The organism is Mycobacterium sp. NGS34, from assembly GCF_059812845.1.
The window spans coordinates 785,077-899,604 of sequence record NZ_JCALDM010000001.1; the positions used below are offsets into that span (position 1 = coordinate 785,077).

Here is a 114,528-nt window from a genome sequence, read left to right on the forward strand (position 1 = left end):
TAGCCGGCGTCGCGCTCGGCGTCCCACTCGTCGGCGAACCTGCCCGACTCGATGTCACTGAGCACCTCGCGCATCACCTGAAGGACGTCGAGGCCGTCGTAGCGATCCGCCCGTGACATCTGGCCGTACTGGCTGGTCGGTGAGTGGTAGCGCATCTGGCCGGCGTAGCCCTCGAGCCGCAGCAGCCGGTAGCTGCGTTCGACCTCGCCCGAGAGCACGAGTTCGGTGATGATCGCCTCGAGCGGGATGCCGGCCCGGGACATCAGCTCGACGAAGCTCTTGGAGACCCGGCCCAGCGCGGGGGCGAGCACCTGCTCCACCGCGAGATCCAGGACGGCCTCCTGGCGCGGGGTCATCTCGATCGCGCCCTGGCGCAGGCCGCCGATGGCCCAGCCGATGGCCAGCGTGCGGGCCAGCGCCGTCCCGGAGTTGTCCTTGCCGATGCCGAGCGCGGTGATGAACCCGACGCCCTCCAAATAGCACTCGCGCACCTCGGGACCGAGCATCCGGGGAGCGACCATGCCGAGGTCGCAATCGGGGTCGATCCGGTCGAAGGCCATCACGTAGCCCGACGCAAGCACCCACAGCGCGTCCGGTTTGGGGGTGATGGGCAGCTCGGGGATGACGTCGTCGGGGATGAGGGTGCAGATGACGTCGCACTCGCTGGCCGCCTCGATCTCGCGGGGCGTGAAGCCGTCGGCCTCGGCCAGCTCGCGCGAGGCGTCGGCCCGGGCGAAGACGTCCACGGCGAGGCCCGAGTCACGCAGGTTGAGGGCCCACGACCGACCCTGATTGCCGTACCCGACGACGGCAACGCGTTGCCCGTCGAGCACCGAGAGGTCGGCGTCGGATTCGTAATAGATCGTCGTCATCGCAGATCCTCTCCGCTTGTGCTCACCCCCCAAGATGATGCGCCGACGGGGCTGACCCGATGTCAGTAAGTCCGTAAAATCGCGTCATGAGGCTTGTCGCCGCCGCCTCGCTCGCCGCAGCGTTGCTGATTGCGCCGGTTCCGCTAGCGACGCTGATTCCGTCGGCATCGGCGGCATGTCCCGACGCCGAAGTGGTTTTCGCGCGCGGCCGAGAAGAACCACCGGGCGTCGGCGCGGTCGGCGACGCGCTGGTCAATTCGCTGCGCGGCAAGACGCGTATGTCGGTCGGCGAGTATGGGGTCAACTATCCCGCCAACATCAGCACCGGAAGCGGCGCCAACGATATGAGCGCCCACGTCCAATTCATGGCCAAGAATTGCCCGAATACGCGCATGGTGCTCGGCGGCTATTCGTTGGGTGCCGAGGTGGCCGATCTTGTCACCGGTGGGCGTTCGGGATTCGGATTTACCAACCCCCTGCCGCCGGGCGTGGATCAGCACATCGCAGCGGTCGCTTTGTTCGGCAACGGCACCCACGGAGTCGGGCCCGCCTTCGCCGGTAAGACGATCGACCAGTGCGCGCCGGGCGACCCCATCTGCGGGAGAGGCCTGAACTGGCCGTCGCATCTGCAACCGTCATACATCGACTCGGGTCTGGTGGATCAGGCCGCCGGCTTCGCTGCCGGGAGGCTCTAGGACGGCTAGTGGTGGCCGCCGCCGCCCGAGCTGCCGCCGCCGATCGAGCTGCCGCCTGAGCTGCCGCCGCCGATGGAGCTGCCGCCGCCGATGGAGCTGCCGCCGCCGATGGAGCTGCCGCCGATGGAGCTGCCTCCGCCGAGGGAGCTGCCTCCGCCGAGGGAGCCGCCTCCGAGGGAGCTGCCGCCAAGGGAGCCGCCGCCACCAACTGGGCTGCCGCCACCGCCGGCCGGCCCACTGCCGCCTGGGATGCCGCCACCGCCGGCGGGCCCGCTACCGCCGGGGGTCGTGCCGCCGGCGGGAGTGCCGACGCCGACGGGTCCGCCGCCGGCGGGAGTGCCGACGCCGACGGGTCCGCCGCCCTCGGGTGGTGTAACGCCGGGGTTGCCGTGGCTCGGTCCGGGCCCGGTGACGGGTCCGCCGCTCTCGGGCGGGATGCCGTCAGGGTTGCCGTGGCTCGGTCCGGGACCAGTGGCGGGTCCGCCGCTTTCGGGTGGCGTGTCGCCGGGGTTGCCGTGGCTCGGCCCGGGACCGGTAGCGGGTTCGCCGCTTTCGGGCGGCGTATCGCCGGGAGTCCCGTGGGTGGAGCCTGGACCGTTGGCAGGGCCGCCGTCGCCCGTGTTGCCCGGAGGCCTGCTCTCCGTGCCACCAGGGTTGGTGCCCGGCCCGTGCCCCGGCGGGGTTTGGTGGGGTGGCGGCGAGTGCGGCGGTGGCACGTGGACCGGCGGTGGCTCGGCCGGCGGCGACGGGTGTGGCGGAGCCTGGATCACGGGTGGGCTCGCCGGTGGGTCGGCGAACCAAAGCGGCGGAAGGGGGCGCGGCGCTATCGGCGGGATCACGACGACGGGAAACGGCACGGCCGGAAGCGGCGCCGCCGGAGCCGGCGCCTCCGGGGCCGGAGCCGCTGGAACTGGAGCCGCGGGCGGAAGAGCCGCCGGAGCCGCGGCCGCCGGGACCGGCGCTGCCGGCGGCGCGCCCGCGGGCAGACTCAACGGCTTGGGTGCCTCCGCCTTGGTGGCCGCCACTTGCCAAGGCGCGGGCGCGAATACGTGCTCTGCCGGGGCAAGGAGATTTTGCAGCGGTGCGGGCAGCATTCCGACCGTCGTGTGGACGCCGACCGACAGGGCTATCTCCAGTGCCATCGCCGCGCTGATGGCGGCGACCGCCACCGCGCTGCCGACCAGCAGGCCGGGCCTGGAACGGGGCTCGCTTTCCTGATCGCCGGCGGACATGACGACGGTCGGAGCGCTCGCCTCGTCGTCTTCCACTGCGCTGTAAGCGAATTCGTCATCGACAAGCCCGGCATCGGGGACGCGCAGATAGTCGGGCAGGGTGCTCGAGTCGAGCGCGCCGGTGCCCGGGTCCTGTGCGTACGCCAGCGCGGCGGTCGACGACGCAAACAACGGCGCATTTGCGGACGCCAGGGCCGCCCCGCGGGCCAGCGCCGTCTCCGGCTCTTCGGGCGTACTCACGCTGAGCGGAGTCGCCTCTTCCAGCCACGGCTTGATCGGGGCGACGTCGACACCGGAGCCAACCACGAATAGGCCGTCCGGGCCGTCTGGCAGCTCGGCGAGCCCGGCGACCATCTCCATCAGCTTCGCGGTTGCGCACTCTCCGGACGCGCTGTCCAACAGTTCTTTCTGGACATCGGCGACGGAACCGTCGGAGGTTTCGACCACGGCCAAGGTCGCGGTGTCTGGCTCCACGAAAAGCACCGCGGTGCGTTCGTAACCCATTGCGCCACCCACGGATTGGGTCAATGACGTCGCGGCCAGAAACGTCGAGACCAGCATGACGTTCTCGAGCTTGTGGGCGGCCAGCGCATCGCGCAGCGCTGTCGCTTCGAGTTGGTCGGTGCAGGCCACCCCGACGGCGGAAAGTTCGATGCCGGCACCGACCGCGTCCTCGCGGGTTCCCAGAATGGCCGCGATCGCCCGATCGGACGCGCTGACGGTGGGCGAATCGTCCGCGGCGGTGACCGCGAACTCTTTCTCGTCTACCGTTGCGCCATCGGCGTTTTCGCCCTGCAGCAGCACCATCTGAACCGAGTCTGGCGCCAGCGAGACTCCGAGCACAATTTCCACGAGGCACGCCTCCCAGCATTTCGACGGCCGGTCACCGCCTGACCGATCGTCGCGCGGAAAGCTGTATCAGAATCCTGGCGAAGCTGTGTAGGCCTTAAGAACCCCAAGCCGGGCGGGCTAGGGTCGGCTCGTGCGCAGGACCATCGATTGGGACGGCGACGCGGTCACGATCATCGACCAGACCGCGCTGCCGGCCGACTATCGCGAGCTCACCCTGCGCACCGTCGACGAGCTGGTCGACGCGATCCGCCGCCTGGCCGTCCGCGGTGCCCCGGCGCTCGGCGCGGCGGGCGCGCTCGGCGTCGTGCTCGCGGTCCGCGAGGGAGGCGACGTTCGCGCGTCGGCCGAACGAGTCGCCAAAGCGCGACCGACCGCCGTCAACCTCAGCTGGGGAGTCGGGCGCGCTCTCAACAAGCTCGACGAGGGCGCCGACGCCGTGCTCGCCGAGGCGCTGGAAATCCTCGACGACGACGAACGCCTCAACCGCGCCGCGTCGGCCCACGCCGCCGAGACCGTCCTGGAACTGTGCGACCGTCGGCCGCTGCGGCTGCTCAGCCACTGCAACGCCGGGCACCTCGCGACGGTGGCCTGGGGCAGCGCGCTCGGGGTTGTGTGGCACCTGCACGAGCGCGGACTCGTCGAGTCCGTGCTGGTCGACGAGACCCGCCCGCTGCTGCAGGGCGCCCGGCTCACCGCATGGGAGCTGGCACAGGCGGGCGTGCCCTACCGGGTGCAGCCGGACGGCGCCGCCGCCGCGGCGATGGCGGGCGGCCTCGTCGACTGCGTGCTCGTCGGCGCCGACCGGATCGCGGCCAACGGCGACGTCGCCAACAAGATCGGCACCTACGGCCTGGCCATCGCGGCGCACCATCACGACGTGCCACTCGTCGTCGTCGCGCCGTCGTCCACCATCGACGCTTCCCTGCCCACCGGGGCCGAGATTGCGATTGAGGAGCGCGCGCCCGACGAACTTCGGACGTTCGCCGGCACCGCGATCACGCCGCCGGACGCGGGCGTCTACAACCCGGCCTTCGACGTGACGCCGGCCGAGCTCATCACCGCGGTCGTCACCGAGCGGGGCCGCTACCGGCCGTCGTGACGCTGGGCCGCGGTTTCAGGATCAGGCTCGCCACGACGGCGACGGCGCCGATGGCGGCGCAGAGCCACAACCCGGAGTGGTAGCTGGCCGCGGTGCCCGCCCCGACAACCGTTCCGGCCCAGGCAAACCCGAGCGAGCCGCCGATGCCGTAGGAGGCATTGGCGATTCCGGGCAGCGATCCCGGCTCGTCCGCGGGCGCCTGCAAGACGCCCAGCGCGCTCATCGGGGTCAGCGCGATGGCCAGCGAAAGCCGGCTGCGCGTCGGCGGCTTCGGACTGCCCAACCACGCCGTTGGCGAACATGGTGTCATCCATGGGCCGAAAAGATCGAACCATCGACTGCGACATTGGGCTGTGACCGGGATCAGATGATCGCCTGCTCCTGCAAGCCCGCGATCCGCGCCGCGTCATAGCCCAGTTCGCCCAGTATCTCTGCGTTGTGCTCGCCGATCAGCGGCGGCGCGCTGCGGATCGTCGCAGGCGTCGCGCTCATGCCCGCCAGCGGGCTGCCGATCAGGTCGACCGATCCGGCAGCGGCCCACACATGCGGCGTCGTCGCGCGCAGGCGCCGATGCTGCACCTGCGGATCGTCCCAGACCTCCGCCAGATCGTTATAGCGCGCGGCCGGGATCCCCACGCTATCGAACTTCGCCTGAAGCTCCTCCGTCGTGAACTGCCGGCTCCACACGTTGATGATGTCGATCAACTCCGCGCGATTGGTCTTGGCCCGCTTCGCGTTGGTGTCGAAGCGCGGGTCGGCGTAGAGCTCGGGCTGGCCCATCAACTCCGCCATGCGCCGCCAGTGGGCGTCGCTGCCGGCCGTGATGTACGTCATGCCGTCGCGCGCCTGGATGAGGTCGGCGGGGCCGCCGCCGTTGCCGCCATTGCCCAGACGCTCCGGCTGGACGCCGTTGATGAGATAGTCCTGCATGATGTGGCAGATCATCGCCACGGAACTGTCGAGCAGCGCCATGTCGATATATTGGCCCTCGCCCGTGCTGTTGCGATGGTGCAGCGCGGCGAGGATCGCGATGGCGCTGTTGTGGCCGGTCACGAAATCGACCAGGCTGGGACCGGCCTTCACCGGCCCCGCGCCGGGCTGGCCTTCGGGGATGCCGGTCACGGCCATCATGCCGCCGCTCGCCTGGAACAACCCGTCGTAGCCCGCGCGCGCCGCCATCGGCCCAGTCTGGCCAAATCCGGTGATCGAGCAGTAGATGAGGCGGGGATTGATCGCCTGCAGGCTCTCATAATCCAGCCCGAACCGCTTGAGGTCGCCGACCTTGTAATTCTCGATCAGGATGTCCGCGGTCTTGACCAAGGCACGCAGGATGTCCTGCCCCTCCGGCTTGGAGTGGTCGACCGTGATCGACCGCTTGTTGCGGTTCGACGCGGTGAAGAAGCCGGACTGGCGAAGGTCCTTGCCATCCTTGCCCTCGACCGAGGCAAGACCGTAAGCGCGCCCTTCGTCACCGCTGCCCGGCCGCTCCACCTTGATGACGTCAGCCCCCAGGTCGCCCAGTATCTGCGCGCTGAGCGGGCCGGCGAAGACGCGGGTCATGTCGATGACCCGGATACCCTCCAGGGCAAGCTGTGTCGTGCTCATGATCTCCTGCTGCTGGTCCATTTCAAGTCGTGCTGCGCAATCATAGGTTCGCATCGAAGCGCCCCACGCTTTGCGCACCCCATCTATCGGTGGTGGTCGAGAACCGCGCGCGTGACCTAGCCCGCCTTCAGGGCCGCGATCGCCTCCTCGATCCGGTCGATCGGCCAGAGGGCTCACCCGATCGCGCGCGTTGATCCGGCCCGACCGGATGTCGGCGATGAGGCGACGGATGATCCCGGTCGGGGCGCGCCGCCGCCGCCGCGCTTCTTGGCAGGTCCTGCCGCAACCTTGATGGGCGCAGTCGGAGGCGTACCGGACCCGCGGCAGCACGACCGACGGGAGTCGTTCGGGGTACGGGCGAGGTATAGGTCCCCTAGGCATAGCGGTGTAGCGGCGGGAGTGTCCTGGTCAGCGTGGAGCCGATGACGGGAATCGAACCCGCGTATTCAGCTTGGGAAGCTGATGTTCTGCCATTGAACTACATCGGCGCGGTCGCTGTGAGCTGCGCAAGCTTTACAGCGGTGACAGTCTAGCGGCTGAGTGACAGGCCGCTGCACAAACTCGGTTCGAAAAAGCCTTGAGCGCCGAGGGACGACGCTCACGAGCCTGGTGCGCCTTGGCTCAGCTGTCGCGCTGCGCTCAACAGCGCGCGGAAGCTGAGTTAGGACTTGTGCTTTTCGGGGCAGTACTCCGCGGTGGCAGCGAGGACGAACAGCCTGGCTTGATTCTGGTCCATCCGTAGTTTCAGCTGGTCGATCTCGTCGTTCTGGCTGTACCCGGCGGAAAGGTCTTGGCACATCGTGCGCCCCATATTCCCGGTCTGGGACGCGTTACCGAGGTGAATGCCGTTCGACGCCAGGTAGTTGGTAAATTCTGCATCCTTATCGTCGGCCCTGGCGACGGCCGCGGGCACCAGCATCAGGGCCATCGCGGCGCCGAGCAGGCATCCACACATCTTCTTGATCATTTCCCCACCACCTCCAAGCTCCACATGACACTCGTAACGAGAGTTCCCAGCGCGGGGGATTTTCTGCTCGGGAGTTCCGAAGTTCAACCAAGCGTTCATCTTTCGTTTCTGCGGAGTTGTCCACGGTGGAACGGTCGAGCACTCGCAGCCAACGCGACCAGTCGGACCCGGGGCAGCCCAGCGTCGCCTAGCTGCGGGTGCCGATCCACCCACAAAGCGTCCTGCGAATGGCGCTATTGCCTGTGACCTGGTCAATAGCCATTCGATGTTTATTATTTCGTGATCTACCCGTAATGTGCTCGGCGTGGGTCGGCATCGGTTAGCCAAGAAGCGGCGAAAGTCGCCAGTAGTGCTGGCTGCGCTGCTCGCTCCCGCCACCATCTTCTTCGCCGCCGCCGGCGACGTCCGTCCATTACCAACGCGCGAAGAGGCCAAGCCCGTTATCAGCGATATCGAGCCGTGCTGCCTGCAAATCGTCACCGCGGCAGCGAATACGTCCGCAAAAGCGCCCGACACCCGGCTGGCCGCCGCGTCGAGGTACCACACCCGGTCGCGCTTCCTGCCCGTCGGGATCGCGCCGGAGCAGGGCCTGCAGGTCCGCACGATCCTGGTCGAACGCGCCATCAGCGTGCAGTTCCCGCAGATCCATCAGATCGGCGGCGTGCGACCGGATCCGCTGCCCTGGCACCCCATGGGGTTGGCCGTCGACGTGATGATCCCCGACCCGGGCAGCTCCGACGGCATCGCGCTGGGCAACGCGATCGTCGCCTACGTGATGAGGAACGCGTCGCGCTTCGGCATCCAGGACGCGATCTGGCGTGGCGTCTACTACACGCCCGGCGGAGCGCAGGCGAGCAGGCTCGGCCACTACGACCACGTCCACGTCACGACCACCGGGGGCGGCTACCCGAAGGGTGGCGAAGAGTACCTCGCGGACTGAAGCCAGGACGACGGCCCGATAGCAGCGGATAGGCTCAGCGGGTGCTGCTCTCCGATCGCGATCTTCGGGCCGAAATCAACTCCGGCCGCTTGGGTATCGACCCCTACGACGACACGTTGGTGCAGCCGTCGAGCATCGACGTGCGCCTCGACTGCATGTTCCGGGTGTTCAATAACACCCGCTACACCCACATCGACCCGGCGAAGCAGCAGGACGAGCTGACCAGCCTGGTGGAGCCCGTCGACGGGGAACCGTTCGTGCTGCATCCCGGCGAGTTCGTGCTCGGCTCGACGCTGGAGCTGTTCACCCTGCCCGACGACCTCGCGGGGCGCCTGGAGGGCAAGTCGTCGCTGGGCCGCCTGGGTCTGCTGACGCACTCGACCGCCGGCTTCATCGATCCGGGCTTCAGCGGGCACATCACGCTCGAGCTGTCCAACGTCGCGAACCTGCCGATCACCCTGTGGCCGGGCATGAAGATCGGTCAGCTGTGCATTCTGCGGTTGACCAGCCCGGCGGAGCACCCCTACGGCAGCTCGCACGTCGGGTCGAAGTACCAGGGTCAGCGGGGACCGACGCCGTCGCGCTCCTACCAGAACTTCATAAGGTCTACATAGCTTAGACAGCGCTCCGCCACAGCGTATTTACGCGAGGATGTAGTGGTCCGTGGTTACCACCCGCTCGGCCATGGCTTCGCCAGCAATACCTTTGGAGGGGGTTGTATTGGACATCGTGCTCGGCGTGTCAATGGCGCCGGCGTCGATCCAGATGGTCGTCCTGGAAGGCGAAAACGCCGACGGCGCAACGGTAGAAGAAGACGAGATCGACGTCACCGGTGCCAACGACGCGGCCACCGCGAGCGCATCCGACCAGGTAGTCGCCGCCATCCTCGGCACCCGCGAGGGCGCGGCCGACGCCGGCCTGGAGCTGTCGGCGATCGGTGTGACGTGGACCGACCAACTCGACGCGGCCGCGTTGCGCGACGCGCTGGCCGCCCACAAGATCGAGAACGTCATGCTGGTGTCGGCGTTTCTGGCGGCGGCCGCGCTGGCCCAAAGTGTCGGCGTAGCAGTCGGTTACGAGCGCACTGCGGTGCTGTACATCGAGCCCGACACCGCAACTCTGGCCGTCGTCGAGACGTCCGACGGTTCCATCGCCGACGTCTACAGGCAACCGATCTACGCCGAGTCCTACGACGACGCGATCACCCAACTGAGCGGGATGGTCGCCGGCCTGGAAAAGGCGGAGCTGGCGCCCGACGGGCTGTTCGTGGTCGGCTCGGGCGTCGACATCGCCCCGATCAAGCCGGCGCTGGAGTCGGCGACGTCGCTTGACGTGAGCGCGCCGGAGGAGCCGGAGACCGCGCTGGCCCGCGGTGCGGCCCTGGCGTCGGCGAACGCGCCGTTGTTCGCGTCATCGACCGCGGCGCTCGCCTACGCCCAGGACCCGGGCACCGGTGCCGTCGACCACTACGTCCTTCCCGAATACCTCGGTGCCGGAACCGAACTCGGCGACGAGCTGGCCTACAGCGCGGTGCGTGACGACGACGCCGACGCGCCGACCGTCCTCATCGAGAAGCTGTTCGTCCAGGAACAGGAGCCACCGCGCCGCAGGCCGGTCCTGCTGATCGGCAGCAGCTTGGCGGTGGTCGGCATCAGCGCGGTGCTGGCGCTGGAGATCGCGCTGGCCATCGGAATCCGCACGACGGGCACCGTGGCGCTGCGGCCCACGCCGGGCCAAAACCTCATCGTGCCAACGCAACAGGCGCCCGCGCCGGTCGAGGCGGCCCCCGCGATGCCGAAGATCAACCTGCCGCAGCCGATGTCGGCGCCCATGCCGTTGAACGCGCCCGCCCCCGCACCGCTGCCCGCGGCTCCGGTGGCCCCTCCGGTTCCCGCGGCCCCCCCGATCGACCCGGTGATACCCGTCCCGGTCGTGCTGCCACCCGTGGCGCCGATCCCGGTGCCGCCGGTCCGCGTGCCCATTCCCAACCCGGTGATCAGCCCGCCGGTGATCCAGGCGCCGCGCCTGCCGCTGCCCCAGCCCGTTGTGCCCCAATCGCCGGTGCACGTCCCGCAGCCGCAATGGCCGGTGCCGGGCAGCGGCACGATTCCGCACCAGCCGCCCGTACAAAACCCGCTGCCCATCCCGGGTGGCCCCGGCACCGGGCATATCCCGGAGCCGGGCACCGGCGGCGGGCCGTTCGGGGGCGGTGGACCGTTTGGCGGCGGTGGCCCCATCCACATCCCCGGCGCAGGCCCCGGCGGCGGTCAGCCCGGCGGTGGCGGCCCGTTCGGCGGAGGCGGACCGTTTGGCGGCGGTGGCCCCATCCACATCCCCGGCGGAGGCCCCGGCGGCGGTGCGCCCGGCGGCGGCGGTCCGTTCGGCGGTGGCGGTCCGTTCGGCGGGGGCGGTCCGTTCGGCGGCGGCGGGCACGGCGGCGGCGGTCCGATCGGCGGCGGTCCGTTCGGCGGCGGAGGCGGTCCCTTCGGCGGCGGCGGGCACGGCGGTGGCGGCTTCGGCGGGGGTGGCGGCTTCGGCGGTGGCGGTGGCTTCGGCGGCGGCCACAGCGGCGGGGGCGGCCACAGCGGCGGTGGGCACCACTAGCCGCCGGCCGGCGTTACTCAGCGTTGCAAAACGGTTAACGCACGTCGACTTGTGCTTAACACCCCGCGGTGGTGCGGGTACGGTCGAGATGTTGGGCCAAGCCGAAAAACCGCGCCGCCCCGTAATCAGAACTTCATAACGCCCAGCTAATCCCGGATGCTCGAGCCCGCGCGCTGCTGTGGCCGTAAATCCGTGCTAGCTAAGTACTTAATGTGTCGTCGGCGCATTGCCGTCGTAGCACAGCAAGCAAACTGAGGGAGTTTCTAACCGTGGTGGGCATCGTGCTTGGCGTCTCGATGGCGCCGACGAACGTCCGCATGGTGCTGGTCGAAGGCGAAGGCGCCGACGGGGCCACCGTCGACGAGGAAAAGTTCGACGTCGGCCTGGGTGCTCCCGGCTCGAGAGGTCCGTCCACGGCGCCCAACCAGGTGGTCTCCGCCATCCTCGGAACCCGCGAGGGCGCGGCCGAAGGCGGCTACCGGCTGCTCTCGACTGGAGTGACCTGGACCGATCACATCGAGGCCGCCATGCTGCGCGACGCCCTCGTCGCCCACAAGGTCGAGAACGTGATGCTCGTCTCGGCGTTCATGGCCGCCGCCGCGCTCACCCAGGCCGTGGGCGACGCGACCAACTACGCGCGCACCGCGCTGCTCTTCGTCGAGCCGTACACCGCGACGTTGGCGGTCGTCGACAGCGCGGACGGGTCGATCTGCGACGTGTACCGCAGGGTTCTGGCCGAGGACGAAGACCAGGCGGTGGCCGAGCTCGTCGAGCTGGTCTCGGGTGCCGAGGCGCTGGAAACGCGCCCCGACGGCGTGGTCGTCGTCGGTTCCGGCGTCGACATCCCGTTGATCAAGCCAACGCTGGAGGCCGCGACCTCCCTTCAGCTGTCGGTGCCCGACGAGCCGGAGATGGCGCTCGCGCGCGGTGCGGCGCTGGCCTCGGCGCACGCGCCGTTGTTCGCGTCGTCGACCGCGGCGTTGGCCTACGCGCTGGATCCCGGCACCGGCGAGGTCGACCCGTTGGCGCTGGCCGGCCAGTTTCCCGGACTGCTGCCCGGATACCAGCCCGAATACCGGACCGTTCCCGAGCCGCCCGACGCCGACGGCAAGCCCAACGTCGCGTACAGCGCCGTGCCGGACGACGACGCCGAGGCGGGCACCGTCATCGGCCTGGAGGAGACCACGCAGCGGCGCAAATCCATCGCGCTGGTCGGCAGCATGCTGGCGGTGGTGTTCATCAGCGCCGTTGTGGTGCTTGAGATTGCGCTGGCGATCAGCATCCGCCCGACGGTGGCGCTGCGGCCCAGCCCGAACGAAAACATCGTCGCCCCGACGCAGCCCGCCGCGCCCGCGCCGGTGCCCCAGGCCCTGCCGAAAATCCCGGAGCCCGCGCCGGTGGCCGTGCCGCATCCCATCGCCCCGCCCGCCGCCGCCCCGGTGCCCGCGGCCCCGCCGGTCCCGGTTCCCGCGCTGCCCCCGCCCGTGTTCGTTCCGGTGCCGCGCGTGCCGGTGCTCGGGCCGCCCGTGCCCCGGCTGGAGGGTGGCCGCGGCCCGTTCGGCGGCGGGCCGGCGCCCCGCGGGCCCTTCGGCGGCGGCCGCGGCCCGTTCGGTGGGCACGGTCCGTTCGGCGGGCATGGCCTGTTCGGTGGGCACGGCCCGTTCGGCGGCCACGGTTTCGGTGGCTTCGGGCACAGATAACGGTTCGGCGCCGCCCCCTCTCCGGCTCCGCGGCTATGGTGGCGGACTAGGGGTGGGGCAATCAGATTGTCAGCGAAGCAGTTTGGAGAATGGGGGGATTGGTGGACGTCGTCCTTGGGGTGTCCCTGGCGCCCGAGACGGTCCGCATGGTGCTCGTCGAAGGTGAAGGTGCCGGCGGCGTCACCGTCGATCAGGCCGACTTTCCAATGCCGCATGCCGCCGCGGTCGATCAAGTGATCGAGGCCATCCTGGGCACCCGCGAAAGCGCGGCCGAGGGTGGTTATCGGTTGAGGTCCAGCGGGGTGACGTGGACCGATCAGCCGGCCGCCGCCGCGCTGCGAAACGCGTTGGCGGCGCACAAGATCGAGAACGTCATGCTGGTCTCGGCGTTCATGGCCGCCGCGGCGCTGGCTCAGGCGGTCGGGAGCGCGACCAACTGCGCCCGCACCGCGCTGCTGTTCGTCGAGCCGGCCACGGCGACTCTTGCCGTCGTCGACACGTCGGACGGGTCGGTCGCCGACGTGCAGCGCAAGCCCCTGCCCAACGGCGAGAGTGCGGCGCGGGCGGAGCTCGCCGCGTTGGTCGCGGGCGCCGAATCGATGCGCGCCCGCCCCGATGGCGTATTCGTCGTCGGCGCCGGCGTCGACATCGCGCCGATCAAGCCCGCGCTGGACGGGGCGACGTCGCTGTCGGTGACGGTCCCCGAGGAACCCGAGATGGCCCTGGCGCGGGGCGCCGCGCTGGCATCGGCGAACGAGCAGTTGGGAGCGCCGAGCACGGTCGAGATGCCATACGTCCGGGAGCCGGTGCGCGAGCTGGCCTACAGCGCCGAGGCCGACCCCGCGCCCGACGACCACCTGCAGCCCGCCGAGCGCGGCGGCCGAAAGATGTTGGCGATCATCGGCGCGGCCGCGATACTCGTCGTCGGCGCCGTGGCCCTGGCGGTGGCGCTCGCCCTCGGCATTCGCCCGCATGTCGACCAGCGACCCGACGTCGGCAAGAACGTCGTCGCCCCGGCGACCCAGGCGGCCCCGCCACCGAAAGCCCCGCCGCCGGCCCCGGTGCCGGCCGCCCCCGCGCCGAACCCGGGACCGAGCTCCAACCCCCTGCCGCAGTGGCTGCCGCCGCTGCCCAGGGACGACGATCACGACGACCATTGGGCGTGGCTCCGCCACCACCTGGGGCACGGAATCCTGGGCCCCTAGCCCGGGTCGCCAAGGGGGCGAAACCGCGTAAAATCGGGGGACTAGGGGAATACAGGGTGGGGACTCTAGGCGTATCGCAGTCGCTGACGCTCGCAACGAGCACGTCCCCCGCCCGCGATGGCTAGCGAACGACGATGGAGGAGCTTTGGACACCGTACTTGGCGTGTCGATGGCACCGACGGCCGTCCGTATGGTGCTGGTCGAAGGCGAAAACGGCGACGGCGCGACCGTCGACGAGGACAATTTCGATGTTGCCGCCGACGACGATGCGGCAACCATTACCGCGGCCGACCAGGTAGTCTCGGCGATCCTGGGAACCCGCGAGGGCGCCGCCGAGGGCGGGTACCAACTGGCGTCGACGGGCGTCACGTTCACCGACCCGATCGAGGCCGCCGCGCTGCGTGACGCGCTGGCCGCCCACAAGGTCGAGAACGTGATGTTGGTCTCGTCCTTCCTGGCCGCGGCCGCACTGGCCCAAACGGTCGGCAACCACACGAACTATGCCCGCACGGCGCTGCTGTACATCGAGCCCGACACGGCGACCCTGGCGGTCGTCGACAGCGCCGACGGCTCGGTCACCGATGTGTACCGGCAGGCGCTGCCCAGCGACGACGAGGCGGCGGTGACTCAGCTGGCCTCGATGGTCGCCGGGGCCGAGGCGCTAGAGGCGCGGCCCGACGCCGTGTTCGTCATGGGCTCCGGCATCGACATCCCGATGATCAAGCCGGCGCTGGAGGCGGCGACGACGCTGCCGCTCTCGGCGCCCGAGGAGCCGGACACCGCGCTGGCCCGCGGCGCGGCGCTGGCGTCGGCGAACGCGCCGCTGTTCGCCTCGTCCACCGCGGCGCTGGCCTACGCCCAGGACCCGGGCACCGGCGCGATCGACCCGTTCGCGGTGGCCCCCGGCTACTTCGACACGCCGGCCACCATGGATAGGAACGCGCTCGCCTACAGCGCCGTCGCCGACGACTTCGACGAGGCCTACACCGGCGAGCACGCGACGCAGCTGGTCGGCGCGGGCGCTCGCGAGCGCGGGTCCTTCCGCCTGCTGGGCAGCGCGCTGGCGACGATCTTCGTCGTCGGCGTGACCGCACTCGTGGTGTCGCTGGCCGTCGCGATCCGCCCGACCGCCGGAGTGCAGCCCGCCCCCGGGCACAACGTGGTCGCTCCGGCGCCGGCGGCTCCCGCTCCAGCGCCCGCAGCCCCGGCGCCGGCCCCCGCGGCCCCGGCACCCGAGGCTGCCCCGGTTCCGGCGCCCGCGCCGGTTCCCGAGGCCCCGGCGCCGGCCCCGGTCCCGATACAACAGGCTCCGGCGCCCGCACCGATCCCCGAGGCGCCCGCGCCCGCTCCAATCCCGGTGCCGGAGGCCCCGGTGCCCGCTCCCGCGCCGCCCCCGGCCGTCGCGCCCATCCCCGTGCCGATTCCGTTGCCCATCCCGGGCATCGGCGGCCCGCCGGGAGGCGTGTTCGGCCCGCCCGGCGGCGGATTCGGGCCTCGCGGCGGCGGTGAGGACGGGCCGCGCGGCGGCGGCGGCGGCTTCCCCGGCTTCCCCGGCGGCGGCGGAGGCCACGGCGGTGGCGGCTTCGGCGGCGGCGGTGGGTTCGGCGGCGGCCACGGCGGCGGGCACCACTAGGCGTTTTAGCGCCACCTGTCATCTGCCGTTTGCCTCCCGATTAGCGGCGCGATGCAGTTAGCTCATCGCGGCCACCTACACACGGTGGTATGCGATGCACCGTATTTGGCACCGGTTACCTGGGTGCCACGCATGCAGCGGGGATGGCCGAGCTGGGACACGACGTCGTCGGCGTGGACATCGACGCCGGCAAGGTGGCCAAGCTGGCCGGCGGCGACATCCCGTTCTACGAGCCCGGCCTGCGAAAGTTGTTGGCCGACAACCTCGCTGCCGGACGTCTGCAGTTCACCACCGACTACGAGATGGCCGCCGAGTTCGCCGACGTGCACTTTCTGGGCGTGGGCACGCCGCAGAAGAAGGGCGAATACGGCGCCGACCTCTGCCACGTCCACGCGGTCATCGACACGCTGGTGCCCATGCTGACCCGTCCGTCGGTGCTGATCGGCAAGTCGACGGTGCCGGTGGGTACCGCGGCCGAGCTCAACCAGCGGGCGGCCGCGGTGGCGCGTCCCGGGGTCGACGTCGAAACCGCCTGGAACCCCGAGTTTCTGCGCGAGGGCTACGCCGTACACGACACCCTGCACCCGGACCGCATCGTGCTCGGGATCCAACCGGGTTCGACGCGCGCCGAGGCGGCGGCGCGCGAGCTGTACGGCCCGCTGCTGGACGCCGGCGTGCCGTTCCTGGTGACCGATCTGCAGACCGCCGAACTGGTCAAGGTTTCCGCCAATGCCTTTCTGGCAACCAAGATTTCGTTCATCAACGCGATCTCCGAGGTGTGCGAGGCGGCGGGCGCCGACGTCAGCGTGCTGGCCGACGCGCTGGGCTACGACCCGCGCATCGGGCGCCAATTCCTCAATGCCGGTTTGGGTTTCGGCGGTGGCTGCCTTCCCAAGGACATCCGCGCGTTCATGGCCCGCGCCGGTGAGCTGGGCGCCGACCAGGCGCTGACGTTCCTGCGCGAGGTGGACAGCATCAACATGCGCCGGCGCACCCGGATGGTCGAGCTGGCCACCACCGCGTGCGGCGGCTCGTTGCTGGGCGCCAACATCGCCGTGCTGGGCGCGGCGTTCAAGCCCGAATCCGACGACGTCCGCGACTCGCCCGCGCTCAACGTCGCCGGGCAGCTTCAGCTCAACGGCGCCGCGGTCAATGTGTACGACCCCAAAGCGCTGGACAACGCGCAGCGGCTCTTCCCCACGCTGAACTACGCGGTGTCGGTCGAAGAGGCCTGCGAGCGCGCGGATGCGGTGCTGGTGCTCACCGAGTGGCGGGAATTCGTCGACCTCGACCCGAACGACCTGGCCGATCGGGTGCGGGCCCGCGTCGTCGTCGACGGCCGCAACTGCCTCGACGCCGCCCGCTGGCAGCAGGCGGGGTGGCGGGTGTTCCGGCTCGGGGCGCGGCGGACCTAGCTCGTTACGTCAGGCCGTTGTTCCCGGCCGAGCCGAACACACCACCCGCGCCACCGGTGCCGGCGTTGCCCTCCGGCATGCCGATCCCGGCGTTGCCGCCGGTGCCGCCGTTGCCGACCAGCACGGCGCCCCCGCCGTTACCGCCGTCACCGCCGCGGCCCGTGACGCCCTGGCCGCCGGGGCCGCCGTCCCCGCCGTAGCCGACCAGCGCCGCGTTGCCGCCGTGGCCGCCGTTCCCGCCGGTGGTCTCACCGGCACCGCCGGCCCCGCCCGCGCCGCCGCTGCCCGAGATTCCGGCGGCGTTGCCGCCGTTGCCGCCGGCGCCACCGGCGCCGCCGCCCCCGACGCCGCCGTTCCCGCCGCGCCCGGCGGTGCCCTGGACCGGACCGGAGTTGCCGGCGTCGCCCCCGGCCCCCCCGTGGCCCGTGATCCCGGTACCGCCGGCGCCGCCGTCACCGCCGTTGCCGGAGATGCCCCTCGTGTTGCCGCCATGGCCGCCGGCGCCACCGTTGACGGAGCCGGTGCCGCCGGAGCCCCCGGCGCCCGCCGAGCCCTCGAACATGCCGCCGGCGCCGCCGGCGCCGCCGGAACCGCCATCGCCGGTGCTGCCCGTGCCGCCGGCACCCCCGGCGCCGCCGTTCCCCCACACCACCCCGGCCCCGCCGTCGCCGCCGTTACCGCCGTTTCCGTGGAGGCCGGTGCCGCCCGCCCCGCCGACCCCGCCGGCACCGAGCAGGCCACCGTTCCCGCCGGCCCCGCCGTTACCCCCGCCGGTGACACCGGTGCCGCCGGCCCCGCCGGCGCCGCCGGTGGGCTGGGTGGGCCCGCCGATCCCGCCGTTGCTGGCGATGCTGAACATCCCGCCATTCCCGCCGACGCCGCCGTTCCCGCCGACGCCGCTGGCCGAGAGCCCGCCCGCGCCGCCGTTCCCGCCGGCGCCGAAGATCCCGCCCGTCCCGCCGTTGCCGCCGTTCCCGCCGGGGACACCCAAACCGGTGGAGAACCCGCCGGCACCGCCGGCGCCGCCGGCGCCGAACAGCGCGCCGGCCCCCCCGTTTCCGCCGTTGCCGCCGACGGTTCCCGACCAGCCGGCGCCGCCCGCGCCCGCCGCCCCCAACAGCCCGGCGGCCCCGCCGTTGCCGCCGTTGGGGTGGCTGGCCCCGCCCGAGCCGCCCGCGCCGCCGTTGCCGATCAAGATCCCGGCGTCGCCGCCGTTCTGCCCGGTTCCCGGGGCCCCGTTGGCGCCGTTGCCGACCAGCGGGCGCCCGAACAGCGCCTCGGTGGGCGCGTTGATCGCGTTCATCAGGGTCTGCTGGACGTTGGCGGCCTCGGCGCCGGCGTAGGAGGCCGCGCCCCCGCCCAAGGCCTGCACGAACTGGTCATGCAACGCCGCCGCCCGGGTGGTCAGCGCGTGAAAGTCCAGCGCCTGGCCGGAAAACAGCGACGCGATCGCCGCCGAAACCTCGTCGGCGCCCGCGGCCGCCACCTGCGTCGTCGAGGCCGCCGCGACCGCGTTGGCCGTACTCACCGTCGCGCCGATGCGAGCCAGATCGGACGCCGCCGCCCCCAGCGACTCGGGTACCGCGATCACAAACGACATGCCCCCGCCTTTCGTCCGTCGATGACACGACGGACGTTATCCCGATCGCCGTCTTGTCGCACTGGATCAACCGCCTCGGCGCCGGCGAGTAGCCTGACCGCGTGGACTACGCCGCCGAGTTCCTCAACGAAAACCGGGCCTTCGCGGAGCTTTTCCGCGGTGTCGACGAGTCCACGCCCGTGCCGACGTGCCCGGGCTGGAACGTCACCCAGCTGTTGCGCCATGTCGGGCGCGGCGATCGGTGGGCGGCGCAAATCGTGCGCGACCGGCTGCAGGAATACCTGGATCCCCGCACGGTCGAGGGCGGCAAGCCGCCCCCGGATCCGGCCGACGCGATCTCCTGGCTGCACGGCGGCGCGCAGCGGCTGGTGGACGCCGTCGAGCTGTCGGGCGTGGAAACGCCGGTGTGGACGTTCCTCGGGACCCGCCCGGCGAACTGGTGGGTCCGGCGCCGGCTGCACGAGACGGCGGTGCACCGCGCCGACGCCGCCATCGCCTCCGGACGCGAATTCACCCTGCGTGCCGAGATCGCGGCCGACGCGATAACGGAATGGCTTGAGCGCGTGGCGATTCAGGCTGGAGGCGACGGGGGGCCGCTGCCGCTCGAGGCCGGCGCCACCCTCCATCTGCACGCCACCGACCCCGGGCTGGGCGACGCCGGCGAATGGACGATCGCGGTCGACGGCGGCGCGATCACCTGGTCGCACGAGCACGGCAAGGGCAGCGCGGCGCTGCGCGGCGGCGCCACCGAACTGTTGCTGGCGCTGGTGCGCCGGGTCGCGCTGGCCGACACCGGTATCGAGCTGTTCGGCGACGACGCCGTGTGGCAGAACTGGCTGGACCGTACGCCTCTATAACTCAGGCGGACACGGTAGCTTGCTGACCATGAGCACATCGGAGATCGCCACCGTTCTGGCGTGGCACGACGCCCTCAACGCTTCGGACCTGGAAACCCTGGTGGCCTTGTCCAGCGACGACATCGAGATCGGCGACGCCCACGGGGCCGCACAGGGTCATGCGGCGCTGCGCAGGTGGGCCGGTTCCCGCGAGGGCACGGCCGAACCCGGCCGCATGTACGTGCACGACGGCATCGTCGTCGTCGAAGAGAAGGTCAGCGCCCCCGGTGGAGAGGTCACCAACGCCGCGTCGGCGTTCCGGGTGGTCCACGATCACGTCACGTCGGTGTTCCGGCACGAGGATTTGGCGGCGGCGCTGGAGGCGACGGAGCTCACCGAGGACGACTTCGTAAATTAGGGGGGTCAAACAGAGAGGCACTTATGCGTGGCATCATCCTGGCCGGCGGGTCGGGCACCCGTCTTCATCCGATCACGATCGGCATCAGCAAGCAGCTGTTGCCGGTCTACGACAAGCCGATGGTGTACTACCCGCTGTCCACGCTGATGATGGCCGGCATCCGCGACATCCTGGTGATCACCACCCCGCACGACGCGGCCGGTTTCGAGCGGCTCCTCGGTGACGGTTCGCAATTCGGCATCAACCTCAGCTACGTGCAGCAGCACCAACCCGAGGGTCTGGCCCAGGCGTTCGTGCTCGGCGCCAACCATCTCGGCAACGAGTCGGCCGCTTTGGTGTTGGGCGACAACATCTTCTACGGCCCGGGCCTGGGTACCAGCCTGAGCCGCTTCCAAAACATAGACGGCGGAGCGATTTTCGCCTATTGGGTGGCCAACCCGTCGGCCTACGGTGTCGTCGAATTCAGCGACGATGGCATGGCGCTGTCCCTGGAGGAGAAGCCGGCCACCCCGAAGTCCCAGTACGCGGTGCCCGGCCTGTACTTCTACGACAACGACGTGATCGAGATCGCCAAGAACCTGAAGAAATCGGCGCGCGGCGAGTACGAGATCACCGAGGTCAACCAGATCTACCTCAACCGCGGCCGGCTCTCGGTCGAGGTGATGGCCCGCGGGACGGCGTGGCTGGACACCGGCACCTTCGACTCGCTGCTGGACGCCAGCGACTACGTCCGCACGCTGGAGCGACGGCAGGGGCTGAAGGTCAGCGTCCCCGAGGAAATCGCGTGGCTGCAGGGCTGGATCAGCGACGAGGAGCTGGCCGAGCGCGCCCGCACCCTGGTCAAGTCCGGTTATGGCGACTACCTGTTGGGGCTGCTGGAACAGCGGCGCTGACCGGCGCCGGTTCAGGTTTGGCCAGCGCGGCCGCGATCGCCGTCGTCAACGGCACCGAGAGCGCCAGCGCGATGCCGCCGACCGCGGAGCGGGCGAGTTCGATGGCCACGCTCTCGCTGATCAGCACGTCACCGAGCGAACGGTTGGACACGCTGAACAGCAGCAGCAACGGCAGCGACGTGCCGGCGTAGGCCAGCACCAGCGTGTAGACCGTGCTGGCGATGTGATCGCGGCCCACCCGGATCGCGCCCACGAAGATGGCCCGCCGGGAGCCGCCGAGATGGGCCAGCTCGAAGACCGTCGACGCCTGCGTCACCGTCACGTCGTTGAGCACACCCAGTGAGCCGATGATGAACCCGGCGAGCAGCAGCCCGCTGATCGACACGTTGCCCAGATACGCCGAGACCTGGCCGTTCTGGTCGTCCGACAACCCGGTGAGATGGGCCAAATCGACTGCTGCCCAAGATAATCCGGCGGCCAGCAGCAAGGCCGACAGGGTGCCCAGCAGGGCGGCGCTGGTCCGCAGGCTCACCCCGTGGGCCAGGTAGATCACCGCGTAGAGGATTGCGGCGGACGCCACCAGCGCGACGGGGACGGCGGGGGCGCCTTCGCGCAGCGCCGGCAGCAGGAACACCAGCAGCACCAGGAACGCGACCACGATGCCGACCAGCGCGAGCAGCCCGCGCCAGCGGGCCACGGCGACGATCACCACCGCGAACGCGACCGCGAGGCCAACCAGCGGCCAGCCGCGCTCGAAGTCGTAAAAGGCGTAGCTGGTGGTGCCCTGCTCGTCGACCTGCCGGACGAGCCGGATGCGGTCGCCGGCCCCGAAGTGGGGCTGGCCGGGACCGGGGGAAGACTCCAGCAGCGTCTTGGCGCCGGCGTTCGGGCCGGAGTCGATGGCGATCAGGGTCTGGACGCATCGCCCGGCGCCGGGGGCCGCCGACTGCGGGGCGGTGGTGAGTACCTGACCCGCCGACGGGCTGCCGCAGTCACCCAGCGCGCTCGACAGCACGTGGCCCTTCTGCGTGCTCACGGCGCCGCCGGCCGCGTTCTGGAACGGCATGGGGATGTCGACGTGCTGGCGGCTCGGCCAGAGCAGCACCGCACCGGCGATCACGGTCACTCCGATGGCGACCAGCAGCCCGACGACGATCTTGGCGGGCAGCGGATCCAGCCGAGACGGTACCGACGAGAGGCTGTGCGAATGTGAGTGCGCCACCCGGTCGAGGGTAAAGGGCGGCTCCGGCCCCCGACGGCAGCCCGGGCATTCCGTATGGCGGCTTTACTGGCTGGGCGCGCGCGCCGTGGGCATTGTCGTCAGTTGTTGGTCAGGTCCCTTCCCCATGCGGCGCCCTTGGGTTGGGTGAGTATGCACCAAGCGTTTCGAGTACACGCACTCACGACCTTCACAACCTGGCCCTTTTTGAGCATGCCAATCACATGCGCGTCACCGTTGTCGTTTGACTTGTCATACAGATCGGTGTCGGCGTTCACCGTGGCGGTCAAGGCAGCGGCCGCCGGTGGAACGGGCGCTGGCGGCACGGGCGCCTGCGGCGAGGCCTTGCACTTAATGCGATCGCTGAACTTGGTGTGCCAGCCAGTAGTGGCGTTGTTCCCGTTGCTATTGGTGACGGTGCCGCTCGCGGAATTGTCAGGGTTGACCTGGCCCTTGTAGTGGCTGAAAAGAAACGGGCCACTCCAGGTCACGTGGATCTCGATCGTGTTGCCCGTGAGGTTGCCGTTGGCGACGCCCTTGGTGAAACCGTTTTGGCCGGGGCGCGAGTAGGAGGCGTCCCCCTGGATCGTCGTCGGTCCGTTGGACGGCAAGACGACCTCGAGACCGTCGTCCTGATTGAGCACCTGAACCGCCGTGGTGAAGTTGCAGTCTTCGGCGGGAGCGAGCGGCATCATCGGGAGCGCCCGGGCGGGGGCCGTGAGCGCAAGGAGCAGTCCCGCCGCCCCCGCCGCTGCGGCGACCGGTCGTTTCCAAGGCCTGCTCGTCGGTCGCATAGCGCGAGCGTATTGATGAATTGGGCCGGAGAAATCAGGGATTTCCCTATGTTTCAGCGCGCGTAGCCGGTCGCGCCCCACCCGCTGCTCCATCGGTGGAGCGGAGGCCGGGAACTTGTTACTGCCGGTAGCCGGCCAGGAAGTTGCCCAGCCGCTCGATCGCGGCGGCGAGGTCGCGCGACCACGGCAGGGTCACGATGCGAAGGTGGTCAGGTGCCGGCCAATTGAATCCGGTGCCCTGGGTGACCAGGATCTTCTCGGACAACAGCAGCTCGAGGACCAGCTGCTCGTCGTCCTCGATGTCGTAGACCTCGGGATCCAGCCGGGGAAACGCGTACAGTGCGCCCTCGGGTTTGACGCAGGACACCCCGGGGATCTCGTTGAGCTTGGTCCAGGCGACGTCGCGCTGCTCGAGGAGCCGGCCGCCGGGAAGGACGAGGTCCTCGATGCTCTGGTGGCCGCCGAGGGCGACCTGGATCGCGTGCTGCGCGGGAACGTTGGGGCACAGCCGCATGTTGGCCAGCAGGCTGATTCCCTCGATGAAGCTGCTGGCGTGCTCCTTGGGCCCGGTGATCGCCAGCCAGCCGGCCCGGTAGCCGGCGACCCGGTAGGCCTTCGACAGGCCGTTGAAGGTCAGGCACAACATGTCGGGCGCCAGCGTGGCAAGGCTGATGTGCTTGGCGTCGTCGTAAAGGATCTTGTCGTAGATCTCGTCGGCCAGCAGCAGCAGCTGGTGCTTGCGCGCCAGGTCGACCATCTGGGTGAGGATCTCGCGGCTGTAGACGGCGCCGGTGGGGTTGTTCGGGTTGATCACGACCAGCGCCTTGGTGCGCTCGGTGATCTTGGACTCCAGGTCGGCGATGTCCGGCTGCCAGTTCTGGGTCTCGTCGCACAGGTAATGCACGGGGGTGCCGCCCGCCAGCGACGTCGACGCCGTCCACAGCGGGTAGTCCGGCGCCGGGATCAACACCTGGTCGCCGTTGTCGAGCAGGGCCTGCAGGGTCATCGTGATGAGCTCGGATACCCCGTTGCCCAGGTAGACGTCGTCGACGTCGAACCGGGGAAAGCCCTCGACCAGCTCGTAGCGGGTGACCACCGCGCGCCGGGCGGGCAGGATGCCCTGCGAGTCGGAGTAGCCCTGCGCGTAGGGCAGGGCCTGGATCATGTCGCGCATGATGACGTCGGGCGCCTCGAAGCCGAACGGCGCCGGGTTGCCGATGTTGAGCTTGAGGATGCGGTGTCCCTCGGCCTCCAGCCGCGCGGCGTGCTGATGCACCGGGCCGCGGATCTCGTACAGGACGTCCTGCAGTTTGGACGACTGCGCGAAGGACCGCTGCCGGTGATGGCCGGTGACGTGCGCGGGCAGCTGGTGAGTACTCACGTACCTATGGTGCCATCGTTGTCCACCGAATTTGCTGGCCGGCATCGAATCGTTGCATGCAACACATGTTTCATGCAACATCGAGGGATGGGCAGAACCTCCACTTCGCGCGCCGCCGAATACCGTCGCCGCATGCGCGAACGCGGCTACCGCCCGGTCCAGATGTGGGTGCCGGACGTCCGGTCGGCGCAGTTCGCAGCGGAAGCAAACCGGGAAGCGTTGGCGCTGGCCGAAGCCGACCGGCATAGCGACGACATGGAATTTGTCGAGGCGATCTCGGACGATCTGACGTCACTGGACGACGACGGATGAACCGTGGCGAGCTGTGGACCGTCTCGGGGGGTGTCTATGCGGCCGAGCCGCGTCCGGCGATCATCGTCCAGGACGACCTGTTCGCCGCGACGGAATCCGTCGTCGTCATCCCGCTGACCGCGACAACGGTCGCCGGCGCGGCGGTGGCACGAATCGCGGTCCCGACGACAACCGGCATCGCACAGCCAAGCTTCGCCATGATCGACAAGATCACGACGGTCCGCCGCTCAAACCTCGGAACGCGGATCGGTCGCGTGTCCGCAACGCTCATGGCAGACATCGAACGGTCGCTGGTGGTGTTTCTCGGCTTGGCGTCCTGAGTTAACGCTTGCCCGGTGGGCGGGCGCCACGCGCGATGCCCAGGCCCTTTACGGGAGCCGCCGGCGGTGCCGCGTCACCGTCGGGCTCCGGCTTTTGCTCGGGCTTTTGCTCGGGCTCGGCCTTGGCCTCCGGTTGCTCGGCCGGGGCTTCGGCGGCCTTGGCGGGAGGTGCGGCCTTCTTGGCGCCGGGTCGCTTGGCGCCGGCGGCGATGCCGAGCCCCTTCACCGGTGCGGCGGGCGCCGCGGGAGCGCTGGCTTCGGCGGGTGCGGCCGGCTCGGCGGGCGCCTCGGTTGCCTTGGCCGCGGGCGCCGCCGGAGCGGCCTTCTTGGCGCCGGGCCGCTTGGCACCCGCGGCCAGACCGAGCCCCTTCGCGGGCGCGGCGGGCGCGGCGGGCGCCGCCGGAGCCGCAACCTCTTCGGCGGGCGCCTCGGTCGCCTTCGCGGCGGGCGCTGCCTTCTTGGCGCCGGGTCGCTTGGCGCCGCCGGCGATGCCCAACCCCTTGGCGGGCGCGGCGGGAGCCGGGGCCGCGGCCTTGGCCGGCTCGGCCTCGGCGGCCTTAACGGGTTCCTCGGCCACGGCGGGCGCCTCGGCGGGCGCGGCCGGGGCGGATGCCTTGGGCGCCGCGGCGGCCCGCTTCTTCGCCTCCTTGGCGGCCGTGCCCTTTTCGGGCAGCGTCGCCTTGTCGTACTCGATCGACCCCAGCAGCACCTGGGCGACGTCGAGCACCTCGACGCCGCTGCGGCCGGCCTCTTCCTGGCGGTCGTTGACGCCGTCGGTGACCATCACCCGGCAGAAGGGGCAACCGGTGGCGATGGTGGTGGCGCCGGTCGCCAGGGCCTCATCGACGCGTTCGTGGTTGATCCGCTTGCCGATGTGCTCTTCCATCCACATGCGCGCACCGCCCGCGCCGCAACAGAAGCTGCGCTCGGCGTGGCGCGGCATTTCGGTGAGCGTGGCTCCGGCGGCGCCGATCAGCTCGCGCGGCGCCTCGTACACCTTGTTGTGCCGGCCCAGGTAGCACGGGTCGTGGTAGGTGATCTCCTGGGAGACAGAGGTAACGGGCACCAGCTTCTTGTCGCGGATCAGCCGGTTGAGCAGCTGCGTGTGGTGCAACACGGTGTAGTTGGAGCCCAGCTGCCGGTACTCCTTGCCCAGGGTGTTGAAGCAGTGCGGGCACGTCACAACGATCTTGCGGTCGACGGTCTCCACGCCCTCGAACAGCCCGTCCAGGGTCTCGACAGCCTGGGCGGCCAGCTGCTGGAACAGGAACTCGTTGCCCGACCGCCGCGCGGAGTCGCCGTTGCAGGTCTCGCCCGTGCCCAGCACCAGGTACTTCACGCCGGCGACGGCCAGCAGTTCGGCGACCGCCTTGGTGGTCTTCTTCGCCTTGTCGTCGTAGGCGCCCGCGCAGCCCACCCAGAACAGGTACTCGTAGCCGTCGAAGCTGTCGACGTCCTCGCCGTAGACCGGGACGTCGAAGTCGACCTCGTCGATCCAGTTGGTGCGGTCCGAGGCGTTCTGGCCCCACGGATTGGCTTTGGTCTCAAGGTTTTTGAACAGCACCGACAGCTCCGAGGGGAACTCCGACTCCATCATCACCTGGTAGCGGCGCATGTCGACGATGTGGTCGACGTGCTCGATGTCCACCGGGCACTGCTCGACGCAGGCACCGCACGTCACGCAGGACCACAGCACGTCAGGGTCGATGACGCCGCGCTGCTCGGCGGTGCCGACCAGCGGGCGGGTCGCTTGCTCCGGTCCGGAGCCCATCACGCGTCCGAAGCCCGACTCGGGGACGTGATGCTCCTCCGCGTGCTTCTCGCCGCTCAGGTTCTCGGCGACCCCGCCCTCCGGGGTGTTCTCGAGCGGAGTCTCCTTGTCGCCCAGGATGTATGGAGCCTTGGCCATCCAGTGGTCGCGCAGGTCCATGATGACGAGCTTGGGCGACAGCGGCTTTCCGGTGTTCCAGGCCGGGCATTGCGACTGGCAGCGCCCACACTCGGTGCAGGTGGCGAAGTCGAGCATGCCCTTCCAGGTGAAGTCTTCGATCTTGCCGCGCCCGAATTGGGCGTCGTCGGGCGGGTTTTCGAAGTCGATCGGCTTGCCGTCGGACTCGATCGGCAGCAGCGGGCCGAGCCCGTCGGGCAGACGTTTGAAGATGACGTTGATGGGCGCCAGGAAGATGTGTAAGTGCTTGGAGTGCAACACGATCAGCAGGAAGGCCAGCATGACGCCGATGTGCAGCATCAGGGCGACGGTCTCGACGATCTCGTTGGTGTTGTGACCCAACGGGTGCAGCAGCGAGCCCATCAAGTGGCTGAAGAAAGCGCCGCGGCCGTACGGGAATTCGTCGCCGAGGGCGTTCACCGACGCGCCGCGGAAGATGGCGTAGGTCCAGATGACGTTGAAGATCATGAACAGGATCAGCCACGCGCCGCCGGTGTGTGAGCCGTAGAAGCGGGACTGGCGGCCGTACTCCTTCGGCTCGGTGCGCAGCCGGATGATCGCGAAGGTCACGATGCCGGTCAGCACGGCCAGCGCGAAGAAGTCCTGCAGGGCGCCCAGTGCGTCCCAGCGGCCGATGATCGGAATGTGGAAGTTCGGCTGGAACAGCACGCCGTAGGCCTCGATGTAGACCGTCAGCAGGATGAAGAATCCCCACATCGTGAAGAAGTGCGCCAGGCCGGGCAGCGACCACTTTAGCAGCTTGCGCTGGCCGAACACCTCGGAGAGTTCGGTCCAGATGCGGTCGCCGACATGGTCGGCGCGCCCGCTGGCCGGCTGGCCGGACATGACCAGCTTGTTCAGCCACAACACCCGGCGGGCGGCGAAAGCGCCCACCACCACGGTCATGCCCAGTCCGATGATCAGTCTGATGAGCGTTTGCGTGGTCACAGAAGGTCTCCCCAATTCCTAGTTTGTTTGCCTACTAAGGCTTGCTCATAGTGACATCTGGGTAGCTTTCGACGCGAGATAGGTTGCCCTAAGTTGCCGCCCGGCGGCGGCCGTGGCCTGCGGCTAACGCCCGAACGGCGGTTGCGGCAGGGGTAGCGGCAGCGGCCGTTGCCGGGTGGTCGTCGGGGCCGCGGTGGTGGTCGCCTGCGACGTCGTGGTCGGCGGGGCGCTCGTGGTGGTCGGCGCCGCCGTCGTCGTGGTCGTGCTGGGCGGCGGACTGCTGGTCGTCGTGGTCGGCGGCTGGGTCGTCGTCGACGACGACGGCGCGGGCGGCGGCGGGAGCACCGTCACGGTGGTGGTGCCGTTGGGCTCCGTGATCGTCTCCGTTTGCGACGTCTGCGGCGGCGCCGGTTCGGTGGGCGGCGTGTTGTTGGTCGGGGTGGTTTTCGGGTGGCCCAGGGTCAGCGCCAGCACCACCGCGAGCAGCACGGCCGCGGCCGCGCCGACGACACTCAGCACCAGCGCGGTGCGCTTGTACCACGGCAGCGTCGCGGCCACGGCGGCCGGGCGGCGGCTGTCGGTGTCGCCCAATCCCGTTGGCTCCCGGCCGTATTCGCCGGTCATGTCGGGTCCGACGTACGGCACCGGCTCGGCGGAGTCATCGGCGTCCGCCGACCACGCCAGGGCGGGTCCGCCGTCGACGACCTTGGCGGTCTCGACCAGTTCGGTCGGGTTTTCCACGACGGGGCTCGCGGCGGTCGCGACGCCCGCCGCGGCCTGCTGCTGGCCCAGCACCGACGCGCCGACGGCGGCGGCGAAAGCGGGCTGCGGCGCGGTGTGGATGGGCACCCGCAGCCGCTCCGACAGGCGCGCGGCGATCAGCGGGATGCCGGCGCCCCCACCGACGGCCGCCACGGCCGCCAGGTCGGGTCGTTGAATCCCGTTGCGCTGCAACGTATCTTCCACGGTGCCGAGGAATCCGTCCAGCGGTTGGGAGATGAGCTGTTCGAGTTCGGCGCGGGAAAGCCGGACGTCGCCCGCGGAAGCGCTGGTGCTCGACAGCTGCTCCTTGGCGCGGCGGCATTCGGCGAGCTGGCGCGCCTGCGCACCGATGCGCGCGGTGCCGGCCAGGTCGGTGCTGGTGGCGTCGGAGCCGCCCGAGCGCACGTAGTCGAGGATGAGCTGATCGATCCCGTCGCCGGAGAAGTCGGTGTAGCGCACCGACGGACCGATCTGGGCAAGGGTCGACCCGGCGTTGATCAACGTGACGCTGGTGCCGCTGGCGCCGAAATCGCACACCGCGACGACGCCGGCCGGAAATCCCGGGTTGGCGCGCAGCGTCGCCAGCGCGGCCGTGGCGTCGGAGATCAAGGCCGGTGCCACGCCGCCGCGGGTCAGGTCCGGCTGGGCGAAGAATTCGTCGCGCAGCGCGGCGGTCTGGGCCTCCGACCAGTACGCGGGCACCGCGACTGTGACGGGGGTGCCGTAGCCGACCGTGCGCGCCATGGCTTCGATCGCCTCGACCGTCAGCACCTCGCCCAGGTACTTCGTCCCGTCGGCCGCCACCAGCGGAGCCCGGTCCCCGACCCGCTCGACGAATCCGCGCAGCACCAGCCCGGATTCGGACAGGTTCGGGTTTTCCTCGGGCAGGCCGATTTCCGTTGGCCGGTTCTCGAACAGCGTCAGGACCGAACTGCGGACCACCGGGGCGCTGCCCGAACGGACCGCGACCAGGTTGGCCGCCCCGATCGACAGCCCGAGCGCCTCGCTCATGACGCGGACCTCACTGCGAAAGACCCGGCGGCAGCGTGACCACGGGCCCGTCGGGAATGGTGATCACGGACGGTAGCTGGGGCATGTGGTGCCGGTGCGTCGGCTGCTGCTGGGTTGGCTGGTGCGTGGGCTGCTGGGTCGGCTGTTGTGCCGGCGGCTCGCCGGCGCTGCTGCTGGGCGGCGGCGCCGACGATTCGGTGGTCGTCGGCGTCACCGTCGTCGTGGTGGTCGTCGTCGGGGTGGTGCTGCCCGTGGTGCTCGGGCTGGGGCTGGTGCCCTGGCCGCCCTGGATCAGCTCCATGAGCCCGTAGACGATCAGGGCGAGCAGGATCAGGACCGCGACAATCCAGGCGATGATCCCGACGGGTTTCCGGTACCACGGGGTGGGCTCGGGCTCCGCTTCGAAGGGATCGAGCGCCTCGGGCTGCTCGGGCTGGTCGGGCGGTGGTTCGGCGGGCGGTTCACCCGGTCCCGGGGGCCCGCCCAGGGCGCCGTAGTTCGCATACTGCGTGCGCTGGTTGTGGAAGTCGTCCGGTGGGCCGTTGGATGCCACGGCACCGATGGTACTGACACCGCTTTCGGGCCAGCTCAGGCGCGCGGACGAGACGGCCTTTCGCCGGCGCTCAGTCGGCTCCGGCGGGCGCGGTCACCGACGCCCGCGTCCCGTCGCCCGTCGTCGACGTGAGCTTCATCGATCCGCCCATCGCGTCGATGCGGACGGCCAGCGAGGCCAGTCCGATGTGGCCGTCGGCCACGCATCGATCCAGTACGGCCGGATCGAAGCCGATTCCGTCGTCGACGACGCTCAGCGTTATGGCGTCGCCCGCGCGGGTGAGGCGAACCTTGACGGTGCTCGCTTGCGCGTGCTTGTTGGCGTTGGCGAGCAGTTCGCGTGCCGCCCGATAAAGCAGGGACTGCGACCGCGGCCGGCCGACCTCCTCGAGATCGGCTTCGATGGCGAAGTTCCCGCGGTGCTCGTAGGCGCGAATCAGCTCACGCAGCGCGGCGGTGAGGCCCACCTCGGTGAGCACCTGCGGATGCAGTGCGGTGACCGTGCCGCGCAGCTGGGTCGCCGTGTCCTGCACCGCCCGGTAGGCGGCCTCCAGCCCCGCATCGGTGTAGCGTTCGCGGGCCTCCTCGAGTTCGAGTCGCGCCGCCAGCAGATCTTGCAGCGGTCCGTCGTGCAGGTGCTCGGCCAGCGCCCGGGCGTTGCGCTCGTCGGCGCGCATCGACTCCGTGACAAGCGTGCGGCGCATCTCGAGCAATGCGGCCACCCGCGCCGCGGCGCGCGTCAGGAAATAACACAGCGCGGTCATCGCGGCCGCCAACCACAACAGCAAACCGAAATGGGTGTACACCACGCTGGGGAGCTCGACGCTGTCGTCACGCTTGGAGTAGACAAACCACACACCGAGATACCCGACGGCGGTGCAGATTCCAACCGTGGCCGCCAGCGCGGGGCGATCCTGGAACGCCACCGAGATGGGCAGCAGGAAGAACACCGGCAGCAACGCTACGGTGGCCCCACCCGATACGACGCACAGCGCCACCACGGTCAGCACGTCGATGCCCGTCGACACCCAGCCGGCCCACGGCGGCACCGGGCCGCGCAGCACCACCACCACCCACACCAGCGCGGCCACGCTGTAGGCGGCGAGGATCACCGCGTAAGCCAGCGGCAACCAGTGCTCGACCTCCCACACCGAGACCAACAGGACGATCAAACCGATCAGCGGCAAGCGCAGAAACGCCGACAAGCGGACGGGCTCGGCCGCTACGAAGTCGACCAGATGAGCCAGCGAGCGGCCCATGCTATTCCAGCAACCCGCGTCGCATCGCGGCGGCGACGGCCGCGGCGCGATCACTGACGCCGAGTTTCTCGTACAAGCGCTGGACGTGGGTTTTGACCGTGGACGGCGCCAGGTACAGCTCCGACGCGATCGCGGGAATGCTCAGGCCCTGGGCGATGAAATTCAGGACCTCGCGTTCGCGTGGGCTGAGCGCCGGGGCCTGGGCTTCGCCGCGGCGGCGGATCTCCGCGGCCAGGCCGGCAGCAAGCGCCGCGGGCACGACGTCGCGGCCCTCGGCGCAGTCGAGCACGCCCTGCACGATCTCGGTTTTCGTCGATTCCTTGGGCAGGAATCCCGCGGCGCCCTCCGCCAGGGCCTGGAAGACGATCGCCGACTCGTCGTGCGCCGACAGCAGCAGCACCCGGGTGGGCAGCTCGTCACCCCGTACCGCGGCCGCGACCTTCGCGCCGTCCATCCCGGGCATCCGGTAATCCAGCAGCGCGACGTCCGGCAGATGCGTCTTGATCAGGGCCAAGGCGGCGATACCGTCGTCGGCCTCGGCCACCACGTCCACTTCGCCGCTCGACGTCAGCGCGCGCACCACTCCGTCGCGAAACAGCGGGTGATCGTCGCCCACGACCACACGCACTTTCCCGGTCGTTGCCCGGCCGACCATGCCGCCCAGTGTCACACACGGGTTGCCGCCGTTTCCCCCAATCGGGGGACGCGGGATTCATCCCACGCGCCGACCCGTCGGCGGACAGACAGCGCCGAAACTGCCCGGGATAGTCATTTGCGGGGGTGGAACCGACAGAAGGATCCACGTGTCCAACATCAGGGATGTAACCATCGCCTCTGTCGCAGGGGTGTCCGACGCCCGGGTCGAATGGGTGTCAAAGGCGCTGTGCCGCACCACCGATCCCGACGAACTCTTCGTTCGCGGGGCGGCGCAACGGAAAGCGGCCGCCATTTGCCGGCACTGCCCGGTTGCCGCCGAGTGCCTCGCCGACGCGCTCGACAACCACATGGAGTTCGGCGTGTGGGGCGGCATGACCGAGCGCCAGCGGCGGGCGTTGCTCAAGCAGCACCCGGAGGTGGGCTCCTGGTCGGAGTACCTCGCTCGGCGTAAGCGCCGCAGGACGGGCTAGGCGGTTAGGCCGAGTTCCTGGTCGATCTGCGCCCAGTACTGCGGACCGTCCAATGTGAGGATGATCCAGTCGTGAATTTGGCCGTTGGCCAGCACGAAGTTGAACGGTGCGTTCGCCAGGGCGGCGTTGTGCTGCAGGACAAGCACGTCGGGCGACAGCGAGTCCAGGTTGCCGGTGTAGACGTATGTCGGCGGGAGCCCGTGAAGTACCGCAGATGACGCATAAAGCGGGCTCACCATGGGATCGGTAACCGATAGGCCGCCCGCCCACTCCTTGCCGATCTGGATTCCGGGCGCGACGGGCAGCAGCGGGTCCTGGACGAACGCGATGTTCGGGTTGCTGAACGTGACGTCCAGCCACGGGGACAGCAGGACCATCGAGGTTGGCATGGCGGCATTCGGATTCTGGGCCAACGTGTATTCGAGGGCCGCGAGTGCCAGGTTGCCGCCGGCGGAGTCGCCGGTCACGCTGACATGCCCGGGGTGTGCGGCGACCTGCGAGTTGATGAAGCCGGCCATGTTGGGCACCACGGTGCCGGCGGTGCCGCCCTGCTGCAGCAGCGGGTAGATCGGCACCTCGATGGTCGCGCCGGTCTGGTAGGCCATCACCGTGTAGTCGAGCCAGTGGAAGATCGACGGCGCGAAGATGAACGCGCCGCCGTGGATGGCCACCACGTAGTCGCCGTTGGGATGGGCCGGCGTGATCTGAATGACGCTCATCCCGTTGTAGGTGGTGTGCTGCACCGTTTCCCCGAGGAGCAGCGGCAACAACCGCGGCGGGGTGTTGGACAGGCCTATCCCAAGTAGCGGGTTGTCGCCCGTGAACAGCTGCAGGAAGGGCGAATTCGGGGCCGAAAGCTGAGCTTCCAGACCGGGGAAGAAGCCCAGCAGCGGCTTCACCGGGTACAGCGCGGCCTCTTCGAATCGGGTGGCCAGGGACGGTCCGCCGGTGTAGGTCCCCGTCTGCGTCGCCGAGAAGGGCGGATTGGCCGGCGCCCCGAAGATGGTGCCGAAGACCGTGTTGGCGACGTGGTTGAATTCGCTTTCGACTGCCTGGACGAATTCACCCGGCAGGCTCTCCAGCGCCTGCTCCCACGAGCCCAGCTGCGCGACGGTTGCCGACGCGCTGGCGTGATATCCGCCCATCGCGGCGACGTCCTGGGCCCACATCCGCTCGTAGTCGGCCTCGGCGGCCGCGATCGCCGGGGCGTTCTGACCGAACAGGTTCGAGAGCACCAGCGACACCAGCTGGCCACGATTGGCCGTTATCACTCCGGGGTCCACGATGGTCGCCAGCGCGGACTCGTACGCGACGGCGGCCGCGCGAGCCTGGGCCGCCGACTGTTCGGCTTGCGCGGCCGCCCCGCCCAGCCAGTTCACGTAGCGGGCGGCCGCGCTCGTCATGGACGCCGACGCGGGGCCCTGCCACGCCTGGCCGGCGAGGTCTGAGGTCAACGAGCTGAACGCGGTGGCCGCCGAACTCAATTCGGAGCCGACGCCGTCCCAGGCCGCCGCCGCCTCCAGCATCGGCCCCGGGCCCGGGCCGTCAAGCAGCAGTATCGAATTCACCTCGGGCGGCCACACCGTAAAGCTCATTACCGCTCCCCTCGATCAACGCTGATCAACCCCACTGCAGCAACGTACATCCTGCAATCCGCTCACAGGCGGGAACGCCCAGGGTGGCGAACGGGTACCCAGCGCGGACCGAATTCAGTCCACCGACTTCGGCCGCGCTCTCACGCGCTCAGAACGTGTTGACCTTCTCCACGCTGACGAACCGTCAAGGGTGTTTGTACCGACAAGCTGTGTTGAGCGCATTGATAGCCTGCTGCTCAGAGCGTTGGTTGTGTTGATGAATAAAAGTTGTTGTCAGCTCTACTGCGGACGATCTGCGGACGGCATGACTTCAGCTGAACCAACCGCAGTTCCGATCAGCAAAGCAGACTGTCGTACCTGAGATTTACGATCGCGTCATGTCTCGAATTGGTGGATTCCCGCAGGGTCGCCAGTGCGACCCCGAGGAGATGCCCGCGCTGATCGATGAGTTACGCGGCCTGATGGCCGGTCGCGACCTCACCCAGCTCATCAACTCGGTGGTGGTACCGGCGATGATGGTCGCGTTCACCGGCGAAGAGAGCCTCGCCGATGGAGACGTCACATCGGCGTGGGCCGGCAAAGCTGAGTACCTCGTGGGCGTCGCGCTGTCCGTGGATCCTGGCGACGCGGATACCCCGTCCGATGTAACGCAACGAGTGAGCCAGCTGGTCAGCGACATCTTCGAAGCGGACCAATTGCGCATCATCACCGCGTCCCTAGAGAGCGCCAACACCGACGACGCGGACCGTGATCTTCTGCTGCAGCAGCTGAAGCTGGAGTATCAAGCTGACCGGATGCCCGGGTACGCGGTGCACCTCGAACGAGTCGATGCTGAGGTGTTCGGACGGCATCGCGATTATTACGTGAACGGACTCGGTTTCGACCCCGCGGATGTCATCCGGGCGACTCGGCTGCACACCCGCTGGGTCAACCAGACCTTCACATCGGGGATCGATGCATTGACCGACGCGCTGAACAGCGGCGCGCCGAATCCCGAGGCGGGTGCGGCGTGGCTCAAGGCGCTCAACGCGGCCACGCTGTGGGATCCCGACGACGTAGCCGCCAGCACCGGCATCGCCGTGGAGCAGATCACCGCGATGTTGGACTTCTTCTCGACGGATTACGGCTGTCAACCGGAGTTTCGCGCACCCGGCGATTCGAACCGGGCACGTACCCATCCCTGCATCAAGCTTGACGACGGCATGTACCTCGTTCCGGACCCGTGGTCGCTGTCGGCCGTGATCCACCAACGCCTCGCCGTCGAGCCCAAAAGCAGCGTGTTCGACCCGCAGAAGTACTACAAGCACCGGCAGGACGCACACGAGCGCTTGGTCGCCGGGGCGTTGCAGACCGTATTCGGGACCTCGAACGTCCATTCGGCACAGCACTACGATCTCGCTTCCGACCAGCATGGCGAAATCGATACTCTCGCCTGTGCTGAGTGGCCCCTGGTTGTCGAAGCCAAGGCGATCGCACTGACTGAGTCCGGCCGGCGTGGCGCCCCCGGCCGAGTCGACACGAAGCTGAAAGCGATCCTCGGCGAGGCGCTCGACCAGACCGATCGCGCTCTGACATACATCCTCGATGAAGACGGGAGATCTTTCGCACCCACCGAGAATGGGCGGCCGGTCGAGCTGCTCTCGGACGACGTGCCAGGCGGCACCGCGGTCATCGTCACGTTCGAGCGCATAGACCCGTTCGCGTCGGGTGGACTGGCAGTGGCTAGAGATGTCAATAGGCCGACCTGGGTCGTATCCCTGACGGATCTGCTGATGGTCGCCGACATCCTTACGGATCCGGCGGCGTTTCACCACTATGCGCGGACGCGGGCGGGCATGCACGAGGCGATGGCCTCGGTAGCGGCCGAGGCAGACGCGCTCGGCGCCTACCTCGTGGATCGCCTCCGTATCGTCCACAATTCAACGTACGAGGAAGCAGCACGAGTCTTCATCGGATATTCGTGCGGCGCGCTCAATGACTTCTACACGCGGCAACAATTTGGCCTGGAGGCGCGCAAGCCCAGCACGGAGGTGCCTGACGAGGTCGCTAGTGCATTGGCGACGGCGCTCCAGCAGCCCGGATGGACGCTGTGTGTCGATGCGGTGATGGCGGCAGACTCCTCCGTTTGGAAGAAGTGGAAACGGTTCCGGGCCAAACACACCCGCGGGGGGACCTTCGGCCTCAATGATCAGGTATCTCTCGTCGCGCTGGCAGATGGGGGCTCGTCATTGGAACGCGTCGGTGAGTCGATCAGACTCAACATCCACGCTCGTCGCTGAAAGCGTCTGTACCCCAGGCATCCACGCGGTGGCGCGGTCGAATTGGGCTGCGCCACTTTTGAACTGGTCGTGCTACATCGCTTCGATGACTAGCGGCGGTCACGCTGCTACTGCCAGATCCCGTGGTCGAGTAACCATTCCAGAGGCGAGTCCGTAGTGACACTAGAGTTCATCGACCACCGGCGAGGCACCGCGGACCAGTACTCGTGGCTCCCGCCGTTCGACTGGTCCATCGTTTACGAGAACGAACGGTGGTGGGACGAGGTCCGGTCCTACGTTGACCAGCCGTGGTTCGTGCAGGTGTTGGTGGACGGTGTCGAGGTTGCCCGCGTCGAGCTGGATGACCCGGGCGGTATCAATCCGGAATACACCGCGGTGCCGGCGATCGGCTCCGAACGTTTGGAGATTCAGTTCATCGAGGTGGCCAGCGAAACGCAGGGGCGTGGTGTTGGTACCCGGGTAGTGCGCGCCCTTCAGGAGCGGCACGCCGAGCGACGACTCTTCGCGTACAGCGAAGGGGCGGACAGCTTTTGGACGGCGCTGGGCTGGGAGCGGTTCGACCACGCCGACAGATTTCACCGGCCGCTGTTCATCCAGCCTGTGCGGTAGAGCTCTGCGGTGGCGCAGAGCCGGCCCCCCGTGTTCGTCGGCCCGACAGATCGAGGCATCGGTGCTCAGCCTGTGGTGACCGCCAACATCGTCACCGTGGTCTTATTTGGGGGCCGGTAACGACTCCGATGGGGGGATCTTAGCGACTATACGATTTCCATCAATACGAAACCAGTATGAGTCAACGTAGTCCCATTCCCACATCGCGTCCCGCGCTGGCGCGGCGGTTGTGATGAATCCGCCGTTCCCCCCGACTTCAAGAGTGTCGGACGCTCCATTGACGACAACATCGAAGTAGATCTTCCAACGATAGGTTGCTTTGGCAGCCGTAGCGGACACCCTGAATAACTCAGTCTCACCTTTAGCCAGAGTGAAGCCAAATGGTGCCTTCGGGTCGGATTTGTAGTCAACCGTGGGCGGGGTCGCGTCAAGATTGACTGCGATGCCTCGCCGCTCGGCCATGCCCTGACTCTGGCATTCCGCCGCAATCCCGTTCATTGGTGGCGAGGTATCGGTAACCCTCACTCGCATGTTTTGAATTAGAACGGGTTTGTCGCTTGCGCCTTGGGCGGCGATCTCCACTAGAGTTTCACCGGCGTCTACACCATGGTTGTCGACCGCCCACGAATGGAAACCTTCACATCCCACAGCCATGTGCTCGGTCGGTGCGCCACGCGTTCGGACAGTCGAAGGAATCACGACCGGCCTGCTGTATGTATTCACGCCGCTCATCTTGCTCGGATCGGTTTCGACGGACAGTTTGATTGCGTCGCTGGGGTGTAACTCAGCTTCGCGCAGGTAATTGACTGTCCATGTGACCCCAGCTCCTACCACCGCAGTGAGGACAGTGGTTCCTATGATGCCCGGCACTGTTAGCAGCTTCCGCCGCCACCCTGACTTTGAGTTGGTTTCGTTGTCCACGGCCCTTGCCACCCGATTTAACTAACGAAACCGAAACTATACTCGACTATCAGCTGGTCGGGGGCCCCTTCCTTCGGGACGCGTGCTGACGGTGGCGTCGCGCCATCAGGCGATGAGATTCCGCCAGGCACTATCGTGCTGGCTCACGTAGTTGCCCGATCAATCTCCATTGAAGGCCAAGGCTGGAACAAAACTCGGACAGTCATTTGAGACACTTTGGGTGAGACGAACTTTCGAGACATTGCCAACTGGCAGAACGCGACATCTGATAATGCACCGATCGCTGTCTCATATGAGGTCTTTTTTGAGACACTTCCGGGGATAACGGACGGTTACCGCAGAACGTCACCGTAATGAGTTCTCCGACGCCTCAAGCGCGACCGCAGTCGTGACCGTCCAGGCAATGGTCACCACTATATTCCGAAATGACTTCGCTTTGGTTATGGCAGCGTCCATGCTCCCCCCAGCGCGTAATGCTTTGACTGCGCGAGAGGAGGCTAGCGTGGTATCGGCTGCCGCCCTGCGCGTTCTCATCGATACGAACATCCTTATCGCGGCAGAAAGTACCGCTGACTCTCCCCACGTCAATGGCAAGTTAGCTCGCGAGTTCTACAGATTGGCGACTGGGCTGAGCCACACACTGTGCCTAGCTGCCGGGGTGATAGACGACATCGAGCGGCACGTCGACGAGGAACACAAGCGGCTTCGGCGAAATCAGTTGGAGCGCTACCACATCCTCAATCCCATCGACATCCCTGTGGGCTTTCAGGCCCGAGCAAGTTATCCGCCGCAAATCAGTCGCCAAAGCAAAGTCGACATGACTCTGCTATTAGCTCTCGAACGTGGAGCGGCCGCCTGGCTGGTGACAGAGGACCAGCGGATTCTTCCACATGCGAAGGCGCTGGGACTCGAGGACAGGGTGTTCTCGCTCCGGGACGCGGTTGACGTCCTCGCCCGTCAGCGCCAACAACCAATCACTGTTCCCGCTGTGCAAACGATCACGGGCTACGAACTTGACCCCGCTGATGCAATATTCGATGACTTTGCGGCGGAGTACAACATTCGCCGGTGGTTGCGCGAGAAGGTCGCCAAAGAAGCTCGGCCATGTCTGGTGATGCGAAGCTCTGACGGTCCGCTCGACGCAGTGGTCATTCTCAAGGAGGAGCTCGACGACCGATGGGGCCTGACGGGCCGCGTATTGAAGATCTGCACCTTCAAGGTTGCTGAAGCCGCACGCGGGGTCAAGCGCGGCGAATTACTCCTCTGGGCGATCTTTGAACACGCTCGGACAAACGGCTTCGATTCGGTATTTGTTGAGGTATTCGATGATGAGGTTGAGATAGTCCAGCTATTCGAAAGCTTTGGGTTCACTCAACGCGGCAACACCGGGCGAGCCGGGGAGGTCGTCCTTGGGAAGTCACTGCATCCCGACACCGTCGAAACGAACATCGGGCCGCTCGAGTTCAATATCGCCTACGGTCCGGGAGCGGTCCAGCCCGATCGCGTTTTCGTCGTGCCGATCCTGCCACACTGGCATCGGGACCTTTTCCCTGTCGCCGATGACTCTGGACAGCTGAGCCTCTATCAGGGAGTGACCGACCAAGGAAATGCGATCAGGAAAGCGTATGTGTGCCAGTCCGGCTGCCGACAACTAAAGCCTGGCGACACCTTGCTATTCCTGCGCACTCGGGAACATCAGATGGTCAACGTGGTTGGAGTAGTCGAGGCGACGTTAAGGTCGTCCGACCCGACCGCAGTGCTCGCGTTCACTGGGCGACGCACTGTGTACAAGCCCGCCGACATAGATGAGATGTGCTCAAGGCGGGAAGTTTTGGCGATCCGGTTTCGACTTGATCGAGTTCTCGACACGCCGATAACACCGGATGAACTGATTGGGCGAGGAGTGATGGCACGCTCTCCGCAGAGCATTCAACAAGTAAGGGACGAAAGTGCACTCGAATGGCTGAAGTTCCTGTTAGCCGAATAGCCCTACTGTCAGTGCATCCCGAGTACGCCGCGGCACTTATCGGCGGTACGAAGATGGTCGAGTTCCGGAAGCGGCGGCTCGCCCCTGATGTCACCCACGTTGCCATTTATGCGACTCAGCCCATCGGGAGAGTTGTCGCGATTTTCTCCATCGACGAACAGGTGTCGGACACTCCACGCCGTCTATGGCAAAGGTTTCGGCACGTCGCGGGGATCTCAAGAGCCAAGTTCTTGGAGTACTTCGCCGGTTACTCAAGTGGTGTAGGCATCCAAGTCGGTCGGCTGGCCGGTATCGACCACGTGACGCTTGAAGATGCTTTCGGCATCAGCCGACCACCGCAAGGAGTTCAGTACTTCTCGAAGGCCCTGCCGTCCCTAACCAGTGCACTGCCGGTAGCGTTCGTTCAGTCCATGGCGCACAGGTGATCCCGGGCAAAGCGCAGACCGCCGACGGCGAGAGTGCCGACGGCCAAAGCACGACGGTCGGTCCTTCATCGCATGGTCGTATCCTTGCTGTCACCACTGGCCGGGCCTGGCTCTCGCGTGAGGTGTCAAGAGCAGGGGTGCACACACGCGGCAGAATAGTCTGCTAAGCCTTGATGGCCGGCGGGGTCAACGTCGAGGCGGTTCAGCGAATGCTTTGGCACGCCGAGGCCTCGATGACGGCAGACGTGTATGCGGACCCGTTCGATGACGGGTTGGACGGCGTCGCCAACAGCCTGGATGCTGCGATCAAATCCGCTGCGGACTCTCTGCGGACGAGGTCGGCCCAGTAATCCGCTTTACCTGGGCTTTCAGGCGCTCAGAACGTGTTGACCTTCTCCACGCTGACGAACATGCCGTGCTTCGTGCGGTCGTTGGTGAATCGGGTGCCCTGCTCGGTGGCGACGATCGTCCAGCCCTGCGCGGCGTAGGTCTTGTAGTCGATGGTGACGGTCGGGATGGCGCCCAGGTTGCCCAGGACCCACTGCACGTTGCCGCCGGAACTGATGCTGACGCCGTTGGCGTGCTCACCGTCCTGCAGCGGGGAGTTGGTGAACGGCGCCTCGCAGCCGACGGTCTCCTTGTTGATCTGGCAGCGGGTCACGCCGGACTTGGTCTCGATGAAGACGTAGCCGTTGTGGTCGGGCGGCAGCGGGATCACCCCGGCCGGTGGCGTGGTCGGGCTGGACGGCCCGGTGGGGCCGGTCGACGGGGCGGGGCTGCTGCTGGTCGGCGCCGGCGTCGCCGTGGTCGGCCGCGGCGTGGGGAAGGTGGGCTCGGTCGGCCCGGCCCCGGGGGTGGCGATCGGCTTGCCGTCGACGAGCGTGCTGCAGCCCGAAACCACCGCGGGTGCGGCCAGGACGGCCGATAACAGCAGCGAGCCGCCGGCCAGCCTTCGCCGCGCCTTTTGCGATAACTGCACCCGCCGCTCCCCGAAAGTCTTCGATTTCAGCGCTTAGAGTACGCAAGAAGCGGCGAAAGTTACTGCAACCAGGCCGTTATCGATGCAGAGCCGATGGCGCGGGTTTACCGGTGCGTGACCGACTCGATCTCGGCCGCCCGCCGGGCCGCGGCGACGATGCCCTGGTAACCCGTGCAGCGGCAGAAGTTCCCGGACAGGGCCTCGCGGATCTCGTCGTCGGTGGGGTTGGGGTTGTCGCGCAGCAGCGCGGTCAGCGTGGTCACGAAACCCGGCGTGCAGAAGCCGCATTGCAGCCCGTGGCACTCCCGCAGCGCGGCCTGCACCGGCGACAGGGTGCCGTCGGGCGACGCGATGCCCTCGACGGTCGTCACCTCCGTGCCGTCCGCCTGGACCGCGAACATCAGGCAGGAGCGCACGGCGTCGCCGTCCACCAGCACCGTGCACGCGCCGCAGGCGCCGTGCTCGCAGCCGAGGTGGGTGCCGGTGAGCCCGCACCGCTCCCGCAGGAAGTCCGCCAGCGTCATGCGCGGTTCGACGCTGGCCGCGACCGGAGTCTCGTTGACCGACAACTGAACCGGTTGTTCACCCATTGCTTGCTCCCGCCACTGCTTCCTCGATGGCTTGCGTCCAGGCGCGCGCGACCATGGTGGCGCCCACCCGGGTGCGGTACGACGCGGACCCTTGCAGGTCGGTCGGCACCTCGTCGAGGCCGGTCATCGCGGCCCGGCCGATCTCCTCGGGCACCAGCTCGCCGATCGGCTTGCCGAGGACCGCGGCCTCGGCCGCCGTCGCGCGCCCGACCGTGGGACCCAGGCCCAGCAGCCCGATCCCGCAGCGGGACACCCGGTCGTCGTCGTCGAGCCGGACCGCCACCAACGCGCCCGCGATCGCGAAATCGCCGTGGCGACGGGCGAATTCGTGCACGGAAAACCCGGACCTGCCGTCCCACACCGGGAACCGGACGCCGGTCAGCACCTCGTCCGGTTCCATCGTGGTCTCCCACAGGCCGGCGAAGAAGTCCGCGGCGGCGATCTCGCGGCGCCCGCGCGGCGAGAGGACCTCCATCACCGCGTCCAGCGCCAGCGCGGCCGCCGGGTATTCGCCCGCGGCGTCGGCGTGGGCGATCGACCCGCCGAGGGTGCCGCGGTTGCGGATCTGGAAGTGCCCGACGAACGGTGTCGCCCTGGTCAGCAGCGGAACATCTTGGCGCACTTGGGTATCCGAGCCGACGGTGGACTCGGTGGTTCCGGCGCCGATCCACAACTCGTCGCCACGGCGCTCGATGCCCCGCAGCTCGCCCAGCCGGGAAATGTCGATGAGATGGTCGAAGTAGGCCAACCGCATCGCGAGCATCGGGACCAGGCTCTGACCGCCCGCGATGATCTTCGCGTCGTCGCCCAGCTCGGACAATAGTGCGACGGCGTCGCCGACGGTGTCGGGGCGGTGGTAATCGAACGAGGCGGGCTTCACCGTTTCACCTCGCTCAACAGCGCCGCGATCGACGCCGGGCTGGCGGGCAGCCGGGTGACCGCCACGCCGAGCGGCGCGAGCGCGTCGTTGATCGCGTTGATCACCGCCGGCACCGAGCCGATGGCCCCGCCCTCACCGGCGCCCTTGTAGCCGCCGGGCCCCGGGCCGGGTATCTCGACGTGGCCGAACTCGATCGGCGGGACCTCGGTGGCCGTCGGCAGCAGGTAGTCGACGAATGTCGTTGCCAGCGGGTTGCCGTCGTCGTCGTAGGCGAGGTCCTCCATCAGCGCGCCGCCGATGCCCTGCACCGTCCCGCCGGCGATCTGGCCCTCCACGATGTTCGGGTTGATCATCGGTCCGACGTCCTCGCTGACGATGTAGCGCAGCAGGGTCACCTTGCCCGTCGCCACGTCCACCTCGCAGGTGCAGGCGTGGGTCGCGTTGGACCACAGGATCGGGGCCTTGGCGACGTAGCGCGCGGTGGCCTCCAGCTCGGGCGACGTCCCCGGCGGCAGCGCCTGCGGCGAGTAGTACGAAAGGTAGGCCAGCTCGGCGAACGTCACCTGCTTCGACGCGTCGCCGCGCACGGCCGCGGCCGAATTTGCCAGCACCACTTCGGATTCGGGCACCTTCAGCTGGTGTGCGGCCAGCGCGACGATCTTGGCGCGCAGGATGGCGCCGGCCTCCGCGACGGCCCCGGCGGTCATCGGGCCGCTGCGGCTGCCCTGCGTCCCGGCGCCGTACGGCGTGATCGCGGTGTCGCCCTGGATGGTGGCGACGTCGTCGATGTCGGCTCCCAGCGCGTCGGCGGTCAGCTGAATGACGGTGGTTTCCACGCTGTTTCCGCTGGAGCCGCCGTTGACGTAGACGTTGATCGTGCCCGTCGGCTCCATCCGGATGGTGCAGCCCTCGGTGGCCAGGTGGCCGGTCGCCGCGCCGGTCGGCTCGATGTACGCCGAGAACCCCAGCCCCAGGTAGCGGCCCTGCGCCAGCGCCTCGCGCTGCTCCTTGCGAAAGCCTTCGTGGTCAAGGAGTTTCACCGCTTGCTCGAACGTCTCGTTGGGGGCGACGTGGTCGTACGGCATGCCGTTGGGGTTGAAGTACGGCATCTCGTCGCGGCGCAGCAGGTTGCGCCGGCGCAGTTCGACCGGGTCCATGCCCATCTTGCGCGCGGCGATGTCGAGCAGGATTTCGCGAGCCAGCGTCTCGTACTGCCACGGGCCGCGGTAGGCGGCCAGCCCGCTGGTGTTGGTGAACACGGTCTTGTAGTTGAAGCTGGCCTTGGGCACCCGGTAGGGCCCGGGGAAGAACATGCCAATGGCGGCCGTGGTCAGCACCGGGTACGGCGTCGGGTAGGCGCCGACGTCCTGGACGAAGTCGATGTCGGCGGCGACGATGTTGCCGTCCCCGTCGAACGCGATGCGGCCCGTGCCGTCGACGTGCCGGGCCTGGCCGGCCGACATCAGGTTCTCGCGCCGGTCCTCGATCCACTTCAGCGCCGCCGGCACCTTGCGGGCGGCCAGCATGATGCACATGTCCTCGCGCATCGGGACGACCTTCTGGCCGAAGCCGCCGCCGGTGTCGCGCATGATGACCCGAACCCGTTGCGCCGCAATGCCCAACAGGCGCGCGCAGAACGCCCGCAGCTCGTGCGGGGTCTGCGTGGACGCCCACAGGGTGAGCTCCCCGGACGCCGCCTCCCATTCGACCACCAGCCCGCGGGTCTCGATCGGCACGGGCGCGTAAATCTGTTGGTAGATGTCCTCTTTCACCACGCACGCCGCCGCCGCGAAAACCTCTTCGTCCGGCGGGGCGCCGCCCATCCCGCCCGCGACGTTGTGCGCGTAGGCGTCGTGCACCAGCACATCGGAGGACTGCGCGCGGGCCAGGTCGGTGATCGCGGGCAGCGGCTCGTAGTCCACGTCGACCAGTTCCAGCGCGTCCTCGGCGATGTAGCGGCTTTCGGCGACGATCAGCGCGACCGGGTCGCCGACGAATTTCACCTCGCCCTCGGCCAGCGGCGGGCGTGGGGTGTCCGGCACGTCCTTGCCCGCCACGGCGTGCCACGCCTCCTTGACGTCGGGATTGAGGTCGGCGGCGGTGAACACCGCGCGCACGCCGGGCAACGCCAGCGCCGCCGTCGCGTCGATGCCGTTGATCGTGGCGCGCGCGAACGGGCTGCGCACGAAGCAGGCGTGCAGCATGCCGGGCCGCGAGATGTCGTCGACGAACCCGCCGCGGCCGGTCAGCAGCCGGAGGTCCTCCACGCGCTGCACCCGGGTGCCGGCGTATCGAGGGGTCGTGGCCGTCGCCCCCTGCGCTTCTTGAGTCATTGCGCTCCATCCGGTTGTCGCCTGACGAGAACCTCGATGCCATCATAGGAGAGTGGCGTTATCACAGTCGAGGGCCGTCGGCGTCCTGCTCGCCGCGGGCGAGGGACGGCGCTACGGCCGGCCGAAGGTGCTGGTAGAGGGCTGGCTGGACGCCGCGGTCGGTGCGCTCCAAGGCGGTGGCTGCGCCGACGTGGTGCTGGTCCTGGGCGCCGCAGAGGTCGCCGCGCCGCCCGGGGTCACCGCGGTCGTCGCGCCCGATTGGCGCGACGGGCTGAGCGCCTCGGTGCGCGCCGGGCTGGCCCCAGCGGACGGCCTGCGCGCGGATTACGCGGTGCTGCACGTCGTCGACACCCCCGACGTCGGTCCCGACGTGGTGGCGCGGGTCCTGGACCGGGCACGGGCGTCGGACAGTGGCCTGGCCCGCGCGTACTTCGACGAGCGGCCGGGCCACCCGGTCATCATCGCGCGCCGGCACTGGCCCGACGTAATCAAGCAGCTAACGGGGGATCGGGGCGCGGGCGAGTTCCTGCGCGGCCGGTCCGACGTCGAGGCCGTCGACTGCGCCGACCTCGCCGGCGGTCAGGACATCGACGAACCCTGAGCGGGTGGGGCCGGCGCGGCGGTGTCTTGCGCGGCGGCCGTGACCCGACTGCGAACCAGGAACCAACCGCCGATGAGCGCGGGGACGCCGACGACGGTCGCGCCGATCAGGTAGGGGCCCTGCACCTTGTCGAAGAACATCAGGGCCACCACGCCGACCAGGAAGGCCAGCGTGAGGTAGCCGGTGTACGGCGACAGCGGCATCCGGAACTCGGGCCGTTGCACCCGCCCGGCCCTTGCCAGCCGGTAGAACTGCAGCTGGCTCGCCACGATCGTGCCCCAGGCGAACACGATGCCGATGGCCGCGATGTGCAGCACGATTTCGAACGCCTGGCTGGGTTTGACGGCGTTGAGCACGATGCCCAACAACCCCACGGCGCTGGTGAGCAGGATCCCGCGGTACGGCACCCCCCGCTTCGACATCGGCGCGGTGAACTTCGGGCCGCTGCCGTTGATCGCCATCGACCGCAGGATGCGGCCCGTGGAATAGAGACCGGCGTTCAGGCTCGACAGCGCGGCGGTCAGCACCACCACGTTCATCACGCTGCCGGCCCCGTGGACACCGGCTTTGGAGAAGAACGTCACGAACGGGCTGACGTTGGCCTTGTAGGCGGTGTAGGGCAGCAGCAGGCCCAGCAGGACGGTGGATCCGATGTAGAAGACCGCGATGCGGAAGACCACGGAGTTGATCGCGCGCGGCATCACCTTCTCGGGGTTGGCCGTTTCCCCGGCCGCGATGCCGACGAGTTCGATGGCGGCGTAGGCGAATACCACTCCCGAGGTGACGAGCACCAGGGGCAGCAGCCCCTTGGGCACGAGCCCGCCATGGGTGTCCCACAGGCCGGTGCCGGTGTCGTGACCGTCGATCTTGAAGCGTCCGACCAGAAAGACCGTGCCGACGACCAGGAACGTGACCAGCGCCAGCACCTTGATCAACGAGGCCCAGAACTCCAGCTCGCCGAAGGCCTTGACGGAGATCAGGTTCATCGACAGCACCACCAGCAGCGCGACCAATGCGATGGTCCACTGCGGGATGGCGTGGAAGATCCCCCAGTAGTGGCAGTAGTGCGCGATCGCCGTGGTGTCCACGATCCCCGTCATCGACCAGTTCAGGACGTACATCCAGCCGGCGACGTAAGCCAGCTTCTCGCCGAAGAATTCGCGGGAGTACGACACGAACGATCCCGACGACGGGCGGTACAGCACGAGCTCGCCGAGCGCGCGCAGGATGAGGAAGACGAAGATGCCGCAGACCCCGTAGACCAGGAACAGCCCGGGCCCCGCCGACGCCAGCCGCCCGCCGGCGCCGAGGAAGAGCCCGGTTCCGATGGCGCCGCCGAGGGCAATCATCTGAATCTGGCGGTTTTTGAGGCTCTTGTGATAGCCCTCGTCCTCGCGGGCGAGCCGCTCGGCGGCACTGTCTGACGGTGACATCGAGCTCCTGCCGTGGTGGCTCCGGGAACGCTCAGGCTAACTCATGAGGGCGCCGCATGCCGACCAACAATCGGCGAAGTTTTTAGAGGCCCAGCAGCCGCTCGGCGTTGCGGTGGCTGATGAGCGCTCGCTCGTCGTCGCCCAGCGGCAGGCCGTCCAGGAAATCCCGCGCCGCGCGCATCGACCCGAACGGGTAGTCGGCCGAAAAGCACACCCGCTCAAGGCCGACCTGGGCGACGAGGTTGGCGTAGGTCGGCCCGTCGTTGAAATTGGCGAAGGTGTAGTTGAGGTTTCGCCTCAGGTAGGTGCTGACGGGGTGCGTCAGGCCAGTCAGTTCGGGTTTCAGCGTCGCGTCGAAGCGCGGCAGCATGAACGGGATCGCCTCGCCCATGTGCCCGATGATGATCTGCAAGGACGGGTATCGGTCGAACACGCCGCCGAGGATCACCCGCAGCACGTGGGTGCCGGTGTTGATGTGCCAGCCCCAGCCGACCGTGGAAAGAGCGAACGTGACCTCGTCGGCGAACCCCGCGTAGCTGGACTCGATGACGCCGGCCGGCGGGATGGTCGGGTGCAGGTAGATCGGCACGCGCAGCGCGGCAGCACGCGACAGGACGGGGTCGAAGAACAGGTCGTCCAGGTAGATGCCCTGGCTGTGCCCGTTGATCACCGCGCCGACGAAGCCGTGCTCGCGCACCGCCCGCTCGAGTTCGTCGGCGGCCTCGGAGGGCGCGCTGATCGGCACGGCGGCGAAGCCCGCCAGCCGGTCCGGGTAGCGCCCGACCGCCTTCGCGAGCTCGTCGTTGCATGCGCGGGCCAAGCGGACGGCTTCCGGACCGTCCAGCTGTTCGACGCCCGGCGCGGCCAGCGACAGCACCGCCACGTCGACGCCGGCATCGTCCATCGCCGCGATCCGGCCGTCGCCCAGGTCGCTGATCGGTTCGACGATTCCGGTGCGCGACGCCAGCCAGCGGCCCGGCCCGTCGAGGAATTCCGTTGTGGCGTAATGCTCTTCGAGGGCTATCGTGCGCATCAGCCCGCCAGCACCCGGGCCGCGGCGCTCCAGTACGTCAGCTCGTCGCGGTCGGCGGCCAGCCGGATCGTCTTGGTGTAGCCGTACTCCGCCAGCGTCTCCTGGGCGTGCTCGCGGCCAAAACCGCTGTGGCCGACGCCGCCGAAACCGGTGCCGATGGAGATGCGGTGATAGTTGTTGACGAAGACGGCGCCGGCGCGGATCCGCCGGCTCACCCGCAGCGCCCGGTCGCTGTCCTGGGTGAACACCGCCGCGACCAATCCGAACGGTGTGGCGTTTGCGATGCGCACCGCCTCGTCCTCGTCGCTGAACGGGATGAGGGTGACCACCGGGCCGAAGATCTCGTCGCGGGCCACCCGCATGGTGGGGGTCACGCCGGTCAGCACCGTCGGCGCGACGTAGAAGCCGTCGGCCAATCGGGGATCGTCGGGCAGCGGCGCCTGAGCGGCGATGTGGGCGCCTTCGGCCACGCCGATCCGCAGGTAATCGAGGACCTGGTTCTGCTGCTTGCGGGTGACCAGCGGGCCGACGTCGGTCGCCGGGTCGGCGCCGTCACCCACCCGCAGCCGCCCCACCGCGGCGCACAGCTTCGCCTCGAACTCCGCATAGACGCTGTCGTGCACCAGGATTCGCGACGCCGCGGTGCACGCCTCGCCCTGGTTGAAGAAGCCGCCGTCGACCGCGGCCAGCAGCGCCTCGTGCAGGTTGGCGTCGTCGAAAACCACCAGCGGGTTCTTCCCGCCCAGCTCCATCAGCGTCGGGGTGAGGTTGCCGGCCGCGGTGCGCAGCACCGCCGCGCCCGTCCGCGGCGACCCGGTGAACGACACCTTGCCGACCAGCCGATGCCCGGCCAGCGCGGCGCCCACCTCGCCCCGGCCCGGCACGGCCTGCACCACACCCTCCGGCAGGACCGACTGGATCAGCTCGACCATCCGCAACACCACCGAGGGCGTCTGCTCCGGCGGCTTGAGCACGACGGCGTTGCCGACCGCCAGCGCCGGCGCGACCTTCCCCGCGGTGTGGATGGGCGGCCAGTTGAACGGGACGATGCCCGCGATCACCCCGTACGGCTCCAGCGTGGTGACGTCCAGGACGGGGCCGTAGTCGCGGGCCTGGCTGGGCAGCGCCTCCACCATGGCGCCGAAGTACTCGAAGATGGCGATCGCGGCTTCCACGTCGAAATTGCGGGCCTGGGTGATCGGCTTGCCCATCTCCAGCGTCTCCAGCGCGGCGATCTCGTCGGCGTGGGCGCGGATCACCTCGGCGACCTGGCGCAGGTATCGGCCGCGCTCGCGCGCGGGGCGTTGCTTCCAGCGCAGGTGCGCGGCGTGCGCCCGGCGGACGGCCTGGTCCACCTCGTCCGGCCCGGCGCCCTGGACGACCGTGACCGTCTGCCCCGTCGCGGGGTTCTGCACGACGAACTGGTCGTCGGTGGACGCCGAGGACCACCGGGTCCGGGTTCTGGTCAGGGTGGGGCCCTGCAAACTCATAAAGCGCACCGTCCGATTGAGGGGGTTGGGATCGACGCGACCCAATTGCGAACCGTAAATTGGCCCAACCGTCAAAAGCCAACGAAAATTCCTGATGGGAGCCATCACCGGCGGTGATAATGGCTCGGTGGAGCTTCGCCAGTTCGAGTATTTCCTCGCTGTCGCCGACACCCTCAGCTTCACCCGCGCCGCCAAACGGCTGCACGTCGTCCAGTCCGGAGTGTCCGCGACGATCAAGGCCCTCGAACGCGAACTCGGCGCCGAGCTGTTCGTCCGCGGGCCGGCGGGGGTGACGCTCACGGCGGCGGGACGCGAGCTCGAGCCCCACGCCCGCGCCACCATCGACGCCGCCCGCGCGGCCAAAGACGCCGTCGTCGCCGCCGTCGACTCCGTCGGGGCCGTCCGCGGCACCGTCAGGCTGGGGACGCTGATGTCGATCAACAACATCGACCTGCCGAGGCTGCTGGCCGAGCTGCGGGCCCGCCATCCCGGCGTGCTGGTCCAAATCCGTTTCGCCCGGGCCGGTTCGGCGGGCCTCGCGCAGCAGCTCCGCGACGCCAGCCTCGACGTCGCGCTCCTCGTTTTCCCCGACGGGGCGCCGGCCGACCTGCACACCCGGCTCGTCGCCGCCTTTCCGCTGCTGTTGGTCGTCCCAGCGGATCACCCGCTCGCCGGCCGGGAGTCGGTGTCACTGGCCGAGCTGGCCGGGATGTCGTTCGTCGACGGGCCGCCCGGCTACGGCAACCGGGCGGTGGTCGACCGGGCCTTCGCCGCGGCCGGGGTGCAGCGCACGATCGCCCTCGAGGTCGCCGATATCGCCACCACCGCGACCCACGTCCGGAACGGCCTCGGCATCGGCTTCCTGAGCCGGTTCATCCTCGACGAGATCGGCGACGACGGCCTGGCGACGGTGAGCATCTCCGGCTACGACCTGTGCTGGCGGTTGTATGTCGCGAGGTCGGCGGCGCGCCCGCCCAGCGCCGCCACCCGCGCCGTGTTCTCGCTGATCGAGGAGATGATCCCGGGGCCGGAGCCGAGTGTGAGCTGACGGCGTCGATCGTGCGTCCAGGGCGCCCTGCGTTCACACGCAACGACCACCCCGGGAACAAGACGCGCGCGCCCGCCGTTAGCATGGTCGACAAGTTGAGTGAAGCAGACTCAAGGCTGGGTTGACACCAGGACACCCGCGAGGGCAGGCTTGAGCGGGGTTCACTCAGCATAGTGGCACCAAAGAAGCTCTACGTAATCAGGAGGAATCACTATGGCTCGTGCGGTCGGTATCGACCTCGGGACCACCAACTCAGTCGTCTCGGTTCTCGAGGGCGGCGACCCCGTCGTCGTCGCGAACTCCGAGGGTTCGCGGACCACGCCGTCGATCGTCGCGTTCGCGCGCAACGGTGAAGTGCTGGTCGGCCAGCCCGCCAAGAACCAGGCGGTGACCAACGTCGACCGCACCATCCGTTCGGTGAAGCGGCACATGGGCACCGATTGGTCCGTCGAGATCGACGACAAGAAGTACACGGCGCAGGAGATCAGCGCCCGCGTGCTGATGAAGCTGAAGCGAGACGCGGAGGCCTACCTCGGTGAGGACATCACCGACGCGGTCATCACCGTGCCCGCCTACTTCAACGACGCCCAGCGCCAGGCGACCAAGGAGGCCGGCCAGATCGCCGGCCTGAACGTGCTGCGCATCGTCAACGAGCCCACCGCCGCGGCGCTGGCCTACGGCCTGGACAAGGGCGAGAAGGAACAGACCATCCTGGTCTTCGACCTCGGTGGCGGCACCTTCGACGTCTCGCTGCTCGAGATCGGCGAGGGCGTGGTCGAGGTCCGGGCCACCAGCGGTGACAACCACCTCGGTGGCGACGACTGGGACGACCGCGTCGTCGAATGGCTCGTCGACAAGTTCAAGGGCACCAGCGGCATCGACCTCACCAAGGACAAGATGGCGATGCAGCGGCTGCGTGAGGCCGCGGAGAAGGCCAAGATCGAGCTGTCGAGCTCGCAGAGCACCTCGATCAACCTGCCCTACATCACCGTCGACGCGGACAAGAACCCGCTGTTCCTCGACGAGCAGCTGACCCGCGCCGAGTTCCAGAAGATCACCCAGGACCTGCTGGACCGCACCCGTCAGCCGTTCAAGTCGGTGATCTCCGACGCCGGCATCTCGGTGGCCGACATCGACCACGTCGTGCTGGTGGGCGGGTCCACCCGCATGCCCGCGGTGACCGAGCTGGTCAAGGAACTCACCGGCGGCAAGGAGCCCAACAAGGGCGTCAACCCCGACGAGGTGGTTGCCGTGGGCGCCGCGCTGCAGGCCGGTGTTCTCAAGGGTGAGGTGAAAGACGTTCTGCTGCTTGACGTTACGCCGCTGAGCCTCGGTATCGAGACCAAGGGTGGCGTGATGACCAAGCTGATCGAGCGCAACACCACGATCCCGACCAAGCGGTCGGAGACCTTCACCACGGCCGACGACAACCAGCCGTCCGTGCAGATCCAGGTCTACCAGGGTGAGCGCGAAATCGCCTCGCACAACAAGCTGCTCGGCTCCTTTGAGCTGACCGGCATCCCGCCGGCCCCGCGCGGCGTGCCCCAGATCGAGGTCACCTTCGACATCGACGCCAACGGCATCGTGCACGTCACGGCCAAGGACAAGGGCACCGGCAAGGAGAACACGATCAAGATCCAGGAGGGCTCCGGCCTGTCCAAGGAGGAGATCGACCGGATGATCAAGGACGCCGAGGCGCACGCCGAGGAGGACCGTCAGCGCCGCGAGGAGGCCGACATCCGCAACCAGGCCGAGACGCTGGTCTACCAGACGGAGAAGTTCGTCAAGGAACAACGCGAGGCCGAGGGCGGTTCGAAGGTCCCCGAGGACACCCTGAACAAGGTGGACGCCGCGGTGGCCGAGGCCAAGTCGGCGCTGGCCGGCAGCGACATCTCCGCGATCAAGGCGGCGATGGAGAAGCTGGGCCAGGAGTCCCAGGCGCTGGGCCAGGCCATCTACGAGGCCACCCAGGCCGAGGGCGCCCAGGCCGGCGGCCCCGAGCAGGGTGGCGCGGCAGGCTCGGCCGATGACGTCGTGGACGCGGAGGTGGTCGACGACGACCGGGAGGCCAAGTGAGCGAGGGCAACCCGGAACAGGTAACGGTCACCGACAAGCGGCGCATCGATCCCGAGACCGGCGAAGTACGGCACGTCCCCCCCGGCGCGGCAGCGCCGGGCGGGGCGCCCGCCGGTAAGGCCGAGTCGGGCGACAAGGTCGCCGAGCTGACGGCCGACCTGCAGCGCGTGCAGGCGGACTTCACCAACTACCGCAAGCGCGCGCTGCGCGACCAGCAGGCCGCCGCGGACCGGGCCAAGGCCGCCGTGGTCAGCCAATTGCTCGGCGTGCTGGACGATCTCGACCGGGCCCGCAAGCACGGCGACCTGGAGTCCGGCCCGCTGAAGTCGGTCGCCGACAAGCTGGAAGGCGCCCTCACCGGCCTCGGCCTCACGGCGTTCGGCGCGGAGGGCGAGGACTTCGACCCGGTGCTGCACGAGGCCGTGCAGCACGAGGGCGACGGCGCCGACGGCTCCAAGCCGGTGATCGGCACGGTCATGCGGCAGGGCTACAAGCTGGGCGACCAGGTGCTGCGGCACGCGCTGGTCGGCGTGGTCGACACCGTCGCCGGCGACGGCGAAGAAGCCGTCGCCGCCGAAACGCAACCGTCCGACACGGCCGATAACGCCGACGGCTCCGGTGAGTAAGCACCACAATCACAAAAGACAACAAATAGATAGCGAAAGGTGAGGGGGTGACGCGGCATGGCCCAGCGTGAATGGGTCGAAAAGGACTTCTATAAGGAGCTGGGCGTCTCCTCTGAGGCCAGCCCGGAAGAGATCAAGCGCGCCTATCGCAAGCTGGCGCGCGACCTGCATCCGGACGCCAACCCTGACAACCCGGCCGCCGGCGAACGATTCAAGGCGGTGTCGGAGGCGCATAACGTGTTGTCGGATCCGGCCAAGCGCAAGGAGTACGACGAAACCCGCCGCCTGTTCGCCGGCGGCGGTTTCGGCGGCCGCCGGTTCGACGGCGGCAGCGGCTTCAGCTTCAACGTCGGTGGCGACGGCGCGGAGTTCAACCTCAGCGACCTGTTCGACGCCGCCGGGCGCAGTGGCGGCGCGAACATCGGCGACCTGTTCGGCGGCTTGTTCGGACGCGGCGGCGCCAGCCCGCGTCCCAGCCGGCCGCGGCGCGGCAACGACCTGGAGACCGAGACCGAGCTCGATTTCGTCGAGGCGGCCAAGGGCGTGGCGATGCCGCTGCGGCTGACCAGCCCGGCGCCGTGTACGAATTGCCATGGCAGCGGGGCGCGCCCGGGCACCAGCCCGAAGGTGTGCCCCAGCTGTAACGGCGCCGGCGTGATCAACCGCAACCAGGGTGCGTTCGGTTTCTCCGAACCCTGCGCCGATTGCCGGGGCAGCGGCTCGATCATCGAGCACCCGTGCGACGAGTGCAAAGGCACCGGCGTGACGACCCGCACCCGCACCATCAACGTGCGGATACCGCCGGGCGTCGAGGACGGGCAGCGGATCCGCCTGCCCGGGCAGGGCGAGGCCGGGTTGCGCGGCGCGCCGTCGGGCGACCTGTATGTGACCGTGCATGTGCGGCCGGACAAGGTGTTCGGCCGTGACGGCGACGACCTCACCGTGACCGTCCCGGTCAGCTTCACCGAATTAGCCTTGGGCTCAACGCTTTCGGTTCCCACGCTGGACGGCAAGGTCGGCGTGCGGGTGCCCAAGGGCACCGCCGACGGCCGCATCCTGCGGGTGCGCGGGCGCGGCGTGCCCAAGCGCGGCGGCGGCAACGGCGACCTGCTGGTCACCGTGAAGGTGTCCGTGCCGCCGAACCTGGAGGGCGCCGCCCAGGAGGCGCTGGAGGCCTACGCGGCCGCCGAGCAATCCAGTGGTTTCAACCCGCGCGCGGGATGGGCGGGTAATCGCTGATGGCCAGAGGCTCACGCAATCCCAAGGAGGAGGCCCGGACCTTCCTGATCTCGGTGGCGGCCGAATTGGCCGGCATGCACGCGCAGACCCTGCGCACCTATGACCGCCTCGGGCTGGTGAGCCCGAGGCGCACTTCCGGTGGGGGACGTCGTTATTCGGAGCACGACGTGGACCTGTTGCGCGAGGTGCAGCGGCTGTCGCAGGACGAGGGCGTCAACCTGGCCGGCATCAAGCGCATCATCGAGTTGACCAACCAGGTGGAGGCGCTGCAGTCGCGCGTCAAGGAGCTGACCGAGGAGCTGGCGCAGGTGCGCGCCGGCCAGCGCCGCGACCTGGCGGTGGTGCCCAAGAGCACCGCGCTGGTGGTCTGGCAACCGCGAAGGCCGCGCTAGGCGACCGCCGCGGGGGCTGCAAAAGGTTAGGGAAATCCCTGATTCGCGGCCCGCTTCGCGCGTCTTATGGTCGGGGCCATGTCCCTCGTGCTCGTAACCCCGGAATTCGTAACGGCGGCGGCCACCGACGTGGCCAACATCGGCTCCGCCGTGCAAGCGGCGAACGCCGCGGCGCTGGCGCCGACCTCGCAACTGCTGGCCGCGGGCAATGACGAGGTGTCTCAGGCGGTTGCCGCAGTGTTCGGCGCGCACGGGCAGGCCTACCAGGCGCTGGGTGTCCAGGCGCAACGATTTCATCAGCAATTCATCCAGCTGCTGAATTCCGGGGCGAGCGCGTACGCCGGCGCCGAGGCCGCGAACGCGTCGCCGCTGCAAACGATCGAGCAGGACGTGCTGGGCGTGATCAACGCGCCGACCCAACTGTTCCTGGGGCGCCCACTGATCGGTGACGGCGCGAACGGCGGAACCGTTGGCGGCGTCGGGCAACCCGGCGGCGCGGGCGGCATCCTGTGGGGCAACGGCGGCGCCGGCGGTGCGAGCACGAACAACGGCGTGGCCGGCGGAAATGGTGGCGCCGGCGGGCTGATCGGCAACGGTGGGGCGGGCGGCGCCGGCGGATTCGGCGGAACCGGTGGCGCGGGCGGCAACGCGGGGCTGTTCGGCATCGGCGGACCGGGTGGCGCCGGGGGCGGCCCCAACGGCTCGATAGGCGGCGGCGCAGGCGGCGCCGGCGGCGCGGGCGGGTTGATCTACGGCAACGGCGGCGCGGGCGGGGCCGGGGGTCTCAGCATCAGTGCGACGCCGGGCAACGGTGGCGCCGGCGGCCACGGTGGCAATGCCGGCCTGATCGGCACCGGCGGCGTTGGCGGCCTCGGAGGGGCGGGCGACACCACCTTCAGCATCCATAGCGGCGGGGCCGGTGGCGGCGGCGGCAACGGGGGCCTGCTCTTCGGTGACGGCGGGAGCGGCGGCGGGGGCGGCGCCGCGGGGCACGCCGGCATCGGCGGGCACGGCGGCACGGGCGGCAACGCCGGGCCGATCGGCAACGGGGGCGTCGGTGGCGTCGGCGGCGCCATCGGCACAGGGGCGTCGTTCGCCGGTCAGGGCGGCACCGGCGGCAATGCGTCCCTGATCGGTAATGGTGGCACCGGCGGCAACGGCGGCGTGTTCGGCGGCCTGGGTGGCCCTGGGGGCGCTCGCGGGAAGCTGTTCGGCGCCGACGGCGCCGGGGGGCAGACGGGCTAACGTCAGGGCATGGAAGTTGTCACCACTCACCCAATCGTCGAATCCCTGCTGACTAGCTATCAACGCGAGCTGGGTGACCACCTGCCGACCTATCGCAATCACGTCTACCGCGGCATCAACTACCACCAACGGCTGCTCGCCGCCCCGATCCCGGACTTCGCCGTCTTGGCCTGGGCCGCACACGATCTCGGCATCTGGACCGCCGGCACGTTCGACTACTTGGAGCCGTCCGCCGACCTGGCCGCGGCGTACGCCGGGGAATTCGGCGTCGACAACGTCGACGACGTGCGCAGGCTGATCGTCGAACACCACCGGCTGCGGCCGTCGCACGACCGGATGGCCGAGACCTTTCGGATAGCCGACCGCATCGACGTGAGCCGTGGCTTGCTGCGAGACGGGGTCGGGCGCCCGGCCATCCGGTCCGTCGTCGCCGAGTTGCCGTATTGCGGCTTCCACGCGTTCCTCGCCAAGGGCCTGAGCCGCTACGCCGCGGGGCACCCGCTGCGGCCGTTCCCGATGATGCGGTGGTGAAAGATGTTCGCTCACACCCGAATCGAGAACTGCGCGACCGCCGGCGCGCCCGGGCGCGCGCACCGGTAGCCGCCGCGGCGCAGCGCGTCCGTCGGCGCCGTCATCGGCTCGAAGCACACCACATCCTCGGCTAGTGGGGCGAAGATCTGGGCCGCCGGATAGCCCCGCTCGAAGTGCACCTCCACGCGCCGCCCGGCGCCGGACACCGCGAACACGGCGCCCTCGCCGACCTGGTCGTAGGCGTCGTCGAAAGCCTTGTCGCCCAATGGTTCTTCGCTAGCCGGCTGGTTTTCGGATTCTCCGGTGGGCAGGCCGCGCTCATCGAGCCGCAAGTGCCGCAGCGGCGGTGTCTCGATCAGCCAGTCGCCGCGGGCAACGCCGGGCAGGTGCAGATAGGGATGGAAGCCGAAGCACAGCGGAACCGCGGTGTCGCCGGTCGCGGTGACGGTGGTGCGCACCGTCAGCGCCCGGTCGGCCAGCCGCACCGCCACCGAGAGCACATGTGGGAACGGAAAGCCGGCCAGCAGACGCGGGTCGGCACCGAAATCCACCTCGGCGGTCAGCTCGTTGCCCGACTCCGCCGTCACCCGCCAGCCCGGGTAGGCGGCCAGGGTGCCGTGGATCGGCAACCCGTTGGGGTCGGGACGAACGCCGTTCTCCCCCGGCGTCAGCGTCACCGTAACGTTCTCGGCCGTGTAGGTGTTGTCGCCCAATCGATTTGCCCACGGGTACAGGATCGGGATGCCCATCGTCTTGCCCGCCTCGACGTACGCCCGCAGGCCGCGCCGCTGGCCGAGCAGCTCGGTGCCCGCGTCGGTCAGCGACGTGCCGATCATGCCCGCCTCGGGCACGAACTGCGCCGCCACCGGCGACGACGGGTCGGTCAGGGTCACGATCTGCATGGCGTACCTCGGTTCACCGGGACAGTGGGTCGTGCTGAATGTGTTCGGGCGGAGCACCTTTGGCCACCAGCGCGGCCTTGGTGGCGCGGACCATGTCCGGCCCGCCGCAGATCAGGATCTGCCGGTCGCCCCAGCCACCGTATTTTGTCACCACGTCGGGCAGCCGGCCGGTCTGGCGCACGTGCAGGCCGCGCGGCGGCGTCACGTCGGGATAGTCGGCGGCCCACGACGGGTCGAGGCTGTACTCCGAGACCGGGGACACGGACAGCCACGGATTGTGCTGGGCGACCTGCCACAGCGTGGGCAGGTCGTAGAGCTCGCAGCGGTAGCGGGCGCCGAAGAACAGGTGGACCCGCGGGTTTTCCGCGTAGCGGGACAGGTCCATGATCAGCGCCCGCAGCGGCGCCAGCCCGGTGCTGCCGGCGACCATCAGGACGTCCTCGCCGTCCCGGTCGACCCGCAGGCCGCCGTGCGGGCTGGACAGCCGCCACCGGTCCCCGGGCCGCGTCTCGTTGACGATCGCGGTGCTGACCAGGCCGCCCGGCACCTGGCGGACGTGGAACTCGATCCCGCCGCCCGGGTCGGCGGGGATCGCCGGGCTCAGGTAGCGCCACCGGCGCGGGCACTGCGGAACGTGGGCGTCGACGTACTGGCCGGGGTAGTAGTCCATTGGGCGGTCGAGCTGCAGCCGCACGACGGCCAGGTCGCGGGAGACCCGCATGTGCTCGATGACCGTGCCGTCCCACCAGGCCGGCCCCTGCTCGGCGTCGGCGGCGCCGCTCATCACCCCCGTGATCAGGTTGAGCGACTGGTCGGCGGCCGCCGCGACGGGCTCGGTCCACGCGTCGCCGAGGCGGTCACGAAGCGTCGCGTACAGCGCGCGGCGCAGGGTGCCGTAATGGTTCGGCAGCACGCCGAATTTGCGATGATCCCGCCCGAGCTGCGCCAGGAAGGCCACCGGCTCGGCGGCGCGCTGCTCGACCAGTTCCCCGTAGACCCAGTGCAGGGCGTGCGCAAAAGCGGCCCGCTGGGCGCCCATTTCGGGCGGGAAAAGGTCGCGCACCGAGACGTCGAGGGCGAACCAGTGGGTATAGAACCGGCGGACGAGTGCGTCGGAGCCCGGCGCGAAGGCGTCGCGCAGCACGCGCAACGCGTCGCGGTCCTCCAGGCTCACGGGCCCCGAGTTTAAGCGGGGTGGCGACTTAAGCCTCTATTCCAAGATGCGCAAAATCCACTAGAGTTGAGCGGAACAGACTCAACCTTGACGGCGTTGAAATACCCGACAAGCATTTTTACCCAAGTACCCGAACGGAGGTGTCGTGGACTCTTTCAACCCGACCACCAAGACGCAGGCGGCCCTGACCTCGGCCCTGCAGGCGGCCTCGGCCGCCGGCAATCCGGAGATCCGGCCCGCCCATCTGCTGTTGGCGCTGCTGACGCAGAACGACGGGATCGCCGCGCCGCTGCTGGAGGCCGTCGGCGTCGAGCCCGCCACCATCCGCGCCGAGGCGCAGCGCATCCTGGACCAGCTCCCGCAGGCCAGCGGCGCCAGCTCGCAGCCGCAGCTGTCCCGCGAATCGCTGGCGGCGATCACCACCGCCCAGCAGCTGGCCACCGAGATGGACGACGAATACGTCTCAACCGAACACCTGATGGTCGGCCTGGCCACCGGCGACTCCGACGTCGCCAAGCTGCTCACCGGGCACGGCGCGTCACCGCAGGCGTTGCGGGAGGCGTTCGTCAAGGTCCGCGGCAGCGCGCGGGTCACCAGCGCCGACCCCGAGTCGACCTACCAGGCGCTGGAGAAGTACTCCACCGACCTGACCGAGCGGGCCCGCGAGGGCAAGCTCGACCCGGTCATCGGGCGCGACAACGAGATTCGTCGTGTCGTGCAGGTGCTGTCCCGTCGCACCAAGAACAACCCGGTGCTGATCGGCGAGCCCGGTGTCGGCAAGACCGCGATCGTCGAGGGCCTGGCCCAGCGCATCGTGGCCGGCGACGTGCCGGAGAGCCTGCGCGACAAGACCGTCGTCTCGCTCGATCTGGGCTCGATGGTGGCCGGCGCCAAGTACCGCGGCGAGTTCGAGGAGCGGCTCAAGGCCGTGCTCGACGACATCAAGAACTCCGCCGGGCAGATCATCACGTTTATCGACGAGCTGCACACCATCGTCGGCGCCGGTGCGACCGGTGAGGGCGCGATGGACGCCGGCAACATGATCAAGCCGATGCTGGCCCGCGGCGAGCTGCGGCTGGTCGGCGCCACCACGCTCGACGAGTACCGCAAGTACATCGAGAAGGACGCCGCGCTGGAGCGCCGCTTCCAGCAGGTGTTCGTCGGGGAGCCGTCGGTGGAGGACACCGTCGGCATCCTGCGCGGCCTGAAGGACCGCTACGAGGTGCACCACGGCGTGCGGATCACCGACTCCGCGCTGGTGGCCGCCGCCACGCTGTCCGACCGCTACATCACCGCGCGGTTCCTGCCGGACAAGGCGATCGACCTGGTCGACGAGGCCGCCAGCCGGCTGAAGATGGAGATCGACTCGCGTCCCGTCGAGATCGACGAGGTCGAGCGCCTGGTGCGCCGCCTCGAGATCGAGGAGATGGCGCTGGCCAAAGAAGAGGACGAGGCGTCCAAGGAGCGGCTGGAGAAGCTGCGCGCCGAGCTGGCCGACCAGAAGGAGAAGCTGGCCGAGCTGACCACCCGGTGGCACAACGAGAAGAGCGCGATCGACGTCGTCCGCGAGCTGAAGGAACAGCTGGAGGCGCTGCGCGGAGAGTCCGAGCGCGCCGAGCGCGACGGCGACCTGGCCAAGGCCGCCGAGCTGCGTTACGGGCGCATCCCCGAGGTGGAAAAGAAGCTCGAGGCCGCGCTGCCGCAGGCCGAGGCCCGCGAGAACGTGATGCTCAAGGAGGAGGTCGGGCCCGACGACATCGCCGACGTGGTGTCGGCGTGGACCGGCATCCCGGCCGGGCGGATGCTCGAGGGCGAGACCGCCAAGCTGCTGCGGATGGAAGACGAGCTGGGCAAGCGCGTGGTCGGGCAGCGCAAGGCCGTGCAGGCCGTGTCCGACGCGGTGCGGCGCAGCCGCGCCGGGGTGGCCGACCCGAACCGGCCCACGGGTTCGTTCATGTTCCTGGGCCCCACCGGCGTCGGCAAGACCGAGCTGGCCAAGGCGCTGGCCGACTTCCTGTTCGACGACGACCGGGCCATGGTCCGCATCGACATGAGCGAGTACGGCGAGAAGCATTCCGTCGCCCGGCTGGTGGGTGCGCCCCCCGGCTACATCGGTTACGACCAGGGCGGTCAGCTGACCGAGGCGGTGCGCCGGCGCCCCTACACCGTGGTGCTGTTCGACGAGGTCGAGAAGGCACACCCGGACGTGTTCGACGTGCTGCTGCAGGTCCTCGACGAGGGCCGGCTCACCGACGGGCAGGGCCGCACGGTCGACTTCCGCAACACCATCCTCATCCTGACGTCCAACCTCGGGTCGGGCGGCAGCGAGGAGCAGGTGATGGCGGCGGTGCGCGCGGCGTTCAAGCCGGAGTTCATCAACCGCCTCGACGACGTGCTGATCTTCGACGGGCTCAACCCCGAGGAGCTGGTGCAGATCGTCGACATCCAGCTCGAGCAGCTGGGCAAGCGGTTGGCGCAGCGGCGGCTGCAGCTGGAGGTTTCGCTGCCGGCCAAGCGGTGGTTGGCGCAGCGCGGGTTCGACCCGGTCTACGGGGCGCGGCCGTTGCGCCGGCTCGTGCAGCAGGCCATCGGCGACCAGCTGGCGAAGATGCTGCTGGCCGGCGAGGTGCACGACGGCGACACCGTTCCGGTCAACGTCAGCCCGGATGGGGACTCGCTGATCCTGGGCTGACACTTCGCCCCAACGTCGACTTGTTGTCGGCATTTCGCCCGAAATCGCCCAACAAGTCGACGTTCGGCGCACCCAGCGCGCACTAGCAAACCTTAATTTGCTTGTGACCTGGTCGCATTGTCTATTCCGGGCCGACAGCGGATACCCTGTGTGGGATGGTCCCCCTTTGGTTCACGCTGTCCGCGCTGTGCTTTGTCGGCGCGGGCGTGCTGGTGTACGTCGACATCGATCGACAGCGGGGACGCAGCAGGCGCCGTAAATCGTGGGCGCGGTCGCACGGCTTCGACTACGAGCGCGAATCGACCGACATCCTCAAGCGCTGGAAGCGCGGGGTGATCTCGACGGCGGGCGACGTCCCCGCCCACAACGTCGTGCTGGGCCAGATCCGCGGCGAGGCGGTCTACATCTTCGACGTCGAGGAAGTCGCGACGGTGATCGCGCTGCACCGCAAGGTCGGTACCAACGTCGTCGTCGACCTGCGCCTCAAGGGGCTGAAAGAGCCTCGGGAGAGCGACATTTGGCTGCTGGGCGCGATCGGGCCGCGGATGGTCTATTCGACCAATCTGGACGCGGCCCGCCGGGCCTGCGACCGGCGCATGGTCACCTTCGCGCACACCGCCCCCGACTGCGCCGAGATCATGTGGAACGAGCAGAACTGGACGTTGGTCGCCATGCCGATCTCCAGCACGCGCGCGCAATGGGACGAGGGGCTGCGCACCGTGCGCCAGTTCAACGACCTGCTGCGCGTGTTGCCGCCGGTGCCCCAGGAGACCCCGCAGGACGCGGGGGCGCCGGCGGGGCTGCGCAACGCGGCACCGAGCCGGCCCCTGGCGCCGGCCGGTCGGCTGGAGCTGCCGTCCCGGCGGTCGCAGCCGGACGTGTCGGGGTTGCTGGGCTCGGATGTCCAGGCGACCCGCCGCCCCACCGAGCCGCTGCGCCGGGACCAGGGTCGGCAGCCGCCGACCGGGCGCAACGGCCACGGGGCCAGTAACTACCAGCGCTGAGGCCGGTTAGGCCCGCGTCACTACACTGTCGCTCATGCCTCGACCCGTAGCCCTGATCACCGGGCCGACGTCCGGGATCGGCGGGGGCTACGCGCGGCGCTTTGCGCGCGACGGCTACGACCTGGTTCTGGTCGCCCGCGACGTAGAGCGGCTGACCAAACTGGCGGCCGAACTGGAGGGCCACGGCGGCACCGTCGAGATCCTGCCCGCGGACTTGGCCGACTCGGCCGGCCGCGACAAGGTCGCCGAGCGGCTCGCCGCCGGCGTGCGGGTCCTGGTCAACAACGCCGGCTTCGGCACGTCCGGCGAGTTCTGGACGGCCGAACCCGCCCTGCTGCAGGCGCAGCTCGACGTCAACGTGACCGCGGTCTTGCAGCTGACCCGCGCCGCGGTGCCCGCCATGATCGCCGCGGGCGCCGGGACCGTCATCAACGTCGCCAGCGTCGCCGGGCTGGTGAACGGGCGATCGTCGACCTATTCGGCGTCCAAGGCCTGGGTGATCTCGTTCAGCGAGGGCCTGGCCGGCGCGCTGGACGGAACCGGGGTCGGCGTGCACGCCGTCTGCCCGGGGTTCGTGCACACCGAGTTTCACGCCAGGGCCGGGATGGACATGGCCAAGCTGCCGCCGTTCCTGTGGCTCGAGGTCGACGACGTGGTCGCCCGCAGCCTGGCCGACGTCGCCGCCGGCAAGGTGATCAGCATTCCGGGCCTGCAGTACAAGGCGATCGTCAGCGCCGGGCGGCTGCTGCCCCGCGGGTTGGTGCGCGCCGCGACGAAACGGGTCGGCGGCCGTGACCGAAGCTGACCGCGAGGAGCTGGCCGGCCTGGTGCGCCGGCTGGCGGTGGTGCACGGTCGGGTGACGCTGTCGTCGGGCAAGGAGGCCGACTACTACGTCGACCTGCGCCGCGCCACCCTGCACCACCGCGCCGCCGCGCTGATCGGCACGCTGATGCGCGAACTCACCGCCGACTGGGACTACGCCGTCGTCGGTGGTCTGACCCTGGGCGCCGATCCCGTCGCGACCGCCATCATGCACGCGCCCGGGCGGCCCATCGACGCGTTCGTCGTGCGCAAGTCGGCGAAAACCCATGGGCTGCAACGCCTTATCGAGGGATCCGAAGTCTCCGGCCGGCGGGTCCTGGTGGTGGAGGACACCAGCACCACCGGCAACTCCGCGCTGACGGCGGTGCATGCCGTGCAAGACGCGGGCGGCGACGTGATCGGGGTGGCCACCGTGGTGGACCGCGCCACCGGCGCCGCCGAGGCCATCGAAGCCGAGGGAATCCCCTACCGCAGCGTGCTGGGCCTTGCCGATCTTGGGCTGGGCTAGGCCGCGAGCCGGATGCGCCGTCTAATCGCCTTACTGGCCTGCGTGGCCGTATCACTAATGGGCTGTTCGGGTTCCGGGCATCCGGCCCGGCCCTACGGCGCGCAGGCCGCGCGGGTCGGCGAATCGCTCGCGCTGCTGGGCTGGAACATGTCGGTGTCGAACCTGCGCTGGGACGGCGATTACGTGCTGGTCGACGTCGACGCGTCGCCCACCGACCCGAAGGCGCCGCACGCCAAACCCGAGGACCTTCGCTTCGGGCTCTACGGTGCGCTGGCGCACCCGTTGGAGTCGACCGCCCTGGGCAGCTGCGACGACGCGGCCACCAGCGTGCACGACATCCAACACCCGCTGTCGGCGCCCCCGAACCGGCTCACCGGCACGGTTTGCCTTGGGCCGCTTAAGGATCGGAGCCAGGTCCGCGGCGTGTACGGCTACTCGCCGCGTGACCGCATCCCGAATACGTCGGCCGCCTACCCGGCCGCGTTTCCGGTGGGGTTGCCGCCGACCAACGCCAACGACACCGGCCTGACCGTCAAGACCGTCAGCCTGACGGGCTGGCGCGCCGACGGCGCCCCGGTGACGAAGGAGCAGCTCGGCGACCCCGCTGCGTTCAACGGCAACGGCTACATGCTGCTGGGTCTGGAGGCCACCGGGCTCGCGGACCGGTACCGCGACGACTCCGCCAAGCGCGGCGGCCCGCTGATGCTGCTGGCGTCGCCGACCCTGCCGGGCCGCGGCCTGAACCCGGCCTGCGCGGCATACGGATCGTCGGTGCTGATCCTGCCCGACGCGTCGCTGGACTCGGTCCGCGTCAACGCCTCGCTGTGCACCCAGGGCGAGATCAACGAGGCGCTGCTGTACGCGACGGTGGCCGTCGACGGCACCCACGCCGGGGTTTGGACGCAGCGATGAGCGACCCGGGGCCCACCGAATGGGGCACGACGACCGGCGGCGTCGGGCCGTGGCGGGGCGACCCGCCCACCGACCCGCGGTATGACCCAAACCTGTTGCGAGACGGCGACACCCGCAACGTCGTCGACGCCTACCGGTACTGGACCCGCGGCGCGATCATCGCCGACATCGACACGCGCCGGCACCCGCTGCACGTGGCGATAGAGAACTTCGGCTACGACGCCAACATCGGCTCGGTGGTGCGCACCGCCAACGCCTTCGCGGTCGACACCGTGCACATCGTCGGGCGGCGGCGCTGGAATCGCCGCGGCGCCATGGTGACCGACCGATATCAGCGGCTGTGCCACCACGACAGCACGGCCGCGCTGCTCGAGTTCGCGGCGGGTGCCGGTCTGACCGTGGTCGCCGTCGACAACGTCCCGGGCGCGCGGCGGCTGGAGGAGACGTCGCTGCCGCGGGAGTGCCTGATGGTGTTCGGCGAGGAAGGCCCGGGCATCACCGGCGACATCCGGGCCGGCGCGGCGGTCACGGTGTCGATCGCCCAGTTCGGCTCGACGCGCAGCATCAACGCCGGCGTCGCCGCCGGCATCGCGATGCACGCCTGGGTTCGGCAGCACGCGGACCTGTCGCACGCCTGGTAGCAGCCGCTAACTCCACAGCGTCACATGCACTTTCGGGCGAAATCTCGTCACGCCGACGCCGCTGCCGCGGATCATCGCCTGGGTGCAGCGCGGCGTGGTGATGAAGCGGACGAGTTCGGACACGGCGGGTTGGCGCACCGACGGCCCCAGCGTCGCCGCGCACCACTCGCCCGACCTGTCCAGGCCGGGACCGGTCACGCGGGTCAACCGCCCGGCCGCGAGGTCCTTGGCGACGGCGAAGCCGATCGTCAGCGAGACACCGCCGGCCCGCTGCACCTCCTCGAGCGCGGCGGCATCGCTCTGGAAGATCCGCTGGTTGGACTCCGGAATTCCCAAGTCGCGCAGCATCCTTGCGATCTCGCCGTCGACGCCGCCGGCGGCCGGGCCGAGCATCCACTGCTGTTGGCGCAGCAGCGCCGGCGTCGGAATACCAGCCGCCAGCGGGCCATTCGGCGGCGCGACGGTGATGATCTGGTATTTCAGGAACGGCCGCACGAAGATCCCGTCGTCCGGACCGAGCGAGCCCACGCAGTTTTCAGAGGAGGGCCCGATCGCGATGTCGACGGCGCGCGAGCAGATCAGGTCGCGGAACCGGCTCGTCGGATGCACGCTCAGCTCCACCGACAGGTCGTCGGCGCGCGACGAAAACAGCTCGATCAGCCCGGGCGCCGCGTGCTCGGCGAACGCGGTGGAGGCGGCGATCCGCAGCAGCCGGCGCCCGTGGGCGGCCTCGGTGACCTCGATCGCGGTTTGTTGCTGCAGGCCCAGGATTTCCACGGCGCGGCTGGCCAGCCGCAGCCCCCCGGGCGTGAACGCGAGCCCCGCGCCCGTCCTGGTGAATAGCGGGTCGTCGAGCTCCTTGCGCAGCGCCGCCACCAGCATCGAAACGCCGGCGTCGGAAACGCCCAACTCCGCCGCGGCGGCGCGCACCGAACCCAGCCGCACCACCGCCGAATAGGCCCGAAGTTGAGCCGGAGTCATGGTGTGAGCCTACGGCCTTTCAACAACCGCTGTGGTCGACTAGTTAGAGGATCGGGAATCGCCGCAAATCGCTCGCCGCAGGCCAGTCGAGCGACCACGGAATTGAGCCTATGCAAGACGCTGAAACGCCCTGGAAATCCCTGGCGGGCCTCGATCACACCCAAGTTCAACCCGCCGAATTGGAGTAGTTGGCTACTCATCCTCTTCACCGCCGATGGTGCACACAATGTGCGACGAGGGATGTACGAGCCGTGAACCGCTCATGAAAGGCCCGCCATGACCAGGTATTACACAGTCGTCGCCGGTGACACACTTTCGGAGATTGCGCAGCGGTTCTATGGCGACGCTGCGCTGTACCGGCTGATCGCTACGGCCAACGGGATCGCTGACCCCAACCATATCGAGGTCGGCCAGCAGCTTCTGATTCCCGACGCGCCAACGAAGCCAACAGATTTCTCGGGTACGCTCCCCTACGCCAGCGAGGACATGGGTGTCTATCAACCGTTGGTCGGATGGTACGGCAGGCAAAACACCACCCGAGTGGCGGTGACCACCGTCGCCCGCGACCTCATGCCTACGGCCCCGTCCTTTGTAGGCGAAACGGCGCGTCTGCTGGAAACGCCCGCGTTGCAGGGCATCTCAGCGGACATTGCCGGGCAGGACGCCCAGGGGGTCCTCTCACCCGTCGGCCTCGTTCAGCTTTTCAGACAATACTTCTTCGAATTCGAGACTTTCCTCGGCGCACCGGTCGGTCACATCTGGATCAGCCCCGGCGGCTCAGTAGAGGTCATCGAGACCAGTTCGCGGCGGACCCTGATCGACAAGTCGACCGAACAACAGGAACAGACCGACCGCAAGACCGAGGAGACTTTGACAAGTCAGGACGATATCTCCGACGCGGTCAAGGAGGAGAACGCCAACGACACCAAACTCGGCGCGAGCGCGTCAGCCAGCGGCGACTTTGCCGGGTTCTACCACGCAGACGCCAGCGCTAGCGCAAGCGTCCAGAACACCACCAAGAAGAGTTCAGAAGACACCCACAAGAGGACTCGAACGCAAAGCTCCAAGATCAGCAGCGAGATCACCCGCAACTTCAAGACGGCGTTTCGCGTCGTGACCGAAACCACCGATACCACCAGCCGCCGTTACGTCGTGCAAAACACCAGCACCAGGCTCGTGAACTACGAGCTGCGCCGGAAGATGCGCAAAGTTGGGGTTCAGATTCAGCACATCGGCACCAGGCTGAGCTGGCAAGCGTTCATGGACAACCCAGGCAAGACCGTCGGACTGGGCGAATTGGTGGATATCGTTGCGGCACCTGATCTTTCGTCGTTGAAAAAGCCGGTGCCGCCGCCCGATCTAGAGCCCAAAATCGTTGAATTCGTCGGAATATTCCCCATTCGCAAGTATCCCGGTACCGCCAACGACATCCCACCCAACGAAGATTTCGCACTCCGCGATCCGAACTCCAATGACATCCGCAGCTTCAACAACAAGGACCACATGGTCGCCGACATGACGTTCTCGGCACCACCACCGGCCGCGGAGTACACCCTGACCCACGTGGCGGTGTCGTCGGCGCGCTCGGGAGGGGTAGCCGTCCAATATGTCGCGAACGATCCCATTCCGATAGATGATGCCGCTAACGGCAAGTTCACCGTGATGACCAACTTCGTCAATTCCGGTGATACCCGCATCGTCGAGATCACTTTCTCGCTGACGTGGAGCCCTCCCGCCGTCGACCCTGCGCATGCCCAGTACCAACAAGACCTCGCCGACTACCAGGCAGCCGTGGCACAGATTCAGCGAGAGGCGTACGCAACCGCGATTCGCAATCGGGTCACGGCCGCCAGCGGCATACGGCCACGCCCAGCCGACGACCTGCGCAGCGAAGAACGCCAGATCGTCTACGCCGACCTCATTCGACGCCTGAAGCTCTTCTCCGATCCTCACCTCGGCAGCGAATTGCTGCGTCAGATCTTCGACGTGGACGAGATGCTCTACTTCGTCGCTCCCGACTATTGGCGGCCAGCTACCACCAGTACGATTCCGCCGATTACCGCCGGCTCCGCCGGCCGGTATCCGGTGCCCCCGGACCCCGGCCCGACACCGTCCACCGACCCACTGGCCGGGGACGCGGTGGTCAGTTGGTATTCCCATACATCAAAGGACAATGCGATCGACGCTGACGGGAACATATCGGATGAATACCGGATCAACTACCCCATCACCACCGACAGTCAGCCGGCGCCGATGGGGAGTTCGCTGGGATGGCTCGTCCAGCTCGACGGCGACGAACGCCGCAACGAATTCATTAACGCGGCATGGGTGAAAGCGGTGTTGCCGATCCGGCCCGGCCATGAAGTCGATGCCCTCACCTGGCTCGCCGGTGCGAGCGTGGAAGGCGAGGCCGGGCTCGGACTTCCCTACTCGATGCAGCCGGGAGATCCTGAAGCCTACCGCAACAAGACCATCGGTGATGTCCTCAACCTGCTGGCAACAGAGTTGCAAGGCACCAACACCGACATCGCGCACACACTGGCAACGGAAAAGGTATTCGAAGACGGGTTCGACCCGCTGACGGGGGGATTCCGACCCGCAGCCCCCTACGAGGTTTTCGACCAGTGGATCGAGGTGCTTCCCACCGATCAAATCGTTGCCGCTGAAGTCGTCTACGATCCCAAGACCGGCCAGCTCCTGTGAGGGTGGCTGGTGAAAGACGTCAGTGCCGCCGTGGCAGCGCTCCAGAAGGATGCCCTGCTGATCAAAGATGATGCCACCGCGTCATACGTCGCCGATCCGAACTGGCTATTGCACGGCGACGGGTTGCTCAAATTTGACTTCCATATCCTCGACGCACGCGCCAACGACGGATTCACCTACCACCCAATTAAATTCGACGACGCAGGCATCACCGCGGCCAACAAGGCGAGTGCCGCGGGCAGGGTATTCGTACTCGACAGCGAGCGCGGGACGACACGCCTGTACTTCGTGTGGATCCCCAACCTGTTGGCGTCACGAATCACTAACGCTCGGATGCCCGAGCCGCTCAACTTCCACATACTTTTTCACCCGGCCCCGTATGCAGCCAAGTACGCTCGCACACCGTACTGGGACGGCAGGAACCGCGAAGACGGGGAAGCGCACTATGTCGACCTAGGGATGCGTTATCTCGCAACAGATTTCCCTTCGGTCGCCCATCACGTTATGGCAGTCACCAAGCGGGAACCCAACCTAGCGTATGTGGTTCCAGTCGCCCAGAACAGCGCCTACTTCACGGATCTCGTTTCGCCCACCGCAATGCTCAGCGTCCTCACCGAGATCTACCAATTCATCGCGCGCCAACTCAACCCGTCCACGCCTCCCCAGTACGACGCGGTCGGCAAGATCATGGTGTCGACATATAGCTATAGCGGACGGTTGCTACTGCCGCTGATGCAGACCCAGACCGGCCCCACGCAGAAATTCTTCACCGACCATCTTGCGCAGATCAACGCATTCGATATCAATCTCAACAACAATGCCCAGGAGCGCCAACAGCAATTCCAAACGCTTTGGACCCGCGTCCAACAATGGGCCGCAGCCGCCCCCCGCGCGCGGGCCTTCGTGTACACGGCCTATCCGGGTCACTTCGACTACTGCTCCGGCTTCTACACCCGCTACCGCAACGCGCACCCCAAGTTGCCCGAGCCGGCGCCCAGCAAACGATGGGCAGAACCAACCGTACTTAACCTGGAGACGCCAACGTGGTCACCGCCGGCCGTCAAGAGCAAGAAAGGCGACCAGCGTGGGATGGCATACGAGCAGTACGCCGTCGACGGTTCATCGGGGGCGATGTGCTTACCAATCTCCTTTTTCCAGTTCTATTTGCAGAACGGAGATGAAATCCTCGGCAATGAGGCCCGTGGCTGGTCTGACAGCTTCTATCACCGGCCTGCTCACGCCCACGGGCTCTTTCTGCGCGGAATGATGTCGCACGCGATCGCGCATGCCGACCCGCTGTTCTTCACCCAACCGGTGAGTCGCGGCAATAAATGACTTCAGTCCTGGACTGACCCTGAGCCATCGCGTATTTACCTGTGCCTGTGTACATTTGACCGACAGATACACGAATGCGGTGGGGAACCTTGCCCACTGGGCCAGACCCACTATCTGCACCTCGATCCCCCGCGCCCCAAGCACGGGACCGGGTCATCAACGCCCGCAGTTAGACAGGGGCCCCTTCGTGTGTCGGCGAAACCAGCCCTGATGACGACGCCCGGGAAGGGCAGTGCCGATTGCCCAACACGAGTTGGTCGACACGCTTTACTTTAAGAGGGTGCGTGACGTCCTTGCCGAGCTGATGGCGATCTGGCGCGCCGGCGATACCGCGGGGCTGGGCACGGTGGTGCGCACCTTCCGGTCGGCACCGCGCCCGCCGGGCGCCTCGATGGTGGTGGCGCCGGACGGTTCGGTGACGGGGTCGGTGTCCGGCGGCTGCGTGGAGGGCGCCGTCTACGAACTGGCCGGCGAGGTCGCCGAGTCCGGGACGCCGCGGCTGGAGCGCTACGGGGTCAGCGACGACGACGCGTTCGCGGTAGGGCTGACGTGCGGCGGCATCATCGACGTCTTCGTGGAGCCGGTGTCGCGATCGACGTTCCCCGAACTCGGCGCGGTGGCCGACGACATCGGCGAGCACCGCCCGGTGGCGGTCGCGACCGTCATCGCGCACCCCGACGCGCAATGGGTCGGGCGGCGGGTCGTGGTGCGGCCCGACGCGGTCGGCGGTTCGCTGGGGTCGCCGCGCGCCGACGGCGCGGTGGCCGACGACGCGCGCGGCCTGCTGGCGGTGGGCCGCAGCGACGTCCTCAAGTACGGGCCCGACGGGCAACGGCGCGGGGAGGGCATGGAGGTGTTCGTCGCCTGCTACGCGCCGCGCCCGCGGATGCTGGTGTTCGGCGCCATCGACTTCGCCGCGGCCCTGGCGCAACAGGGATCGTTCCTCGGCTACCGCGTCACCGTGTGCGACGCCCGCGAGCTGTTCGCCACGCCCGTGCGCTTCCCGACCGCCGACCAGGTCGTCGTCGATTGGCCCCACCGCTACCTCGCCGCCCAGGCGGAGGCGGGCGCCATCGACGGCAGCACGGTGATCTGCGTGCTCACCCACGACCCGAAATTCGACGTCCCGGTGCTCGAGGTGGCGCTGCGGCTACCCCAGGTCGGCTACGTGGGCGCGATGGGGTCGCGCCGCACCCACGACGACCGGATGAACCGGCTGCGGGCCGCGGGGCTGACCGACGCCGAGCTCGCCCGGTTGTCCAGCCCCATCGGGCTGGACCTCGGCGCCCGCACCCCCGAGGAGACGGCGGTGTCGATCGCCGCCGACATCATCGCCAAGCGCTGGGGCGGCGGGGGCCGCCCGCTGACCGAGACCGGCGGACGGATCCACCACGACGCCCCGGAGCCGCAGGTAGCGGGCGAGTTCAGCGATCACTTAACTCGCCATTGACGCCCCAGTGTGACGCGGCCCACACTGCTCCCATGCAAGTACCTGGGCCCTTCGAATACGAACGCGCGACCAGCGTCGACCACGCCGTCGGACTGCTGGACCGATTGGGGGAGGGCGCACGCGTGATCGCCGGCGGGCACAGCCTGCTGCCGATGATGAAGCTGCGCATCGCCAACCCCGAGTACCTCGTCGACATCAACGACCTGGCGCCCGAGCTCGGCTACGTGATCACCGATCCGACCCTGGTGCGCGTCGGCGCCATGACCCGCCACCGCGAGATCCTGGAGTCCGACACCCTGGCCGGCGTGTGCCCGATCTTCCGCGACGCCGAACGCGTGATCGCCGACCCGGTGGTCCGCAACCGCGGCACCCTCGGCGGCTCGCTGTGCCAGGCGGATCCGGCCGAGGATCTCTCGACTGTGTGCACCGTGCTGGGCGCGGTGTGCCTGGTGCGTGGACCGTCGGGGGAACGCGAGATCGCGATGGACGACTTCATCGTCGGCCCGTACGAGACGGCGGTCGCGCCGAACGAGATCCTGATCGAGGTCCGAATCCCCGTGCGGCACAAGACGTCCAGCGCATACGCGAAAGTGGAACGGCGCGTGGGCGACTGGGCCGTCACCGCAGCGGGCGCGGCCGTCACCCTTGACGACGGCTCGATCGCCGCCGCGCGGGTGGGCCTGACCGCGGTTAACCCCGACCCGGGCGCGCTGGCCGAGCTGGCGGCGGCGCTGGTCGGCCGGCCGGCCACCGAGGAGGCGTTCGCCGAGGCGGGCCGCCGCGCTGCGGCGGCGTGCGAGCCGGTGACCGACGTCCGCGGCACCGCCGACTACAAGCGGCACCTGGCCTCCGAGCTGACCATCCGCACATTGCGCACCGCCGCCGAACGTGTTCGCGCAGGAGGGAATTGACCATGCAGGTGAACATGACCGTCAACGGCGAGCAGGTGACCGCCGAGGTCGAACCCCGGACGCTGCTGGTGCACTTCCTGCGGGATCAGTTGCGGCTCACCGGAACCCACTGGGGCTGCGACACCAGCAACTGCGGGACGTGCGTGGTCGACGTGGACGGCGTCCCGGTGAAGTCCTGCACGATGCTGGCCGTGATGGCGTCCGGTCACAGCGTGCGGACCGTAGAGGGACTAGCAGGGCTAGCCGGAGCTCTGGACCCGATCCAGGAAGGCTTCATGCGCTGCCACGGGCTGCAATGCGGATTCTGCACACCGGGAATGATGATTACGGCCCGCGCCCTGCTGGACCGCGATCCCAACCCCGACGAGGAGACCATCCGGGAGGCGATCTCCGGGCAGATCTGCCGCTGCACCGGATACACGACGATCGTGCGCTCGATCCAATGGGCTTCGGCGGAGGCACGCCGCAAAGTTGACGTGGAGGCACAGTCATGACCACCATCGAATCGCGCCCGCCCTCACCCGAAGACACCGCTGACAACGACCAAAAGCCGTGCGGCCACGGCCGGATGCTGCGCAAGGAAGATCCGCGCTTCATCCGCGGCCGCGGCACCTACGTCGACGACGTCGCGCTGCCCGGCATGCTGCACCTGGCGATCCTGCGCTCGCCGTACGCGCACGCCCGCATCGCCGGCATCGATACCACTGCGGCGCAAGCACATCCGAAGGTCAAGGCGGTGGTGACGGGCGCGGACCTGGCCGAGAAGGGCCTGGCCTGGATGCCGACGCTGTCCAACGACGTGCAGGCCGTCCTGGCCACCGACAAGGTGCGCTTCCAGGGCCAGGAGGTGGCGTTCGTCGTCGCCGAGGACCGGTACTCGGCCCGCGACGCGCTGGAGCTGATCGACGTCGACTACGACCCGCTGGACCCCGTCGTCGACGTGCGTAAGGCGCTCGACCCGTCGGCGCCCGTCATCCGCACCGACCTCGAGAACAAAAAAGACAACCACATCTTCGACTGGGAGACCGGCGACGCCGCCGCCACGGACGCGGCGTTCGCGACGGCCGACGTCGTCGTCAAGCAGGAGATCGTCTACCCGCGGGTGCACCCCGCGCCGATGGAAACCTGCGGCGCGGTGGCCGATTTGGACCCGGTGACCGGCAAGCTGACGCTGTGGACCACCTCGCAGGCGCCGCATGCGCACCGCACGCTGTACGCGTTGGTCGCCGGCCTGCCCGAACACAAGATCCGGGTGATCTCGCCCGACATCGGCGGCGGCTTCGGCAACAAGGTGCCGATCTATCCCGGCTACGTGTGCGCGATCGTCGGCTCGCTGTTGCTGGGCAAGCCGGTGAAGTGGATGGAGGACCGCAGCGAGAACCTGACGTCCACCAGCTTCGCCCGCGACTACATCATGGTCGGCGAGATCGCCGCCACGAGCGACGGCAAGATCCTGGCGATCCGGTCCAACGTGCTGGCCGACCACGGCGCGTTCAACGGCCAGGCCGCGCCGACGAAATACCCGGCCGGCTTCTTCGGGGTGTTCACCGGCAGCTACGACCTGGAGGCCGCCTACTGCCACATGACCGCGGTGTACACGAACAAGGCACCCGGCGGGGTGGCCTACGCGTGCTCGTTCCGGATCACCGAGGCGGTCTACTTCGTCGAACGACTCGTCGACTGCCTGGCGTTCGAGCTCAAGATGGACCCGGCCGAGCTGCGGCTGCGAAACCTGTTGCGGCCCGAGCAGTTTCCGTACCAGAGCAAGACCGGGTGGACGTACGACTCGGGCGACTACGAGGCCACCATGCGCAAGGCCATGGACATGATCGGCTACGACGCGCTGCGCGCCGAACAGCGGGAGCGCCGGGCGCGCGGCGAGCTGATGGGCATCGGGATGGCGTTCTTCACCGAGGCCGTCGGCGCCGGACCGCGCAAGGACATGGACATCCTTGGCCTGGGCATGGCCGACGGGTGCGAGCTGCGCGTGCACCCGACCGGCAAGGCCGTTGTGCGGCTCTCGGTTCAGAGCCAGGGGCAGGGCCACGAGACGACGTTCGCGCAGATCGTCGCCGAGGAGCTCGGCATCCCGCCCGACGACATCGAGGTGGTGCACGGCGACACCGATCAGACCCCGTTTGGGCTCGGCACCTACGGCAGCCGGTCGACGCCGGTGTCGGGCGGGGCGGCGGCGCTGGTGGCGCGCAAGGTGCGCGACAAGGCGAAGATCATCGCGTCGGGCATGCTCGAGGTTTCGGTCGCCGACTTGGAGTGGGAGAAGGGCTCGTTCCACGTCAAGGGCGACCCGTCGGCGGCGGTGACCATCCAGGACATCGCCATGCGCGCGCACGGGGCCGGCGACCTGCCCGACGGCATCGAGGGTGGCCTGGACGCCGAGGTCTGCTACAACCCGTCGAACCTCACGTATCCCTACGGCGCGTATTTCTGTGTGGTGGACGTGGATCCGGGCACCGCGGTGGTCAAGGTGCGCCGCTTCCTCGCGGTGGACGACTGCGGCACCCGCATCAACCCGATGATCATCGAGGGCCAGGTGCACGGCGGCATCGTCGACGGCATCGGCATGGCGTTGATGGAGATGATCGCGTTCGACGACGAGGGCAACTGCCTCGGCGGGTCGCTGATGGACTACCTGATCCCGACCGCGGTCGAGGTGCCGCACCTGGAGACCGGTTTCACGGTGACGCCGTCGCCGCACCACCCGATCGGCGCGAAGGGCATCGGCGAGTCGGCCACCGTCGGATCGCCCCCGGCCGTGGTGAACGCGGTGGTGGATGCGCTGGCGCCGTTCGGGGTTCGGCATGCCGACATGCCGCTGACGCCGTCCCGGGTGTGGGAGGCGATGCAGGGCAGAGCGAGGCCCCCAATTTGATGACCATCAGCGAGCGGGCGCGGCAGCTGTTGGCGGCACGGACACCGTTCGTGCACGCGACGGTCGTGCGTGCCCAACCGCCCACGTCCTCGTACCCGGGGGACGAGGCAATCCTGTTGGCGGACGGCACGATCGAGGGCTTCGTCGGCGGCCAGTGCGCCCAGAATTCCGTTCGCAAGGCGGCGATGGGTGCGCTGCAGGCCGGCGAGAGCGTGTTGCTGCGGGTGCTTCCCGACGGCGACGTGCACTTCCCCGAGGCGCCCGGCGCGTGCGTCGTCGTCAACCCGTGCCTGTCCGGCGGGTCGCTGGAGATCTTCCTGACACCGCAGCTGCCGGCCCCGCTGATCCAGGTCTACGGCGCCACGCCGATCGCCGACGCGCTGGCCCAGGTATGCGCCATGCTCGGTTACGACGCCCGCCGCGATGGCGACCTCGCCTCGGGGGAAACAGCCACCGCCGTGGTGATCGCCAGCCACGGCGGGCCGGAAGCCGAAACCATCCGTGCCGCACTGGATCACGGCGTCGGGTACATCGGCCTGGTGGCCAGCAAGGTTCGCGGCGCCGCGATGCTGGACTCCCTCGACCTCTCCCCGGAGGAGCGGGCGCGGGTGCACACCCCGGTCGGGCTGGCCATCGGCGCCAAGACCCCCGCCGAGATCGCCGTCTCGATCGCGGCCGAACTCATCGCCGGGATCCGCGGCGGCCTGCGCCGCGCAACCGTGCCGGACCGCCCGGCCGAGGCGGTCGATCCGGTGTGCGGCATGTCGGTGACCATCGGGCCCGACACCGAGCACCTGTGGGTGGCCGGCGCGGATTACTGGTTCTGCGGCCCGGGCTGCCGCGCGGCGTTCGCCGCCGGCAACGCCGGCGCATGACCGTCACCGGTGTCGTGCTGGCGGCCGGCAGTTCACGCCGGCTCGGTACACCCAAACAGCTACTGCCATACCGGGATACGACCCTTTTGGGTGCCACCCTGCGGGCGGCCCGCGGCGCCGGGTTCGACCAGCTCGTCGTCACGCTCGGCGGCGCCGCCCGACAGGTGCGCGCCGCGGTCTCCCTGGAGGGGGCCGACGTGGTGACGGTCGACGACTTCGGGACCGGGTGTGCGGCCTCGCTGCGGGCCGCGCTGGACCGGGTTGACCCGCGGGCCGACGGCATCGTGCTGATGCTCGGCGATCAGCCCGGGATCGATCCGGCGAAGCTGCGGCGCCTCGCCACCGACGGTGCGGCGGCCGATATCGCGGTGTGCCGGTACGACGACGGCATCGGTCACCCGTTCTGGTTGGGCCGCAGCATGTTCGGCGAACTCCGCGAACTGCACGGCGACAAGGCGGTGTGGAAGCTGGTGGAGTCGGGTCGGTACCAGGTGCGCGAGCTGGCGATAGCGGGTCCGATCCCGCTCGACGTCGACACGTGGGACGACTACCGCCGGCTGGTGCAGTCATGACGTTCACCGATGTCGACGACGTCGTCGCCCGCTTCGACGCGCACGACTACCTGCTCGACACAGGAACGGCGTCGGCGATCTACCTGGCGACCACGCTCGGCCGCCCGCTGCTGCTGGAGGGCGAACCGGGCGTCGGCAAGACCACCGCGGCGAAAACCCTTGCGGCGGTGCTGAATACCACGCTGATCCGGCTGCAGTGCTACGAGGGCTTGACCGCCAGCGAGGCGCTGTACGACTGGAACTACCAACGCCAGCTGCTGTCCATCCGGCTGGCCGAGGCCAGCGGCAGGGGCATCGAAGAAGCCGACCTCTACACCGAAACCTACTTGGTCGATCGGCCCATCCTGCGGTGCGTGCGGCACCGCGGCCCGACGCCGCCGGTGCTGCTCATCGACGAAATCGACCGCGCCGACGACGAATTCGAGGCTCTGCTGCTGGAGTTCCTCGGCGAATCGGCGGTCACGGTCCCCGAGCTGGGCACCTTCGTTGCCGAGCGCCCGCCGATCGCGGTGCTGACCTCCAACCGCAGCCGCGACCTGCACGACGCGCTGCGCCGCCGCTGCCTGTACCACTGGATCGACTACCCGGAGCCGGCCCGGGCCGCCGCCATCGTCCGGCGGACGGTGCCCGGGGCGACCGCGCCGCTGATCGAGCACGCGACGCAGTTCGTCGGGCGCACCCGCGAACTCGACCTGGACAAGCCGCCCGGTGTGGCCGAGACCATCGACTGGGTCGCCGCCCTGGTGTCCCTGGGCGTGGCCGACCTGGTCGACGAGGTGGCCGCGGTCAGCCTGGGGGCGCTGGCCAAGACACCGGACGACCGTACTCTGATTCGCGACGCGTTCGCCGAATACAGCCGCACCTGAGAGGACCCACCGCATGAAGATCGCCAACCAGTTCACCGTCAGTGCGCCCATCGAGCAGGCCTGGGACGTGCTGTGCGACCTGGAACAGGTGATCCCGCTGATGCCGGGCGCGCAGCTGACCGGCCACGAGGGCGAGGACTACCTGGGCAAGGTCAAGGTCAAGGTCGGCCCGGTCACCAGCGAGTTCAGCGGCAAGGTGCGCTTCGTCGAGCTGGACCGCGACGCGCACCGCGCGGTCATCGACGGCAAGGGCAAGGAAGCGCGCGGCACCGGCAACGCCGCCGCCACGGTCACCGCCCAGCTGCACGAGGACGGGGGCCGGACCAGCGTCACCGTCGACACCGATCTCAAGATCGTCGGCAAGCTGGCCCAGTTCGGCAGCGGCATGCTGCAGCAGGTTTCGGAGAAGCTGCTGGGCCAGTTCGTGGAATCGCTAGAGGCCGAACTGGCCGCGAAGAACGCCCCGGCCCCGGCGAGCGTCAACGGCGCCGCCGCGGCCGAACCCGCACCCGCGCCGCGCCACGCGGCCGCCGAGCCCGAGCCCATCGACCTGCTCGATCTCGCCGGTGGCGACCAGCTCAAGAAGTACGGCGCCGCGGCGGCCGTCGTGCTGGCCGTGCTGGTGCTGATCTGGGTGCTGCGCCGCCGGGGCTAGCGGCTCGTGAGCACCCCACTGCTGTTGCGGGGCGTCGACCTCGCGGCGTTCGCCGCCGCGCTGGTGGCGCGCCTGCGCGGCGCGGGGGTGCTGGTGTCGGCCAACGGGCCGGCCGACTTTGTGCAGGCGCTGCGCCGGTTGGTGCCGGACACCACGTCGGCGCTGTACTGGGCGGCCAGGCTGACGCTGGTCAACCGGATGGAAGACCTGGTCGCCTTCGACGCCGTGTTCGAGGAGGTGTTCGGCGCCGCCCGCCCCGAAGCCGCGGCGGGCCCCGAATCGGTCCTGCCCCTCCCCGGGCCGAAGGCACCCGGGGCCGGCACGCTGCAGCCGACGGGAAGCCGATCGGGTGGCGGCGCCCACGGATTGCCGTGGGCCGCAAGGACGATGGCCGGCGACGACGGCGGAGCCGCCAGCGTCCTCCTGCCGGATCTCCTGCCCAGCCGCATCGCCGCGCGCGCCGACGAACCGTTCGAGCGTTTCGACGCGCAAGACCTTCGCCTGCTCGGCTCCTGGCTGGAGGCGACGGTCGCGCGCTGGCCGCGGCGCCGCAGCATGCGCTTCGAAGCCAGCGCGGGCGGCAAGCGGATCGACCTGCGGGCCACCATGAACGCGTCGCGCGAAACCGGCTGGGAATCCGTGATACTGGCGCGGACGCGGCCCCGCCGGCGGCCCCGGCGGGTCGTCCTGGTCTGCGACGTGAGTCGCTCGATGCAGCCGTACGCCGCGGTCTACCTGCATTTGATGCGTGCGGCCGCGCTGCGCCAGGCGCGCATCCGCCCCGAGGTGTTCGCGTTCTCGACGTCGCTGACCCGGCTTACGGCGGTGCTCTCGCACCGCTCGGCCGAGGTGGCGTTGCAGAAGGCCAACGCGAAGGTCACCGATCGCTACGGCGGCACGTTCATCGGCCGTAGCCTGGGCGCCCTGCTGGCGCCGCCCCACGGCAACGCGCTGCGCGGCGCGGTGGTGATCATCGCCTCCGACGGCTGGGACGCCGACCCGCCCGAGGTGCTCGCCCACGCGATGGCCAGGTTGCGCCGCCGGGCCGCGACGCTGGTGTGGCTCAATCCCCGTGCGGCGCACGGCGATTTCCAGCCGCTGGCCGGGTCGATGGCCGCGGCACTGCCCTATTGCGACCTGTTCCTGCCGGCGCACTCGCTGACCGGGTTGCGCGAATTCCTGCTCGCCCTCGCTAGCCCGGCATCGCGGCGATGAGCTGTTCGGCGGTCAGCGGCAGCGAGCGCACCCGCACGCCGAGCGCGTCGTAAACCGCGTTGGCGATCGCCCCGGCCGTTGGGCCCTGGGCGCACTCGCCGATGCCCAGCGGCGGGTTACCCTGTCCCGCAACTAATTCGACGTCGACCGCGGGCACCTCGGAGAACCGCAGGATGGGGTAGGTCTCCCAGGTGTCGCTGGTGACGTTGAACTCGTCGAACCGCACCCGCTCCTTGAGCGTCCAGCTGGTGGCCTGGATCGCGCCGCCCTCGATCTGGTTGGCCGCGCCGTCCGGGTTGATGATCAGCCCGGCGTCCACCGCGATCACCAGTCGGCGCACCCGGACCTCCTCGACCGCCTCGACCTCGGCCACCACCGCGCAGTAGGCGGCCGAATTCTTGTACCGTGCATAGCCGATGCCGCGACCGACGGCCTCCCGCGGCGCCCACGATTCCCACCCGGCCCCGCAAAGCCGCGGCCCGCAGCACCGCCCGCCCGCGCGGATCCGACAGGTGCGCCAACCGGAACTCGACGGGATCCCGGCCCGCGGCCACGGCCAGCTCGTCCATGAACGACTCCGCGGCAAAGACATTGACGAACGCGCCCAGCGAGCGCAGCGCCGAGGTGCGCAGCGGCATCTCGGTCAGCAGGTGGTTGATCACCCGGTAGGACGGAAAGTCGTAGCCCGGCACCGAGTTACGCCCGGTGCCGCCGCCCCACTCGACCGGCGGCTCGCCGCCGGCGCGGATCGGCTCGCCACCGGCGCGCTCGCTCGCCGCCAGCAACGCCGGCGTCGGCGCCGTGCCGGGACGGCCCATGTAGCTGCCGCTCCAGATCTCGTGGCGCCAGTCCACCACGCCGCCGTCGTCGCCGCAGTCGGCGGCGATCTCGACGACGGCCGCGGGACCGAAAGGCGCCCAGGCCAATTCGTCGGCGCGCGACCAGACCACGTGCACCGGGCGTCCGGGCACCGCCCGGGCCAGCAGCGCGGCGTCCATGGCGGCGTCGTCGGCGCCGTTGTGCCCGTAGCACCCGGCCCCCTCGACGTGGCGCACAACCACCCGGTCGACCGAAAGGCCAAGCGCGGACGCCAATTCCCGCCGCAGCACGTGCACGCCCTGGCTGTGCGACCAGACCTCCAGCCGGCCGTCCGGGTACCACAGCGCCGCCGCGGCCGACGGGCCGATGGAGGCGTGCGCCAGGTACGGACGGTGGTACCGCGCCGAGTGCGATCGCGCCGAACCGACCGGCGCCCCAGCATCTTTCGACGCGAGCACCGACGTCTCGGCCGCCGCCGACACCAGGAACGATGGCAGGTCGTTCTCGTCGGGCAGCGTCGCCCGTCGATCCCACGTGGCGTCGCCGCGCAGCCGCTCGGCGGCGCGCACCGCGACCTCCTCCCGTTCGGCCACCACGCCGAGGAACTCGCCGTCCCGCACGACGGTGATCACACCCGGCAGCGCCAGGGTGGGGCCGGCGTCAAGATCGCGCAGCGTCGCCCCGCGCGACGGCGGGCGCACCACCCGGCCGTACAGCTGCCCGTCCAAAACCAGGTCGTGCAGGTAGCGCGGCCGCCCGGTCAGCTTGTCCGGCAGGTCGAGGCGCGCGACGTCGGTGCCGACGACCGTGTAGGCCGATTCCGGCTTGGGCGCCGCCGCACCGGTGGCCTCCCGGTCCAGCAGCGAATCGTCGGCCAGCTCCCAGTAATTCGTGGCCACCCCGTGCGGGCCGGTGATCTCGCCGTCGGCGACGTCCAGCTCGTCGGGCGCCACGGCGAGCTTGGCGGCCGCGGCTTCGACATAGATCGCCCGCGCCTCGGCGCACGCCTGGCGCAGCGCCGCGCCCGACTGCTGGATCGAGCGGCTGCCGGCGGTAAAGCCCTCGTCCGGGCTGCGGTCGGTGGCCGCGGCGGTCATCCGCACGCGGGCGACGTCGATGTCGAGTTCCTCGGCGGCGATCTGCGCCAGCGCAGTCAGCACGCCCTGACCCAGCTCGACCTTGCCCGAGCGCACCTCCACGACGCCGTCCGGGCCGATCCGAACCCATTCGCCCAGAACGGGATTGGCCGCCAACGACTCCGGCAGGTCACCCATCCAAAGACCCCCGCAGCTCGGCCCCGGCGCTCAGCACCGCCGCCACCACCCGGTTGTGCGAGCCGCAGCGGCACAGGTTGGGGTCCAGCGCCGCGCGCACCTCGGCCTCCGTCGGGTCGGGGTGCTCGGCCAACAGCGCCGCTGCCGCCACCACGATGCCCGACATGCAATACCCGCACTGCGCCGCCTGCCGCGCGATCAGGGCGCGCGAAACCGGGTGCGGCTCGCCGTCGTCGCCGAGCCCCTCGACCGTGCGGATCGACCGGTCGCCCACCGACCACAGCGGGGTGTCGCACGAGTAGATCGGACGGCCGTCGGCCAGGACGAAGCACGCGCCGCACAACCCCACCCCGCAGCCGAACCGCGTCCCCTTCAAACCCAGGTGGTTACGCAGCACGTACAGCAGCGGTATGTCGTCCTCGGCGTCGACCTCGTGGCGCCGCCCATTGACCGTCAGTCTTCGCATGGGCTCCAGCATCCTCCGCCGCGCCGCTAGGGCAGGATCGACAGGTATGGATCAGCTATGGGCCAACCGGGCTGCCAGCTCCGAAGCCGCTGTCGCGCAACGCCACCTGAAACGGTTGTGGGCGCTGCCGGGAACCCAGCTGGGGGTGGTGGCCTGGCCGGCGGCCCGGCCCGACCGCCTGTTCGGCACCTGGCACTACTGGTGGCAGGCGCACCTGCTGGACTGCCTGGTCGACGCGCAGCTGCGCGACCCGCAACCGCACCGGCGCACCATGATCAATCGCCAGGTCCGCTCGCATCGGCTGCGCAACAACCTGCGGTGGACCAACAGCTACTACGACGACATGGCCTGGCTGGCGCTGGCGCTAGAACGGGCCGCCCGGATCGCCGGCGTCGAGCGCCATCGCGCGCTGCCCAAGCTGGCCGACCAGTTCGTCCGGGCGTGGGCACCCGAGCAGGGCGGCGGCATCCCGTGGCGCAAGCAGGACAAGTTCTTCAACGCCCCGGCCAACGGCCCGGCGGGCATCTTCCTCGCCCGCTACGGCGACCACCTGCAGCGGGCCGAGCAGATGGGCGACTGGATCGACCGCACCCTGATCGACCCCGAGACGCACCTGGTGTTCGACGGCATCAAGGACGGCTCGCTGGTCCGTGCCCAGTACACCTATTGCCAGGGCGTGGTGCTGGGCCTGGAGACCGAGCTGGCCGCGCGCACCGGCGCGGAAGCCAGGGCCCGCCACCAGGCGCGGGTGCATCGGCTGGTCGCGGCGGTCGGCGAACACATGGCGCCCTCGGGTGTGCTGCGGGGCGCCGGCGGCGGCGACGGCGGCCTGTTCGCCGGGATCACCGCCCGATACCTCGCGCTGGTCGCCACCACGCTGCCCGGCGACTCCGCGGACGACGCCATGGCCCGCGACGCCGCGCGCACCATCGTGCTGTCGTCGGCGAAATCGGCCTGGGACTACCGGCAAACGGTGGAGGGGCTGCCGCTGTTCGGCGCGTTCTGGGATCGCGACGCCGAGCTGCCCGAGCCGGGCGGCGAACAGGCGCAATTCGTCGAGGGCGCCGTCAACGCCTCCGAGATCGCCGAGCGGGATATGTCCGTTCAGCTATCGGGCTGGATGCTGATGGAGGCCGCATGTAACGTCACCGCCGTGAGCGAGTCATGAGCAAACTCAGCGGCGACTGGACCCCGGACGAGGCAACGCTTGCCGAGGCCAACCTCACCCGCTTCATGGCCTGGCTCGCCGAGACCGGTCGCGGCGAGTACGGCGATTACCACGAGCTCCTGCGCAACTCGGTCGACGACATCGAATGGTTCTGGGACGCGGTCTGGAATTACTTCGACATCCAGGCGGACAGCCCCCCGACCGCGGTGCTGGGCAACCGTTCCATGCCGGGCGCCGAGTGGTTTCCCGGCGCCACGGTCAATTACGCCACCGAGGTGTTCCGGCACGCCACCGACGCGCGCCCGGCCCTCATCGTCGTCGGCGAGGACGGCTCGACCGAATGGTCCTGGGCGCGGCTGCAGCGGGAGACGGCGGCGTTCGCGGCCTACCTGCGCAACCTCGGCGTCAAGCCCGGCGGCGCCGTCGTCGGCTACCTGCCCAACGTCGCCGAGGCCGTCGTCGCCGCCCTGGCCGCGGCCAGCGTCGGCGCCATCTGGGCGGTGTGCAACCAGGACGTGGCCGTCGACGGCGTAATCGCCCGGCTGGGTCAGGTCGAGCCCACCGTGCTGGTGGCCACCGACGGGTCGGTGTACGGCGGCAAGCGCATCGACCGGCGCGCCGAGCTCGCCACGATCCGGGCCGCCATGCCGACGCTGAAGGCCACCGTGGTGGTGCCGCGGCTCGGGCTCGAGATCGACGACGACGCCGTGCCCTGGACCGCGGCGGTCGCCGACGATGCCCCTCTGGAGATCACGCCGGTCCCGTTCGCGCACCCGCTGTGGGTGATGTTCTCGTCGGGAACGACAGGCAAACCGAAGGGCATCGTGCACGGCCACGGCGGCGTGCTGCTCGAGCACCTGAAATACCTTACGCTGCAACTGGATTTGCACCCCGACGACCGTTTCCTGTGGTACTCGTCGACCAGCTGGATGATGTGGAACTTCCTGGTGTCCGGGCTGCTGGTCGACACGACCATCGTGCTCTACGACGGCAGCCCGACGCATCCCGGCACCGATGGCCTCTGGCGGGTCGCCGCCGACACCGGCGTCACGTTCCTCGGCGCCGGCGCGGGCTACCTATTGGCTTGCGCCAAGCAGGAATTGAAGCCGGGCGAGACGTACGCGCTGGACGGGGTGCGCGCCGTGGGATCCACCGGTTCCCCGCTGCCGGCGTCCGGATTCCGCTGGGTGCAGGAGGGGCTCGGCCGCCCCCTTCCGGTGATCTCTATGAGCGGCGGCACCGACGTGTGCACGGCCTTCATCGGCGGCTGCTCGATCGTGCCCGTGGTGGCCGGTGAGCTGTCATGCGTCTGCCTCGGCGTGGCCATCGAGGCGTGGAATGGCCAGGGGCGCCCCGTCATTGGCGAGGAGGGCGAGCTGGTGGTGACCGAGCCGATGCCGTCCATGCCCGTGTTCTTCTGGAACGACGACGACGGCAGCCGCTACCGCGCCGCCTACTTCGACAAGTACCCCGGGGTGTGGTGCCACGGCGACTGGATCACCATCACCGAGCGGGGATCCGTTGTGGTGCACGGCCGTTCGGACGCGACGTTGAACCGGATGGGCGTGCGGATGGGCAGCGCCGAGATCTACACGGCGGTCGAGCGCATGCCCGAGGTGCATGACTGCCTCGTGGTCGGCGTCGAACAGGACGACGGCGGCTACTGGATGCCGCTGTTCGTTTCCCTGGCCGACGGCGTCGAGCTCGACGAGCCGCTGCGGTCGAGGATCGCCGCGGAGATCCGTCAGCACGCGTCGCCGCGCCACGTGCCGGACGACATCCTGGACGTGCCGGGCATACCGCGGACCCTGACCGGCAAGCGGCTGGAGATCCCGATCAAGCGGATCCTGCTGGGGGCCGCGCCGGACCAGGCCGTGCAGCAGAGTTCGATCGACCGGCCGGACCTGCTAGACGCTTTCGTTGCCTACCGCAGAAGCCGCGTCTCCTGAGTCCACGCGGGGAGCGCGACGGCGCCCCCGGTAGCCGCGCCAGGCGGCGATGAACGCGGGGATCAGCGAGACGAACAGGATGCCCAGGATGATCTTTTCCAGGTTCTGGTGCACGAACGGCACGGTGCCCAGGAAGTAGCCCGCCAGCGTCACGCCGCCGCCCCAGGTGATGCCGCCCACGATGTCGAATCCCAGGAACACCGGGTAGCGCATGTACGACACCCCGGCGATCACGGGGACGAACGTGCGCACGAACGGCGCGAAGCGGGCGAGGATGACCGCCCAGGGCCCGTACTTCTCGAAGAACGCGTGCGACTCCGTCACGTAGTGCTTCTTGAAGAACCGGGAATCTTCCTTCTTGAACAGCGCCGGCCCGATCCGCCGCCCGATGAAGTATCCGCATTGATCGCCCAGCACCGCGACAACCGCGACGGACGGCGCCAGCACCCAGATGCTCGTCGGTGGGTTCGGGTGCGCGGTCAGCAGCCCGCCGGTGAACAGCAGCGATTCGCCCGGCAACAGCGGAAACAGCAGCCCCGTCTCGATGAAGACGATGACCAGGATCCCGGGCAGCACCGCTTTGCCGAAGACGCCGCCCGAGCCCAGCCAGTACATCGGGTCGAGGATGTTCGGCAGGGCCGTCACCACGGTGCTCACGATGCTTCAACATACCGGTCTTGCGATACTGGACGGACCCAGCCGCCAGGAGGATCCCATGCCCATCGCCACGCCCGAGGTCTACGCCGAGATGCTGGGACGCGCCAAGGAGAACGCGTACGCCTTCCCGGCCATCAACTGCACGTCGTCGGAGACGGTGAACGCCGCGATCAAGGGCTTCGCCGACGCCGGCAGCGACGGCATCATCCAGTTCTCCACGGGCGGTGCGGAGTTCGCGTCCGGCCTGGGGGTCAAGGACATGGTGGCCGGCGCCGTCGCGCTGGCCGAGTTCACCCGCAGCATCGCGGCCCGATACCCGATCCACGTCGCCCTGCACACCGACCACTGCCCCAAGGACAAGCTGGACAGCTACGTGCGGCCGCTGCTGGCGATCTCCGCCGAACGGGTGGCGTCCGGGCAGGACCCGCTGTTCCAGTCGCACATGTGGGACGGCTCGGCGGTGCCGGTCGAGGAGAACCTCGCCATCGCGCAGGAGCTGCTCAAGGAGGCCGCGGCCGCCAAGATCATCCTCGAGGTCGAGATCGGCGTGGTAGGCGGCGAGGAGGACGGCGTCGCCCACGAGATCAACGACAAGCTCTACTCCACGCCCGAGGATTTCGAGCGGACGGTCGAGGCGCTCGGCCACGGCGAGCACGGCAAGTACCTGCTGGCCGCGACGTTCGGCAACGTGCACGGCGTGTACAAGCCCGGCAACGTCAAGCTGCGCCCCGACGTGCTGGCGCTGGGGCAGCAGGTCGCGGCGGCCAAACTGGGCCTGGCCGCCGACGCCAAGCCGTTCGACTTCGTCTTCCACGGCGGCTCGGGGTCGCTGAAGTCGGAGATCGAGGAGGCGCTGCGCTACGGCGTGGTGAAGATGAACGTCGACACCGACACCCAGTACGCGTTCACCCGCCCGATCGCCGGGCACATGTTCGCCAACTACGACGGCGTGCTCAAGGTCGACGGCGAGGTCGGCGTCAAGAAGGTCTACGACCCGCGCAGCTACCTCAAAAAGGCCGAGGCCGGCATGAGCGAGCGGGTCGTCGAGGCCTGCAACGACCTGCACTGCGCCGGGAAGTCCCTGGGCTGATATCGCCGAGCAGACGCAGAATCGCACGTTTCGGCTACCAAACATGCGATTCTGCGTCTGCTCGCGATGAACAGTTAGCCGCTGGGGGACTGGCAGATCTTCCACTGATCGTCGCGGTACTGCAGGTCGAGGCTGCGCGTGGAACGCAGCGACGGGTCGTACGCCATGAACGTGGTGATGTTCGCCTCGGCGTGCTGGCCGTTGACGACGACCTGGTCGATGCTGGCGATCACCGGATACTGCTTGGCCGCCGAGACCCGCTGATAGGTTTCCTGCCACGCGTGCTCGTCGTAGTCCACGTATCCGTCGCGGACGGTCCCGCATGTCACGGTGCGCAGCGCGGTCAGGTCGCCCCGCTGCACCGCGACGTCGTACTGCTGGATGGTGTGCCGAACCTGGTCTTCCTCAGACACTTTCGTGTGTTTGCCGCGGGTCAGCAGCACGGTGCCCAGGATCGCGATCGCCGCCAGCGCCAGCACGATCACCACCAGCGCCAGCACCCAGCCCCAGTTGAACTGCCGGGTGGTGCGCAGTTTCGCCCCCAGCCGGGGCGGAATCGATTGCGGCACAGCAGCTTTCGGGGGAGTGCCCAGCTGTGTCGTCGCGCCTTCGGCGGGTGGCGGCGACGCGAAGACCTCGGTGGCCGGCTCCGGGGTAGTGGCGATGACCTGGGTTTCCTTCGCGTCGAAGCCGGGTGCGGTGAACCGACGCTCTCGCTGCTGGCCGTCCGCGGCCTCGCTGTCCTGATCGCCCTTGTTGATCACCACGGTCTCGGTCTCGGGGTCGACGGGCACCAGCGGCTGGTCCTCGGCTGCCCCTTCGGGTTCGGGCGGATTGGGCATAGAGGGAGCTTAGCGACCCGCCGCGGGGGAACGGCAAAATAGACGCCATGACGTCGATGGGAGATCTCCTCGGACCCGATCCGATCCTGCTGCCCGCCGATAGCGACGCCGAGGCGGAGCTACTGGCCAACGAGAACCCGACCGCGGTCGCGGCCGCGCACCCGTCGGCGTCGGTCGCCTGGGCCGCGCTCGCCGAAGGGGCGCTGGCCGAGGACAAGGCCGTCACCGCCTACGCGTACGCGCGCACCGGCTACCACCGTGGCCTGGACCAGCTGCGGCGAAACGGCTGGAAGGGCTTCGGCCCGGTGCCGTACGCGCACGAGCCCAACCGCGGCTTCCTGCGTTGCGTGGCGGCGCTGGCGAAGGCGGCCGACACCATCGGCGAGACCGACGAATACCTGCGCTGCCTGGACCTGCTCGACGACTGCGACCCCGCGGCGCGCCAGGCGCTCGGTCTTTAAAAGCTGTCCGTGCAGTCGCCGGGCCGGTCCGGCGGCTCGATCTGGACGGTGGCGTGGTCCAGCCCCCGCGCGGCCAGCACCGCCCGCGCGTCGGCCAGCACCCGGGCGGAGTCGCCGTCGCTGGTGAGGTGCGCTGTGCACATGTCCTTGCCGGGCGAGAGCGTCCACACGTGCAGGTCGTGCACTTCGGTGACGCCGACGACGGCGCCCAGCGCGCCGCGCAGCTCCTCCACGTCGATGTGGGCCGGCGAGGCCTCGGACAGGATGCGCAGCGCGTCGCGGGCCAGCGAGATGGCCCGGGGCGCCACCCACAGCGCGACCAGCACCGCGACCACGACGTCGGCGTACGGCCAGCGCGTCGTCACGGTGACGATGCCGGCGATCAGCACGCCCAGGCTGCCGACGCTGTCGGCGACCACCTCCATGTAGGCGCCCTTGACGGCCAGGCTGCCCTCCGCGTGCGCCCGCAGCAGCAGCGCGACCCCGAGGTTGGCCAGCAGGCCGAGCAGGGCGACGACGATCATCGGCACGCCCGGAATCGACGGGGTCTCCTTGAGCCGCTGGGTCGCCTCCCACAGGATGAACAGGGCCACCCCGATCAGCAGCCCGGCGTTGGCGACGGCGGTGAACACCTCGGCGCGATGCCAGCCGTAGGTGCGCGCGGGCGACGAGCTGCCGCGCTTCGCCAGCGTGACGGCGGCCAGTCCCATGAACACCGCGACGACGTCGGTCAGCATGTGTCCGGCGTCGGCCAGCAGCGCGATCGAGTTGATCAGCAGCGAGGTCGTGAGCTCCACGACGAAGAACACCGCCAGGATCGCCGCCGCGGCGATCATGCGGGGGATCATCCGCGACGAGTCGCCCTCGGCGGGGGTGTGGTTGTGACCGGCGCCCATAGCCAGCAATATATGCGTAACGACGCATATATCGCAAGGGTCAGAACCAGGCGCTCCAGAAGCGGGTCAGCGAGTTGCCCCAGGCCACCAGCACGTGCGGCACCCCGGAGAAGTCGAACAGATAGAGCACGAGCGCGAAGAACCACTGGCTGGCCGCCAGGATCAGGAACAGCAGGATGAAGAAGCCCCACTGCTTGGCGGGCGCCAGCGCGCGCTGCGTCTCGGGGCTCAGGTGCGGCTCCAGGGCGTCGTAGCCGTCCAGGCCCGGGATCGGCAGCAGGTTCAGCAATAGCGCGGTCAGCTGGAGGAACCCGAGGAACGCCACCCCCGACCACAGCACCGCGTGGTCCGGGTCGTAAAAGAACCGGGTCAGCGCCAGCAGCAGCACCGCCAGCACGAGGTTGGCCGCCGGACCCGCCAGGCTGACCATGGTCCGGCGGACCGGCGTCATGAACCACGTCCGCACGTACACCGCGGCCCCGGGCAGGCCGATCCCGCCGAGCAGGATGACCACCACCGGCAGCAGCAGCGAGAGCGCGGGGTGGCTGTAGCGCCGCGGGTCCAGGGTCAGATACCCGCGCACCGCGACGTCGTGATCGCCGAATCGCCAGGCGGTCACGGCGTGCCCGAATTCGTGCAGGCACAGCGACACCAGCCAGCCGGCGATCACGAAGATGAAGACGCCGGCATAGGACAGCGGCCGCACGCTCGATCCGGCCAGCCAGGCCAGCACGCCGCCGGCCGCCGTCACCGCGACCAGGGCGAGGAAGAGCGGGCTGGGCCGCACCGATTCGTGTTGGCGGGCGGGGAAGCTCACCGCTCGAAATTACCGGACCAGCAGCCAGCCCTCGACATTGCGATAGAACGTCGACCGGCGCGCCACGCGCGGCGCCGCGACGCCGTCCCGCTCGACGGTGACGCCGGTGCTGCCCAGCTGCGCCGCGCGGCCGGCCACCCACCGGCGGGTCACGCGGGCCCGCAGGCCCGGCATGGCCTGCGTCGGCTCGATCCGCACGGCGGCGACCTCGCCGTTGAACAGCGTGGTGTCGTCGACGACGGCCTCGCCGTGGACGGTCGCCCGGCCGTCGGACGGCAGCCAGCGCGCCCGGCCCACGATCACCGACCCGGTCTCGTCGCGGATCAGGGTCACCCGCCGGGCGGTGCCGCGCCGGGCGCGCCGCGCCGCGCGACGACCGGCCGGGACCCGGTAGGCCCGGGTGGCCGGGGTGCGGCGGGGCGGCACGTAGGCCACCTCGACGTCGAGCCGCTCGGCGCGCAGCAACCCGGTCAGCACCGCGGCCAGGTCGGCGTCGGCGCCGACGACCACCAGCCGCCGGTATGGCCCGACCGCGGCGTCGACGTCGGACGCATGGACCGGCAGGCCGGCCAGCGCGCGCGGCACCCGCCGCCCGCCGAAGACCAACACCCCCACGTTATTCATGCGTCGCCTGAAAGCTCCTGAGATAGGGTGTGTCACCGGCTGGACCACAATAAGCAGGCGAGATCAGGTTGGAGCAACGTCATGCCGGCAATCGTCCTGATCGGCGCCCAATGGGGCGACGAGGGCAAAGGTAAGGCCACTGACCTGCTCGGCGGCCGCGTGCAGTGGGTGGTGCGCTATCAGGGTGGCAACAATGCCGGGCACACCGTCGTCCTGCCCACCGGCGAACACTTCGCCCTGCACCTGATCCCGTCGGGCGTGCTGACGCCCGGGGTCACCAACGTCATCGGCAACGGCGTGGTGGTCGATCCCGGTGTGCTGCTCGACGAGCTGAAAGGCCTCGAGGACCGCGGCGTCGACACCTCCCGGCTGCTGATCTCCGCCGACGCCCACCTGCTGTTGCCCTACCACGTGGCCATCGACAAGGTCACCGAGCGCTACATGGGCAACAAGAAGATCGGCACCACCGGCCGCGGCATCGGCCCGTGCTACCAGGACAAGATCGCCCGGCAGGGGATCCGGGTCGCCGACGTGCTCGACCCCGACGCGCTGACCCACAAGATCGAGGGGGCGCTGGAGCTCAAGAACCAGATCCTGGTCAAGATCTACAACCGCAAGGCGCTCGACCCGCACCAGGTGGTCGACGCCCTGCTGGAGCAGGCCGAGGGGTTCCGGCACCGCATCGCCGACACCCGGCGGCTGCTCAACACCGCGCTCGAAGACGGTGAAACGGTCCTGCTGGAGGGCTCGCAGGGCACCCTGCTCGACGTCGACCACGGCACCTATCCCTACGTCACGTCGTCGAACCCGACAGCGGGCGGCGCGGCCGTCGGCTCCGGGATCGGGCCGACCCGGATCACCGCCGTGCTCGGGATCCTCAAGGCCTACACCACCCGCGTCGGCTCCGGCCCGTTCCCCACCGAGCTGTTCGACGAGAAGGGCGAGTACCTGTCCAAGACCGGCGGCGAATTCGGCGTCACCACGGGCCGGCGCCGGCGCTGCGGCTGGTTCGACGCCGTGATCGCCCGCTACGCCACCCGGGTCAACGGCATCACCGACTTCTTCCTGACCAAGCTCGACGTGCTGTCCAGCCTGGAAACGGTGCCGGTGTGCGTCGGCTACCGGATCGACGGGGCGAGCATCAATGACATGCCGATGACCCAGAGCGACCTCGCCCGCGCCGAACCGATCTACGAGGAGCTGCCCGGTTGGTGGGAGGACATCTCGGACGCGCGGGAGTTCGACGACCTGCCCGCCAAGGCGCGTGATTACGTGCTGCGCCTGGAAGAGCTTGCGGGAGCACATGTTTCGTGCATCGGCGTCGGACCCGGGCGCGATGAGACGATCGTGCGCCGCGACGTCCTGGCGGCCCGCCCGTGACGGAACCGGACCCGAAGGAACTCGACCCGGAGTACGAACACCACGGCGGTTTCCCGGAATACGGCCCGGCCAGCCCCGGCCCCGGATTCGGCCGGTTTGTGGAGGCCATGCGCCGCCTGCAGGACCTCGCGGTGTCCGCCGACCCCGGTGACGACGTCTGGGACGACGCGGCCGACCGCGCCGTGGCGCTGGTGGAGGTGCTGGGCCCGTTCCAGGTGGAGGAGGGCAAGGCGCCGGCCGGGCGGACGCCCGACGCGCCCGGCATGGGCAGCCTGCTGCTGCCGCCGTGGACGTTGACGCGCTACGCCCCCGATGGTGTCGAAATGACCGGGTATTTCAGCCGGTTTCACGTCGGCGGCAACCACGCCGTGCACGGCGGCGTGCTGCCGCTGCTGTTCGACCACATGTTCGGGATGGTCTCGCACGCCGCCGGCCGGCCGATCAGCCGCACGGCCTTCCTGCACGTCGACTACCGCAAGGTCACGCCGATTGACACGCCGTTGCTGGTGCGTGGCCGCGTCACCCGCACCGAGGGCCGCAAGGCGTTCGTCTCCGCGGAGCTTCTCGACGGTGACGACGCCGTGCTGGCCGAGGCCAACGGCCTGATGGTGCGCTTGCTTCCGGGCCAGCCCTAGCCTCGCCGGAACCGACCTATCCTTGAGCGGTGACTGACGGCTTGAGCCAAGGACAGGACGACAAGACGACGGCGCTCGCCGTGTCGCCGCAGGCTGCCCCCGAACCGCCCGACGACGGCAGGCCGACGGTGCTGCTGCTCGGCTCCGGCGAGCTCGCCCGGGAGCTGGCGGTCGCGCTGCGCAACCTGGGCGCGCGGGTGATCGCCGTCGAACAGCGCTTGACCGACGCCGGCGAACTGGCGAGGGCGGTTCAACGGCACAAACCGGAGTTCGTCGTGACGGCCACCGACGAGGTCGCCGCTCAAGCCCTCGAGGCCCTTTCCGGCGGCCCCGACGGCGAGCTCACCGAACTGGTGCCCAACGCCCGCACCGTCCGGCTCACCTCCGACCGGGAGGCGCTGCGCCGGATGGCCGCCGACGAGCTGGGGTTGCCAACCGCGCCGTTCTGGTTCGTCGGCTCGGTCGGCGAGCTGCGGGCGGTGGCCGCCCACGCCGGCTATCCGCTGCTGGTGAAGCCGGTGTCGGGGCGCGGACATTCGGTGGTCTCCGGGCCCGACGAGATCGAGCCGGCCTGGCAGCGCGCGCAGGGGAATTCGACCGGACGGGTGCTGGCCGAGGCGGTGGTCGAGGTCGACTTCGACGTCACCCTGCTCATCGTGCGCGCCGGGGGCCCGAACGGTCCGCTGATCGAGTTCTGCTCGCCCATCGGCCACCGTGACGTCGACGGCGCCGTGCTGGAATCCTGGCAGCCCCAGCAGACGGGCGAGGCCGCCGTCGATGCGGCCAAGTCGATCGCCGCGCGAATCGTCAAGGCGCTCGGCGGCCGCGGCGTCTTCGCCGTCGAGTTGATGATCAAGGGCGACGAGGTGTACTTCGCCGACGTCACCGCGTGCCCGCACCCGAGCGTCTGGGTGACCCTGCGCAGCCAGCGCCTTTCGGCGTTCGAACTGCAGGCCCGCGCCATCCTGGGCCTGCCGGTGGACACCATGATGATGTCGCCGGCCGCCGCCCACGCGATCGAACCCGGCCCCGACGGCGGGGCGTCGGCCACCGAGGCGCTGACCCGCGCGCTGCGGGTGCCGGAAAGCGACCTGCGCGTCTTCGCCACCGGGCGCGGGGTGGCGCTGGCCACCGCACCGGACGTCTCGGCCGCGCGCGACCGTGCCCGACAGGTGGCGAACGCCCTGAATATGCGAGACTCACGCGGATGAGCTACGCAGGAGACATCACCCCGGAACAGGCGTGGAAGCTACTGAGCGACAACCCCAACGCCGTGCTGGTCGACGTGCGCACCGACGCCGAATGGCGGTTCGTCGGCGTGCCCGACCTGTCGAGCCTGGGCCGCGACGTGGTGTACATCGAATGGGTTAACGGCAACGGCATGCCCAACGCGAACTTCGCCGACGAGCTGCAGGGTCGCGTCCCGCCGGCCGACGAAGAGCGGCCCGTGATCTTCCTGTGTCGCTCGGGCAACCGCTCCATCGGCGCGGCCGAGGTCGCCACCCAGCTGGGCCTCACCCCGGCCTACAACGTGCTGGACGGTTTCGAGGGCCAGCTCACCCCCAGCGGGCATCGCGGCGAGAACGGTTGGCGCGCGGTCGGATTGCCCTGGAGACAGGGGTGACCGGAGGCGACTCCGTCCGCACGCCCAAGGCGCTGCCCGACGGCGTCAGCCAGGCCACCATCGGCGTGCGCGGCGGCCTGCTGCGATCCGGTTTCGAAGAGACCGCCGAGGCGATGTTCCTGACGTCCGGCTACGTCTACGAGTCGGCGGCGGTGGCGGAGCGGTCGTTCACCGGCGAGCTGGACCATTTCGTCTACTCGCGCTACGGCAACCCGACCGTGACGATGTTCGAGGAGCGGTTGCGCCTGATCGAGGGGGCGCCCGCGGCGTTCGCCACCGCGAGCGGCATGGCCGCGGTGTTCACCTCGCTGGGCGCGCTGCTGGGCGCCGGTGACCGGCTGGTCGCGGCGCGCAGCCTGTTCGGGTCGTGCTTCGTGGTGTGCAACGAGATCCTGCCGCGGTGGGGGGTCGAGACCGTCTTCGTCGACGGCGAAGACCTCGCGCAGTGGGAGCGGGCCCTTTCAGTGCCCACGCAGGCGGTGTTCTTCGAGACCCCGTCCAACCCCATGCAGTCGCTGGTCGACATCGCCGCGGTGACCGAGCTTTCCCACGCCGCGGGCGCGAAAGTGGTGCTGGACAACGTCTTTGCCACACCGCTACTGCAGCAGGGCTTCCCGCTCGGCGTGGACGTGGTGGTGTACTCCGGGACCAAGCACATCGACGGGCAGGGCCGGGTGCTGGGCGGCGCCATCCTCGGCGACAAGGAGTACATCGACGGTCCGGTGCAGAAGCTGATGCGGCACACCGGCCCGGCGCTGAGCGCCTTCAACGCCTGGGTGTTGCTGAAAGGCCTTGAGACCCTGGCGGTTCGGGTCGAACACTGCAACGCATCCGCGCACCGCATCGCGGAGTTCCTCGAGACCCACCCCGCGGTGAGCTGGGTGCGCTACCCCTACCTGACATCGCACCCGCAATACGACCTGGCCAAGCGCCAGATGACCGGCGGGGGAACGGTGATCACCTTCGCGCTCGACTGCACCGAAAGCGCCGCAAAGCAACGGGCTTTCGAGGTGCTGGACAAGCTGCGGCTGATCGACATCTCCAACAACCTGGGCGACGCGAAATCCCTGATCACCCATCCGGCGACCACGACGCACCGCGCCATGGGACCGGAGGGTCGCGCCGCGATCGGGCTGGGGGACAACGTGGTTCGCATCTCCGTCGGGCTGGAAGGCACCGACGACCTGATCGCCGATATCGATCAGGCCCTGGGCTAGCCGGCCTGCTTCTCGGCCGCCTCGATGCGCTCGACCGCGGCCAGCGTCCCCTCCTGCGCCTGCTTCTCCACCCAGTCCACCACCGGCCGCGCGTACATCATCTGACTGGTGATGGCCATCTGGCCGCGCGTGCGACCCAGGAAGGAAATGCCCCAGGAGAACATGGCCGCGATCCGGTTGCGGTGGCCCACAAGGTAGTACAGGTGCAGTCCCAGCCACGCCAGCCACGCGATGAAGCCACCGAACTCCAGCTTGCCGACCTTCGCAACGGCGCTGTAGCGGGAGATCAGCGCCATGCTGCCCTTGTCGAAGTACTTGAACGGTTTCCGGGTGGCGGGGTCGTCGTGTCCCTTCAGGGACTGCTTGATGAGCGCGGTCGCGTAGTGCGCGCCCTGGATCGCGCCCTGGGCCATGCCGGGCACGCCAGGCACCGACATCAGGTCGCCGACGACGAAGACGTACGGGTGGCCCTTGACGGAAAGGTCGGGTTCGACGACAACCCGTCCGGCGCGGTCGGTTTCGGTGCCGTCGGACTGGTCGGCGATCATCTTGCCGAGCGGGCTGGCCTGCACGCCGGCGGCCCACACCTTGCACGCGCATTCGATGCGGCGATGGCCGCCGTCCTTTTCCTCGATCGTGATGCCCATGTAGTCCACCGCGGTCACCTTCGCGTTGAGCTGGACCTCGACGTCCATCTTCTCCAGCCGGCGCTGCGCCTTCAGCCCCAGGTTGGCACCCATCGGCGGCAACACCGCGGGCGCCGCGTCGAGCAGAATGACCCGGCATTCGCTGGGGGTGATGGTCCGGAATGCGCCCGCCAGGGTGCGCTCGGCGAGTTGGACGATCTCACCGGCCAGCTCGACGCCCGTCGGCCCGGCGCCGACCACCACGAACGTCAGGCGCCGCTCCCGCTCGGCCGGGTCGGTGGCGACCTCGGCGGCCTCGAACGCGCCGAGGATGCGGCCGCGTAGCTCCAGGGCGTCGTCGATGGATTTCATGCCCGGCGCGAAGGCGGCGTAGTCGTCGTTGCCGAAATAGGACTGCTGCGCGCCGGCGGCCACGATGAGGCTGTCGTAGTGCGTGACGGTCTGCATCCCCATCAGGTGCGACGTGACCGTCTGCGCGGTCAGGTCGATCGCTTCCACTTCGCCCCACAGCACCCGGACGTTCTTCTGCTTGCGCAGGATCAGCCGGGTGGTGGGCGCGATGTCGCCCTCGGACAGGATCCCGGTGGCCACCTGGTAGAGCAGCGGCTGGAAAAGGTGGGTGGTCGTCCTCGAGATCAGGGTGACGTCGACGTCGGCCCGTTTGAGCGACCGCGCCGCGTTCAGGCCCCCGAATCCGCTTCCGACGATGACGACGTGATGGCGCGACATGCCTACCCCTTCGTGTCGTGGTCCCCGCAGCCCATCACCACCCTATGTTGTCGGGGGCCCTTCTATAATCGAACGTATGTTCGACTCAATGAGTGACGCCGGCGTGGTGGACGCCCTGACCGCCGCGGCGCGCGAGAAGAACGCCATGTGGGCGCGGGAGTTCGCGGCCATCGGCGAGTTGTACGCGCGTCGGGCGCCGGAGGACGACATCGGATCCGCGGACCAAGGCCCAGCGCCGCGCCGATTCCCTCGGCGCCCTGGCCGCCGGCCTGGAGGTGCTACGTTGCCAGTGCGGACAGCCCGAGTGTGACGCGGCGCGGCGGGCCGCCACCAATGTGGTGATCCACGTCCTCGCCGAACAGCTCTCCGTCACTGGCGATTCGGAAGCGCCGGGATTCCTGCCCGGTTTTGGCCCGGTGCCCGCGACAGTGCTGCGCGACTTGGCCGGTGCCGCCAAGGTGAAGCCCCTCGTCATGCCGCAGGGCGGCGCCGAGTCCGGGTACCGGCCGTCGGCGTCCTTGGCCGAGTTCGTCAGGTTGCGGGACTTGACCTGCCGATTCCCCGGCTGCGACGCCCCGGCCGAGGTCTGCGACATCGACCACACCGTGCCTTTTCCGTTGGGACCCACGCACCCGTCCAACCTCAAGCTGCTGTGCCGTTATCATTACCGATTGGGCTAAGTACACTCTTGCGCCGGTGAACTTTCCCAACCCGCTCCTCGGCTTACACTTCGGCAATGTTCTCGGAGACGCGCTATGCGATGAACGGGGACTTGCGCGTCGCCTATCGGGCGTCGCCTGAGGGCGAGCGCGACATCGTTGTCGTCCCGTCTTGGTTCAGCAACTGTGACGTGATGCCGGAGCTACCGTCGACCCAAGGGTGGGTCGAGGCGATGATGACGCTCGGTCGATTGATCTTCTTCGACCAGCCTGGCACCGGAGCCTCCGATCCCCTCACTGCGGGCGCGCTGCCGACGTTGGAGCAATGGGCCGACAGCATCACCGCTGTGCTTGATGATCTTGGGAGTCGCGAAGCGGTCCTCGCCGCGGGCATCGGCTCATTCGCGCCTGCCGCGCTATTCGCCGCAACACACCCATCCCGCACCACGGCGTTCATCGCTGTCGAGGGCATCGTGGATCCGACGGCTGAGCGCACTGAAGGGCTCGCTCCCGAGGAAGTCCTCGCTGCATTCGTCAGCGTGTGGGGCACGGGGGAGATGCAGCATGTCTTGAATCCGGATATGCCGTGGAACGAGGAGATCCGGGCATCGTTGGCTCGGCTGGAACGCCTGTCGGCAAGCCCAGGGACCGCTGCTCGCATGATGCCTCTCATGGCTGAAATGGACGTGCGGGCGCTGCTTCCAGCAATCCGCGTGCCTACCCTCGTCCTCCATCACGCCGATAACCCGTTCATCGCGCCCGAGTGGGGCAAGTACATCGCCGATCACATCTCGGGCGCGAAGTACGTCGAGCTTCCAGGGCGCAACCTGTTTCACAACGTCGAACCGTGGCGCGATTCGTTCCGGGAGATCGCCGAGTTCCTCACCGGCCAGCAGGCCGACGTGGCCGATGATCGGGTGCTGGCGACTGTGCTGTTCACCGACATCGTGGAATCGACGCGGCGTGCGGCGGAGATGGGCGACCGTGACTGGCATGCCTTACTTGATGCGCACGACGCCATCGTGCGCGTACAACTCAATCGCTTTCGGGGCCGCGAGGTGAACACGTCGGGAGACGGGTTCCTCGCGATGTTCGACGGCCCGCAGCGAGCGATCCGCTGCGCTATGGCAATTCGTGATGCGGTGCAGGCGCTCGGCATTCAGGTGCGTGCCGGGTTACATACCGGCGAGTGCGAGGTTCGCGGCGACGACATCGGCGGGATCGGCGTGCACATCGGTGCCCGAGTGAGCGCATTGGCCGGCCCGAACGAAGTGCTCGTGTCCAGCACCCTGCGCGACCTCGTGATCGGTTCAGGGCTTGAGTTCGAGGAGCGCGGCGCTCACTCACTCAAGGGCGTTCCCGGTGAATGGCGCATCTTCGCCGTCGCATAGCTTTCTGCACACGGCACCACCTGCTGAAGACCTTCTGCAACGGGTGGGGCGATTGTCAGCGGCCCGACGGAACCCTGGTCTGGACATCCCCGACCGGGCACACCTACGTGACCAAACCCGTTGGGGCCCCGTACTTTCCGGGTCTAGCCGTCCCGACGGGAAAGCTGCTGCTTCCCAACCACACGCCGCCGCAGGATCGGCGCGGACTGATGATGCCCACCCGGCAACGAACCCGGGCCCAGGAGCGCGCCGCGCGCGTCAGCTGGGAACGCGGCATCAACGAAGCCCGCATGGCGGCCGATCCGCCGCCCTTCTAGCGCCACATTTAGAACGGCCACGCCGCGGCGTTGGTCTTGTACTTCCCGTTGAGCTGGTTGCAGAAGTCGTCGTTGGTGCCGGCCAGGAAGATGTAATACGCCTCCGCATTGCTGCGGCGGCTGTCGAAGGAATTAGGCGTCGTCCAGCCGCTGTTGCACGTCGCCGTGTCCGAACCCGTGGTGGGCTTGCGCCAATTGGTCTTCGCGCAGGCGTTCAGCGCGTCGACGTTGGGGGTGGTGCTCTTCGAGGCGACGAGCATCGCGCCGCCCCACAGCCCGTCGTTGCGCCGGTAGGCGCGGGCCCCGAATCCCGCGTTGTTGGTCTGGCACGCCAGCGCCCGCTTGAGCAGCCCGAAGGGGGCGGCGAGCTGCGGATTGCTGACCGCGGCGGCGGCCGTGATGAACTGGGCGGCGTCCGAGCCGTCGACCTCCTGCACGTTCGGGTTGCCCAGGCCCGTCAGCTGCTGCGCAATCCCGGAGTTGTTGCCCCCGCCGATGATCGCTCCGCCGCCGCCGGACGTCATCGGGGGCAGGGTGACGGGATCGGCGGTCGCGACGGGAGCCGACAGCGCCAGCCCGCACGCGGCGACTACAACGCCGATCCGATTTACGACAGATCCCATGAGCGGTTCTCCTATCAGCGGAACGCGTCGCAGCCGGTGAAGGCCTGGCCGAGGACGAGCTGGTGCATCTCCGGGGTGCCCTCGTAGGTGAGCACCGATTCCAGGTTGACCATGTGCCGAATGACGGGGTACTCCAGCGATATCCCGTTGCCGCCCAATATGGTTCGGGCGGTCCGGCAGATCTTGATCGCCTCGCGGGTGTTGTTGAGCTTGCCGAAGCTGACCTGCTCGGGGCGCAGCCCGACGCCGTCCTTGAGGCGGCCGAGGTGTAGCGAGAGCAGCTGCCCCTTGTGCAGTTCGACCGCCATGTCGACGAGTTTGGCCTGCGTCAGCTGGAACCCGGCGATCGGGCGGCCGAACTGGGTGCGCTGCGTGGCGTAGTCGAGCGCGGCCTGCCAGGCCGACCGCGCCGCGCCCATCGACCCCCAGATGATCCCGTAGCGCGCCTCCGACAGGCACGACAGCGGGCCGCGCAAACCCGTAGCCGCGGGCAGCATCGCGTCGGCGGGCACGCGCACGTCGTCGAGCACCAGCTCACTGGTGATCGAGGCCCGCAGCGAGAGCTTGTGGTGGATGGTGTTTGCGGTGAAGCCCGCCGTCTTCGTCGGCACCACGAAGCCGCGAATCCCGTCGTCGGTCGACGCCCACACGATCGCCACGTCGGCGACCGAGCCGTTGGTGATCCACAACTTGCGGCCGTTGAGCACCCAGTCCGAACCATCCTGGCGCGCACGGGTTTTCATCGCCGCCGGATCGCTGCCGACTTCGGGTTCGGTCAGTCCGAAGCAGCCGAGCAGTTCGCCGGCGGCCATGCCGGGCAGCCACTGCTGCTTCTGCTCCTCCGACCCGAACTTCCAGATCGCGAACATCGCCAGCGACCCCTGCACGGAGACCATCGACCGGATGCCGGAGTCGGCGGCCTCCAGCTCGGTACAGGCCAGGCCGTAGTGCACGGCCGACGCGCCGCCACAGCCGTAGCCGTGCAGATGCATCCCGAGCAGTCCGAGCTGGCCGAACTGCTTGGCCAGCTGCCGGACGGGCAGGTCCCCGATCTCGAACCACTCGCCGACGTAGGGGATGACGTGCTCGGCGCAAAACTTTCGCACGGTGTCGCGCACGGCGAGCTCGTCGCCGGACAGCGAGGCGTCCAGGCCCAGGGGGTCGTCCCGGTCGAAGGCGGGCGGTGCATCGGTGCTCATAGCTGCCAGCCTGCCACCCCGGTAGTCTCGCGGCATGCGACGGATGGCCTACCTGCTCGTCGACGTCGTCGCCGTGCTGGTGTTCTGCGCCGCCGGACGCCGCAGCCACGCCGAAGGGCTGACCGTCGGCGGCCTCGCCACCACGGCCTGGCCGTTTCTGACCGGGACCGTCGTCGGGTGGCTGCTGTCCCGCGGCTGGCGGCGACCCACCGCCGTCGCCCCCACCGGGGTGATCGTCTGGGGCTCCACCGTGATGATCGGCATGCTGCTGCGCAAAGCCAGCTCGGCGGGTGTGGCGGCGAGCTTCGTGGTGGTCGCGGCGACCGTCACCGCGGCCCTGTTGCTCGGCTGGCGGGCCGCCGCGGGCTTGGTCTTGCGCCGGCGCACCGACGCCTGAGCACACCATGGCACCCGCCAGCTGGAACCCGGCCTCCGGGGATGGCCTGACCACCACGTTCGACGCCGTCGTCCGGGCCGTGGCCACCAATAAGGGCCTCCTCGACGACCCGTTCGCCGAGCCGCTGGTGCGCGCCGCGGGGGTGCCGTACTTCACCGAGGTGATCGACGACGAGCGATACGCCGACGACGACGGCGGCCACCCGGTCACGGCGGGGCTCATCTACGTCCAGGCGGCGTACGGAAAGTTTCTGGACGACTTTCTCGCCGATGCGGGCCGCTCCGGCATTCGCCAGGTGGTGATCCTGGCGTCGGGCCTCGACACCCGGCCGTACCGGCTGTGGTGGCCGCCGGGCACGACGGTGTACGAGATCGATCGGCCGGACGTCCTCGATTTCAAGGCCGACGTGCTGCGCGGGCTGCACGCCCGGCCCGCCGCGCACCGGCGCGAGATCGGCGTCGACCTCCGTCAGGACTGGCTGGCGGCGCTGCGGCGCGCCGGTTTCGACGCCGCGACGCCCACGGCCTGGATCGCCGAGCAGCTGCTCGTCGGCTACCTGCCGCCCGACGCGCAGCACCGGCTGCTGCGCGGCGTCAGCGAGGCGAGCGCGCCCGGCAGCCGTTTCTCCGCCGATCACATGGCCACCTGGACGCCGGAACGGCAGGCGGCGCGGCAGGCCTTCGTCGAGGGCTGGCGACGGCACGGCCTCGACGTCGACCTGGCGAGCCTGACGTACCCGGGCGAATACCGATACGTCCCCGAATATCTGGCGGCGCACGGCTGGGAGACGGCCCAGCGCAACGTCGTCGAGTTGTTCGCCGGCCTCGGCTTGAGCGGTTTCTGGCGCGGCCGCCGCCAGGACGTGAATCTCATGCCGGGATACGTCACGGCTACTCGTTAACCTACTTAACGGTTCATTTCCTGAAATTTTTCGTTGCGGCCCCATCCACCGGCGCCGCCGCTCCGAATGACCTGTGTTCCAGCAGAAGACGGCGGCGCAGGGCCGCTGTGACGAAGGAGTCGAAACACAATGATGAGCATTCGTGCGAAAACGGTTGCGGCGGCAGGTCTCGCGGCCATCGCTGTCACCGCGCTGCCCACGGTTACGGCCACCGCCGACAACCCGAGTGATCTGATCGGGACGGGTTGCGCGGACTACGCCAAGCAGAATCCGAGCGGTCCCGGGTCCGTGCTGGGGATGTCGCGCGACCCGGTGGCGACGGCGGCGTCGAACAACCCGATGTTGACGACGCTGACCTCGGCGCTGTCGGGGAAGCTGAATCCGAATGTGAACCTGGTCGCCACCCTCAACAACGGCCAGTACACGGTGTTCGCGCCCACCAACGCCGCGTTCGACAAGCTCCCGGCGGGCACCATCGACAAGCTGAAGACGGATTCGCAGCTGCTGACCAGCATCTTGACGTACCACGTGGTGCAGGGTCAGTTGGCCCCGGCGACGGTCGCGGGCGTGCACCCGACTCTGCAGGGCGCGCCGCTGACGGTGGCCGGTCAGGGCAATGACCTGCGGGTCAACAACGCGGGCCTGGTCTGCGGCGGCGTGCACGCGTCCAACGCGACGGTGTACATGATCGACACGGTGCTGATGCCCCCCGGCCAGTAACGGGGATCCCCGGGCTGGGTGGAATGGGTGGGCGTCGGAAACGTTAGATGATTACGTGACGCCCACCGCCCAGCTCCGATTCGTCGCGGCCACGCACGAGGACCCGCTGGCGCAGCCGTTGCTGGCCGAGCTGGCCGTCGAGTACGCGCAGCGCTACGGCGGCACGCCGGACGTGCACCTGGCCTGGCTGCCCGTGCCGGCGGACGAGCTGGCGGCACCCGACGGCGGCCTGCTCATCGGCGTGGTGGACGGCGTGCCGGTCACCGGTGGCGCCTTCCGGCGCTACGACGCCGACACCGCCGAACTCAAGCGGATCTGGACCGACAGCGCGCACCGGCGCCGCGGATACGCCCGGGCGCTGCTGGCGGCGCTGGAGGCCGAGGCCGCCGCGCGCGGGTACCGCCGGCTGTACCTGATCACCGGCAACCGGCAACCCGAGGCCGCGGCGCTCTACGACGCGACGGGCTACACCCGCATCGCCCCCGATCCGCTGCCGGACTGGGGGCCGTTCCTTCCGATCGCCTTCGAAAAGTGGCTGGCATGACCGGTCACTTTCGCCTGGGCGTCGCGCTCGACGGATACGGGTGGCACCCCCAGGCGTGGCGGGCGGCCCTGGCGGCCGGCGCGCCGTCGGTGCTGGACGGTCGGTATTGGGCCGGGCTGGCGGCCACGGCCGAACGCGGGCTGCTGGACTTCCTGACCATCGACGACACCCTGATGCCGCAGATCGGGCGAAGCTCGCGGATTCATCCGGACCGGCTGACCGGCCGCGCCGACGCCGTGCTGGTCGCGGCGCGGATCGCCCCCGCCACGCGGCACATCGGGCTGATCCCGGTGGCCACGGTCACCCACACCGAGCCCTTTCACGTCTCCAAATCCATTGCGACCCTTGACTTCGTCTCCCACGGCCGGGCCGGCTGGCAGCCGCGGGTGAGCGCCACCGCGCACGAGGCGGCGCTGTTCGGCCGCCGGGACCCAACCCAGGTCCCGTTGTTCGAGGAGGCCGTCGAGTACGTCGACGTGGTGCGACGGTTGTGGGACAGCTGGGAGGACGACGCGATCATCCGCGACGCGACCACGGGCCGCTACGTCGACGTGGCCAAACTGCACTACGTCGACTTCGCCGGGAAGTACTTCTCGGTCAAAGGGCCCTCGATCACGCCGCGGCCACCCCAGGGCCAACCGGTGGTGGCCGCGCTGGCACACGTCGGCCCCGCCTACGAATTCGCCGCGGCGGGCGCCGACGTCGTCTTCGTCACCCCCACCGACGGCGACTCGGTGCAAAGCATCCTCGCCGAGGTGAGCGCGGCGGGTGGCATCCACCTGAAAACCCTTGCCGACGTGGTGGTTTCGTTCGACGGCGCGGGAGACTTCCGCTCCGACGCGCTCGTCTTCTGCGGCACCGCAACGGAATTGGTGGAGCTGCTGCTGGACTGGCGGCGGCTGGGCATCGACGGCGCGCGCCTGCGACCCGCCGTCAACGCCACCGACCTGCCGGTGATCGCCGACGAGGTGGTGCCGCTGCTGCAGCGGGCCGGGCTCTTCCGCACCGGCTATCGCGAGGGCGAAACCCTGCGCGCGCGCCTGGGCCTGCCCGTGGCGCCCAATCGCTATGCGGCAGTGCACCGATGACCCCGGTGCCGCTGTCGATCCTCGACCTGTCGCCGATCAGCTCGGGCGGCGATGCCGCGACGGCCCTGCGCAACACCATCGACCTGGCCCAGCGCGCCGAGCGGTGGGGCTATCGCCGGTACTGGCTCGCCGAGCACCACTTCGTCGGCGTGGCCAGCTCTGCGACGGCCGTGCTGATCGGCCAGATCGCGGCCGCCACCAACAGCATTCGGGTCGGCTCGGCCGCCATTCAGCTCGGATACACCACGCCGGTCGCGGTGGTCGAGAGCTTCGGCATGCTCGAGGCCTTCTATCCGGGCCGCATCGATCTGGGCGTCGGACGGGGACAACGCCGCGACACCGGGTACAAACCGAAGTCGCCGTCGGCCAAGTCCCGTCCGCCGCGACAGTGGCACGAGGTCGACGGCGTGGTGGTTCCGCTGCCGTTTGACCTGCGCGGGCTGCTCGACAAGGAACGGGTGCAGGCGACCATGGGAATCCTGCAGCAGCCCGGGGCGGTGGCGCCCGGCTTCGCCGAGCAACTCGGCGACATCATCGCGATGCTGGACGGCACCTACGAGGTCGAGGGTTTCGACGTGCACGCGGTGCCGGGCGAGCGATCCGGGCTGACGCCGTGGATCTTTGGCAGCACTCGGGGTGAAAGCGCCAAGCTTGCCGGTGCGCGGGGGTTGCCGTTCGTCGCCAGCTACCACATCACCCCGGCGACGGCGCTGGAGGCGATCGAGGCCTACCGGGCCGCCTTCGTCCCGTCGGCCGCATTCGCGCGGCCCTACGTCGTGGTGTCCGCCGACATCGTGGTGGCCGACGACGCCGCCACCGCAAGGCATCTGGCGTCCAGCTACGGGCATTGGGTCTATTCCATCCGGACGGGGGTCGGCGCCGTGCCCTATCCCGATCCCGACGACTGCACCCCGCTCACCGAGGAACAGCTACCCGTGGTGAAAGACCGGCTGGAAACGCAGTTCGTCGGCGATCCGGACGAGGTCGCCGAGCGGCTGTCCGCGCTGCAACGCGTCACCAGTGCGGACGAACTCGTCGTCACCTCCGTCACCCACCGGCACGCGGACCGGCTGCGCTCGCACGAACTGATCGCCAAGCGCTGGGGGCTCACCGGATGAGCGTGCGGGAGGGCAAGCAGCGCAAGCCGATTCACCTGGCCGCCCACTTCCCGGGCGTCAACAACACCACGGTGTGGACCGACCCGGGCTCGGGCAGCCAGATCGAGTTCGAGTCGTTCGTGCACCTGGCCCGCACCGCCGAACGGGGATTGTTCGATTTCTTCTTCCTGGCCGAGGGGCTGCGGCTCCGCGAGCACCGCGGCCGCATCTACGACCTGGACGTGGTGGGCCGCCCGGACACCTTCACCGTGCTGGCCGCGCTCGCGGGCGTCACCGACCGGATCGGGCTGACCGGAACCATCAACACCACGTTCAACGAACCCTTTGAAGTGGCAAGGCAATTCGCGTCGCTGGACCACCTGTCCGGTGGCCGCGCCGGCTGGAACATGGTGACCTCGTCGGACGCCTTCACCGGCGCCAACTTCCGCCGCGGCGGGTTCCTCGACCACGCCGACCGCTACCAGCGGGCCGAGGAGTTCCTGTCCGTGGCCCGCCAGTTCTGGGACAGCTGGGCGCCCGACGCCGTGCTGGCCGACGTCGGCGCCGGGGTCTACGTCGATCCCGACCGGATCCGAAGCGTCGAGCACCGCGGCCCGCAGTTCGACGTGCGCGGTTTGGCGACGCTTCCCGCGGGGCCGCAGGGCCACCCGATCTTGCTGCAGGCCGGCGACTCCGACGACGGCCGCGCGTTCGGCGCCCGCAACGCCGACGCGCTGTTCACGCTGCACGGGTCGCTGGAAGACGGTCAGCGCTACTACGCCGACGTCAAGGGCCGCGCCGCGTCCTACGGCCGGGATCCCAACCGGCTCAAGGTCTTTCCCGCGGCGACATTCGTCATCGGCGACACCGACGCCGAGGCGCAGGACCGGGCACGGCACATCCGCCACCAACAGGTCAGCGGCGCGACGGCGATCGCGATGCTCGAACAGGTGTGGGGCCGCGAGCTTTCCGGCCACGACCCGGACGGCCCGCTGCCCGAATTCGATCCGGTCGTCGACAGCGCCATCACCCAGGGCCGGGTCCGGCACGGCGACCCGGTCGCCGTCGCGCGGCGCTACCGCGAACGAGCCGAAGCCGAGAACCTGTCGATCCGCGAGCTGGTCATCGCCGTCACCAGCCGCGAGCAGTTCGTCGGGACGCCGAGTCACATCGCGGACGCCATTGACACCTACATCCAGGCCGACGCCTGCGACGGTTTCATCCTGGTGCCCCACCTGACGCCGCACGGCCTGGACGAGTTCGTCGACCGGGTGGTGCCGGTGCTGCAGGAGCGCGGCGCGTTCCGCACCGAGTACGCCGGCGAGACGCTGCGGGAGCACCTGGGGCTGTGACGCCGGGTCTGCGTCATTGCGCCCGCTTGAGCGCCGCTTCCGTCGCCTCGCGGATCGGGCCGCGCCACACGTCGCCGTGACCGGGCAGTAGCACCTCGGTGTCCAGCGCGGCCAGCGCCTCCAGGCTGCGCAGGCAGTTCGCCTGGTCGTGGCTGAACACCGCCGGCAGCAGCTGCGGCCCGCCGCGGCGCAGCAGCGGGTGGCCGGTGATCAGGGCGTCGCCGCTGGCCAGCACGCCGTCGACGACGTACGAGCAGTGCCCGCCGGTGTGCCCCGGCGTCGCGACGGCCGTCGGGTTGCCGGGCAGGCCCGCCGCCACCTCGGCGGTCAGGGGCCGCGTCGACGGGATGCCGTCGCGGACCAGCCCGCCGTTGCGCACCACGTGCACACCCCACACCGCCCACCGCGGCCGCCAAATGCGCAGTGCGACATCGAAAATGGACACCTGTTCCAGATACTCCCGCTTGGCGTGCCCCACCTCGTCGGCGTGGCAGTACACCGGGGTGCCGTGCTCGCGGGCGAACCAGATCGCCGAGCCCAGGTGGTCGATGTGCGCGTGCGTCAGCAGGATGGCGCGCACGTCGCCCGGCGCGTAACCCAGCTGGCGCAGCGAGGCCAGCACGTCGTCGCGATCCCCGGGGTAACCCGCGTCGATCAGCAGCACGCCGGTGCCGTCGACGACCAGCGTCCAGTTCACGGCGTGGCCCCGGGCGAGGTAGACGGTGTCGGTGACCTGAACTAGCTGCGCCATGCCCGCGAGTGTAGGAGCCGAGACAGGAGTAGAAATAACCCGTGGCTGAACTCAAACTCGGATACAAGGCGTCCGCCGAACAATTCGCACCGCGCGAGCTCGTCGAACTGGCCGTCGCCGCCGAAGCGCACGGCATGGACAGCGCAACCGTCAGTGACCACTTCCAACCGTGGCGGCACAAGGGCGGGCACGCGCCGTTCTCGCTGGCCTGGATGACCGCCGTCGGCGAACGCACCGAGCGCATCGTGCTGGGCACCTCGGTGCTCACCCCGACCTTCCGGTACAACCCCGCCGTCATCGCCCAGGCCTTCGCCACCATGGGCTGCCTGTACCCGAACCGCATCTTCCTCGGCGTCGGCACCGGCGAGGCCCTCAACGAGATCGCGACCGGGTACGAGGGCGAGTGGCCGGAGTTCAAGGAGCGCTACGCGCGACTGCGCGAGTCGGTGCGGCTGATGCGCGAACTGTGGCTCGGCGATCGCGTCGACTTCCAGGGCGAGTACTACAAGACCAAGGGCGCCTCGATCTACGACGTGCCCGAGGGCGGCATCCCGATCTACATCGCCGCGGGCGGACCGCAGGTGGCCAAGTACGCCGGGCGCGCCGGCGACGGGTTCATCTGCACCTCCGGCAAGGGCGAGGAGCTCTACAAGGACAAGCTGATCCCCGCGATGCGCGAGGGCGCCGAAGCGGCGGGCAAGAACGCGCAAGACATCGACCGGATGATCGAGATCAAGATCTCCTACGACACCGATCCCGAACTGGCCCGGGAGAACACCCGGTTCTGGGCGCCGCTCTCGCTGACCGCCGAGCAGAAGCACAGCATTGACGACCCGATCGAGATGGAGAAGGCCGCCGACGCGCTGCCGATCGAGCAGATCACCAAGCGCTGGATCGTCGCGTCGGATCCCGACGAGGCCGTCGAAAAGGTCGGGCAATACGTCGAGTGGGGCCTCAACCACCTGGTGTTCCACGCGCCGGGTCACGACCAGCGCCGGTTCCTGGAGCTCTTCGAAAAGGACCTGGCCCCCAGGCTGCGCCGACTTGGCTGAAAGTTCGGCGATATACATCGCCGCGCCCGAGCCGGAGACCGGCAAGTCGACGATCGCGCTGGGGCTGCTGCACCGGCTGACCGCGACCGTCGCCCGGGTGGGCGTGTTCCGGCCCATCACGCGCCTCGGCGAGGACCGCGACTACATCCTCGAGCTGTTGCTGGAGCACACCACCGCCGGCCTGTCCTACGAGCAGTGCGTCGGCGTGACCTACCAGCAGCTGCACGCCGACAGCGACGCCGCGATCGCCGCCATCGTCGACTCCTATCACGCGATGGCGCAGTCCTGCGACGTCGTGGTGATCGTCGGCAGCGACTACACCGACGTCACCCGGCCCGCCGAGCTCTCGGTCAACGCGCGCATCGCGGCCAACCTCGGCGCGCCGGTGCTGTTGACGGTCAGCGGCAAGGGCCGGACCCCGAAGGAGGTCGCCGGCGTCGTCGAGGTGTGCCTGGCCGAGCTCATCGCCCAGCACGCCCACACCGCGGCGGTGGTGGCCAACCGGTGCGACCCGGCGCGATTGAGCGAGGTCGCCGAGGCGCTGGACGCCTTCGCCCAGCGCAGCTATGTGCTGCCCGAGGCGCCGCTGCTGTGCGCGCCGACGGTGGCCGAGCTGGAGAAGGCCGTGGCCGGAACGCCGGTCAGCGGGGAGGCGTCGCTGCGGGAGCGCGAGGTCACCGACGTGCTGGTCGCCGGGATGACCGCCGACCACGTGCTGGAACGGCTGCGCGACGGCATGGCGGTCATCACCCCCGGCGACCGCTCGGACGTGGTGCTCGCCGTCGCCAGCGCCCATGCGGCGGAAGGGTTTCCGTCACTGTCGTGCCTGGTGCTCAACGGCGGCTTCGAACTGCATCCGTCGATCGCCTCGCTGGTGAGCGGCCTGCGGCTGCGGCTGCCCATCATCGCCACCGCGCTCGGCACCTACGACACCGCCAGCGCGGCCGCCGCCGCCCGCGGCCGGGTCACCGCGATGTCGCAGCGCAAGATCGACACCGCGCTCGAGCTGATGGACCGACACGTCGACATCGCGGATCTGCTGACCCAGCTTGCCATTTCGGTCCCGACCGTGGTCACCCCGCAGATGTTCACCTACCAATTGCGGCTGCGGGCCCGCGCGGATCGCAGGCACATCGTCCTGCCCGAGGGCGACGACGACCGCATCCTGCGCTCGGCCGGGCGCCTGCTGCAGCGCGGCGTCGCCGACCTGACAATCCTGGGCGACGAGGCGCGGATCCGGCTGCGGTCGGCCGAACTCGGTGTGGACCTCGACGGCGCGCACGTCATCGACCCGCTGGCGAGCGACCTGCTTGACCAGTTCGCCGACCAGTACGCGGAGCTGCGCAAGGCGAAGGGCGTCACCGTCGAGCACGCCCGCGAGATCATGCGCGACGCAACGTATTTCGGCACCATGCTGGTGCACAACGGCGCCGTCGACGGCATGGTGTCGGGCGCCGCCCACACCACCGCCCACACCGTCCGGCCGGCGTTCGAGATCATCAAGACCGTTCCGGACGTCTCCACCGTGTCCAGCGTCTTCTTCATGTGCCTGCCCGACCGGGTGCTGGTGTACGGCGACTGCGCGATCATCCCCAACCCGACGTCCGAGCAGCTCGCCGACATCGCGATCAGCTCCGCGCGCACCGCCGCGCAGTTCGGCATCGAGCCGAGGGTGGCCATGCTGTCCTACTCGACCGGCGACTCCGGCACCGGCGCGGACGTCGACAAGGTCAGGGCGGCAACGGATCTGGTGCGGCGGCGTGATCCCGAGTTGCTGGTCGAGGGGCCCATCCAATACGACGCCGCGATAGAGCCGTCGGTGGCGGCGACCAAGCTGCGGGATTCGCCGGTGGCCGGGCACGCCACCGTGCTGATCTTTCCGGACCTCAACACCGGCAACAACACCTACAAGGCGGTGCAACGCAGCGCCGGGGCCATCGCGATCGGCCCGGTGCTGCAGGGGCTGCGCAAGCCGGTGAACGACCTCTCCCGCGGCGCGCTGGTCGAAGACATCGTGAACACCGTGGCGATCACCGCGATCCAGGCGCAGGCCACCCATGGCTAGCGGCACCCGGCTCGTGCTGGTGCTCAACTCCGGCTCGTCGTCGTTGAAATACCAACTGGTCGAGCCGGATTCGGGCGCGGCCCGGGCGTCGGGCCACATCGAGCGGATCGGCGAGGACGGATCCGGCGTTCCCGATCACGAGGCCGCGCTGCATCGCGCCTTCGACACCCTGGCGGGCGATGGCATCGACCTGCGGACCTGCGGGCTGCTGGCGGTGGGGCACCGGGTGGTGCACGGCGGCAACGAGTTCTATCGTCCGACGGTGATGGACGACGCGCGCATCGCCGCGCTGCACAAGCTGTCCGAGTTGGCCCCGTTGCACAATCCGCCCGCGCTCAAGGGGATCGAGGTGGCGCGCAAGCTGCTGCCCGACTTCTCCCACGTGGCCGTGTTCGACACGGCGTTCTTCCACGACATGCCACCCGCGGCGGCGACCTACGCCATCGACCGCGAGGTGGCCGAACGGTGGCAGATCCGCCGCTACGGGTTTCACGGCACGTCGCACCGCTACGTCAGCGAACAGGCCGCCGCCTTCCTGGACCGCCCGCTGGGTGGCCTGAAACAGATTGTGCTGCATCTGGGTAACGGGTCCTCGGCGTCCGCGATCGCCGGCACGCGGCCGATCGACACGTCGATGGGACTGACACCGCTGGAGGGCCTGGTGATGGGCACCCGCAGCGGCGACATCGACCCCAGCATCGTCAGCTACCTGTGGCACCGGGCGAACATGGGCGTCGACGACGTCGAGGCCATGCTCAACGAGGGGTCCGGGGTGCTCGGCCTGGCCGGCGAGCGCGACTTCCGGCGGCTGCGGGCCATGATCGAATCCGGCGACGGCGCCGCGCAATTGGCCTACAGCGTGTTCATTCACCGGCTGCGCAAGTACATCGGCGCCTACCTGGCGGTGCTGGGGCACACGGACGTCATCAGCTTCACCGCCGGGATCGGCGAGAACGACCCGGCGGTGCGCCGCGACGCGGTGGCGGGCCTGGAGGAACTGGGCGTCGTGCTCGACGAGCGCCGCAACCTCAGCGGCGGCCGGGGCGCGCGGCAGATCTCCGCGGAATCGTCTCCGATCGCCGTGCTGGTGATACCGACCAATGAGGAGCTGGCCATCGCCCGCGACTGCGTGCGCGCGCTAAGCGGTTAGGAAGCCCAGGGCCCGGCGGCCCGGGCCGACCGACGGCGTGGGGTCGGCGCCGACGGTTCGGGTCAGCAGTTCGTGGTACACGTCGCGAAAGTCCGTGGTGTACTTCAGGTCCCCGTTGTCGAGGTCGGTGAGGCTGGGTTCCTCGCCGTAGAAGCCGCCCTTAACGGGCGCGCCCGCGACGAAGACGGGACCGGCGGTGCCGTGGTCGGTGCCCTGGGATGCGTTGGCGTGGACGCGGCGGCCGAACTCGGAATACGCCATCACGACGACGTTCGGATCCCCCATCTGTTGCAGGAACGGCGCAACCGCCTCGTCGAACGTCTGCAGCAGCCGCTGCTGGGTTTCGCGTTCGTCGGCGTGGGTGTCGAAGCCGCCCAGTTGCACCGTGTAGACGCGGGTCGGGACCCGGGCCCTGACCGCTGCGGCGACCACGCCCAGCTGCGTGGCAAGCGAATTGTGGCCCTTGGCGGCGGGTTTCACGGACTCGAACGCGCCGTTGGCCGTCCGCGCGGCGCGGTAGGCCTTGCGCACCGCGGCCATCGCCGGGGTGTCGTCGGGGTCATCGGCGCCCAGCGCGGCCATGATGCCGTCGAATTGCTGGGCCTTGCCCGGCGCCCCGCCCGGGGAAAGCGCCGCCGCCGTGCACTTTTCGCCGACCGCCAGCGGCGGCAGGACGGGCCCGACGTTGACCGCGCGCAGCGGGTCGTCGCCGGTGGCGTCGAGCCAGCGGCCGATCCAGCCGGTCGCGACCGGCTCGGCCGGCGAGGCCGTCTGCCAGATGTCCATGGAACGGAAGTGGCTGTGGTCGGGCTTGGGGTAGCCGACGCCGCGCACGATCGCGAGTTGGCGCCGGCCCCACAGTTCGGCAAGGCCCTTCATCGCCGGGTTCAGCCCGAGCCGCTCGTCGAGGTGGATCACGTCGCCCGGGGCGTACGCGAGCTCGGGGCGCGCGTCGTGATATGCGTTGTCCCCGTAGGGGATCAGGGTGTTGATGCCGTCGTTGCCGCCGTACAGTGTGACGAGCACCAGCACGCCGGCGCCCTCGGGCAGCGGCCGGTCCCGGGCCGCGCGCATCAGGTCGGGCCATTCGACCGCCATCGCCGTCGAGAGCAGGCCGGCCGCGCCGACGCCCGCGCTGGCGATCAGGAATTTGCGGCGATTGATGTCGGGCATGCTCGGTCTCACGACGTCAGGTATTCGGGCGTGTTGACCGCGGCCGCGACCAACTGCGGGGGCGTACGCACCAGCGGTGCCAGCGCGTCGGCGGTCCGGTCCGACCAGTCGCCGACGCCGATCAGGTAGCCGACCGCGTCGATGCGGTCGCCGGGCGCCGCGCCTTCGACGGTCGACAGGTCGCCCGCGTGCGCCAACTGCGTCGCGGCGCGCAGCCGCGCCCCGGCGCTGGCGGTGGACAGCCACACCTGGCCGCGGGGCCAGCCGCCGACGCTCGGCGGGTAGAACGGGCGCTGCCCCAGCGCCCGCAGCGTCGCGTCGGCGAGCTTGCGCTGCGCGGGATTTCCGAAGGGTACCCGCAGCGCCCGCAGCACGCCGACGAGCCACTCGACCGGGGTGTTCACCCTGCTTGTCGGCGGGTCCCCGCCTCGATTGGTGAACTCGGCGTCGGTGAGGATCGCCCGGGTCAGCGCCCGCAGGTCGCGGCGCGGGCCGTACGCCGCGACGAGACGGTCGAGCGCCCCCGGCGACGGCGGGTCGTCGGAGGCCAGCTGCTGCCACAGGCGCCCCGCGACGTACTGCGCCGACCTGGGCTGCGCCAGCACGGCGTCGCAGAACGCGGCGGCGTCGAAGTTGCCGGTGGACCCGAACAGCGTCTTGGCCGTCGGGTCATGCCGTTTAGGCACCACCGCGGTTTGGCCGTCGGCGCCGATCACCCACCCCGTCAGAGCCCGCGCTCCGGCCCGCACGTCGTCCTCGGTGTAGCCGTTGCCGTGGCCCAGCGCGAACAGCTCCATGAATTCGCGGGCCAGGTTCTCGTTGGGCGCCTTGGCCGTGCTGGCCTGCCCGTCGAGCCAGCGCAACATCGCGGCGTCGGTCAGCATCGCGTAGGCCAGCGAGCGGAAATCGCCCAGCGCCCCGCTGCGCAGCTTCTGATTTTGCGCGGCCAGGTACGCGGCCACCCGGACCTTCTGTGCGGAAGTGGCGAAGTGGTTGTGCCACAACAGGGTCAGCTTCTCGTGGATCGGCTGCCCGACGCCGACCATGCGGGCCAGCCACCAATCGGACAGCGCGCGCTGCTGCTCGGACAGCGCGGCGTTGTATTGCTTGCGCGCGGCCTGTGGCGCGCCCTTG

General features: G+C 69.3%; 101 protein-coding genes, 1 tRNA gene and 6 pseudogenes (2 of these 108 cut by a window edge). 66 read left to right on the top strand and 42 right to left on the bottom strand.

The window, feature by feature from the left end:
• Window positions 1-872, bottom strand: partial view of an NAD(P)-binding domain-containing protein gene (locus tag AC5Y7V_RS03810; RefSeq protein WP_499878692.1) — the 5' portion only. It extends 112 nt beyond the left edge of the window; only the first 872 of its 984 coding nucleotides appear in the window; the start codon lies at window positions 870-872; its stop codon lies beyond the left edge, outside the window.
• Window positions 873-958: 86 nt separating this feature from the next.
• Here AC5Y7V_RS03810 and AC5Y7V_RS03815 point away from each other — a divergent pair, with 86 nt between their 5' ends.
• Window positions 959-1,567 carry a cutinase family protein gene (locus tag AC5Y7V_RS03815; RefSeq protein ID WP_499878693.1) on the top strand — a complete coding sequence of 203 codons (609 nt, stop codon included), beginning with the start codon at window positions 959-961 and terminating at the stop codon, window positions 1,565-1,567.
• A 5-nt stretch (window positions 1,568-1,572) separates the two neighbouring features.
• Here the strand turns inward: AC5Y7V_RS03815 and AC5Y7V_RS03820 are convergent, their stop codons facing one another.
• Window positions 1,573-3,651: a proline-rich domain-containing protein gene (locus AC5Y7V_RS03820; RefSeq protein WP_499878694.1), complete on the bottom strand. Its 2,079-nt coding sequence runs from the start codon at window positions 3,649-3,651 to the stop codon at window positions 1,573-1,575.
• Between the two features lie 130 nt (window positions 3,652-3,781).
• On the opposite strand from AC5Y7V_RS03820, the gene mtnA reads away from it, so the two are divergent.
• Window positions 3,782-4,750, top strand: a complete 969-nt coding sequence (gene mtnA / locus AC5Y7V_RS03825) for an S-methyl-5-thioribose-1-phosphate isomerase (protein ID WP_499878695.1) — start codon at window positions 3,782-3,784, stop codon at window positions 4,748-4,750.
• On the opposite strand, the gene AC5Y7V_RS03830 is transcribed toward mtnA, so the two are convergent.
• From AC5Y7V_RS03830 to AC5Y7V_RS03845, 4 genes are all read right to left on the bottom strand, one after another.
• The gene (locus AC5Y7V_RS03830) at window positions 4,719-5,033 is read right to left on the bottom strand and encodes a hypothetical protein (protein WP_499878696.1); all 315 of its coding nucleotides are present in this window, start codon (window positions 5,031-5,033) and stop codon (window positions 4,719-4,721) included. The genes mtnA and AC5Y7V_RS03830 overlap by 32 nt on opposite strands.
• 80 nt (window positions 5,034-5,113) lie before the next feature.
• On the bottom strand, window positions 5,114-6,376 hold the full coding sequence (locus AC5Y7V_RS03835; RefSeq protein ID WP_499878697.1) for a CaiB/BaiF CoA transferase family protein: 1,263 nt from the start codon (window positions 6,374-6,376) through the stop codon (window positions 5,114-5,116).
• Window positions 6,377-6,769: 393 nt separating this feature from the next.
• Window positions 6,770-6,843: transfer RNA gene (locus tag AC5Y7V_RS03840), tRNA-Gly, on the bottom strand.
• Window positions 6,844-7,016: 173 nt separating this feature from the next.
• On the bottom strand, window positions 7,017-7,322 hold the full coding sequence (locus AC5Y7V_RS03845) for a DUF732 domain-containing protein (RefSeq protein WP_499878698.1): 306 nt from the start codon (window positions 7,320-7,322) through the stop codon (window positions 7,017-7,019).
• 304 nt (window positions 7,323-7,626) lie between these two features.
• Between AC5Y7V_RS03845 and AC5Y7V_RS03850 the strand changes: the two genes are divergently transcribed.
• The 7 genes from AC5Y7V_RS03850 to AC5Y7V_RS03880 all read left to right on the top strand — a co-directional run bounded on the left by AC5Y7V_RS03850 (window position 7,627) and on the right by AC5Y7V_RS03880 (window position 16,819).
• Window positions 7,627-8,262 (top strand): VldE C-terminal domain-containing protein, encoded by a 636-nt coding sequence (locus tag AC5Y7V_RS03850; RefSeq protein ID WP_499878699.1) that lies wholly within the window; start codon window positions 7,627-7,629, stop codon window positions 8,260-8,262.
• A 41-nt stretch (window positions 8,263-8,303) separates the two neighbouring features.
• Entirely contained in the window at window positions 8,304-8,876 is a 573-nt protein-coding gene (gene dcd / locus AC5Y7V_RS03855) for a dCTP deaminase (protein WP_067152518.1), read from the top strand.
• A 106-nt stretch (window positions 8,877-8,982) separates the two neighbouring features.
• Complete coding sequence (locus tag AC5Y7V_RS03860) at window positions 8,983-10,866, top strand: DUF7159 family protein (RefSeq protein ID WP_499878700.1); 1,884 nt, start codon at window positions 8,983-8,985, stop codon at window positions 10,864-10,866.
• A 269-nt stretch (window positions 10,867-11,135) separates the two neighbouring features.
• Window positions 11,136-12,566, top strand: a complete 1,431-nt coding sequence (locus tag AC5Y7V_RS03865) for a DUF7159 family protein (protein ID WP_499878701.1) — start codon at window positions 11,136-11,138, stop codon at window positions 12,564-12,566.
• A gap of 101 nt (window positions 12,567-12,667) precedes the next feature.
• Window positions 12,668-13,771 carry a DUF7159 family protein gene (locus AC5Y7V_RS03870; RefSeq protein WP_499878923.1) on the top strand — a complete coding sequence of 368 codons (1,104 nt, stop codon included), beginning with the start codon at window positions 12,668-12,670 and terminating at the stop codon, window positions 13,769-13,771.
• A gap of 145 nt (window positions 13,772-13,916) precedes the next feature.
• On the top strand, window positions 13,917-15,404 hold the full coding sequence (locus AC5Y7V_RS03875) for a DUF7159 family protein (RefSeq protein WP_499878702.1): 1,488 nt from the start codon (window positions 13,917-13,919) through the stop codon (window positions 15,402-15,404).
• Window positions 15,405-15,493: 89 nt separating this feature from the next.
• Window positions 15,494-16,819: a UDP-glucose dehydrogenase family protein gene (locus AC5Y7V_RS03880; RefSeq protein WP_499878703.1), complete on the top strand. Its 1,326-nt coding sequence runs from the start codon at window positions 15,494-15,496 to the stop codon at window positions 16,817-16,819.
• A 4-nt stretch (window positions 16,820-16,823) separates the two neighbouring features.
• On the opposite strand, the gene AC5Y7V_RS03885 is transcribed toward AC5Y7V_RS03880, so the two are convergent.
• Window positions 16,824-18,419 (bottom strand): PE family protein, encoded by a 1,596-nt coding sequence (locus AC5Y7V_RS03885; protein WP_499878704.1) that lies wholly within the window; start codon window positions 18,417-18,419, stop codon window positions 16,824-16,826.
• 101 nt (window positions 18,420-18,520) lie between these two features.
• On the opposite strand from AC5Y7V_RS03885, the gene AC5Y7V_RS03890 reads away from it, so the two are divergent.
• The 3 genes from AC5Y7V_RS03890 to rfbA are packed head-to-tail and all read left to right on the top strand — an operon-like array spanning window position 18,521 to window position 20,566.
• Window positions 18,521-19,276, top strand: coding sequence for a maleylpyruvate isomerase family mycothiol-dependent enzyme (locus AC5Y7V_RS03890; RefSeq protein ID WP_499878705.1), 756 nt, complete (start codon window positions 18,521-18,523; stop codon window positions 19,274-19,276).
• A 28-nt stretch (window positions 19,277-19,304) separates the two neighbouring features.
• Complete coding sequence (locus tag AC5Y7V_RS03895; protein WP_499878706.1) at window positions 19,305-19,673, top strand: nuclear transport factor 2 family protein; 369 nt, start codon at window positions 19,305-19,307, stop codon at window positions 19,671-19,673.
• A gap of 23 nt (window positions 19,674-19,696) precedes the next feature.
• Window positions 19,697-20,566 carry a glucose-1-phosphate thymidylyltransferase RfbA gene (gene rfbA / locus AC5Y7V_RS03900; RefSeq protein ID WP_499878707.1) on the top strand — a complete coding sequence of 290 codons (870 nt, stop codon included), beginning with the start codon at window positions 19,697-19,699 and terminating at the stop codon, window positions 20,564-20,566.
• Here the strand turns inward: rfbA and AC5Y7V_RS03905 are convergent.
• The 3 genes and pseudogenes from AC5Y7V_RS03905 to AC5Y7V_RS03915 form a co-directional block, all read right to left on the bottom strand.
• Window positions 20,514-21,788 (bottom strand): YibE/F family protein, encoded by a 1,275-nt coding sequence (locus tag AC5Y7V_RS03905; RefSeq protein ID WP_499878708.1) that lies wholly within the window; start codon window positions 21,786-21,788, stop codon window positions 20,514-20,516. The genes rfbA and AC5Y7V_RS03905 overlap by 53 nt on opposite strands.
• 98 nt (window positions 21,789-21,886) lie before the next feature.
• The gene (locus AC5Y7V_RS03910) at window positions 21,887-22,672 is read right to left on the bottom strand and encodes a hypothetical protein (RefSeq protein WP_499878709.1); all 786 of its coding nucleotides are present in this window, start codon (window positions 22,670-22,672) and stop codon (window positions 21,887-21,889) included.
• Between the two features lie 25 nt (window positions 22,673-22,697).
• Window positions 22,698-23,986: pseudogene (locus tag AC5Y7V_RS03915) on the bottom strand (pyridoxal phosphate-dependent aminotransferase).
• Between the two features lie 61 nt (window positions 23,987-24,047).
• Between AC5Y7V_RS03915 and AC5Y7V_RS03920 the strand changes: the two are divergent.
• Window positions 24,048-24,272, top strand: a complete 225-nt coding sequence (locus tag AC5Y7V_RS03920; protein WP_499878710.1) for an antitoxin MazE-like protein — start codon at window positions 24,048-24,050, stop codon at window positions 24,270-24,272.
• Window positions 24,269-24,592: a type II toxin-antitoxin system PemK/MazF family toxin gene (locus AC5Y7V_RS03925; RefSeq protein WP_499878711.1), complete on the top strand. Its 324-nt coding sequence runs from the start codon at window positions 24,269-24,271 to the stop codon at window positions 24,590-24,592. The genes AC5Y7V_RS03920 and AC5Y7V_RS03925 overlap by 4 nt, the downstream gene beginning before the upstream one ends.
• A 1-nt stretch (window position 24,593) precedes the next feature.
• On the opposite strand, the gene AC5Y7V_RS03930 is transcribed toward AC5Y7V_RS03925, so the two are convergent.
• From AC5Y7V_RS03930 to AC5Y7V_RS03950, 5 genes are all read right to left on the bottom strand, one after another.
• Window positions 24,594-27,488, bottom strand: coding sequence for a (Fe-S)-binding protein (locus AC5Y7V_RS03930; protein WP_499878712.1), 2,895 nt, complete (start codon window positions 27,486-27,488; stop codon window positions 24,594-24,596).
• A gap of 123 nt (window positions 27,489-27,611) precedes the next feature.
• Window positions 27,612-29,261, bottom strand: a complete 1,650-nt coding sequence (locus AC5Y7V_RS03935; RefSeq protein ID WP_499878713.1) for an Hsp70 family protein — start codon at window positions 29,259-29,261, stop codon at window positions 27,612-27,614.
• A 10-nt stretch (window positions 29,262-29,271) separates the two neighbouring features.
• Window positions 29,272-29,814 carry a hypothetical protein gene (locus AC5Y7V_RS03940; protein WP_499878714.1) on the bottom strand — a complete coding sequence of 181 codons (543 nt, stop codon included), beginning with the start codon at window positions 29,812-29,814 and terminating at the stop codon, window positions 29,272-29,274.
• A 70-nt stretch (window positions 29,815-29,884) separates the two neighbouring features.
• Window positions 29,885-31,072: a sensor histidine kinase gene (locus AC5Y7V_RS03945; RefSeq protein WP_499878715.1), complete on the bottom strand. Its 1,188-nt coding sequence runs from the start codon at window positions 31,070-31,072 to the stop codon at window positions 29,885-29,887.
• 1 nt (window position 31,073) lies between these two features.
• On the bottom strand, window positions 31,074-31,727 hold the full coding sequence (locus AC5Y7V_RS03950; protein ID WP_499878716.1) for a response regulator: 654 nt from the start codon (window positions 31,725-31,727) through the stop codon (window positions 31,074-31,076).
• A 148-nt stretch (window positions 31,728-31,875) separates the two neighbouring features.
• Here AC5Y7V_RS03950 and AC5Y7V_RS03955 point away from each other — a divergent pair, with 148 nt between their 5' ends.
• A complete protein-coding gene (locus AC5Y7V_RS03955) occupies window positions 31,876-32,199 on the top strand; it encodes a WhiB family transcriptional regulator (RefSeq protein ID WP_499878717.1) in 324 nt (107 codons plus the stop codon).
• Here AC5Y7V_RS03955 and lipY read toward each other — a convergent pair.
• Window positions 32,196-33,794, bottom strand: a complete 1,599-nt coding sequence (gene lipY / locus AC5Y7V_RS03960) for a triacylglycerol lipase LipY (protein ID WP_499878718.1) — start codon at window positions 33,792-33,794, stop codon at window positions 32,196-32,198. The genes AC5Y7V_RS03955 and lipY overlap by 4 nt on opposite strands.
• A 428-nt stretch (window positions 33,795-34,222) precedes the next feature.
• Here lipY and AC5Y7V_RS03965 point away from each other — a divergent pair, with 428 nt between their 5' ends.
• Together AC5Y7V_RS03965 and AC5Y7V_RS03970 are read left to right on the top strand one after the other, a co-directional pair.
• Window positions 34,223-36,073 carry a hypothetical protein gene (locus AC5Y7V_RS03965; protein ID WP_499878719.1) on the top strand — a complete coding sequence of 617 codons (1,851 nt, stop codon included), beginning with the start codon at window positions 34,223-34,225 and terminating at the stop codon, window positions 36,071-36,073.
• A gap of 156 nt (window positions 36,074-36,229) precedes the next feature.
• On the top strand, window positions 36,230-36,682 hold the full coding sequence (locus AC5Y7V_RS03970) for a GNAT family N-acetyltransferase (RefSeq protein ID WP_499878720.1): 453 nt from the start codon (window positions 36,230-36,232) through the stop codon (window positions 36,680-36,682).
• 102 nt (window positions 36,683-36,784) lie between these two features.
• Here the strand turns inward: AC5Y7V_RS03970 and AC5Y7V_RS03975 are convergent, their stop codons facing one another.
• Window positions 36,785-37,603: a hypothetical protein gene (locus AC5Y7V_RS03975; RefSeq protein ID WP_499878721.1), complete on the bottom strand. Its 819-nt coding sequence runs from the start codon at window positions 37,601-37,603 to the stop codon at window positions 36,785-36,787.
• A gap of 502 nt (window positions 37,604-38,105) precedes the next feature.
• Here AC5Y7V_RS03975 and AC5Y7V_RS03980 point away from each other — a divergent pair.
• A complete protein-coding gene (locus tag AC5Y7V_RS03980; protein ID WP_499878722.1) occupies window positions 38,106-39,590 on the top strand; it encodes a GNAT family N-acetyltransferase in 1,485 nt (494 codons plus the stop codon).
• The gene (locus AC5Y7V_RS03985) at window positions 39,563-40,015 is read left to right on the top strand and encodes an ASCH domain-containing protein (protein WP_499878723.1); all 453 of its coding nucleotides are present in this window, start codon (window positions 39,563-39,565) and stop codon (window positions 40,013-40,015) included. The genes AC5Y7V_RS03980 and AC5Y7V_RS03985 overlap by 28 nt, the downstream gene beginning before the upstream one ends.
• Before the next feature lie 376 nt (window positions 40,016-40,391).
• On the opposite strand, the gene AC5Y7V_RS03990 is transcribed toward AC5Y7V_RS03985, so the two are convergent.
• From AC5Y7V_RS03990 to AC5Y7V_RS04005, 4 genes are all read right to left on the bottom strand, one after another.
• Window positions 40,392-40,994, bottom strand: coding sequence for a hypothetical protein (locus tag AC5Y7V_RS03990; RefSeq protein ID WP_499878724.1), 603 nt, complete (start codon window positions 40,992-40,994; stop codon window positions 40,392-40,394).
• Window positions 40,995-41,098: 104 nt separating this feature from the next.
• The gene (locus tag AC5Y7V_RS03995; protein WP_499878725.1) at window positions 41,099-41,584 is read right to left on the bottom strand and encodes a (2Fe-2S)-binding protein; all 486 of its coding nucleotides are present in this window, start codon (window positions 41,582-41,584) and stop codon (window positions 41,099-41,101) included.
• Complete coding sequence (locus tag AC5Y7V_RS04000) at window positions 41,577-42,464, bottom strand: FAD binding domain-containing protein (RefSeq protein WP_499878726.1); 888 nt, start codon at window positions 42,462-42,464, stop codon at window positions 41,577-41,579. Before AC5Y7V_RS04000 ends, AC5Y7V_RS03995 begins: the two co-directional genes overlap by 8 nt.
• A complete protein-coding gene (locus AC5Y7V_RS04005) occupies window positions 42,461-44,797 on the bottom strand; it encodes a xanthine dehydrogenase family protein molybdopterin-binding subunit (protein ID WP_499878727.1) in 2,337 nt (778 codons plus the stop codon). Before AC5Y7V_RS04005 ends, AC5Y7V_RS04000 begins: the two co-directional genes overlap by 4 nt.
• Before the next feature lie 52 nt (window positions 44,798-44,849).
• On the opposite strand from AC5Y7V_RS04005, the gene AC5Y7V_RS04010 reads away from it, so the two are divergent.
• Window positions 44,850-45,398 carry a nucleotidyltransferase family protein gene (locus AC5Y7V_RS04010; protein ID WP_499878728.1) on the top strand — a complete coding sequence of 183 codons (549 nt, stop codon included), beginning with the start codon at window positions 44,850-44,852 and terminating at the stop codon, window positions 45,396-45,398.
• Here the strand turns inward: AC5Y7V_RS04010 and AC5Y7V_RS04015 are convergent.
• From AC5Y7V_RS04015 to AC5Y7V_RS04025, 3 genes are all read right to left on the bottom strand, one after another.
• Window positions 45,377-46,831, bottom strand: coding sequence for an amino acid permease (locus AC5Y7V_RS04015; RefSeq protein WP_499878729.1), 1,455 nt, complete (start codon window positions 46,829-46,831; stop codon window positions 45,377-45,379). The genes AC5Y7V_RS04010 and AC5Y7V_RS04015 overlap by 22 nt on opposite strands.
• A gap of 82 nt (window positions 46,832-46,913) precedes the next feature.
• Window positions 46,914-47,864 (bottom strand): amidohydrolase family protein, encoded by a 951-nt coding sequence (locus tag AC5Y7V_RS04020; protein ID WP_499878730.1) that lies wholly within the window; start codon window positions 47,862-47,864, stop codon window positions 46,914-46,916.
• Window positions 47,864-49,354 carry an aldehyde dehydrogenase family protein gene (locus tag AC5Y7V_RS04025; protein ID WP_499878731.1) on the bottom strand — a complete coding sequence of 497 codons (1,491 nt, stop codon included), beginning with the start codon at window positions 49,352-49,354 and terminating at the stop codon, window positions 47,864-47,866. The genes AC5Y7V_RS04020 and AC5Y7V_RS04025 overlap by 1 nt, the downstream gene beginning before the upstream one ends.
• 127 nt (window positions 49,355-49,481) lie before the next feature.
• On the opposite strand from AC5Y7V_RS04025, the gene AC5Y7V_RS04030 reads away from it, so the two are divergent.
• The 7 genes and pseudogenes from AC5Y7V_RS04030 (at window position 49,482) to AC5Y7V_RS04060 (ending at window position 56,511) form a co-directional block, all read left to right on the top strand.
• A complete protein-coding gene (locus AC5Y7V_RS04030; RefSeq protein ID WP_499878732.1) occupies window positions 49,482-50,402 on the top strand; it encodes a LysR family transcriptional regulator in 921 nt (306 codons plus the stop codon).
• Window positions 50,403-50,615: 213 nt separating this feature from the next.
• Entirely contained in the window at window positions 50,616-52,478 is a 1,863-nt protein-coding gene (gene dnaK / locus AC5Y7V_RS04035) for a molecular chaperone DnaK (RefSeq protein WP_499878733.1), read from the top strand.
• Window positions 52,475-53,104 (top strand): nucleotide exchange factor GrpE, encoded by a 630-nt coding sequence (gene grpE / locus AC5Y7V_RS04040; RefSeq protein WP_499878734.1) that lies wholly within the window; start codon window positions 52,475-52,477, stop codon window positions 53,102-53,104. Before dnaK ends, grpE begins: the two co-directional genes overlap by 4 nt.
• Before the next feature lie 57 nt (window positions 53,105-53,161).
• Entirely contained in the window at window positions 53,162-54,343 is a 1,182-nt protein-coding gene (dnaJ, locus tag AC5Y7V_RS04045; RefSeq protein ID WP_499878735.1) for a molecular chaperone DnaJ, read from the top strand.
• A complete protein-coding gene (locus AC5Y7V_RS04050; protein ID WP_499878736.1) occupies window positions 54,343-54,735 on the top strand; it encodes a heat shock protein transcriptional repressor HspR in 393 nt (130 codons plus the stop codon). Before dnaJ ends, AC5Y7V_RS04050 begins: the two co-directional genes overlap by 1 nt.
• 78 nt (window positions 54,736-54,813) lie before the next feature.
• Window positions 54,814-55,977 (top strand): annotated as a pseudogene (locus AC5Y7V_RS04055) (PE family protein); the annotation flags it as partial.
• Window positions 55,978-55,989: 12 nt separating this feature from the next.
• A complete protein-coding gene (locus AC5Y7V_RS04060; RefSeq protein WP_499878737.1) occupies window positions 55,990-56,511 on the top strand; it encodes a hypothetical protein in 522 nt (173 codons plus the stop codon).
• Window positions 56,512-56,522: 11 nt separating this feature from the next.
• Here AC5Y7V_RS04060 and AC5Y7V_RS04065 read toward each other — a convergent pair whose 3' ends face one another.
• Window positions 56,523-57,413: an aldose 1-epimerase gene (locus AC5Y7V_RS04065; protein WP_499878738.1), complete on the bottom strand. Its 891-nt coding sequence runs from the start codon at window positions 57,411-57,413 to the stop codon at window positions 56,523-56,525.
• A gap of 13 nt (window positions 57,414-57,426) precedes the next feature.
• On the bottom strand, window positions 57,427-58,587 hold the full coding sequence (locus tag AC5Y7V_RS04070; protein ID WP_499878739.1) for an FAD-binding oxidoreductase: 1,161 nt from the start codon (window positions 58,585-58,587) through the stop codon (window positions 57,427-57,429).
• Window positions 58,588-58,732: 145 nt separating this feature from the next.
• On the opposite strand from AC5Y7V_RS04070, the gene clpB reads away from it, so the two are divergent.
• The 6 genes from clpB (at window position 58,733) to AC5Y7V_RS04100 (ending at window position 65,167) form a co-directional block, all read left to right on the top strand.
• Window positions 58,733-61,279, top strand: a complete 2,547-nt coding sequence (clpB, locus tag AC5Y7V_RS04075; RefSeq protein WP_499878740.1) for an ATP-dependent chaperone ClpB — start codon at window positions 58,733-58,735, stop codon at window positions 61,277-61,279.
• Between the two features lie 155 nt (window positions 61,280-61,434).
• Complete coding sequence (ttfA, locus tag AC5Y7V_RS04080) at window positions 61,435-62,283, top strand: trehalose monomycolate transport factor TtfA (RefSeq protein ID WP_499878741.1); 849 nt, start codon at window positions 61,435-61,437, stop codon at window positions 62,281-62,283.
• A 34-nt stretch (window positions 62,284-62,317) separates the two neighbouring features.
• Window positions 62,318-63,088 (top strand): SDR family NAD(P)-dependent oxidoreductase, encoded by a 771-nt coding sequence (locus AC5Y7V_RS04085; protein ID WP_499878742.1) that lies wholly within the window; start codon window positions 62,318-62,320, stop codon window positions 63,086-63,088.
• Window positions 63,075-63,614 carry an orotate phosphoribosyltransferase gene (gene pyrE / locus AC5Y7V_RS04090; RefSeq protein ID WP_499878743.1) on the top strand — a complete coding sequence of 180 codons (540 nt, stop codon included), beginning with the start codon at window positions 63,075-63,077 and terminating at the stop codon, window positions 63,612-63,614. Before AC5Y7V_RS04085 ends, pyrE begins: the two co-directional genes overlap by 14 nt.
• Window positions 63,615-63,626: 12 nt before the next feature.
• A complete protein-coding gene (locus AC5Y7V_RS04095; RefSeq protein ID WP_499878744.1) occupies window positions 63,627-64,526 on the top strand; it encodes a hypothetical protein in 900 nt (299 codons plus the stop codon).
• Window positions 64,523-65,167 carry a TrmH family RNA methyltransferase gene (locus AC5Y7V_RS04100; RefSeq protein WP_499878745.1) on the top strand — a complete coding sequence of 215 codons (645 nt, stop codon included), beginning with the start codon at window positions 64,523-64,525 and terminating at the stop codon, window positions 65,165-65,167. The genes AC5Y7V_RS04095 and AC5Y7V_RS04100 overlap by 4 nt, the downstream gene beginning before the upstream one ends.
• A 6-nt stretch (window positions 65,168-65,173) precedes the next feature.
• Here AC5Y7V_RS04100 and AC5Y7V_RS04105 read toward each other — a convergent pair whose 3' ends face one another.
• Window positions 65,174-66,148 (bottom strand): LysR family transcriptional regulator, encoded by a 975-nt coding sequence (locus AC5Y7V_RS04105; RefSeq protein ID WP_499878746.1) that lies wholly within the window; start codon window positions 66,146-66,148, stop codon window positions 65,174-65,176.
• 270 nt (window positions 66,149-66,418) lie between these two features.
• Here AC5Y7V_RS04105 and AC5Y7V_RS04110 point away from each other — a divergent pair.
• The 11 genes and pseudogenes from AC5Y7V_RS04110 to AC5Y7V_RS04160 form a co-directional block, all read left to right on the top strand.
• A pseudogene (locus AC5Y7V_RS04110) lies at window positions 66,419-66,545 on the top strand (LysM peptidoglycan-binding domain-containing protein); the annotation flags it as partial.
• A gap of 2,315 nt (window positions 66,546-68,860) precedes the next feature.
• Window positions 68,861-70,186 (top strand): hypothetical protein, encoded by a 1,326-nt coding sequence (locus tag AC5Y7V_RS04115; protein WP_499878747.1) that lies wholly within the window; start codon window positions 68,861-68,863, stop codon window positions 70,184-70,186.
• A gap of 280 nt (window positions 70,187-70,466) precedes the next feature.
• Entirely contained in the window at window positions 70,467-71,636 is a 1,170-nt protein-coding gene (locus AC5Y7V_RS04120) for an XdhC family protein (RefSeq protein WP_499878748.1), read from the top strand.
• A 32-nt stretch (window positions 71,637-71,668) separates the two neighbouring features.
• Window positions 71,669-72,547 carry an FAD binding domain-containing protein gene (locus tag AC5Y7V_RS04125; protein ID WP_499878749.1) on the top strand — a complete coding sequence of 293 codons (879 nt, stop codon included), beginning with the start codon at window positions 71,669-71,671 and terminating at the stop codon, window positions 72,545-72,547.
• Between the two features lie 2 nt (window positions 72,548-72,549).
• Complete coding sequence (locus tag AC5Y7V_RS04130; protein WP_499878750.1) at window positions 72,550-73,041, top strand: (2Fe-2S)-binding protein; 492 nt, start codon at window positions 72,550-72,552, stop codon at window positions 73,039-73,041.
• Complete coding sequence (locus tag AC5Y7V_RS04135; RefSeq protein ID WP_499878751.1) at window positions 73,038-75,437, top strand: aerobic carbon-monoxide dehydrogenase large subunit; 2,400 nt, start codon at window positions 73,038-73,040, stop codon at window positions 75,435-75,437. Before AC5Y7V_RS04130 ends, AC5Y7V_RS04135 begins: the two co-directional genes overlap by 4 nt.
• Window positions 75,437-76,312 (top strand): XdhC family protein, encoded by an 876-nt coding sequence (locus AC5Y7V_RS04140; RefSeq protein WP_499878752.1) that lies wholly within the window; start codon window positions 75,437-75,439, stop codon window positions 76,310-76,312. Before AC5Y7V_RS04135 ends, AC5Y7V_RS04140 begins: the two co-directional genes overlap by 1 nt.
• Complete coding sequence (locus tag AC5Y7V_RS04145; protein ID WP_499878753.1) at window positions 76,309-76,884, top strand: nucleotidyltransferase family protein; 576 nt, start codon at window positions 76,309-76,311, stop codon at window positions 76,882-76,884. The genes AC5Y7V_RS04140 and AC5Y7V_RS04145 overlap by 4 nt, the downstream gene beginning before the upstream one ends.
• Entirely contained in the window at window positions 76,881-77,750 is an 870-nt protein-coding gene (locus AC5Y7V_RS04150; RefSeq protein ID WP_499878754.1) for an AAA family ATPase, read from the top strand. Before AC5Y7V_RS04145 ends, AC5Y7V_RS04150 begins: the two co-directional genes overlap by 4 nt.
• Window positions 77,751-77,763: 13 nt before the next feature.
• Window positions 77,764-78,405 carry an SRPBCC family protein gene (locus tag AC5Y7V_RS04155; RefSeq protein ID WP_499878755.1) on the top strand — a complete coding sequence of 214 codons (642 nt, stop codon included), beginning with the start codon at window positions 77,764-77,766 and terminating at the stop codon, window positions 78,403-78,405.
• Window positions 78,406-78,411: 6 nt separating this feature from the next.
• On the top strand, window positions 78,412-79,620 hold the full coding sequence (locus tag AC5Y7V_RS04160; protein ID WP_499878756.1) for a vWA domain-containing protein: 1,209 nt from the start codon (window positions 78,412-78,414) through the stop codon (window positions 79,618-79,620).
• On the opposite strand, the gene AC5Y7V_RS04165 is transcribed toward AC5Y7V_RS04160, so the two are convergent.
• From AC5Y7V_RS04165 to AC5Y7V_RS04180, 4 genes and pseudogenes are all read right to left on the bottom strand, one after another.
• Window positions 79,598-79,777 carry a hypothetical protein gene (locus AC5Y7V_RS04165; RefSeq protein ID WP_499878933.1) on the bottom strand — a complete coding sequence of 60 codons (180 nt, stop codon included), beginning with the start codon at window positions 79,775-79,777 and terminating at the stop codon, window positions 79,598-79,600. The genes AC5Y7V_RS04160 and AC5Y7V_RS04165 overlap by 23 nt on opposite strands.
• A 54-nt stretch (window positions 79,778-79,831) precedes the next feature.
• Window positions 79,832-80,212: pseudogene (locus AC5Y7V_RS04170) on the bottom strand (molybdopterin cofactor-binding domain-containing protein); the annotation flags it as partial.
• Between the two features lie 247 nt (window positions 80,213-80,459).
• Window positions 80,460-81,713, bottom strand: a pseudogene (locus AC5Y7V_RS04175) (molybdopterin cofactor-binding domain-containing protein); the annotation flags it as partial.
• Window positions 81,706-82,179 (bottom strand): (2Fe-2S)-binding protein, encoded by a 474-nt coding sequence (locus AC5Y7V_RS04180; RefSeq protein WP_499878757.1) that lies wholly within the window; start codon window positions 82,177-82,179, stop codon window positions 81,706-81,708. The pseudogene AC5Y7V_RS04175 and the gene AC5Y7V_RS04180, both read right to left, overlap by 8 nt.
• A gap of 46 nt (window positions 82,180-82,225) precedes the next feature.
• On the opposite strand from AC5Y7V_RS04180, the gene AC5Y7V_RS04185 reads away from it, so the two are divergent.
• Both AC5Y7V_RS04185 and AC5Y7V_RS04190 read left to right on the top strand, forming a co-directional pair.
• Complete coding sequence (locus tag AC5Y7V_RS04185; RefSeq protein WP_499878758.1) at window positions 82,226-83,347, top strand: glycoside hydrolase family 76 protein; 1,122 nt, start codon at window positions 82,226-82,228, stop codon at window positions 83,345-83,347.
• Window positions 83,344-85,296: an acetoacetate--CoA ligase gene (locus AC5Y7V_RS04190; RefSeq protein WP_499878759.1), complete on the top strand. Its 1,953-nt coding sequence runs from the start codon at window positions 83,344-83,346 to the stop codon at window positions 85,294-85,296. The genes AC5Y7V_RS04185 and AC5Y7V_RS04190 overlap by 4 nt, the downstream gene beginning before the upstream one ends.
• On the opposite strand, the gene AC5Y7V_RS04195 is transcribed toward AC5Y7V_RS04190, so the two are convergent.
• On the bottom strand, window positions 85,255-85,953 hold the full coding sequence (locus AC5Y7V_RS04195) for a DedA family protein (protein ID WP_499878760.1): 699 nt from the start codon (window positions 85,951-85,953) through the stop codon (window positions 85,255-85,257). The two genes, AC5Y7V_RS04190 and AC5Y7V_RS04195, sit on opposite strands and share 42 nt — an antisense overlap.
• A 58-nt stretch (window positions 85,954-86,011) precedes the next feature.
• On the opposite strand from AC5Y7V_RS04195, the gene fbaA reads away from it, so the two are divergent.
• On the top strand, window positions 86,012-87,043 hold the full coding sequence (gene fbaA / locus AC5Y7V_RS04200) for a class II fructose-bisphosphate aldolase (protein ID WP_499878761.1): 1,032 nt from the start codon (window positions 86,012-86,014) through the stop codon (window positions 87,041-87,043).
• A 74-nt stretch (window positions 87,044-87,117) separates the two neighbouring features.
• Here the strand turns inward: fbaA and AC5Y7V_RS04205 are convergent, their stop codons facing one another.
• Window positions 87,118-87,885 (bottom strand): Rv0361 family membrane protein, encoded by a 768-nt coding sequence (locus AC5Y7V_RS04205; protein ID WP_499878762.1) that lies wholly within the window; start codon window positions 87,883-87,885, stop codon window positions 87,118-87,120.
• A 47-nt stretch (window positions 87,886-87,932) separates the two neighbouring features.
• On the opposite strand from AC5Y7V_RS04205, the gene AC5Y7V_RS04210 reads away from it, so the two are divergent.
• Window positions 87,933-88,346 (top strand): DUF3151 domain-containing protein, encoded by a 414-nt coding sequence (locus tag AC5Y7V_RS04210; RefSeq protein ID WP_499878763.1) that lies wholly within the window; start codon window positions 87,933-87,935, stop codon window positions 88,344-88,346.
• On the opposite strand, the gene AC5Y7V_RS04215 is transcribed toward AC5Y7V_RS04210, so the two are convergent.
• Genes AC5Y7V_RS04215 through AC5Y7V_RS04225 form a run of 3 tightly spaced genes read right to left on the bottom strand, consistent with a single transcriptional unit; the run spans window position 88,343 to window position 90,683 of the window.
• Complete coding sequence (locus tag AC5Y7V_RS04215) at window positions 88,343-89,242, bottom strand: cation diffusion facilitator family transporter (RefSeq protein WP_499878764.1); 900 nt, start codon at window positions 89,240-89,242, stop codon at window positions 88,343-88,345. The genes AC5Y7V_RS04210 and AC5Y7V_RS04215 overlap by 4 nt on opposite strands.
• A gap of 40 nt (window positions 89,243-89,282) precedes the next feature.
• Complete coding sequence (locus tag AC5Y7V_RS04220) at window positions 89,283-90,059, bottom strand: site-2 protease family protein (RefSeq protein WP_499878765.1); 777 nt, start codon at window positions 90,057-90,059, stop codon at window positions 89,283-89,285.
• 9 nt (window positions 90,060-90,068) lie between these two features.
• Window positions 90,069-90,683, bottom strand: a complete 615-nt coding sequence (locus AC5Y7V_RS04225) for a peptidase M50 (RefSeq protein ID WP_499878766.1) — start codon at window positions 90,681-90,683, stop codon at window positions 90,069-90,071.
• Between the two features lie 81 nt (window positions 90,684-90,764).
• On the opposite strand from AC5Y7V_RS04225, the gene AC5Y7V_RS04230 reads away from it, so the two are divergent.
• From AC5Y7V_RS04230 to AC5Y7V_RS04250, 5 genes are read left to right on the top strand one after another with little or no spacing between them, the layout of a single operon-like run.
• Window positions 90,765-92,063 carry an adenylosuccinate synthase gene (locus AC5Y7V_RS04230; protein WP_499878767.1) on the top strand — a complete coding sequence of 433 codons (1,299 nt, stop codon included), beginning with the start codon at window positions 90,765-90,767 and terminating at the stop codon, window positions 92,061-92,063.
• A complete protein-coding gene (locus AC5Y7V_RS04235; RefSeq protein WP_499878768.1) occupies window positions 92,060-92,698 on the top strand; it encodes a PaaI family thioesterase in 639 nt (212 codons plus the stop codon). Before AC5Y7V_RS04230 ends, AC5Y7V_RS04235 begins: the two co-directional genes overlap by 4 nt.
• Window positions 92,699-92,727: 29 nt before the next feature.
• Window positions 92,728-93,909 (top strand): formate-dependent phosphoribosylglycinamide formyltransferase, encoded by a 1,182-nt coding sequence (gene purT, locus AC5Y7V_RS04240; RefSeq protein WP_499878769.1) that lies wholly within the window; start codon window positions 92,728-92,730, stop codon window positions 93,907-93,909.
• Window positions 93,906-94,322, top strand: a complete 417-nt coding sequence (locus tag AC5Y7V_RS04245; RefSeq protein ID WP_499878770.1) for a rhodanese-like domain-containing protein — start codon at window positions 93,906-93,908, stop codon at window positions 94,320-94,322. The genes purT and AC5Y7V_RS04245 overlap by 4 nt, the downstream gene beginning before the upstream one ends.
• Window positions 94,319-95,539 (top strand): O-succinylhomoserine sulfhydrylase, encoded by a 1,221-nt coding sequence (locus AC5Y7V_RS04250; RefSeq protein ID WP_499878771.1) that lies wholly within the window; start codon window positions 94,319-94,321, stop codon window positions 95,537-95,539. The genes AC5Y7V_RS04245 and AC5Y7V_RS04250 overlap by 4 nt, the downstream gene beginning before the upstream one ends.
• On the opposite strand, the gene AC5Y7V_RS04255 is transcribed toward AC5Y7V_RS04250, so the two are convergent.
• A complete protein-coding gene (locus AC5Y7V_RS04255) occupies window positions 95,536-96,915 on the bottom strand; it encodes an NAD(P)/FAD-dependent oxidoreductase (RefSeq protein ID WP_499878772.1) in 1,380 nt (459 codons plus the stop codon). The two genes, AC5Y7V_RS04250 and AC5Y7V_RS04255, sit on opposite strands and share 4 nt — an antisense overlap.
• Before the next feature lie 206 nt (window positions 96,916-97,121).
• On the opposite strand from AC5Y7V_RS04255, the pseudogene AC5Y7V_RS04260 reads away from it, so the two are divergent.
• The 3 genes and pseudogenes from AC5Y7V_RS04260 to AC5Y7V_RS04270 form a co-directional block, all read left to right on the top strand.
• Window positions 97,122-97,595, top strand: a pseudogene (locus AC5Y7V_RS04260) (HNH endonuclease signature motif containing protein); the annotation flags it as partial.
• Window positions 97,596-97,651: 56 nt separating this feature from the next.
• Window positions 97,652-98,965, top strand: a complete 1,314-nt coding sequence (locus AC5Y7V_RS04265) for an adenylate/guanylate cyclase domain-containing protein (protein ID WP_499878773.1) — start codon at window positions 97,652-97,654, stop codon at window positions 98,963-98,965.
• Between the two features lie 107 nt (window positions 98,966-99,072).
• Window positions 99,073-99,282, top strand: a complete 210-nt coding sequence (locus AC5Y7V_RS04270; protein ID WP_499878774.1) for a hypothetical protein — start codon at window positions 99,073-99,075, stop codon at window positions 99,280-99,282.
• 8 nt (window positions 99,283-99,290) lie between these two features.
• On the opposite strand, the gene AC5Y7V_RS04275 is transcribed toward AC5Y7V_RS04270, so the two are convergent.
• Window positions 99,291-99,905 carry a hypothetical protein gene (locus tag AC5Y7V_RS04275; RefSeq protein ID WP_499878775.1) on the bottom strand — a complete coding sequence of 205 codons (615 nt, stop codon included), beginning with the start codon at window positions 99,903-99,905 and terminating at the stop codon, window positions 99,291-99,293.
• A gap of 14 nt (window positions 99,906-99,919) precedes the next feature.
• A complete protein-coding gene (locus AC5Y7V_RS04280) occupies window positions 99,920-101,104 on the bottom strand; it encodes an acyl-CoA dehydrogenase (protein WP_499878776.1) in 1,185 nt (394 codons plus the stop codon).
• Window positions 101,105-101,138: 34 nt separating this feature from the next.
• On the opposite strand from AC5Y7V_RS04280, the gene AC5Y7V_RS04285 reads away from it, so the two are divergent.
• The 7 genes from AC5Y7V_RS04285 to AC5Y7V_RS04315 all read left to right on the top strand — a co-directional run bounded on the left by AC5Y7V_RS04285 (window position 101,139) and on the right by AC5Y7V_RS04315 (window position 107,203).
• On the top strand, window positions 101,139-101,501 hold the full coding sequence (locus AC5Y7V_RS04285; RefSeq protein WP_499878777.1) for a DUF3054 domain-containing protein: 363 nt from the start codon (window positions 101,139-101,141) through the stop codon (window positions 101,499-101,501).
• 7 nt (window positions 101,502-101,508) lie between these two features.
• Window positions 101,509-102,402: an SAM-dependent methyltransferase gene (locus AC5Y7V_RS04290; protein WP_499878778.1), complete on the top strand. Its 894-nt coding sequence runs from the start codon at window positions 101,509-101,511 to the stop codon at window positions 102,400-102,402.
• 129 nt (window positions 102,403-102,531) lie between these two features.
• Complete coding sequence (locus tag AC5Y7V_RS04295) at window positions 102,532-103,122, top strand: fasciclin domain-containing protein (protein WP_499878779.1); 591 nt, start codon at window positions 102,532-102,534, stop codon at window positions 103,120-103,122.
• Window positions 103,123-103,177: 55 nt separating this feature from the next.
• Complete coding sequence (locus AC5Y7V_RS04300) at window positions 103,178-103,666, top strand: GNAT family N-acetyltransferase (RefSeq protein WP_499878780.1); 489 nt, start codon at window positions 103,178-103,180, stop codon at window positions 103,664-103,666.
• The gene (locus tag AC5Y7V_RS04305; RefSeq protein WP_499878781.1) at window positions 103,663-104,754 is read left to right on the top strand and encodes an LLM class flavin-dependent oxidoreductase; all 1,092 of its coding nucleotides are present in this window, start codon (window positions 103,663-103,665) and stop codon (window positions 104,752-104,754) included. Before AC5Y7V_RS04300 ends, AC5Y7V_RS04305 begins: the two co-directional genes overlap by 4 nt.
• A complete protein-coding gene (locus AC5Y7V_RS04310) occupies window positions 104,751-105,872 on the top strand; it encodes an LLM class flavin-dependent oxidoreductase (protein ID WP_499878782.1) in 1,122 nt (373 codons plus the stop codon). Before AC5Y7V_RS04305 ends, AC5Y7V_RS04310 begins: the two co-directional genes overlap by 4 nt.
• Window positions 105,869-107,203 (top strand): NtaA/DmoA family FMN-dependent monooxygenase, encoded by a 1,335-nt coding sequence (locus AC5Y7V_RS04315; protein WP_499878783.1) that lies wholly within the window; start codon window positions 105,869-105,871, stop codon window positions 107,201-107,203. Before AC5Y7V_RS04310 ends, AC5Y7V_RS04315 begins: the two co-directional genes overlap by 4 nt.
• Window positions 107,204-107,216: 13 nt before the next feature.
• Here AC5Y7V_RS04315 and AC5Y7V_RS04320 read toward each other — a convergent pair whose 3' ends face one another.
• Window positions 107,217-107,954: an MBL fold metallo-hydrolase gene (locus AC5Y7V_RS04320; protein ID WP_499878784.1), complete on the bottom strand. Its 738-nt coding sequence runs from the start codon at window positions 107,952-107,954 to the stop codon at window positions 107,217-107,219.
• A gap of 41 nt (window positions 107,955-107,995) precedes the next feature.
• Here AC5Y7V_RS04320 and fgd point away from each other — a divergent pair, with 41 nt between their 5' ends.
• From fgd to AC5Y7V_RS04335, 3 genes are read left to right on the top strand one after another with little or no spacing between them, the layout of a single operon-like run.
• Window positions 107,996-109,006 (top strand): glucose-6-phosphate dehydrogenase (coenzyme-F420), encoded by a 1,011-nt coding sequence (gene fgd / locus AC5Y7V_RS04325; RefSeq protein ID WP_499878785.1) that lies wholly within the window; start codon window positions 107,996-107,998, stop codon window positions 109,004-109,006.
• On the top strand, window positions 108,999-111,071 hold the full coding sequence (gene pta, locus AC5Y7V_RS04330) for a phosphate acetyltransferase (protein ID WP_499878786.1): 2,073 nt from the start codon (window positions 108,999-109,001) through the stop codon (window positions 111,069-111,071). The genes fgd and pta overlap by 8 nt, the downstream gene beginning before the upstream one ends.
• Window positions 111,064-112,221, top strand: coding sequence for an acetate kinase (locus AC5Y7V_RS04335; RefSeq protein WP_499878787.1), 1,158 nt, complete (start codon window positions 111,064-111,066; stop codon window positions 112,219-112,221). Before pta ends, AC5Y7V_RS04335 begins: the two co-directional genes overlap by 8 nt.
• Here the strand turns inward: AC5Y7V_RS04335 and AC5Y7V_RS04340 are convergent.
• Window positions 112,210-113,394 carry a DUF1501 domain-containing protein gene (locus AC5Y7V_RS04340; protein ID WP_499878788.1) on the bottom strand — a complete coding sequence of 395 codons (1,185 nt, stop codon included), beginning with the start codon at window positions 113,392-113,394 and terminating at the stop codon, window positions 112,210-112,212. The genes AC5Y7V_RS04335 and AC5Y7V_RS04340 overlap by 12 nt on opposite strands.
• A gap of 8 nt (window positions 113,395-113,402) precedes the next feature.
• Window positions 113,403-114,528: the 3' portion of a DUF1800 domain-containing protein gene (locus AC5Y7V_RS04345; protein WP_499878789.1), read on the bottom strand. The gene runs 203 nt beyond the window's last position; only the last 1,126 of its 1,329 coding nucleotides appear in the window; its start codon lies beyond the right edge, outside the window; the stop codon is at window positions 113,403-113,405.

Coding starts and splice junctions, on each gene's coding strand:
- AC5Y7V_RS04085 (WP_499878742.1), top strand. CDS start 62,318: ATGCCTCGACCCGTAGCCCTGATCACCGGGCCGACGTCCGGGATCGGC.
- AC5Y7V_RS04315 (WP_499878783.1), top strand. CDS start 105,869: ATGAGCGTGCGGGAGGGCAAGCAGCGCAAGCCGATTCACCTGGCCGCC.
- AC5Y7V_RS04185 (WP_499878758.1), top strand. CDS start 82,226: ATGGATCAGCTATGGGCCAACCGGGCTGCCAGCTCCGAAGCCGCTGTC.
- AC5Y7V_RS03895 (WP_499878706.1), top strand. CDS start 19,305: ATGAGCACATCGGAGATCGCCACCGTTCTGGCGTGGCACGACGCCCTC.
- AC5Y7V_RS03965 (WP_499878719.1), top strand. CDS start 34,223: ATGCCCGCGCTGATCGATGAGTTACGCGGCCTGATGGCCGGTCGCGAC.
- AC5Y7V_RS03880 (WP_499878703.1), top strand. CDS start 15,494: ATGCGATGCACCGTATTTGGCACCGGTTACCTGGGTGCCACGCATGCA.
- AC5Y7V_RS04215 (WP_499878764.1), bottom strand. CDS start 89,242: ATGGGCGCCGGTCACAACCACACCCCCGCCGAGGGCGACTCGTCGCGG.
- AC5Y7V_RS04145 (WP_499878753.1), top strand. CDS start 76,309: ATGACCGTCACCGGTGTCGTGCTGGCGGCCGGCAGTTCACGCCGGCTC.
- AC5Y7V_RS04050 (WP_499878736.1), top strand. CDS start 54,343: ATGGCCAGAGGCTCACGCAATCCCAAGGAGGAGGCCCGGACCTTCCTG.
- rfbA (WP_499878707.1), top strand. CDS start 19,697: ATGCGTGGCATCATCCTGGCCGGCGGGTCGGGCACCCGTCTTCATCCG.
- AC5Y7V_RS04105 (WP_499878746.1), bottom strand. CDS start 66,148: ATGACTCCGGCTCAACTTCGGGCCTATTCGGCGGTGGTGCGGCTGGGT.
- AC5Y7V_RS03995 (WP_499878725.1), bottom strand. CDS start 41,584: ATGGGTGAACAACCGGTTCAGTTGTCGGTCAACGAGACTCCGGTCGCG.
- dnaK (WP_499878733.1), top strand. CDS start 50,616: ATGGCTCGTGCGGTCGGTATCGACCTCGGGACCACCAACTCAGTCGTC.
- AC5Y7V_RS04060 (WP_499878737.1), top strand. CDS start 55,990: ATGGAAGTTGTCACCACTCACCCAATCGTCGAATCCCTGCTGACTAGC.
- AC5Y7V_RS03910 (WP_499878709.1), bottom strand. CDS start 22,672: ATGGAGCAGCGGGTGGGGCGCGACCGGCTACGCGCGCTGAAACATAGG.
- AC5Y7V_RS04245 (WP_499878770.1), top strand. CDS start 93,906: ATGAGCTACGCAGGAGACATCACCCCGGAACAGGCGTGGAAGCTACTG.
- AC5Y7V_RS04285 (WP_499878777.1), top strand. CDS start 101,139: ATGCGACGGATGGCCTACCTGCTCGTCGACGTCGTCGCCGTGCTGGTG.
- AC5Y7V_RS04015 (WP_499878729.1), bottom strand. CDS start 46,831: ATGTCACCGTCAGACAGTGCCGCCGAGCGGCTCGCCCGCGAGGACGAG.
- AC5Y7V_RS04140 (WP_499878752.1), top strand. CDS start 75,437: ATGACCATCAGCGAGCGGGCGCGGCAGCTGTTGGCGGCACGGACACCG.
- AC5Y7V_RS04230 (WP_499878767.1), top strand. CDS start 90,765: ATGCCGGCAATCGTCCTGATCGGCGCCCAATGGGGCGACGAGGGCAAA.
- AC5Y7V_RS04005 (WP_499878727.1), bottom strand. CDS start 44,797: ATGACTCAAGAAGCGCAGGGGGCGACGGCCACGACCCCTCGATACGCC.
- AC5Y7V_RS04335 (WP_499878787.1), top strand. CDS start 111,064: ATGGCTAGCGGCACCCGGCTCGTGCTGGTGCTCAACTCCGGCTCGTCG.
- AC5Y7V_RS03920 (WP_499878710.1), top strand. CDS start 24,048: ATGGGCAGAACCTCCACTTCGCGCGCCGCCGAATACCGTCGCCGCATG.
- AC5Y7V_RS03845 (WP_499878698.1), bottom strand. CDS start 7,322: ATGATCAAGAAGATGTGTGGATGCCTGCTCGGCGCCGCGATGGCCCTG.
- AC5Y7V_RS03985 (WP_499878723.1), top strand. CDS start 39,563: ATGGCTGAAGTTCCTGTTAGCCGAATAGCCCTACTGTCAGTGCATCCC.
- AC5Y7V_RS04255 (WP_499878772.1), bottom strand. CDS start 96,915: ATGTCGCGCCATCACGTCGTCATCGTCGGAAGCGGATTCGGGGGCCTG.
- dnaJ (WP_499878735.1), top strand. CDS start 53,162: ATGGCCCAGCGTGAATGGGTCGAAAAGGACTTCTATAAGGAGCTGGGC.
- AC5Y7V_RS04225 (WP_499878766.1), bottom strand. CDS start 90,683: ATGAATAACGTGGGGGTGTTGGTCTTCGGCGGGCGGCGGGTGCCGCGC.
- AC5Y7V_RS04155 (WP_499878755.1), top strand. CDS start 77,764: ATGAAGATCGCCAACCAGTTCACCGTCAGTGCGCCCATCGAGCAGGCC.
- AC5Y7V_RS04265 (WP_499878773.1), top strand. CDS start 97,652: ATGTTCTCGGAGACGCGCTATGCGATGAACGGGGACTTGCGCGTCGCC.
- AC5Y7V_RS04150 (WP_499878754.1), top strand. CDS start 76,881: ATGACGTTCACCGATGTCGACGACGTCGTCGCCCGCTTCGACGCGCAC.
- lipY (WP_499878718.1), bottom strand. CDS start 33,794: ATGAGCTTTACGGTGTGGCCGCCCGAGGTGAATTCGATACTGCTGCTT.
- AC5Y7V_RS04180 (WP_499878757.1), bottom strand. CDS start 82,179: ATGCGAAGACTGACGGTCAATGGGCGGCGCCACGAGGTCGACGCCGAG.
- AC5Y7V_RS04020 (WP_499878730.1), bottom strand. CDS start 47,864: ATGCGCACGATAGCCCTCGAAGAGCATTACGCCACAACGGAATTCCTC.
- AC5Y7V_RS04205 (WP_499878762.1), bottom strand. CDS start 87,885: ATGCCCAATCCGCCCGAACCCGAAGGGGCAGCCGAGGACCAGCCGCTG.
- AC5Y7V_RS03835 (WP_499878697.1), bottom strand. CDS start 6,376: ATGGACCAGCAGCAGGAGATCATGAGCACGACACAGCTTGCCCTGGAG.
- AC5Y7V_RS04280 (WP_499878776.1), bottom strand. CDS start 101,104: ATGAGCACCGATGCACCGCCCGCCTTCGACCGGGACGACCCCCTGGGC.
- AC5Y7V_RS04025 (WP_499878731.1), bottom strand. CDS start 49,354: ATGAGTTTGCAGGGCCCCACCCTGACCAGAACCCGGACCCGGTGGTCC.
- AC5Y7V_RS04125 (WP_499878749.1), top strand. CDS start 71,669: ATGCAAGTACCTGGGCCCTTCGAATACGAACGCGCGACCAGCGTCGAC.
- AC5Y7V_RS03950 (WP_499878716.1), bottom strand. CDS start 31,727: ATGGTCGGCCGGGCAACGACCGGGAAAGTGCGTGTGGTCGTGGGCGAC.
- AC5Y7V_RS04100 (WP_499878745.1), top strand. CDS start 64,523: ATGAGCGACCCGGGGCCCACCGAATGGGGCACGACGACCGGCGGCGTC.
- AC5Y7V_RS04305 (WP_499878781.1), top strand. CDS start 103,663: ATGACCGGTCACTTTCGCCTGGGCGTCGCGCTCGACGGATACGGGTGG.
- AC5Y7V_RS03925 (WP_499878711.1), top strand. CDS start 24,269: ATGAACCGTGGCGAGCTGTGGACCGTCTCGGGGGGTGTCTATGCGGCC.
- AC5Y7V_RS04310 (WP_499878782.1), top strand. CDS start 104,751: ATGACCCCGGTGCCGCTGTCGATCCTCGACCTGTCGCCGATCAGCTCG.
- AC5Y7V_RS03815 (WP_499878693.1), top strand. CDS start 959: ATGAGGCTTGTCGCCGCCGCCTCGCTCGCCGCAGCGTTGCTGATTGCG.
- AC5Y7V_RS04130 (WP_499878750.1), top strand. CDS start 72,550: ATGCAGGTGAACATGACCGTCAACGGCGAGCAGGTGACCGCCGAGGTC.
- AC5Y7V_RS04290 (WP_499878778.1), top strand. CDS start 101,509: ATGGCACCCGCCAGCTGGAACCCGGCCTCCGGGGATGGCCTGACCACC.
- AC5Y7V_RS04190 (WP_499878759.1), top strand. CDS start 83,344: ATGAGCAAACTCAGCGGCGACTGGACCCCGGACGAGGCAACGCTTGCC.
- AC5Y7V_RS03945 (WP_499878715.1), bottom strand. CDS start 31,072: ATGGGCCGCTCGCTGGCTCATCTGGTCGACTTCGTAGCGGCCGAGCCC.
- ttfA (WP_499878741.1), top strand. CDS start 61,435: ATGGTCCCCCTTTGGTTCACGCTGTCCGCGCTGTGCTTTGTCGGCGCG.
- fbaA (WP_499878761.1), top strand. CDS start 86,012: ATGCCCATCGCCACGCCCGAGGTCTACGCCGAGATGCTGGGACGCGCC.
- AC5Y7V_RS04275 (WP_499878775.1), bottom strand. CDS start 99,905: ATGGGATCTGTCGTAAATCGGATCGGCGTTGTAGTCGCCGCGTGCGGG.
- AC5Y7V_RS04135 (WP_499878751.1), top strand. CDS start 73,038: ATGACCACCATCGAATCGCGCCCGCCCTCACCCGAAGACACCGCTGAC.
- AC5Y7V_RS04065 (WP_499878738.1), bottom strand. CDS start 57,413: ATGCAGATCGTGACCCTGACCGACCCGTCGTCGCCGGTGGCGGCGCAG.
- AC5Y7V_RS04295 (WP_499878779.1), top strand. CDS start 102,532: ATGATGAGCATTCGTGCGAAAACGGTTGCGGCGGCAGGTCTCGCGGCC.
- AC5Y7V_RS03935 (WP_499878713.1), bottom strand. CDS start 29,261: ATGAGCGAGGCGCTCGGGCTGTCGATCGGGGCGGCCAACCTGGTCGCG.
- AC5Y7V_RS04340 (WP_499878788.1), bottom strand. CDS start 113,394: ATGCCCGACATCAATCGCCGCAAATTCCTGATCGCCAGCGCGGGCGTC.
- AC5Y7V_RS04320 (WP_499878784.1), bottom strand. CDS start 107,954: ATGGCGCAGCTAGTTCAGGTCACCGACACCGTCTACCTCGCCCGGGGC.
- AC5Y7V_RS03885 (WP_499878704.1), bottom strand. CDS start 18,419: ATGTCGTTTGTGATCGCGGTACCCGAGTCGCTGGGGGCGGCGGCGTCC.
- AC5Y7V_RS04095 (WP_499878744.1), top strand. CDS start 63,627: ATGCGCCGTCTAATCGCCTTACTGGCCTGCGTGGCCGTATCACTAATG.
- AC5Y7V_RS04210 (WP_499878763.1), top strand. CDS start 87,933: ATGACGTCGATGGGAGATCTCCTCGGACCCGATCCGATCCTGCTGCCC.